Genomic DNA, 115,343 nt, shown 5'->3' on the forward strand with positions numbered 1-115,343 from the left:
AAAAGGGAAACAACCCAGACCGCCGGCTAAGGTCCCTAATATTGACTAAGTGGAAAACGAAGTGGGAAGGCTAAGACAGTCAGGAAGTTGGCTTAGAAGCAGCCATCCTTCAAAGAAAGCGTAATAGCTCACTGATCGAGTCTTCCTGCGCGGAAGATGTAACGGGGCTAAGTCAATAACCGAAGCCGCGGATGCACAGCAATGTGCGTGGTAGGGGAGCGTTCCGTAAGCCTGCGAAGGTGACTTGCAAAGGTTGCTGGAGGTATCGGAAGTGCGAATGCTGACATGAGTAACGTTAAAGCGGGTGAAAAGCCCGCTCGCCGTAAGCCCAAGGTTTCCTGCTCTACGTTCATCGGAGCAGGGTGAGTCGGCCCCTAAGGCGAGGCTGAGAAGCGTAGCTGATGGGAACAAGGTTAATATTCCTTGACCGCCGCCAAGTGCGAAGGGGGGACGGAGTATTGAAGATCATCCGGGTGTTGGAAGTCCCGGTTTCCGAGCGTAGGAAGTCGACAGGCAAATCCGTCGACGAATTTCCGAGGCGAAGGATCGAGGTTCTACGGAACCGAAGTGATTGGATGTGCTTCCAGGAAAAGCCTCTAAGCTCCAGCTTGGCGGGACCGTACCGCAAACCGACACTGGTGGGCGAGCTGAATATGCTCAGGCGCTTGAGAGAACTCAGGAGAAGGAACTCGGCAAATTGACACCGTAACTTCGGGATAAGGTGTGCCTTGGTAGCGTGAAGGGAGAAACACCCGGAGCGTGAAGAGGTCTCAGAGAATCGGTGGCTGCGACTGTTTACTAAAAACACAGCACTCTGCAAAGACGAAAGTCGACGTATAGGGTGTGATGCCTGCCCGGTGCTGGAAGATTAATTGATGGGGTGCAAGCTCCTGATCGAAGTCCCAGTAAACGGCGGCCGTAACTATAACGGTCCTAAGGTAGCGAAATTCCTTGTCGGGCAAGTTCCGACCTGCACGAATGGCATAACGATGGCCACACTGTCTCCTCCTGAGACTCAGTGAAGTTGAAGTGTTTGTGATGATGCAATCTCCCCGCGGCTAGACGGAAAGACCCCATGAACCTTTACTGTAGCTTTGCATTGGACTTTGAACCGATCTGTGTAGGATAGGCGGGAGACTGTGAAGCGAGGACGCCAGTTCTCGCGGAGTCGTCCTTGAAATACCGCCCTGATTTGTTTGAGGTTCTAACCTAGGTCAGTCATCCTGATCGGGGACCGTGCATGGTAGGCAGTTTGACTGGGGCGGTCTCCTCCTAAAGGGTAACGGAGGAGTGCGAAGGTACGCTAGGTACGGTCGGAAATCGTGCTGATAGTGCAATGGCAAAAGCGTGCTTGACTGCGAGACCGACAAGTCGAGCAGATACGAAAGTAGGTCATAGTGATCCGGTGGCTCTGTATGGAAGGGCCATCGCTCAACGGATAAAAGGTACTCTGGGGATAACAGGCTGATACCGCCCAAGAGTTCATATCGACGGCGGTGTTTGGCACCTCGATGTCGGCTCATCTCATCCTGGGGCTGTAGCCGGTCCCAAGGGTATGGCTGTTCGCCATTTAAAGAGGTACGTGAGCTGGGTTTAAAACGTCGTGAGACAGTTTTGTCCCTATCTGCCGTGGGCGTTGGAAGATTGACGGGGGCTGCTCCTAGTACGAGAGGACCGGAGTGGACTGACCTCTGGTGTACCGGTTGTCACGCCAGTGGCATCGCCGGGTAGCTATGTCGGGAAGAGATAACCGCTGAAAGCATCTAAGCGGGAAACTTGCCTGAAGATAAGTCTTCCTGGAGGCTTGACCTCCCTAAAGAGTCGTTCGAGACCAGGACGTTGATAGGTTGGGTGTGTAAGCGCTGTGAGGCGTTGAGCTAACCAATACTAATTGCTCGTGCAGCTTGATCCTATAACCGTGAAGCTTTTCTCCTGTCGGAGAGAACTTCGAAATCGATGGGCATCGCAGCCCGCTTCATTTCGATTCCGTACAAAATTCAAAGTTTTGTCTGGCGACCATAGCGAGGTGGCCCCACTCCTTCCCATTCCGAACAGGACAGTGAAACGCCTTAGCGTCGATGATAGTCGGTTGTATTTCCGGTGAAAGTAGAACATCGCCAGACTCCCCATTCGAGAACCCCCGGTGCTTCGGCATCGGGGGTTTTTGCTATTTATGAGAGGGTTGCTTTCGCAGCCCGCTCCCAAGAAGAAAAATTCGAAAATTTCGAAATTTTCCTCTTGACAAATCGAAATCACTCAAGTATGATTTCACTCCTGCGCTTCACGAAGCGCAGTGCTCTTTAAAAATCAGATTCAACGAACCGATAAGTGTGAACATCGGAAAGCGAGAGGTCGCTCAAACGACAACGTGTCCTCACGGGCACGGCTCGAAAATTTTACGAAGTTCGCACTTGTCTGATAGAAAGACGAAGGTTAATTCCTTCCTCTTTCAATTCCGGCGAGAGAGCGAAAAACAGAGATTGAACTGAAGAGTTTGATCCTGGCTCAGATTGAACGCTGGCGGCATGCTTTACACATGCAAGTCGAACGGCAGCACGGGGAGCTTGCTCCCGGGTGGCGAGTGGCGCACGGGTGAGTAATACATCGGAACGTGTCCTCTTGTGGGGGATAACAACCCGAAAGGGTTGCTAATACCGCATGAGACCTGAGGGTGAAAGCGGGGGATCGCAAGACCTCGCGCAAGGGGAGCGGCCGATGCCCGATTAGCTTGTTGGTGAGGTAAAGGCTCACCAAGGCGACGATCGGTAGCTGGTCTGAGAGGACGACCAGCCACACTGGGACTGAGACACGGCCCAGACTCCTACGGGAGGCAGCAGTGGGGAATTTTGGACAATGGGGGAAACCCTGATCCAGCCATGCCGCGTGCAGGATGAAGGTCTTCGGATTGTAAACTGCTTTTGTCAGGGACGAAAAGGTTTCGGTTAATACCCGGAACTGCTGACGGTACCTGAAGAATAAGCACCGGCTAACTACGTGCCAGCAGCCGCGGTAATACGTAGGGTGCAAGCGTTAATCGGAATTACTGGGCGTAAAGCGTGCGCAGGCGGTTCCGTAAGATAGATGTGAAATCCCCGGGCTTAACCTGGGAATTGCATTTATGACTGCGGGACTGGAGTTTATCAGAGGGGGGTGGAATTCCAAGTGTAGCAGTGAAATGCGTAGATATTTGGAAGAACACCAATGGCGAAGGCAGCCCCCTGGGATACGACTGACGCTCATGCACGAAAGCGTGGGGAGCAAACAGGATTAGATACCCTGGTAGTCCACGCCCTAAACGATGTCTACTGGTTGTTGGGGATTCATTTCCTTGGTAACGAAGCTAACGCGTGAAGTAGACCGCCTGGGGAGTACGGTCGCAAGATTAAAACTCAAAGGAATTGACGGGGACCCGCACAAGCGGTGGATGATGTGGATTAATTCGATGCAACGCGAAAAACCTTACCTAGCCTTGACATGCCAGGAATCCCGAAGAGATTTGGGAGTGCCCGCAAGGGAATCTGGACACAGGTGCTGCATGGCTGTCGTCAGCTCGTGTCGTGAGATGTTGGGTTAAGTCCCGCAACGAGCGCAACCCTTGTCACTAGTTGCTACGAAAGGGCACTCTAGTGAGACTGCCGGTGACAAACCGGAGGAAGGTGGGGATGACGTCAAGTCCTCATGGCCCTTATGGCTAGGGCCTCACACGTCATACAATGGTCGGAACAGAGGGCAGCGAAGCCGCGAGGCGGAGCAAATCCCAGAAAACCGATCGTAGTCCGGATTGCAGTCTGCAACTCGACTGCATGAAGTCGGAATCGCTAGTAATCGCGGATCAGCATGCCGCGGTGAATACGTTCCCGGGTCTTGTACACACCGCCCGTCACACCATGGGAGTGGGGTTCACCAGAAGACGTTTGTTTAACCGCAAGGAGGACGGCGTCCACGGTGGGCTTCATGACTGGGGTGAAGTCGTAACAAGGTAGCCGTACCGGAAGGTGCGGCTGGATCACCTCCTTTAAAGAGAGCAAGTCCGAACGGCCTGCCGCTCTTCACGGTGTTCACACTTATCCGTGTCGTTGAAATGATTTTCGAAGACAGGAATGTTCTTTAAAAATTTGGAAAAGAAATGAAGCGTTCAACTGAATGCGCCGGCTCTTGATGAGAGGGTCGGAGATGCAGCAGTTGAGGGTTGTGATTGCATTCATTTGATTTCATGAAGTTCTCAAGAACCGACATAAATCAGAGAAACAGCGAAACACGTTACAGGTTGCTTGTAGCTTTGAAGGCAAAAGGCTTCAGAGTTATAGGATCAAGTGACTAAGTGTATGTGGTGGATGCCTTGGCGATCACAGGCGATGAAGGACGTGACAGCCTGCGAAAAGCTGTGGGGAGCTGGCAAATAAGCTTTGATCCACAGGTCTCCGAATGAGGAAACTCACCTGTTTTACAGGTATTCATAACTGAATACATAGGTTATGAAGGCGAACGCGGTGAACTGAAACATCTAAGTAACCGCAGGAAAAGAAATCAACCGAGATTCCGAAAGTAGCGGCGAGCGAAATCGGAGAAGCCCTGTGTTTGATAATGACTTCGATACCGGAACGATCTGGAAAGTTCGGCTATAGAGGGTGACAGCCCCGTACGGGAAATCGCAGTCATGGTACTAAGAACACGACAAGTAAGGCGGGACACGTGACATCCTGTCTGAAGACGGGGGGACCATCCTCCAAGGCTAAATACTCGTGATCGACCGATAGTGAACCAGTACTGTGAAGGAAAGGTAAAAAGAACCCCGGGAGGGGAGTGAAATAGATCCTGAAACCGCATACATACAAACAGTAGGAGCCTCGTAAGGGGTGACTGCGTACCTTTTGCATAATGGGTCAGCGACTTACGTTCAATGGCAAGCTTAACCGTATAGGGGAGGCGCAGCGAAAGCGAGTTCGAACAGAGCGATTCAGTCGTTGGGCGTAGACCCGAAACCAGATGATCTATCCATGGCCAGGTTGAAGGTGTGGTAACACACACTGGAGGACCGAACCGACTAGTGTTGCAAAATTAGCGGATGAGCTGTGGATAGGGGTGAAAGGCTAAACAAATCTGGAGATAGCTGGTTCTCCCCGAAAACTATTGAGGTAGTGCCTCGTGTATGACTCCAGGGGGTAGAGCACTGTTATGGCTAGGGGGACATGGCGTCTTACCAAACCATGGCAAACTCCGAATACTTGGAAGTTTGAGCACGGGAGACAGAGCACCGGGTGCTAACGTCCGGACTCAAAAGGGAAACAACCCAGACCGCCGGCTAAGGTCCCTAATATTGACTAAGTGGAAAACGAAGTGGGAAGGCTAAGACAGTCAGGAAGTTGGCTTAGAAGCAGCCATCCTTCAAAGAAAGCGTAATAGCTCACTGATCGAGTCTTCCTGCGCGGAAGATGTAACGGGGCTAAGTCAATAACCGAAGCCGCGGATGCACAGCAATGTGCGTGGTAGGGGAGCGTTCCGTAAGCCTGCGAAGGTGACTTGCAAAGGTTGCTGGAGGTATCGGAAGTGCGAATGCTGACATGAGTAACGTTAAAGCGGGTGAAAAGCCCGCTCGCCGTAAGCCCAAGGTTTCCTGCTCTACGTTCATCGGAGCAGGGTGAGTCGGCCCCTAAGGCGAGGCTGAGAAGCGTAGCTGATGGGAACAAGGTTAATATTCCTTGACCGCCGCCAAGTGCGAAGGGGGGACGGAGTATTGAAGATCATCCGGGTGTTGGAAGTCCCGGTTTCCGAGCGTAGGAAGTCGACAGGCAAATCCGTCGACGAATTTCCGAGGCGAAGGATCGAGGTTCTACGGAACCGAAGTGATTGGATGTGCTTCCAGGAAAAGCCTCTAAGCTCCAGCTTGGCGGGACCGTACCGCAAACCGACACTGGTGGGCGAGCTGAATATGCTCAGGCGCTTGAGAGAACTCAGGAGAAGGAACTCGGCAAATTGACACCGTAACTTCGGGATAAGGTGTGCCTTGGTAGCGTGAAGGGAGAAACACCCGGAGCGTGAAGAGGTCTCAGAGAATCGGTGGCTGCGACTGTTTACTAAAAACACAGCACTCTGCAAAGACGAAAGTCGACGTATAGGGTGTGATGCCTGCCCGGTGCTGGAAGATTAATTGATGGGGTGCAAGCTCCTGATCGAAGTCCCAGTAAACGGCGGCCGTAACTATAACGGTCCTAAGGTAGCGAAATTCCTTGTCGGGCAAGTTCCGACCTGCACGAATGGCATAACGATGGCCACACTGTCTCCTCCTGAGACTCAGTGAAGTTGAAGTGTTTGTGATGATGCAATCTCCCCGCGGCTAGACGGAAAGACCCCATGAACCTTTACTGTAGCTTTGCATTGGACTTTGAACCGATCTGTGTAGGATAGGCGGGAGACTGTGAAGCGAGGACGCCAGTTCTCGCGGAGTCGTCCTTGAAATACCGCCCTGATTTGTTTGAGGTTCTAACCTAGGTCAGTCATCCTGATCGGGGACCGTGCATGGTAGGCAGTTTGACTGGGGCGGTCTCCTCCTAAAGGGTAACGGAGGAGTGCGAAGGTACGCTAGGTACGGTCGGAAATCGTGCTGATAGTGCAATGGCAAAAGCGTGCTTGACTGCGAGACCGACAAGTCGAGCAGATACGAAAGTAGGTCATAGTGATCCGGTGGCTCTGTATGGAAGGGCCATCGCTCAACGGATAAAAGGTACTCTGGGGATAACAGGCTGATACCGCCCAAGAGTTCATATCGACGGCGGTGTTTGGCACCTCGATGTCGGCTCATCTCATCCTGGGGCTGTAGCCGGTCCCAAGGGTATGGCTGTTCGCCATTTAAAGAGGTACGTGAGCTGGGTTTAAAACGTCGTGAGACAGTTTTGTCCCTATCTGCCGTGGGCGTTGGAAGATTGACGGGGGCTGCTCCTAGTACGAGAGGACCGGAGTGGACTGACCTCTGGTGTACCGGTTGTCACGCCAGTGGCATCGCCGGGTAGCTATGTCGGGAAGAGATAACCGCTGAAAGCATCTAAGCGGGAAACTTGCCTGAAGATAAGTCTTCCTGGAGGCTTGACCTCCCTGAAGAGTCGTTCGAGACCAGGACGTTGATAGGTTGGGTGTGTAAGCGCTGTGAGGCGTTGAGCTAACCAATACTAATTGCTCGTGCAGCTTGATCCTATAACCGTGAAGCTTTTCTCCTGTCGGAGAGAACTTCGAAATCGATGGGCATCGCAGCCCGCTTCATTTCGATTCCGTACAAAATTCAAAGTTTTGTCTGGCGACCATAGCGAGGTGGCCCCACTCCTTCCCATTCCGAACAGGACAGTGAAACGCCTTAGCGTCGATGATAGTCGGTTGTATTTCCGGTGAAAGTAGAACATCGCCAGACTCCCCATTCAAGAACCCTCGGTACTTCGGTGCCGGGGGTTTTTGTTTTGGATCGTGTATTCTTGGTGCACTCCGGGCCTCCCGACGACGGGACGGCCGGTCGAAGTTTCAGTAGCGAGAGGAGAGGGCCCCGAAGCACGAGGGCCCGCAGGTGATGAAGGACAGCGACGATCTTTTCGGCGGTACGCTCGGTGCGTTCGAACCGCCCGTTTCCGCCAAAGCGAAAGAGGAGAAAGGAGCCCGGGGCTCGAAGTCTTCCGGACGGCGTTCGGGGGCTGCGGCTTCCGACACGGCCCCCATGCTTGCGCCTCTCGCCGAGCGGTTGCGCCCCAAGACGCTCGACGAAGTGGTGGGTCAGAAGCATCTGATCGGACCGGGAGCCCCCTTGCGCGTTGCCTTTGAAAATCACCGTCCGCACTCGATGATTCTCTGGGGGCCGCCCGGGGTCGGGAAGACGACCTTGGCCCGTCTGATGGCAGGAGCCTTCGACCTTCCCTTCATCGCCATTTCCGCCGTCTTGGGCGGCGTCAAGGAAATCCGCGATGCGGTGGAAACGGCCCGCAACACGATGGCGCTCTCGGGAAAGCCCACGCTTCTCTTCGTCGACGAAGTGCACCGCTTCAGCAAGAGCCAGCAGGATGCGTTCCTTCCCCACGTCGAATCGGGCCTTTTCATCTTCGTGGGGGCGACGACCGAGAACCCCTCCTTCGAAGTGGTGAACGCGCTGCTGAGCCGCGCGACCGTCTATACGCTCGAAAGCCTCAAGGACGAGGAGGCACTCGAACTTCTTGAGCGTGCGCTCTCCCGCGAATTTCCCGATACGGCTTGGACCGACGAAGCCAAACGCATTCTCGTGACGCTTGCGGACGGGGATGCTCGACGGCTTCTCAACGCGGTCGACGTCGCGGGTACGATGGCGCGCGAGCGGCACGTTCCCGAAATCGATGCGGCGTTCCTGAGGAAAACGCTTCCCGCGACCCTGCGACGCTTCGACAAGGGGGGCGACAACTTCTACGACCAGATCAGCGCCATGCATAAGTCCGTGCGCGGGAGCGACCCCGATGCGGCCCTCTATTGGATGGTGCGGATGCTTGACGGCGGGTGCGATCCGCGCTACATCGCGCGTCGTGTCGTGCGGATGGCGATCGAAGACATTTCGCTTGCGGACCCGCGTGCGACGGAACTTGCCGTGGAGGCTGCCGAAATCTACGAGCGGCTCGGGAGTCCCGAAGGGGAGCTTGCGCTCGCTCAGGCCGTCGTGTACCTCGCGTGCGCTCCGAAGAGCAATGCGGTCTACAAGGCCTACAACGAGCTTAGGGCCTTCGTGAAAGAGGACGGTTCGCGCGCCGTCCCCATGCACCTTCGGAACGCCCCTACGAAACTCATGAAGGATCTCGGCTACCACGAGGGGTACCGCTACGCGCACGACGAACCCGGAGCCTTTGCCGCGGGGGAAATCTACCTTCCCGAAGGGCTCGAAGGCCGCAAGTGGTACCACCCGACGGATCGAGGGCTCGAAGTACGGATCGCCGAAAAGCTCGCGCGCCTTGACGCCCTCAACGAAGAGGCTCGGAAGGCCGGTCGCGGTCGGAGGAAAGAGAACTGAGGCAAAGGGCCTGAGGAGCTTCCCGAAGCACGACTGCGCGTACAACGCAAAAATGCGAAAATACGAAATCGCGCTCCGCGTGCGGGGTTGAGTTTCTCCCCCGAGCGCCCCGAGCGTCCGCTTTTCCCCAATCGGACGGCACGCCCCCCGACCGAGGCGTGCCGTTTCGGCATTTACTACATAGGACACTTCACCATGCTCGACATCGCCCTGCTCCGAAAGAACCTTCCGGAGGTCGTGGCTCGTCTCAAGACCCGCAATTTCGATTTCCCCGAGGCGGAATTCAATGCTCTTGAAGCGGAGCGCAAGTCCGTTCAAACGAAGACCGAAGAACTCCAGGCCAAGCGCAACACGCTCTCCAAGCAGATCGGGCTTGCGAAGAAGTCCGGTGAAGACGCCTCCGCTCTGATGGCCGAAGCGGGCCGCATCCCCGCAGAGCTCTCCGCCCTTGAAACGAAGCTCGACGAAATCCGCACGAAGCTCGAAGCGATGATGCTTCGCGTGCCGAATCTTCCGAACGAGTCCGTCCCCGTCGGCAAGGACGAAAGCGAAAACGTCGAAGTGCGTCGCTGGGGCACCCCCCGCACGTTCGACTTCGAGGTGAAGGACCACGTCGACGTGGGCGGTCCTCTCGGTCTCGACTTCGACACGGCCGCGAAGCTCTCGGGCTCGCGCTTTTGCTTCATGCGCGGTCAGGTCGCGCGCCTCCACCGAGCGCTCGCTCAGTTCATGCTGAACACGCACACGCAGGAAAACGGCTACACCGAGTGCTATACCCCCTACATCGTGACCGCCTCGACGATGCGCGGCACGGGGCAGCTGCCGAAGTTCGAAGAAGACCTCTTCGCCGCGAAGAAGGGCGGCGCCGAAGGCGACGGCGAACAGATGTACCTCGTTCCGACCGCCGAAGTGACGCTCACGAACCAGGTTTCGGGCCGCATGCTGAAGGCCTCCGAACTTCCGATCCTCGTCACGGCCCACACGCCCTGTTTCCGCTCCGAAGCCGGCGCCTACGGTCGCGACACGCGCGGCATGATCCGTCAGCACCAGTTCGACAAGGTCGAAATGGTTCGCATCGTGCGTCCGGAACGCTCCTACGCGCACCTCGAACAGATGACCGCCAACGCCGAAGGGATCCTCCAGAAGCTCGGCCTTCCCTACCGCGTCGTTGCGCTTTCGACGGGCGACATGGGCTTTTCGGCCGCGAAGACCTACGACCTCGAAGTGTGGCTTCCCGCGCAGAACACGTACCGCGAAATCAGCTCCTGCTCGAACTGCGAAGACTTCCAGGCCCGCCGCATGGGCACGCGCTTCAAGGACGAAGAAGGTCGCACGCGTTACGTCCACACCCTGAACGGCTCGGGCCTGGCCGTGGGCCGCACGCTCGTCGCGGTGCTCGAAAACTATCAGAACGCCGACGGCTCCGTGACGGTCCCCGAAGTGCTCCGCCCCTACATGGGCGGCCTTGAAGTTCTCCGTCCGGCCGAAGCGAAGTAATCGCGCTATACTCCCCGTCGGGTGACCAACACACCCGTCGGGAGCAAGGGGCGAAGCATTCGTGCTTCGCCCCTTGCGCTTTTCCGCACTCCGAATGCCCTCGAATGCGGTCTCCAGGCGGTCTTTCGCGCTTTTCGCCTCTCCCGCAGTCCCCGAAAAGAAAAAAGAAGAAATTTTTTCGTCGCCTCTTGCTTTTTTCAAATTCATGCTGTAATATTCGAATTCTCCTCTGACGCGGAAGGGTGGCAGAGAGGTCGAATGCGCCGGACTCGAAATCCGGTATACGGTTATACCGTATCGTGGGTTCGAATCCCACCCCTTCCGCCAGAGCCCAAATTCCGAACCCCGAACGGTTTGACTGTTCGGGGTTCTTCGTTTGCGGCGGTCGGACGCGAAAACCTGCGTGTTAAAATTCGCACGGTACGGCGCGCGACGGCATCCGTTTCCGAGCTCCCTTTTTTGCGAAGACCGACTCCTCCCCGCGCCTTGCGCGCGGAGAACCCGTTCTATGGCGAAACTCTCACCTCCCTTCGTCATCGAGGCTGCGCTCCTTTCGGCTTCGAAGCCCGTGAGTTTGCGGGACCTGCGCCGCCTCTTCAACGACAAGCTTTCCGCCAAGGCGGTGCGCGAGCACCTCGAGGAGCTGCGCGCCTTCTGGTCCGGTCGCGGCTTGCGGCTCGTGGAGGTTGCGGACGGCTGGCGCTTTCAGACGACCGAGGAAACGGGGACGTATTTGAAGCGGTTGGAGCCCGAGCGCGAACGCCGCTACTCCCGGGCTGCCATGGAGACGCTCGCCGTCATCGCTTACCGACAGCCCGTCACGCGCGGCGATATCGAAGCGGTGCGCGGCGTCGCGGTGAACCCGGCCATATTGAAGCAGTTCGAGGAACGCGGATGGATCGAAGTGATCGGCCGCAGGGAGACGCCCGGGCGTCCCGAACTCCTCGCCACCACGAAACAGTTTTTGAGTGACCTCGGGTTGAAGTCCGTTGCGGACCTGCCTGCGGTCGAAGCGGTTCCCGAACCCGAGTTCGAACTCGGCTTGCGGGACGAGACGGGTGACGCGCCTCCCGCAGAGGCCGCCCCAAAGGAATCCGATTGTGAAGAAGACCGTTAACGCACGCAAAGGGGCGGGCCCCTCGAAGTCGAAGAAGACGCCGTTCCGTCGCCCCGGGCAGGCTTTCCAGGGCGAACGCGGCGCCTCGCGCCGCACGGGCGGACGCGCTTCCGGGCGCTCGCTCCACGCGATCAACCCGGGTGACGCTTACGACCGCCTCGGTCCCGCGGACAGCTCGATGCCCGAAGGGCTGGCCGAAAGCCCCCTCGCGCTTGAGATCATCAACCGCGCGCGTGCCGCGAAGAAAACCGTCGAACTCCCGACGGAAAAGCTCCAGAAGGTGCTCGCCGACGCGGGTCTGGGCTCGCGCCGCGACATGGAAGCGCTGATTGCTCGGGGCGTTGTGACCGTGAACGGCCAGACCGCCCGCGTGGGCGACCGAGTGAGCGCTGCGGACGCGATCCGCATCGAAGGGCGCCTCGTGCACCGCAAGAGCACCGAGTCGCCGACGCCGCGCGTGCTCATGTACCACAAGCCCGCGGGTGAAATCGTCTCGCGCGACGACCCCGAAGGCCGTCCGAGCGTCTTTCACGGGCTGCCGCGCGTGCCGGGCGCCCGTTGGGTGGCGGTGGGTCGTCTCGACTTCAATACGGAAGGGTTGCTTCTCTTCACGACCTCGGGGTCGCTGGCGAACCGTCTCATGCACCCGCGCTACGAGATCGAGCGCGAATACGCCGTGCGCGTGATCGGCGAACTCGAAGCCGAAGCGATGCAGGAACTGACAAAGGGAGTCATGCTCGAGGACGGCATGGCGAAGTTCGACGAACTCCACGACGAGGGCGGTACGGGCCTCAACCACTGGTACCGCGTGAAGATCCGCGAAGGGCGCAACCGCGAAGTGCGCCGTCTCTTCGAAGCGGTGGGTTCCGTCGTCTCGCGCCTCATCCGCATCCGCTACGGTGCGGTGAGCCTTCCGAAGAATCTGCCCCGCGGCAAGAAGATGGAACTCACGCCCGAAGAAGTGCGTGCGTGGCTCTTGGATCTTGACGAAGCGGAAAAGAAGATGGCGGCCGCCGCTCCCGCGAAGGCGGAGGCGAAGAAATTGGAAAAGTCGCAGGCGCGACTTCGCGCGCGGGCGCTCGCCCGCGAAGCCGAAGAGGGCCGCAAGCCCGAAGCGAAGGCGGACCGCAAGGGCGAACGCTTCAAGAAGTCGGGGGCGAGCGACCGCACGGGCGTGCCCTTTGCCGAGGCGCGTGACCTTTCGGATCGTCCGACCCAGGGGAAGCGCCCCGGGAAGAAGCCCGCGCGTCGCGGTTGAGGCCACAGAGGCCGCAGTACCCGAAGAAGCGCACGCAGCCTTGACAAGAGGCTCTTTGCGCGCGCTTCGCCCGCCCGGGGTTCTTCGCTCGAAAACAAGGGACTTATCCTTGCAGGCGAGCGAAAGATCCCCTAAAATCACGTGCATTCATCGATCGGCCGCCCTCGGACTCCTTTTTTCGTCCGGGGCGTATCGGACGCTTTCGGGGTTGCGACCCCGGCCTCCGGTCGATCGATCTGTCACTTTCAGGTGCCGCGCGACGGCCTTCCCGATCGGGGAAGGGCCGACACCGCACAGGCGCAACCCTTCGCCCGACCCTCTAGAAAATCTCTCTCGCAACGAAGAAGGAGATCCGAGGTGCTCGGTGCGCTCGCCGACGAGGACCCTCAGCGGTCGTTCGACGGCAAAAAGGGTCTTGGGATGGGCGTATGCCCATTTTTTTTTGGTGTTTTCCGGTGCGACGAGCCCGTAGCGGGCCCGCATCGGTCCTCTTTTTCGAAGGAATTGACGTTGATGATGAATTCGGCAGCGCTCAACGAGCTCGTCGAACGCACGGTCGAAGGGATGGGGTACGAATTCGTGGAATTCGAACGCCTCGCCCGCGGTCTCGTGCGCGTGACGATCGACACGACGGCCGAGGGCGGCATCTCGCTCGAAGACTGCGAGGCCGTGAGCGAACAGCTCTCCCACCTCTTTACGGTCGAGTCGGTCGATTACGAACGGCTCGAAGTTTCGTCCCCGGGCGTGGAACGCCCCCTCAAGCGCGCCCGCGACTGGTCGCGCTTTGCGGGCGAACTGGCGCATGTTGAACTCTTCGCCCCCCTCAAGGCCGAAGGCTTCCCCGAAGCGGGGCGCCGCAAGCTCGAAGGGCGCATTGTCTCGATCGAGGGCGAATCGGGTGCCGAAACGATCACGTTCGATTTCTTCGAGGTCGACGTGGCCCGTACGCCGGGCGCCGCTCATCTGCGCTCGCGCTCGAAGAAGGCCGCCGCGCCCGCCGAACCCGTGCGCGTGAGCTTTGCGCTCGCCGACGTGGACCGTGCGAACCTCATTGCCGTTTTGAACTTTAAGGGGTAATTCAAATGAACTGCCGCGAAATGCTTGAACTCGTCGACGTGCTCGCTCGTGAGAAAAACGTCGAGAAGGACACGGTTTTCGACGTGCTCGAAATCGCTCTGGCCGTCGCCGTCAAGCGCGCCCGCTTCCCGGGCGAAGACGCCGACGTCGTCGTGCACGTCAACCGCGCGACGGGCGAATTCACGGCCGCGCGCCGCTGGATCGTCGTGGCCGACGAAGAGGGCCTGATGGAGCCCGATCGTCAGGAAATGTTCTCGGACATTCACGACGAATACCCCGACCTGGTTCCCGGCGACTTCGTCGAACGTCCCATTGAAAACGTCGATACCGACAGCGCCGGCCGCCGCTTTGCTCAGGACGCCAAGCAGGTGATTCTGCAGCGTCTGCGCGACGCCGAACGCGAACAGATCTTGAAGGAATTCCTCGAGAAGAACGAATCGATCGTCACGGGGACCGTCAAGCGCATGGACAAGGGCGACGCCATCGTCGAAGTGGGCCGCCTCGAAGCGCGTCTGCCGCGCAACCAGATGATCCCGCGCGAAAACGTCCGTACGGGCGACCGCGTGCGCGCGATCGTCGACCGCGTGGCCGAGCTTCCGAAGGGTAAGACCGTGCTCCTTTCGCGCACCTCGCCCGAATTCATGAAGAAGCTCTTCGAACTCGAAGTGCCCGAAATCGAAGAAGGCATCATCGAGATCAAGGCCTGCGCGCGCGACGCCGGTCTTCGCGCCAAGATCGCCGTGCGCTCGCACGATCACCGCGTCGACCCGATCGGCACCTGCATCGGCATGCGCGGCTCGCGCGTCAATGCGGTGACGACCGAACTCTCGGGCGAACGCATCGACATCGTCGTCTGGAACGAAGATCCCGCGCAGTTCGTCGTGGGCGCTCTCGAACCCGCGAAGGTCCGTTCGATCGTGATGCTCGAAGAAACGCACACGATGGAAGTCGTCGTCGACGAAGACAACCTCGCGATCGCGATCGGTCGCGGCGGTCAGAACGTGCGCCTCGCGTCCGAACTGACGGGCTGGCAGATCAACATCCTCACGGAAGCCGAAGCGAACGAAAAGCGCGACGAAGAAACCTCGAAGATTCGCAACGAATTCATGAAGGATCTCGACATCGACGAAGCCGCCGCCGACGTGCTCATCTCCGAAGGCTTCTCCTCGATCGAAGAAATCGCCTACGTGCCCGAAAAGGAACTCTTCGCGATCGAAGCGTTCGACCGTGAAACGATCGAAGAACTTCGCCAGCGCGCCCGCAACAAGATTCTCGCCGACGCGATCACGCGCGAAGAAAACCTTCGCAAGGCCGACAAGGGCCTCCTCGAACTCGACGGCATGGACAACGACCTCGCGAACGCGCTCGTCGGCAAGGGCGTCGCCAGCCTCGACGACCTCGGGGAACTCGCCACCGAAGAGCTCGTCGAAATGACGGGCATCGACGAAGAGCGCGCCAAGAAGCTCATCATGTCGGCTCGCGAACACTGGTTCAAGAGCGAAGAGTAAGTCAACAACACTAAATCCGCGTGCCCTTCGCAAAGCGGATGCGGCGCCCGGGGGCGTGCTCCTTCCTTGGTACGAAGGAGCCCGCCGCAGGGCCGAGGGCACGGGCGCGGACGGGATTTCGTTCGGACGTGCGCAACCGAAGCGCTTTCCCGACGAAACCCGACCGACGCCTCAAGTCCGCATCAAGGAGTAAGGAACTTATGGCCAGCAAGACGGTGAACGAATTTGCTCAGGAACTCAAGGTTGCCGCCAAAACGCTTTTGGCGCAGCTGAAGGCCGCGGGCGTTCACAAGAAGAGCGAAACGGACGAGTTGAGCGAAACCGACAAGACGCGTCTTCTCGACAGCCTTCGCGCCGAGCGCACGCAGAGCGCGCAGCGCAAGATCACGGTGACCCGCAAGGAAACGAGCGTCATCAAGCAGAGCGACGCCTCGGGCCGCGCGCATACGATTCAGGTCGAAGTGCGCCGCAAGCGCGTCTTCATGAAGAACCCCCAGGCGCTCGCCGAAGAAGCCGCGCAGCGTGAAATCGCGCAGCGCGAAGCCGAAGAGGCCGCCCGCCGAGAGGCCGAAGAAGCCGCGCGTCTCGAAGCCGAACGCATCGCCCGCGAAGAAGCCGCGAAGAAGGCGGCCGAAGAAGAAGAGCGCCGCCGCCGCGAAGAGGCCGAACGCCTCGAAGCCGAACGTCGCGCCCGCGAAGAAGCCGAACGCAAGGCCGCTCAGGAACGCGCCGAAGCCGCGGCCCGCGCTGCCGCCGAAGCCAAGGAGCGCGAAGAAGCCCTCCGTCAGAACGCTTCGAACGACGCCGAAATGAAGGCCGCCCGCCGCGAAGCCGAAAAGGCGAAGCTCGACGCCGAAGTCGCCGAAGCGACCGCCAAGCGCCTCGAAGCCGAAGCCAAGAAGCGCGCCGAAGACGAAGCCCGCCGCGCCGAAGCGCGTCGTCGTGCCGAAGAAGAAGCCCGTCGCATTCGCGAAATGATGAACCGCAAAGCGGGCGTCCTCACCGCGAAGAAGCCCGCCAAGGCCGAAAAGCCCGCGGAAAAGGCTCCGGAAAAGGCGGCCGAAAAGCCCCAGACCAAGAAGGCCGAGCCGAAGAAGGCTCCGCGTCAGGAGGCGCCTGCCGCCAACACCGGCACGACCGAAAAGAAGGGGCATCCCTCCGACAAGAAGAAGAGCCGCACGGGCGGCTCCCGCTGGGACGACGACAACCAGAAGCGCCGCGTCATCAAGACGCGCGGCGAAGACGATTCGCAGAGCTCGGGTTGGCGCACCGCGCGCGGCCGCCGCAGCCAGGACCGTCATCGTCAGGACGCGCCCGTGCAGGTTTCGCAGGAACCGATCGTGCGCGACGTGCAGGTGCCCGAAACGATTTCCGTTGCCGACCTCGCCCACAAGATGAGCGTCAAGGCGACCGAAGTCATCAAGACCCTCATGCAGATGGGTCAGATGGTCACCATCAACCAGATGCTCGACCAGGATACGGCGATGCTCGTCGTCGAAGAAATGGGCCACAACGCGATCGCCGCCAAGGCCGACGACCCCGAAGCGTTCCTCGGCGAACTCGCGCAGAAGAACGACTACGAAGCGCTGCCGCGTCCGCCGGTCGTCACGATCATGGGTCACGTCGACCACGGCAAGACGTCGCTTCTCGACTACATCCGTCGCGCGAAGGTTGCCGCGGGTGAAGCGGGCGGCATCACGCAGCACATCGGTGCCTACCATGTGAAGACGCCCCGCGGCATCGTCACGTTCCTCGACACCCCGGGTCACGAAGCCTTTACGGCCATGCGCGCCCGCGGTGCTCAGGCGACCGACATCGTCATTCTCGTGGTGGCGGCCGACGACGGCGTCATGCCCCAGACGAAGGAAGCCATCTCGCACGCTCGTGCGGCGGGCGTGCCTCTCGTCGTGGCGATCAACAAGATCGACAAGCCCGAAGCCAATCCCGACCGCGTGAAGCAGGAACTCGTCGCCAACGAAGTCATGCCCGAAGAGTGGGGCGGCGACGTGCCCTTCTGCGAAGTGTCCGCGAAGACCGGCCTGGGCGTCGACGAGCTTCTCGAGAACGTCCTCCTTCAGGCCGAAATGCTTGAACTCAAGGCTCCCGTCGACGGTCCCGCCCGCGGCCTCGTGATCGAATCGCGCCTCGACAAGGGGCGCGGCCCGGTCGCGTCGATCCTCGTTCAGGCGGGCACGCTCCACCGCGGCGACGTCGTTCTCGTCGGCGCCGAATACGGTCGCGTCCGTGCGATGATCAACGAACTCGGCAAGGCCCAGAACACGGCCGGCCCCTCGATCCCGGTCGAAATCCAGGGTCTTTCGGGCGTTCCCGCTGCGGGCGACGAAGTGATCGTGCTTGCGGACGAACGCAAGGCGCGCGAAATCGCGCTCTTCCGTCAGGGCAAGTACCGCGACGTGAAGCTCGCGAAGGCGCACGCCACGAACCTCGCGAACCTCTTCAGCGACGTGGGCGAAGGTGAAGTGAAGACGCTTCCCCTCATCATCAAGGCCGACGTTCAGGGCTCGCAGGAAGCGCTCATCCACGCGCTCACGAAGCTCTCGAACGACGAAGTGCGCGTCTCGATCGTGCACGCGGCCGTGGGCGGGATCTCGGAATCCGACGTCAACCTCGCCGCCGCGTCGAAGGGCGTCATCATCGGCTTCAACGTCCGCGCCGACGCCCAGGCCCGCAAGCTTGCCGAACTCGAAGGTATCGACATCCGCTACTACAACATCATCTACGACGCCGTGGATGACGTGAAGGCGGCTCTCGGCGGCATGCTTTCCCCGGAAATGCGCGAAACGCCGCTCGGTCTCGTCGAAATCCGCCAGATCATTCGCGTTCCGAAGGTCGGCAACATCGCGGGCTGCCGCGTGCTCGAAGGTCTCGTGCGCCGCAACGCGAAGGTTCGCCTCCTGCGCGACAACGTCGTCATCTGGACGGGCGAACTCGCGAGCCTCAAGCACTTCAAGGACGACGTGCGCGAGGTGAAGGCGGGCAACGAATGCGGTTTGTCGCTCAAGGGCTACGAAGACATCCGCGAACTCGATCAGCTCGAAGTCTTCGAAGTGACCGAAGTCGCCCGTACGCTCTAAGCGAGGCGGCGACACCCCCGGCCGATCCGATCGAACGATCGAAGAAGGTCGGGGGGCCGTGAGTCCGACGGCCCGCCGTTCTCGCACAGTACGGCGGGCCTTTTGATTCAAGGCTCCCCGCTTCTTAGCGGGCGGGAGCCCACTGGAAAATACGTCAAGGAACACCACGTGAAAGCCAAGAAACCCGGTCGAGCTCAGCGCGTCGGCGATCAGATCGCGCGCGACCTCGCCAAACTCATTCCTCTTGAAGTGCGCGATCCGCGCGTCGGTCTCGTGACGATTACGGGCTGCGAAGTGACGCCCGACTACGCGCACGCCAAGGTTTATTTCACCGTGCTCGGAAGCGACCCCGCCGAAAGCGTGGCGGGTCTCAACGCCGCCGCGGGGATGCTGCGCAACCGCCTTTTCCGCGAGCTGCGCATCCATACGGTGCCGACGCTCCACTTCGCGCACGACACGAGCGTCGCGAAGGGCTTCGAAATGGACGCCCTCATCAAGAAGGCGATGGCCGTGACGGGCCCGGCCGAATCCGACGAATCGGACGACGATTCGAACGCTCCTTCGGGGAAGGCCGACTGATGGGCCGCACGAAAAAGGGCGACCCCGTCGACGGGGTGATGCTCCTCGACAAGCCCCTGGGCATGAGTTCGAACGGTGCCGTGCAAAAGGTTCGACGCCTTCTCAACGCGCAGAAAGCGGGCCATACCGGTACGCTCGACCCGATGGCGACGGGCCTTTTGCCCCTCTGCTTCGGGAACGCGACGAAGTTTTCCGCCGACCTCCTGGATGCCGACAAGGGTTACACCGCCCGCGTGAAGCTCGGCGTCACGACGACGACGGGCGACGTCGAAGGGGAAGTGCTCGAAACGCGCGACGTTTCGGGCGTCACCCTTGAAGCCGTCGAACGGGCCGCCCGGAGCTTCTTGGGCGAAATCGAACAGATTCCGCCCATGTACTCCGCCCTCAAAAAGGACGGGCGGTGCCTCTACGAGCTCGCCCGCCGGGGCGAGACGGTCGAGCGCGAGCCGCGCCGTGTGGTCATTCGCGAGATCACCGTGTCCGATTTCGACGGCGAGTCGTTTACAATGTCGACGCTCGTTTCGAAGGGCACCTACATCCGGGTGCTTGCCGAAGACATCGGCCGCGCGCTCGGCACGGGCGCGCACCTGACGGCGCTTCGCCGCACGCGCGTCGGTCATTTGACCCTTGACAAGGCCGTCACCGTGGAAACCCTCGAAGCGCTCGGCACGCCCGAAGCGGTCCGCGTTAAACTGACGCCCTCCGACGCGTTGCTCTCGACCCTGGAGCCCGTGCGGCTCGAGGCCGAAGCCGCCAAGCGGTTCCTTTTCGGGCAGTGTCTGCCGCTCGGTCTCGCGCTCCGAGGCCGCGTGCGCGTCTACGACGACGCCGGGATGCTTCTCGGCACCGCGCTCGTCGACGAGCGCGGGGTGCTCGCGCCCGAACGGCTCATCGCCCATTGATATTCCGCACCGAATTCTTTACCTCTTAATCTCGACTCTTCATCATGACCCGAGCCATCCGCAACATTGCGATCATCGCGCACGTCGACCACGGCAAGACCACGATGGTGGACCGCCTCCTTCAGAGCGCGGGCACCTTCCGTGAAAACCAGCAAGTCGCCGAGCGCGTCATGGATTCGAACGACCTCGAACGCGAACGCGGCATTACGATTCTCGCCAAGAACTGCGCCGTCGAATACCAAGGCACGCACATCAACATCATCGACACCCCGGGGCACGCGGACTTCGGCGGCGAAGTCGAACGCGTTCTCTCGATGGTCGACGGCGTGCTGCTCCTCGTCGACGCCGTCGAAGGCCCGATGCCGCAGACGCGCTTCGTGACCCGCAAGGCCCTCGCTCAGGGCTTGAAGCCCATCGTCGTCGTCAACAAGATCGACCGTCCGGGCGCCCGTCCCGACTGGGTCGTCAACCAGACGTTCGACCTCTTCGACAAGCTCGGCGCGACCGAAGACCAGCTCGACTTCCCCGTGATCTACGCTTCGGCCCTGAACGGCTTTGCGGGCTACACGACGGACGTCGAAGAACTGAAGAAGGTGGGCGACATGCGCGCCGTCTTCGACACCGTCATCAAGTACGTTCCCGTGCGCGACGACAATCCCGACGGCCCCCTGATGATGCAGATCTGCTCGCTCGACTACTCGAGCTACGTGGGCAAGATCGGCGTGGGTCGCGTCCACCGCGGCCGCATCCGCCCGAACATGGAAGTCGCGATCATGAACGGTCCCGACGACACCCCGAAGCGCGTGAAGGTCAACCAGATCCTCAAGTTCGAAGGGCTCGACCGCATGCTCGTCGACGAAGCCGAAGCGGGCGACATCATTCTTGTGAACGGCATCGAAGACCTCGCGATCGGCACGACCATCACGGACCTTCAGCAGCCCGAAGCGCTCCCGATGCTGCGCGTGGACGAACCGACCCTCACGATGAACTTCCAGGTCAACTCCTCCCCGCTCGCGGGCCGCGAAGGGAAGTTCGTCACGTCGCGTCAGATCCGCGAACGACTCGAGCGCGAACTGAAGTCGAACGTCGCCATGCGCGTTCGCCCCACCTCGGACGAAACCGTCTGGGAAGTGGCCGGCCGCGGCGAACTGCACCTCACGATTCTTCTCGAAAACATGCGTCGCGAAGGGTATGAGCTCGCCGTCTCGCGTCCGCGCGTTCTTCTGAAAGAAGTGAACGGCGAAAAGCAGGAACCGTACGAACTCCTCACGGTCGACGTCGAAGAAGAACACCAGGGCGCCGTCATGGAAGAGCTCGGCCGCCGCAAGGGCGACCTCCAGGACATGCAGCCCGACGGCAAGGGCCGCGTGCGTCTCGAATACCGCATCCCCGCCCGCGGTCTCATCGGCTTCCAGAGCCTCTTCATGACGATGTGCCGCGGCACGGGCATCATGAGCCACGTCTTCGACGACTACGGTCCCATCAAGCAGGGCGACGTGGGCGAACGCCGTTCGGGCGTGATCATCTCGCAGGACGACGGCGAAGCCGTGGCCTACGCCCTCTGGAAGATCCAGGAACGCGGCCGCCTCTTCGTCAACCCCGGCGACAAGCTCTACGAAGGCATGATCATCGGCGAACACTCGCGTGAAAACGACATCGTCGTCAATCCGATCCGCGGCAAGCAGCTCACCAACATCCGCGCTTCGGGCACCGACGAAGCCATCCGCCTCGTTCCGCCCGTGAAGCTCACGCTCGAATCGGCCGTCGAATTCATCAACGACGACGAACTCGTGGAAATCACGCCGCAGTCGATCCGTCTGCGCAAGCGCTACCTGAAGGACTTCGAACGCAAGCGCGCCGCGCGTGCGGAAGAAAAGACCTTCGGTTGATCGCCCGGCGTCGCCATGACGAAGAAAAAGAAAGCCTTGCCCGAGAACTGCCCCTGCGGGAGCGGTCTCGCGTACGCGGCCTGTTGCGGGGCGCTCCATGCGGGCGCTCGGGCGGCGACGCCCGAAGCGCTCATGCGCAGTCGCTATGCGGCCTACGCCCTCGGGCTTGAAGACTATCTTCTTTCCACCTGGGCGCCCGAAACGCGTCCGGAGCGGATTTTCGAGCCGGGCGAAGCGCCCTTCAAGTGGGTGTCCCTTGAGGTGCGCGCTTCGGGCGAAACGCCGGGGGCGGGGGGCGAACCCGATACGGGGTTCGTCGACTTCGTCGCCCGCGCGCGATCGAGCCGCGGGGCGGTGAAGCTTGCCGAACATTCGCGCTTCCGACGCGAGAAGACGGGAGCCTCGGCCGACCGTTGGCTCTACGTCGACGGCGACATCGAGGAGTGAGGGGCTGTCGGTCCCTCCCTGCCGCAACGGATCGATCCGAACCGAACGGAAGCCGTCCGACCGGAAGTCGTCTTCCGGCCGGACGATTTTTTTTTGAAACGACCTACGCTATGACGCACGACTACTCCGCGATCGACTGGCGCTTTACCGTGGCGCCGATGCTCGACTGGACGGACCGGCACTGCCGGTATTTCCATCGCCTGCTCACGCGCCGCGCGCGCCTTTACACCGAGATGGTGACGACGGGCGCCATCATTCACGGGAACCGCGAATCGCTCCTCGGCTTTTCCGAGGCAGAACATCCCGTCGCCCTGCAGTTGGGTGGATCGGACCCGCACGACCTCGCCGAATCGATCCGCATCGCTTCGGCCTACGGCTACGACGAATACAACCTCAACTGCGGCTGCCCCTCGGAGCGCGTGCAGCGCGGAAGTTTCGGCGCGTGCCTCATGCTCGAAGCGGACACGGTCGCATCGTGCGTTCGTGCGATGCGCGACGTGACGGATCGGCCCGTCACGGTGAAGCACAGGATCGGCGTGGACGATCGGAGCGACTACGCGTTCGTGCGCGACTTCGTCGGTACGGTATACGACGCGGGCTGCCGCGTTTTCATCGTGCACGCGCGCGCCGCCTGGTTGAAGGGGCTTTCGCCCAAAGAAAACCGCGAAATTCCGCCGCTCGACCGTGACGTCGCTCGTCGCCTCAAGGGGGATTTCCCGGACTGCGTCGTGCTCGTGAACGGGCAGATCGCGTCCGTCGAGGAGAGCGAACGCGAAATTGCCTCGGGCCTTGATGGCGTCATGGTGGGGCGTGCGGCCTACCAGAACCCCTGGATGCTGCGCGAAGTCGACGAGCGCCTCTACGGCGAGGAAGAGTCGGAGGTGACGCGAGTTGAGGTCGTGAAGGCCATGACCGCCTACCTCGAAGCGGGTTTCGCCGACGACACGAACGCGATTCGCGCCTGCGCGCGCCACATGATCGGGCTCACGTTGGGACTTCCCGGCGCTCGGCGCTGGCGCCAGTGCCTCTCGGACCCGAAGGCGCTCGAAGCGCACGGGCCGGAGCTCCTCCTTTACGCCTGGCGGGAGGCGTTCGGCGACTGATCGTCGGAACGGTCCGCACCAAACCCGCACCTTGAACGTGCGCCTAGGGACGCTCTCCCGGGGCGCACGTTTTGCTTTTGAGCGCTGAGCGCGCGCTCGGGTTTCAAGTGTCGGACTTCGGGCTTCGGGACTCAGGTGCGGAAGATCGTCGTGCGTTCCGTCGCCCCGTCGTCGGGCGGCAGGCCCACGACGGCCGACGCCTGCGCTTCGTACGAGGCGAAGAGCGCCTGCAGAGCTCGTCCGTACCATTCGAAAAAGACCCGCACGCGCTTCAGGTGCCAGGCGGCGCGGCTCGTCGCGATGTAGCACTCGACGGGCGGGCGGAACCACCCGGGTAGGATCGGAACGAGGGTACCCGCTTGGAGATCTTCGACGATCTGCACGAGCGGCATGTCAACGGCCACCCCCATGTCGTTGAGGAGCGCCGTGCGAATGGCGAGGATGTCGGTCGAGCGGATGCTCTGCCCGAAGACGACGGGCTCCGTCCGGTCGCCTCGGACGAGCACCTTGGTTTCGTGCCGAACGGGTCCCGCATAGACGTAGCCCGTGTGCGCGCGCAGCTGATCGGGCGTCAAGGGCATCCCGTGCTTTTTGAGGTAGCCCGCGCTTGCGACGGGCAGGTAGACGTTGCGGCCGCGACTCATGCACACAAGCCCCGGGAGCACGGGGTGCCCCGTGAGGGTGGCAATGTCGCACAAGCCTTTTTGCAGGTCGTTTTCGCTAAGCCCGCTCTGGATTTCGATCGTGATCGCGGGCTGCTCCGCGCGGAAGCGCTGCAAAAGGCCCGTGAGGCGCCTCGAGGCAAAGCCCGGAGCCGAGGAAAGTCGGATGTTTCCTTCGAGCGCCCGCGCTTCGCTCGTCAGGTCCGAGATGAGCGACGCATGCGCTCGAAGAAGCGGTTCGATCCGCTTGACGGCGAGTTCCCCCGCTTCCGTGAGGCGCAGAGGGCGCGTCGAATGGCGCACGAGTTCGCACCCGAGCGAGCGCTCCAGGGCGGCAATCGCGCGCGAGACGTTCGAAGGTTCGATTTGAAGCGCAGCGGCCGCTTGCGCGACCGTACCTGCCTTGGCAAAGGCGAGAAAGGCGCGCCAGGCGGCGAGATCGTCGGTTTTCGGCATGGGCCTTGTCTTTCGGGAAAAAGGAAATTTTTCTTCTATTTTGAGGGCTTTGCGTCGCGCGGGTTTTGCGTGTCGCGCAAATTGGGATTGCGCATGTCGGCATTGTCCCGAGGTCGGACTTCGCGGCACACTGAGTCACCGCCCGAGCACGGACCGAGAACGGTTCGAGATTCGGGCCGGAAGACCGCAGACCGTTTTTCCCGAGGAGCCGATCGTGCAGCACGACGCATTTTTCTGGATTTCCGCCATCAACAAAGCCACCGTCGTCGTCAACCGGCGCGCGGGCCTCATTTCGGAGCGCATCGCGCGCCTTGCGGCCCGGGGGATCGACGCGCTCGAGCGCGACGCCCGCACGGATGCCTCAAAGCGCGTCGACAAGTACATCGCCTACGAGCCGATGCTCGTCGCCGCCACGTCGCCCGAAGTGACGATCATTCACGCGGGGCGATCGAGCCAGGACATCCTCTCGACGATGCGCCTCGCGCTCGCTGAGGAGGGGACGCTTTCCGTGATCGACGCCTTGGACGGCGTGATCGAGGAGCTCCTCGACTTGGCAAAGCGCCACCGCGACACGATCGTTCCGAACTACACGAACGGCGTTGCGGCGCAGCCCAACAGCCTCGGGCACGAATTGCTCGGCCACGTCGCGGCTTTCCTGCGCGACCGCGAACGCCTGACGGAAGCCCTGGAGCGCGGCGCTTTCTCGCCGATGGGGGCGACCGTTCTGAACGGCACGGGCTGGCCGCTCGACCGCGCCGCCATGGCCCGCGCGCTCGGGTTCGCGGCGCCCGTCCGAAATGCCTTTGACGCCACCTGCATTGCGCCCGTCGACTACCCGGTTGAGGTGGCGGCGGCCGCGGGGTCGATCGCGCTTCATACGGGGTCGATCCTGAACGAAATCATGGTGCAGTACGCGCAGCCCCGCCCCTGGATGCTCCTTGCCGAAGGCGGCGAAAACACGTACGTCTCTTCCGCGATGCCGCAAAAGCGCAACCCCGGCCTCATGAACAATTGCCGGGCGGACGCCTCCGAAGTGCTTGCCGAAATGCAGGCCGTGCACCTGCGCGTGCACAACGTCGTCCCCGGGATGACGGACGGAAAGAGCGTTGCGAAAAACGATCGCCTCTGCCGGACGACCGTGGGGATGCTCGAGCGCTTCAAGAAGGTCCTGCGCGCCCTTGTGATCGACGGCGACCGGGCGCTCGAAGAGCTCAATTCCGACTGGACCGCCTCGCAGGAAATCGCCGACCGCTTGATGCGCGACTACGGGCTCCCGTTCCGAATCGGACACCACGCGGCAAGCCGCATGGTTTCGGAAGCGAAACGTCTCAATTTACGCCCCGCCGACTTCCCCTACGCCGGCATGCAGCGTCTCTATGCCGAGGTGGTGCGCGCGGAATTTCCCGAGGCCTCGCCCGAACTCCCCATGTCGGAAGCCGAGTTTCGCGAAGCGCTCGATCCGCGCCGCATCGTCGAAGCGCGCGCCACGACGGGGAGCGCCGCGCCCCGCGAGGTGGACGCCATGCACGACGAATTCACGGCGCGTCTGAGGGCGCTGCGCGAAAAGAGCACCGCACGTCGCGAAACGCGCCGTCAGGCCTTGGAAACGCTCGAAGCGGACTTCGCCGCCTTCCTCTGACCGAGGTCCTTTTCAAACCTCAACCCATCGACCTTCAACCATCGTTTTCAACCGTAGGAGATCCGAAAGATGTCCTCTCTTCTCCCCTGGATAGCCGTCCTCGTGACGGCCGTGGCGGGTTACGCGCTTCTGAAGCGCTACCAGACCCATCTCGTCCTTCTTTTTGCGGGCCTCGCGATTCTGATCGCGGTCGCGCTCCTGGGCGACGCCTCGTTCCTCCCGAAGGGCGTGAAACCCTCGGGCTTCTGGCTCTTCGACATTTTCGCAACGCTCAAGTCGATCGCGACGAAGCAAAGCGCCGGCACGGGTTTCCTCATCATGACGGCCGGGGGCTTTGCCGCCTACATGGATCGGATCGGCGCCGCGAAGGCGCTCGTCAACGTGGCGGTTAAACCTCTGGGGCGCCTCAAGGCGCCGTACCTCGTCCTTGCGGGCGGGTACGTGGTCGGGCAGCTTCTCGTCATGGTAATTCCGTCGGCGGCGGGCCTTGCGATGCTTCTGCTCGTCGCGCTCTTTCCGATCCTGAAGGCCGTAGGGGTGTCGGCAGCGGCCGCTGCCGCCGTGATCGGCACGTCGGCCGGCATGACCTTCGCGCCCACGGCGGGGACGGCAAGCCTTGCGGCCAAGGTGGCGGGGCTCGATCCGATCAACTACCTCGTCGAATACCAGCTTCCGATCGCGATCCCGACGCTGCTCGTCGCAGCCGCGGCGCACTACGTCGTGCAGCGCCGTTTCGACGCGAAGGGTGACGACGCGCAGGCCGAAACCGTCGAAGTCAAGGCCTCGACCGCGCCCGACGCGCCCGCTTGGTACGCCTTCTTCCCGGTTCTGCCGATCGCGCTGCTCATTGTCTTTTCGAACCTCGTCGTCTCAAGCGTGAAGCTCGATACGATCGCCGCGCTCTTTATGGTGTGGGTCTTTGTGGTGCTCGTTGAGATCGTGCGTCTTCGCGACGTGAAGAAGATCTTCAAGGACGCAATGGCGATGTTCCAGAGCATGGGGAAGATGTTCGCGGGGATCGTGGCGCTCATCATCTGCGCGGAATTTTTCGCTTCGGGCCTCAAGTCGTCGGGCCTCATCGACCTTCTCATCAATTCCGCCCAAGGGGTGGGCGCGGGCATGGGTCTCATGACGGTGCTCCTTACGGGGATCGTTTCGGTCGTCACGTTCCTTACGGGGTCGGGCGTCGGCGCCTACTCCTCCTTTGCGGCTCTGGCTCCGGACGTCGCGCAGGGGCTCGGGGGCTCGGTCGAAGCGCTTGTGACGCCGATGCAGTTCGCCTCGGGCATGGTGCGCGCCATGAGCCCCGTGGCGGGCGTTATCATCGCGGTGGCGGGGGCTGCGGGCGTTTCGCCCGTGGCGATCGTGCGCCGCACCTGGATCCCGATGGTGCTCGGTCTTGCGACGACGGTCGTCGTGAACCAGATCCTCTTCATGTGATTCCCGTTGAGGGGGCGGACGGCCGCCCCCTCCGACCGGACCGAAAGGCCCCGTGCGTCCCCATCGTGCGGGGCTTTTTTTCTTTTTTTCGCTCGCGTGTTGCATCCGTGCGCTCCTGCGAAGTTTCGGAAACGCGGAGCGCGAAAAAGCCGCGCATCCCAAGCGTGGCGGGGATGGCGCGGCGTTGCGGGCGTGGTCTTCGTAGTTAGGAAAGAACGTGAGGCGCCGAGATCGGGATCACTTTTTTGCCTTCTTCGTCGCGTGCTTTTCGTCCCATTCGCGACGCGCGTCCTTCGTCGCTTCGAGCGCTTCGCGCACGGCTTCGGCGGCCGTTTCGTTGAAGCGCCACTGGTAGTCGGTGATGCGCTTGTTGGCCAGCCAGACGCGCGCGGGAACGAGCTTGCGGACGGTCTTGCCCTTTTCCTTCACACGCTCTTCGGCAAAGGCCACCTTGAGGGCGTTGCGGTGCGTGCGCGGTACGCCGAAGTCTTCGGCTCGGATCTCGTCGGGGAAGTCGAACTCCAGCACGCGCGAGCCGTTCACGTAGCGCAGCGACCAGCGGGCGGTCGCGAGCGACCGGTCGTCGTCGCGGCCGCAAAAGATCGTGCCCTTCTTGACGGGGTAGAGTTCGGCGCTCCCCTTCTGGGCGACTTCGACGAGGCGCCCCTTCGAGTCCTTGCCGGTCTTTTTCACGATGGGTTCTTCGAATTTGAGCCCGAGCGGCGTGGCGTTTCTGCCCGGGATGTAGCGCAGGCAGTAGGGGATTTCCTTCGTGAAGCGCTTCGAGAAGTCTTCGATCGAGCCCGAGCCCGTAAAGGCGTTCTTCGTCGGGACGATCACTTCGTCGGAATTCACCCAGAGCGTGGCGCGGTAGCCGATCGAGCCCTTCGGGAAGGTGTAACGCGAGCCGATCAGGTAGCCCGCGGGCGTCGTGCGGTTCGTGCGCGTCACAAGGTAGGGACCGATCGGGAGATCCGACATGTCGTAGGCTTCGAGCGTCAAGTGAAGGTCGAGCTCGCCCGGATCTTCGGAGCGCTTTTTCCCCTTCTTCCGGGAGGCGTCGCCGTTGCGCAGGTGCACGACGATGTGGTGGTCGCTCGCAAGCGACACGCCCTCGATCGCCTGCGGGTCGAGCGCCACCCCCTTGCGAAGGATCGCGGCGGCCCCGGTACCCCACGTAAAGCCGTGCGGCTCGCCGCGCTTGAATTCTTCCTTGACGTCGTAGAGACCGTTTTCGGCGATGGTGTCCGTCACGTAAAAGCGCGACCCCTTGTTGTCGTCGAAGTAGTAGAGGCCCTTTCCTTTGAGCGCGTCGAAGGCGGGCATCGCCACGGGGACGGGTGCCTCTTTTTTCTTCGGGCGGGCGTCTTTCGCGGCCTTTGCGGCCTTCGCGGGCTCGGCGCTCTTGCCCGCGTTGATCGCGGTGAGCGTGCTCGAGCACCCCGTCAAAAGGAGAAGCGAGGAGGAAAGGAGAGTCAATCCGATGGCAAAGCGCATGTGTGGCCTCAGAGCAAAAAGCGGTGAGTGGGGCTCTCGGAGAGCGGGAAACTACGAAATGTAATTTATTTGTAATTTCGACACGACACTATAGCGACCTTCGGCGCGTCCCGTGCGAAAAAGTTCTCGAGGAGAGGGGCTGTCGTTCGGGGGCGGAGCGCGGTGCGTCTCGTGAATTGCAAACATCCCGACCTCCTTGAAAATCAGGGCTCAACCCGAACGACGCGGCCCGGGTTGAGAATTCCGTCGGGGTCGAGCGTCCGCTTGAGGGCGCGCATGAGCTCAAGCTCCGCGGCGTCTTTGGTGCGTTCGAGTTCCGCGACCTTCATCGCGCCAACGCCGTGCTCGGCCGCGATCGAACCGCCCGCGGCGAGCACCGCGTCGTGCACGATCCGACGAATCTGCGCTTCGTGTTCGAACGCGTACGCGGGCGAATCGACGCCGCCGATGTTGAAATGCAGATTTCCGTCGCCGTAGTGCCCGAAGATCGACGGGGCGCACTGCGGGAAATGTTCGGTCAAAAGCGCGCACGTGCGCTCGATCGTCTCCACGAGGCGCGAGCGGGGTACGGAGACGTCGTGCTTCACGTTCCCGCCCGCGCGCTTGACGGCGCCCGGAATCCCTTCGCGCAGCGCCCAGAGACTTTGCGCGTCCGCTTCGCTTCGGGAAAGAATCCCCGCCGTCACGGCGCCTGCGGCCATGAGGTCCGTGAGAAGGTCTTCGAGGGCCGCTTCCCGCGCGTCGTCCTGCCCGTCCGAGGTGTCGCCGTAGGTGCAAATGTCGGTGAGGACCGTCCAGTCCGTAAGTTCGAAGGGCGCCGTGCGGCCTTCGGCGGAGAGCACCGTTTCGAGGGGCGCCCGGCCGATCAATTCAAAAGCTTCGAGCGCGGGCCCGCAGTGCGCTTCGAGGCGCGTGAAGAGCGTCTCGACGTCGGCAAGGCGCCCGAGGGCGAGCAAGAGCGTGCGGCGCGCCCGCGGCGCGGGCTCGAGTTTGAGGATCGCCTTCGTGATGACGCCGAGCGTGCCCTCGGAACCGACGAAAAGATCTCGGAGGTCGTAGCCCGAATTGTCTTTGCGCAGTGCCCGCATGAGGTTGAGAACCCGCCCGTCGGCAAGCACGACCTCAAGCCCGAGAACGAGCGACCGGGCCGAGCCGTAACGAAGCACATGGACGCCCCCGGCGTTCGTCGCGAGAACGCCGCCGATGCGTGCGCTCCCTTCGGCGGCAAGCGACAGGGGAAAGATTCGTCCCGCCTCGCGCGCCGCCCGCTGCAAGTCGGCAAGCACCACGCCCGCTTCGACGACGGCCGTGTTGTTGACGGGGTCGATTTCGAGAATCCGATTGAGGCGATGCGTCTGCAACAGGATCGTGCGCGCGGCTTCCCGGTCGGTGAGGTCGGGATCGGGTGTCGCGCCTTCGACGTTCGAGGTGTTGCCGCCTTGCGGAATCACCCGGGCGCGGTGTCGGGCGCAGATCTTGAGGACTTCGGCCGTTTCTTCGGTTGAGGCGGGCCGTACGATTGCGAGCGCCCGCCCCTGACGGCGTCCGCGCCCGTCGAGCGAAGCTTCGCGAACGCGGTCGGGGTCGGTGACGAGGGAGGCGGCCCGGCGGAGTTCGCCGAGAAGGTCGTCGGACATGACGGAGATTCCTTGTCGATGTGCTCGATGGGCTCGGGGGCGTCAAAGGAAACGCAACGAGGTTCCTTCGAGTATAGGCCGCAACGCGGCACGGCCCCGACGGCCGGGGCCTCTCGAAAAGCAACGAAATCGAACCGACGACGAGTCGACGAAGAGAGACGAAAAGGAGACGAAGACGCAGACAAAAGAAAAACGCACCCGGCCGAAGCGGAGTGCGTTTGTCGTCGTCGTGCGTCGGCTCCTTCGCGCGGAAGGGAAGGAGCCGCGAGGGGCCGATTACTTCAGCGCTTCGAAAACGCGCGCCGTGATCGCGTCGATCGAGCCGAGGCCCGAGATCGAGCGGTACTGCGGGGCGCCTTCGCGACCCGACTTGGCGAGTTCGCCGTAGAAGCCGACGAGGGCTTCCGTCTGGGCGTGGTAGACCTCAAGGCGCTTCATCACGACTTCTTCGCGGTCGTCGTCGCGCTGGATGAGCGGATCGCCCGTGACGTCGTCCTTGCCTTCCACCTTCGGCGGGTTGTACTTGATGTGGTACGTGCGGCCGCTCGCGGGGTCGACGCGGCGACCCGACATGCGTTCGACGATTTCGGCGTCGGGCACGTTGATTTCAAGCACGAAGTCGAGCGGGATGCCGGCTTCGAGGAGCGCTTCGGCCTGCGGAATCGTGCGGGGGAAGCCGTCGAAGAGGAAGCCGTCCTTGCAGTCGGGCTGAGCGAGACGTTCCTTGACGAGACCGATGATGATGTCGTCGGAAACGAGCTGGCCCTTATCCATCACGGCCTTGGCGGCAAGCCCGAGCGGGGTGCCGGCCTTGACGGCGGCGCGCAACATGTCCCCCGTGGAAATCTGCGGAATGCCGAACTTTTCGCAGATGAACTTCGCCTGGGTGCCCTTGCCGGCGCCGGGGGGGCCGATGAGAATAAGACGCATGGAATAACTCCTTCGTGAGGAAATTTGTTGTTGGTAGAGGGCCGTGATGCGGGGGCAACACGACATCTTGCCGCATATTGTATCCCCGCACGGTTCGCTTCCTCTACGGTCGGACGGAGGAAAAGGCGGAGATGCGGCCCGCGGAGCCTTCACGGGAAGCGAGGCTCCAAGCGAAAAGGCTCCGACCAGGTCGGAGCCTTGGGGAAAATCATCGGGCGAAGGAAGCAAAGAGCGCCCTTAGCCCCGGCGAATCACTTCGCTTCGCCGCGCGCGATGCGTTCGCGGTAGATCGCGCGCACGCGTTCGAGGTCTTCCTCGGTGTCGACCCCGGCGGGAAGCGCCGCGTCGAGAACGAGCACGGCGATTTTGTCGCCGTGGTACATGGCGCGCAGCTGCTCCAGGCTTTCCGTCGCTTCGAGAGGCGACGGCGGGAGCGTCGGGAACTTCTTCAGGAAGCTCACGCGGTAGGCGTAAAGCCCCAGGTGATGGAGCGGCCGAAAGCCTTCCGGCATGCGATCGGGATCGGCGCGGAAGGCGTCGCGCGGCCAGGGAATCGGGGCGCGCGAGAAGGTCATGGCGTTGCCGCACGCGTCAAGCTCGACCTTCACCACGTTCGGGTTGAGGAAGCTCTCGAGATCGTCGATCGTATGAGCGGCCGTTGCCATCGCGCACTCGGGGCGCGAGATCAAAAGTTCGGCCACGGCGTCGACCACGTCGACGGGCATGAGGGGTTCGTCTCCCTGCACGTTCACGACGACGGCGTCGTCGGGAAGGTCGAGCTTGGCAACCGCTTCGCTCAGACGGTCGGTCCCCGTCGGATGATCGGGCTTCGTGAGCACGCATTCGACGCCTTCGGAGCGGCACGCTTCGAGAATGGCCTCGTGGTCCGTGGCGACGACGATGCGGTCGGCCCGCGCGGCACGAACGGTTTCCGCCACGCGCACGATCATGGGCTTGCCTTCGATCGGCTTCAGGGGTTTTTCGGGGAGGCGCGTCGACTTCATGCGCGCCGGAATGAGAATCGTGTAGGACATCGCTGCTTCCGACGGTGGATCTGAGAAAAGTGTTCGAGAGGGCGCTCGACCTCAGTCGCGCGGCGTCGTGTTGCGCGACGTCGAACGGGCCTTGGCGTAGGCTTCGCGTTCCGCTTCGGAGAGCGTGCGGGCCATCGCACGGATCATGTTGGGAACGCCCGCGCGCACTTCGAACCCGAGACCGCAGCTCGGGCAGACGAGTTCGCGGCGCTCGCCCGTACCGGCCTCAAGCGGCCCCTTGCAAACGGGGCAAACGAGAAATTCGGGGATCGTGTTGTTCGTCATAACTATACGGTTGAGAAAACGGGAAATGATAGTCCTCAAAACGCGTTCGGAGCCCGTCAACCGGGCTCTTTTCGACGCGGGTGCCGCTCAGGCCGATTCGACGGGCGGCTCGGGCGGCGTGCGACCGAGCGCTTCGGCCGCGTCGGCGGCCTTCTCGTGCACGAGGTCGATCAAGTAGGGATCGAGCCGCACTTCAAGCCCCACCACCCAGATGCGGGGATCGTTCTTGATTTCGGGAATCCGGGCGCACTTCACGGCGTCCTTGCCGGTGATGAGAATCATCTTCTCGGGACGATCGGCAAAGGGGTTCTTCGCAAAGTCGTAGTGGTCGCCGAGTTCAAGCTCCGCGCAATCGATGTCGTGGGCGCGCACCATCGCGAAGAACCGCCCGGGCGCCGCGATACCCGCGGCGGCAAGCGCCTTCGAGCCGTCGCGCGCGAGTTCGGCGGAGAGTTCGTCGATGTCCTTGAAGCGCCCCGTGGCGAGCTGCTGGCAGGGACCGAAGCAGCTCGACGCGGCAAAGCGCGGCGTGCGGCTTGCGACCGTGTCGGCGTTCGGCGTATTGAGCACGATCGCGTCGACCGTGTCGAGCCTCTCGGGCGTCTCGCGCAGCGGCCCCGCCGGGAGCACCCAGCCGTTTCCGAGGCCGCGCGCGCCGATGACGGCAAGCTCCACGTCACGGTGGAGCGCATAGTGCTGCAGGCCGTCGTCGCTCACGATGAGGTCGATCTCGGGATGTGCGGCAAGGAGCGCTTCCGCGGCCGCGTGACGACGTCGACCCACGGCAACGGGCGCACCCGATTCGCGTGCGATCAAAAGGGGCTCGTCGCCCACTTCCGCGGCGCTCGAGGCGTTCGTGACGAGTCGAACCGCATCGTCCTCGCGGCCGAAACCGCGGGAGACAACCCCGGGGTGCCAGCCGCGCGCCCGGAGTTCGCGAACGAGTGCGATCGTCACGGGAGTCTTCCCGGTGCCGCCCACGTAGATGTTGCCGACCACGACGACGGGCACCGACAAACGACGGGGCGTCGCACGGCGTCGGCGCGAGGCGCTGACGGCACGGAAAAGGAGCGAAAGGGGGTAGAGGAGACACGCCGTCGGGCCGCGTCGGGCCCATTCGCGGTGGATCCAGGCTTCGAGTTTGGCCTCAGCGCTCATGGCGGACCTCCGTGAAAAGCATTCGGAAGGCGGTCGCCGCGCGGGCGGAAGTAACGGCGGGGACCGCAGCACGTGCGGTCCCGGTTCGTCGCGGAGGGTGGTCGTCGGGCATATACCGAGAGAAAAAAATCAGGCAAACGCGGCCGTTCAAAAGGGCCGCGCTCTTTTCGAGCCTCCAATGATAGCCGCAAACGCGAAACGCAGGCGGCGGCTTCGCACGCGTCTTCGGGCAGGCGTTCTCTTTCGCCGAAATAGTCGTTGTGAATCAAGGGGTTACCCTTAGATTGCGCGCCTCTCGGGAGTGTCGAAACGCTCCTCCGAGGGGCGCTTGCCTGTGGAGAACTTAGTGAGCAACTTTTTCGTTCGGTCGTTGCGGGGCGGTCGGGGGAGGGGGCGCCGCAGCACGCCGTCGAGGACTCCGGGAAATCGTAAATCTACGATGTTTTCATGGGATTTCGCGTTTCATGAGGTTCGTTCTGACGAGGTTTGACCGGTGTTTGCGGTCGGCGCTCGAACGATCTTTCCGGGGAGGTGTCGTGTGGAAAACCTTCAATGCAATGAAATAAAAGGAAAATTCATGCAAATCGACGGTGTGCGACGTGCTTCCGGAGGGGCTTTCGCGCAGCTTTTCCACAAAGTCATCCCCAATTGAAATTCGGAGGCCGAGCGACTCCCATACCCCTAGGTGTGGTGTGTGCGACGTCGGAGACGGAAGAAATTGTGGCCGAAAAAGGCGGTTTTCCACGGGTTTTGCGACTTTCTGCACCGGATCCGTGGATTAACCTGTGGATAATTCCGGGAGAACTTCGGTAACACACTGTTATTTATTAAAAAATGATGAATTGCCTAAAATTTAAGCAACATGAGGCGCCGTGTGAGCAACCGAGGCGAAAATTTGGGTGGATAACATCGTTTTTCGGGAGCGCTCACCCGAACGCGGGCGTCGGGCTTGTGCTCGAACGGCATCCCGAGGGAGCGTTTCCGGGCGTTCGCGGCCCGAAGCCCCGCGTGTTGCGCGAACTGCCGGCACTTGCGCTACATTGAGGCGTCGTACGCTCCGATTGTCTCTGTTCGACGATCCCGCCGCTTGGTTTTCTTTTTCCCGCCCCTTTTCCATGTCGTCCTTCATCCGCCCCGCCGACGATTGCGTTGCATACGTCGAAAGCTTCGAACGTGTTGAAAGTTTCGACCGGTTCGACCCCGAGGATCCGCTCTGCGACGTCGAGGCGATCGAGCGGGCGATGCTCTCCGACGCTCCCCGCGCGGGCTCGCGCCGGGAGGAGAGCCTTCGGGCGCTTGCGGCGATTCGCGAGCGGCTCGAAAACTTGCGAAAGGCCGCCCCCGAGAGGATCGCGAAGAAGCCCGCGAGAAAGACCTCGCGAAAGACGACGGGACAAGCGCTTTCCGAGAGGCCGCCCGAGCGAGCTTCCGACGCTCCCCGCGCGCATCCGCGCGCCCTCGACTGGAGGGAAGCTTCGCGGCGCTTCCCCGTGCCCGACTGCGTCGGACAATCGGGCGGGGCGAACGGGGCGGGCTCGACGTCGCCTGCGATCCGGCCCGAGCCTTCCGCCGTCGTCTCCACCGACTCCGAACCCCTTACCGTCACGGAAGCGCTCGAGCGCTGCCGTCGGGCGCTCGAAGGCCTTCTCACCGACTTTTGGATTGCCGGGGAGGCGACCGACCTTCATCGGTCGGCGGCCGGTCACACGTACTTTCGTCTGAAGGACGCGACGGGCGTCATCTCCTGCGTCTACTTCGCGGGCTCGGCCCGCAACGCCCCCGCCGATTTCCGGCAGGGGGACAAGATCGAGATTCGCGGTTGGGCGGATATTTTCGTCAAAGGGGGCGACTTGCAGATTCGCGTCGCAGAGTGGCGTCGTGCGGGACTCGGGGCGCTTTACGAAGCGTTCCTGAAACTCAAGGCGCAGCTCGAGGCCGAAGGGCTTTTCGATCCCGCGGGAAAGACGCCGCTTCCCCGTTTCGTTCGGCGTGTGGCGGTCGTGACGAGCGCGCGCGGTGCGGCGCTTCAGGACGTCGTGCGTACGCTTCGGCGTCGCACCCCTTGGATTCGGATCGATCTCGCGGACTGCCTCGTTCAGGGAAACGAGAGCGCCGAGTCGATCGTGCGGGCTCTGCGCCTTGCGGACCGCTCGGGAGCGGACGCCATCCTTCTCGTGCGCGGGGGCGGGTCGCTCGAAGACTTGCAGAGTTTCAACGACGAACGGGTGGCGAGGGCCTTGGCCTCCCTGCGCACGCCCGTCGTCACCGGGGTCGGGCACGAAACGGACGTGACGATCGTGGACTTCGTTGCGGACGTGCGCGCGTCGACCCCGACCGCCGCCGCGGAATCGATTTCCGCCGATCTCGCGCACTGGCGCATGCGGGTGGAAGGCGCGGGCGAAGCGCTCGCAAGAGGGCTCGACCGTCACATCGAACAGGCGGCCGTGCGGATCGACCGGGCGGAGCGACATTTCCCCGAACCCGCGCGCTTTTTCGAGCGCGCGACGGAGCGCCTCGCGGCGGTCGTTCGGGCGCGGCGCTCGGTGACGGACGCGCGTTTTGCGGGGCTGGCCGCACGGCTTGACGGTGCGGCGGGACGCCTCGCGTCGCCCGAAGCGTTTTTGAGCGCGCAGATTCGGGGGTTGGAGCGGGCGGAGCTGCTCCTAGGCGCTCGGATCGATGCGGTTCTGGGGGCTTGCGACGCGCGGCTCGAACGGGAGAAACACGCTCGGGACGAGGCCGCAAGACTACAGGTCGATCGAAACGCACGGCGACTTGCCGCCGCCGAACGTTGGATGCCGAACGCCCGACGCATCACGGAAGATCGCGCCGCACGGCTTGCGATTCTCGAGCGCACGCTTGCGGCGCTCGACCCCGATCGGCCGCTTCGCGCGGGGTACGTGCGGCTCGAGGACGCGACGGGCACGCCCGTTCTCGGCTCGCACCTTGCGGCGGGCGAGCGCGTGCGCCTCATTTTCGAAGGCGGGAGCGCGGGTGCTCGGATCGAGGACGTCGCGAAAACCGAACCGGGCTCCTGAAGCGGCCGTTCGGCGTTCGCGTCGGACGATATACTCGCAAAGGACGTGCGGGAGAGACCGGTTCGGCTTTTCGGAGAAACACTCGGAAACAACCGGGCTGAAAATCTACGTCTTACGGGTAATCCTATGGGAAGAAATCCCGTGATATGCTCTCCCTAACACTTGATTTTTACCAGGAGACCTCCATGGCCCAGTTCACGCTCCCGGCGCTTCCCTACGAACTCGATGCCCTCGCCCCGGCTCTCAGCCGCGAAACGCTCGAATACCACTACGGCAAGCACCACCAGACCTACGTCACGAACCTCAACAATCTGACGGCGGGTACGGCTTGGGAAGGCAAGTCCCTCGAAGAGATCATCCGCGGCGCCACGGGCGGCATCTTCAATAACGCCGCTCAGGTCTACAACCACACCTTCTTCTGGCACTCCATGACCCCGAACGGCGGCGGCGAACCGAAGGGTGCGCTCCTTGACGCCATCACGGCCGTCTGGGGTTCCTTCGCCGAATTCCGCAAGGCCTTCTCCGCCTCGGCCGCCGCGAACTTCGGTTCGGGCTGGACGTGGCTCGTGAAGAAGGCCGACGGCATGCTCGCCATCCTCAACACGAGCAACGCCGGCACGCCGCTTACGGAAGGCATGACCCCGATCCTCGCTCTCGACGTTTGGGAACACGCCTACTACATCGACTACCGCAACGCTCGTCCGAAGTTCATCGACGCGTACTTCGATTCGCTCGTCAACTGGACGTTCGCCGAAGAAAACTTCGCGAAGTAAGTCGACGTCGCAAAGCGACCGATTTCTTCAACGGGACGGCCCTTTCGGGGGCCGTCCCGTTGTACTTTCCGGCGGGACTTTGCTAAATTCAACGCGGCTCCGGGCGCTTCCGCCGCTCGGGCTTTTCACCCAAAGGAACACCCATGACCGACATCAACGTCGAAGATCTGTGCCGCGACATTCAGATGAAGCTTCCGGACGTGCTCTGGATGCTCGACTACACGGGCCGCTATCGCGCAGGGCGCTTCAACGAGGATTTCGCGCGCCTTGAGGACGGTCGCACGTACCTCTTCGGCGTCGTCGAAGTGCCGCTCAACTACACGGACGAAGCGTCCTTCACCTGGGGCGTGTGGGCACAGGTGTCGCCCGAAGACCACGACCGCTATCTGAACGCCTTCCAGACGGCGGAGGCCGAAGGCCTTGAAATCGAAGGGCTGCTCGCAAACGACATCCCAGGCTACGAAGGCTCCGAAGGTATCCCCGTGCTTTTGACGACGCACGCCGACCGCCGTCCCTCCGTGACGGTTCTGAAGGGCGACCTCGCCGAAGATCAGCGCGAAGGGTTGTCGCTTGACGACCACGTCGAACTCGACCGGATCCTTTTCGGCGACGACGAGGATGAAGACGACGAAGACGGGTCGGACGCGACCGACCGCTGAGGTTCGATCGCACAACGCCGATACCGAAACGACGAAGGGGCGCTCCGCGGAGCGCCCCTTCGTCTTGTGGGGCTCGTCGGCGGGTTGCGTTCAACCCGTCCGCCGAGACCGATGCGCGCTTCTCAGCGCGTGCCCGTCGAGCCGAAGCCCCCTTCGCCGCGTTCCGAGGCGTCGAACTCGTCCACGACGCGGAATTCGGGCTGCACGACCGGAACGACCATAAGCTGCGCGAGTCGCTCGAAGGGTTCGAGCGTGAAGGGTTCCGCCCCGCGGTTCCAGGTCGAAATCATGAGTTCGCCCTGGTAGTCGCTGTCGATGAGCCCGACGAGGTTTCCGAGGACGATCCCTTTCTTGTGACCGAGCCCGGAGCGCGGAAGGATGAGGGCCGCAAAGCCCGGGTTCGCGATGTGAATCGCAAGGCCCGTACGCACGAGACGCGTTTCGCCCGGGGCGATCGTCACGGGTTCGTCGAGAAGGGCGCGAAGGTCGAGGCCCGCCGAACCCGGCGTGGCGTAACGGGGAAGGTATTCGGCCATGCGGGCGTCGAGCACCTTGAGGTCGATCTGCATGTTGGTCTCCGTTGGAGAAAGGTACGAAAAAGAGAAAAAGCAACGACGCAACGCGAACGCTCACCCGAGCACGGCGGCCGCGGCCTTGACGACGGCTTCGGCGACGACGCGCTTCGGGGCGGGCCCGAAGGCTTGCGTTGCGTCCTTCGAGACGATGAGAATGCGGTTTTCCGTCCCGCCCGCGGCTTCGCGCACGTCGTTCGCGACGATGAGGCGGGCGCCTTTGCGTTCGAGCTTTTCGCGCGCATAGGCCTCAAGCGACGCGCACTCGGCGGCAAAACCCACGACCGCTTGCGGGGCAAAGGGGCTGCGGGCGACGTCCGCGAGGATGTCGGGATTCTGCACCCAACGCACGTTCCGGTAGGGGTCTTCGGGCGACGCGCCCTTTTTCCATTTGCCTTCGAATGCGTCCGCGGGACGCCAGTCCGCGACCGCCGCCACGCCGAAAAAGAGCTCGTAGGGGCGCCCTTCTGCGCGGGCCTGCCCGAGTTCGCCCATCACGGCCGCGTGCATTTCCAGGGCGGAGACGACGTCGATGCGACGAACGCCTTCGGGCGTTCGCAGTGCCGTCGGGCCCGCGACGAGCGTCACCTCGGCGCCCGCATCGCGGGCCGCACGGGCGATGTCCCACCCCTGGCGGCCCGAGGAGCGGTTTGTGATGCCGCGCACGGCGTCGAGCGCTTCGAACGTCGGGCCCGCGGTGACGAGCACGCGCCGCCCCGCGAGGACGGGCTCGGCAAAGATCCCTTCGAGCCGATCGAGAATGTCGGCGGGCTCCGTCATGCGGCCTTCCCCCTCGTCGCCGCAGGCCTGAGCGCCCGCAACGGGCCCGATGAAGCGCGCGCCCGCTTCGCGGAGAAGTTCGACGTTGCGGCGGTTGGGGGCGTTGCGCCACATGTTGACGTTCATGGCGGGAACGAACACGACCGGGCAGCGGCGCGCCGCGATCAGGGTCGAGACGAGGTCGTCGGCGATCCCGTGAGCGGCCTTGGCGAGGATGTTCGCGGTGGCGGGCGCAACGAGGAGGAGGTCCGCTCCTCGCGTGAGATCGATGTGGGGCATCGTGCCGTCGGGCGTGGGCTGCCACTCGGTCGTCGCCACGGGGTGGCCCGAAAGGGCTTCGAAGGTAAGGGGCGTTACGAATTGGGCGGCGTGCTCGGTCATCGCCACCTTGACGTCGGCGCCGAGTCGTCGCAAGCCTCGTACGACGTCGCAAATCTTGTAGAGCGCAATGCCGCCCGTGAGGGCGAGGGTGATGCGTTTGCCGTTGAGAAGACCGGAGGACATGCGTTGAAGGGCCTTGTCGGAAAGAAGAAAAAAAGGATGATCGGGCGCGCCGTCGGGGGCCCGAAGGCAGAGCCCTCATTGTGCACCACCGAGGACGCTCGGGCGCGCGCGGCGAAGGGCGAAAATGAAACGGGCCGCACCCGGCCGAAAAGGCGGTTGCGGCCCGAAAGAGCGGTATGACGAATCGGTCGGGAGCCCGCGCTCAGCGGCCTTTCGAGACGCCCTGCAGCTCGTCGAGCACGACCCCCGCGGCGCCCGCACAGATCGCGATGTCGGCCACGTTGAAAGCGGGCCAGTGCCACGCGTTCCAATAGAGGTCGATGAAGTCGATCACGTAACCGTGCACCGAGCGGTCGATGAGGTTGCCGAGCGCTCCCGCCGCGATGAGCGTGAGGGCGAGCGAAAAGAGCGTTTTGTCGGCGTGACGTCGCACGAGCACGACGACGGCAACAATCACCGCGGCGGCGAGCGCCGAGAAGAGCCACCGCTGCCAGCCGCCCGCGTCCGCAAGGAACGAAAAGGCCGCCCCCGTGTTGTGCGCGATGAGGAGGTTGAACCCCTTGAAGACCGGCAGGTAGGTCCCTGGCTCGAACGTGCGCTCGGCCCAGAGCTTCGTCAGCTGGTCGACCACAAGGACGACGAAGCCCACGACGCACCAGAGCGCGAAACGCCCGTTCTTACCGCGGGACGAGGGGCGGGAGCCCCCCGTCGATCCGACGTTTCTCGATGCCGCCATCAGGCGAAGGACCGGACTTCACCGGCGCCGAAGAGGTTCGAGACGCAACGCGGGCAAAGCGTCGGGTGTTCGGCCGAGGAGCCCACGCCCGCGACGTAGTGCCAGCAGCGCTCGCACTTCGCGGCGTCCGAAGCGCGCACGGAGACGTGCGTCGCCTCGTCGGCGCTCTTCACGAGCGTCACGGCGCTCATGATCATCACGAAGCGCAGTTCCTCGCCGAGGCTTGCGAGCGCTTCGTAATCGTCGGCGTTCGCCGCGATTTCGCCCGTCGCCTGGAGGGAAGAGCCCACCGAGCCCTTGGCGCGTTCGTCTTCGATCGCCTTTTGCATGTCGGCGCGAACGGCGCGGATGCGGGCCCACTTCGCGAGGAGCGCTTCGGCGCCTTCGACATCCGGAAGCGCTTCGAAGGTTTCCGTGAAGATCGTGCCCGATTCGTTCGGCGAGAAGATCGCAAAGGCTTCTTCGGCCGTGAAGGAAAGAATCGGAGCCATGAGGCGAAGGAGCGTCTTCGTGATGTACCAGAGGGCGGTCTGCGCGGAGCGGCGCGCTGCGCTCTTCGGAGCCGTCGTGTAGAGACGGTCCTTGAGAACGTCGAGGTAGAAGCCGCCGAGGTCGGTCGAAGCAAAGGTCTGCAGGAGGTTTACCACGTTGTGGAAGCGGTATTCCTTGTATTCCGCCGCTACTTCGTCCTGGAGCTTTGCCGTGAAGGCGATCGCCCAGCGGTCGAGTTCAAGGAGCTCTTCGACCGACACGAGATCGGTCGCGGCCGAGAAGTCCGACGTGTTCGCAAGGAGGAAGCGGAGCGTGTTGCGGATGCGGCGATAGCTTTCGACGACGCGGTTGAGAATCGTCGGCCCGAGACGCAGTTCGCCCGAATAGTCGGTCGAAGCAACCCAGAGGCGCAGGATTTCGGCGCCGAACTTTTCGGAGATTTCCTGCGGACGAACGATGTTGCCCTTCGACTTCGACATCTTTTCGCCGTTCTGGTCGACACAGAAGCCGTGCGTGAGGAGCTGCTTGTAAGGCGGACGCCCGTCGAGCATCGTTCCGATCAAAAGCGACGAGTGGAACCAACCGCGGTGCTGGTCGCTCCCTTCGAGGTAGAGGTCGACCGGGAAGGCGAGTTCCTTTTCGTGCGAGCCGCGAACGACCGTGTAGTGGGTCGAACCCGAGTCGAACCAGACGTCGAGAATGTCGGTCGTCTTCACGTAGTCGCGGGCTTCCTCGCCCAGGAAATCTTCGGCCTTCGCCTTCGCCCAGGATTCGATGCCGCCCGCTTCGACGCGCTTGGCAACCTCTTCCATGATTTCAAGGGTGCGCGGGTGGAGTTCGCCCGTGGCCTTGTGCATGAAGAAGGGCAGAGGCACGCCCCAGTTGCGCTGACGCGAGATGCACCAGTCGGGACGGTTTTCGATCATCGAGTAGAGGCGGTTGATGCCCCACTGCGGGAAGAACTTCGTCGCCTTCACGCCTTCGAGCGCGGCTTCGCGCAGGGTCTTTTCCGACGCGGGAGCGTTGAGGACGCCCGCCGTGTCTTCGTTCGGCGCGTCCATGCGCACGAACCACTGCGCGGTCGCGCGGTAGATGAGGGGCGACTTGTGGCGCCAGCAGTGCATGTAGCTGTGCACCATCTTGCCGTGCGCCATGAGATTCCCCGCCACGGTGAGCGCTTCGAGGATCTTCGGCGCGGCGGCGAAAATCTGCAGGCCGCCGAAAAGCGGCAGCGTTTCGACGAACGTGCCGTCCGCCTGCACGGGCGTGAGCACTTCGTCGTTCGTCATCCCGTAGGCTTTGCACGTATTGAAGTCGTCCACGCCGTAAGCCGGGGCGCTGTGCACGATGCCCGTACCCGACGTGGCGTCGACGTACTCGGCGAGGTTCACGGGCGAGAAGCGGCGGTAGCCTTCGTGGAGGTCCCAGAGCGGATGGCGGAAGCGCACGCCTTCGAACGTGTCGCCCTTGGCGGTCGCAAGGACCGTGCCCGTGAGGCCGTAGCGCTTCAGGCACGCTTCGACGAGGTCGGCGGCGAGGATCAGAAGACGGTCGCCCGTGTCGACGAGCGCGTACGTCAGATCCGGGTGCATGTTGAGCGCCTGGTTCGAGGGGATCGTCCAGGGGGTCGTCGTCCAGATCACGACGGCGCAGGGTTTTTCGAACGTCGTCTCGAAGGCGATTTCAACGCGGCCGCGGTCTTCGGCGGCGAGTTCGAACGCGACGTCGATCATCGGGGACTCGCGGTCCTTGTATTCGACTTCGGCTTCGGCAAGGGCGCTCTGGCAGTCGAAGCACCAGTTGACGGGCTTCAGGCCGCGGTAGACGTAACCCTTTTCCATGATCTTCGCGAGCGCGCGGATTTCCTGCGCTTCCGTCTTGAAGTTCATGGTGCGGTAGGGGTTGCCCCAGTCGCCGAGAATGCCGAGACGCTTGAAGTCTTTGAGCTGGAGCTCGGACTGCTCCATGGCGTAGGCGCGCGCGAGGCTCTGCATTTCGTCGACGGGGAGGTTCTTCCCGTGGAGCTTTTCGATCTGCACTTCGATCGGCATGCCGTGGCAATCCCAGCCGGGCACGTAGGGCGCCTGGAAGCCTTCGAGGGTCTTTTCCTTGAGGATCATGTCCTTCAGGATCTTGTTGACGGCGTGACCGAGATGGATCGCACCGTTCGCATAGGGAGGACCGTCGTGAAGGATGAACTTCTTCGCGTCGCGACGCGCGTCGATGATGCGCTCGTAGATCTTCTTTTCTTCCCAGGCGCGGATCCATTCGGGTTCGCGCTTCGGGAGGTTGCCGCGCATCGGGAAGGGCGTATCGGGAAGATTGAGCGGATACTTCTTTTCGGCCTCATCGGCCTTGGGCTTTGCCATGTTGATTACTCCTGGCCCCCTCGGGCTCTTCAGGCGGGGTCCGTGACCCCGGGTTCAAAGTGGCGGGAATGCTCTGCGTCAGAGCATTCCCGAGTCGACGCCCGCCTCGGGGGAGGGGGCGCAGCCGAGAACGAGACGCGCGCGGCGCGCGTCCTCGGCGATGGCGGCCTTGAGTTCTTCAAGGCCCGAAAACTTTTTCTCGTCGCGCAACTTCTCGACGAAGTTGACGCGAACGATTCGTCCGTAGGCGTCGCCCTGCCAGTCGAAGACGTGGGTCTCCAAAAGCCAGCGGCGCTCGTTCGTGACGGTGGGCTTCACGCCGATCGAGGCGACGCCCTTTTGCGTGGCGTGTCCGAGCCCGTCGATCGTCACGGCATAGACCCCCTTCAAGGCGGGTTCGGCGCGGCTTCCCGGAGGAATCGGCGCCATGTTGAGGGTCGGCACGCCGATCGTGCGACCGAGCTCGGCCCCGTGAATGACGCGGCCCGTCATCGAGTAGCGGCGCCCGAGCATGAGGGACGCTTCGTAGAGATCCCCCTCTTCAAGCGCTTCGCGGATGCGCGACGAGGAAACGCGCGCGTTCGTGTGAAAGAGCGTGGGCGCAACCACCGTCTCAAAGCGGAGCTCGCGCCCCATGGCTTCGAGGAGCGCGACGTTCCCCGCGCGGTCGCTTCCGAAGCGGAAGTCTTCCCCGACCGTCACCCAGCAGGTGTCGATCCCCTCGACAAGCACGTCGCGAACGAAGTCTTGGGCGCTCAAGGACGCCATGCGCTTGTTGAAGGGGAGAAGGTAGATGCGTTGGATCCCCGCATCGAGGATCGCTTCCACCTTGTCGCGCAGGGTGGAGAGGCGTTCGACGCGGGCGCTGCCGACCAATTCCTTCGGGTGCGGCTCGAACGTGACGACGGAGGGCACCAGACCGCGGTCGTTCGCGGCCTGAACGACGCTCTCAAGCAGCGCGCGGTGCCCCGTGTGAACTCCGTCGAAATTGCCGATGGCAATCGCCGAAGGGCGTTTCAGAAGGGGGTGGGGCGTTCCTCGAAAGACGTGCATGCTGATAGGAAGAAAAAATAAAAAAGTCGATCGGACGATTATGGCACGAGAGCGGGCTTTCTACGCTCGTTCGGCGCCTCCGCGGTGCGCCTCGGGGACTGTTTTCGCGGGGTTTAGCCCCGCACGCACGCGAACTACGGTGTTCGCGGTAGGTGAAAAAGGCGCAAAGAAGCGGGAACCAACGGGATGCGTCGGGGAAGAAGGGGCCGCGGCACGCGCTTTCACGCCCTTCCCGCGCCGTATTTTCAAGGCGTGCGCACGGGGCTTTGCGGGCGGGATCGGCTACAATCCCGAGCAACCCGGCCGGCTCGCGTCCGCTTTCGTTTTCAAAAAGCGGACAGTCGGCTCTTTGCGTTGGTTTCGGAGCTTCACACCCGAGACGGCGCCCGGGACCGGGACGGCATCCCGCGCTCCCGCATCTCCCTCACTCCCTACCTACCTACCTACCAGTCGGATCACACCATGAAGAAGATCGTCGTCCTCATCTCCGGACGCGGAAGCAATTTCGAGGCGATTCTGCGCGTTTCGCGCGAAGAGGCCTGGGCCGAAACGTGCGACGCCCGCATCGCAGCCGTCATTTCGAATCGACCCGAAGCGGCGGGCCTTGAAATCGCCCGCAACGCGGGGATCGACGCCGTGGCGCTCGACCACAAGGCCTATCCCTCGCGCGAAGCGTTCGAAGAGGCGCTCGCCGAAGTCGTCGACCGGTACGAACCCGCCGCGATCGTTCTCGCGGGCTTCATGCGCGTTCTTACCGAAGGGTTCGTGTCGCGCTACGAAGGGCGGATTCTCAACATCCACCCGGCGCTGCTGCCCCTTTTTCCGGGGCTTCACACCCACGAACGCGCGCTCGAAGCGGGTTGCCGCGTCCACGGCTCGACCGTGCACTTCGTGAGCGCCGTTTTGGACGGCGGCGCCATCATCGGCCAGGCGGTCGTGCCGGTTCTGCCCTCGGACGACGCCGACCGACTCGCCGCGCGCGGTCTCGTTCTCGAACACCGGCTTTATCCGAAGTGCGTTCGCGCGCTCGTCGAAGGGCGCGTGCGCTTGGAGAACGGCCGCACGGTGATGGACGACGAAACGGCCCGCAGCCTCGTGCTCTTCGGCTGATTCCATTTCCACAGCAACAGAGATTTTTTCCATGGCTCAGAACACTCCCCCGAAGCGTCGCGCGTTTCAGATGCAGAAGACCCGCAGCGCCCGAACCGAAGACAAACGCACCGACCGCCAGCGCGCGGCCGATCGTCGTCGCCACGAAGAACGCGCCCGCGAAGGCTTCGTTCGTCGTTCGGGCCCGAAGACGCCCGAAAAGCGCATGGCGCCCCTTGAGCCCGGGCGCGTTCGCATCACGAACCTGATCGTCGACGAACTCACCCGCGCGCTCGGCGTCATCCTCAAGTTGGACGGCCCCGCGGACGTCCTCATGAAGCTCTTTTTCCGCAGCAACCCGAAGCTCGGCATGCGCGACCGCGGCCTCATCGCCGAAGGGATCTACTACGCGCTTCGCCACTACGCGTCGTTGCGCTTTGCGATGCGTCCCGTGCATCCCGACCGCGCTCCGCGCCTTGCGGCGCTCGCGACGCTCGCGCGTCAGCACGGGCTCGATGCGATTTCGCCCTCGGCGATCGGCCCTGAAGCGGGTCCCTTGGAAAACGTGCTCAAGGTGAACCTTGAGAAGGCTCCCGCGCACGTGCGCGCCGAACTCCCGCAGTGGCTCTACGACCTCATCGAAGCGCAGTACGAGGACTCGGCCGCGCTCTACCCCTCCATGCAGGAAGGGGCGCCTTTGGACCTGCGCGTGAACCTTCTCAAGGCGTCGCGCGACGAAATCCTCGAAGAACTTCGCGCGAATGGCGTCGAAGCCTACGCGACCCCCTTCAGCCCCGACGGTCTGCGTCTCCCGACGAAGCCCGGTCTTACGCAGTGGGCGGTCTATAAGGAAGGCAAGGTCGACGTGCAGGACGAAGGGAGCCAGTTGATTGCGCGCCTTCTCACGCCGCGTCGCCGCGAAATGGTGTGCGACTTCTGCGCGGGTGCGGGCGGGAAGACCCTTGCGCTCGGCGCGCTCATGCGCTCGACCGGAAGTCTGTACGCGTTCGACGTCAACGAAAAGCGCCTCGCGGGTCTGACGCCCCGCATGCGCCGCGCGGGCCTCTCGAACGTGCACCCGATTGCCATTCGCGGCGAAGACGACCAGCGCGTGCGGCGCCTGAACGGCAAGTTCGACCGCGTGCTGATCGACGCCCCCTGCACGGGGACGGGCACGTTCCGTCGCAACCCCGACCTCAAGTGGCGCCTCTCGCCCTCGGAACTCGAGCGCATCAATGCGATCCAGAAGAGCGTGCTCGAACACGCGAGCCGCCTCGTGAAGGCGGGCGGTCGTCTCGTCTATGCGACTTGCTCCGTCTTGAAGCGCGAAAACCAGGACGTCGTCGAAGCGTTCCTCGCCGCGCATCCCGAGTGGCGTCTCGTTCCCGCGAAGGAAGTCTTCGCGCAGCAGGGGATCGTCTTCCCCGAAGCGCAGTGGGAACGTTTCGGCTCCTACTTCCAGATGCTTCCTCACGTCAACAACACGGACGGGTTCTTCGCCGCGGTGCTCGAACGCTCGGCGCCCGCGAAGCGCGAAAAGCCGGCGAAGTTCGAACGTGCGACCGAAAGCGAAGCGGCCGAACCGGCTGAAAAGGCTGAGGCGGTAGAAGTCGCGCAGGCTCCGGAAACGGTTGAGCCCGCTGAAGCGGTTGAAAAGACCGAGGCCGCCGAAGCGCCCGTCGAGGCCGAGAAGGTCGAAGTCGCCGAAAAGCCCGCCAAGACCCGCAAGACCGCCGCCAAGACGACGAAGTCGACGAAGACGGCCAAGATCGCCAAGACCTCGAAGAAGAAGTCCGAAGCGAAGGTCGAAGAAGAAGCGGCAGCCGAATCGAGCGCCGCCGAAGCCGAAAAGGCCTGAGTCGCTTCGTGATAGTCTTGTGATCGTTTCTCCGCCCGCCCGGGCGGGGATGCCTTTAAAGCAAAGTCGCCCGTCGGAGTGTTCGATCCGACGGGCGGTTTCTTTTGCGGGGTGTGCTCGGCTCTTGGTGAGTTCGTCGACCGGCCGAACCCGGTCTTCGGACCGAATGGGCAGGTCGCGTCGGCCCCAGGTCTTCTGCACGAAGTTGGCGATGGATCGAGCAATTTGGCCGAGTCGACCGGCTTTTGCAAAAAGTCTTTGGTCCCTTCCTTCAGGACGGGGATGGCCGTGTCGATGTCGCCGTGCCCGGTCAGAAAGATGATCGGCAGCGGATAGCGCCGCGCCTTGAGGCGGGCTTGCAGTTCGATGCCCGAAATCCCGGGCATGCGCACGTCAAGAATGAGGCAACCCGGACGCGACGGGTCGTCGTGCTCGAGAAAGTCCAGGGCGCTGCATTTTGCTCTCGAAGCTCGTCGCATCCCGACCTTCGTCGAGTAAAACCATTTCCTGCGAGGTGAGCTGGGCTTCGTCGAACGCCGGGAAGCGCGCTGCCCGGGTATCGCACGAGGGCTTGCCTTAACAAGGGACGTGTTGATGAAAACAAAGGAAAATTCGGATACCGTTGCGCCTCTCGATTCCCTGCGCCGGACGGAGAAGGCGTGCGAAAAAAAACGCCGACCGCGTCTCGCGATGCGGCGGCGTTCGGGGAGTCGTGCGGTCGGAGCTTGGTGAACCGACGCCCGTTCTCAGCCTTCGTGAATGGCGCATTCGACGGGCTTCGCGCCGAGGATGTCGGTGAGCACCTTCGGGTCGATCCCGACTTGATAGCCGCGGCGACCGCCGTTGATGAAAATGAGCGGCAGATCGAGGATCGTCTTTTCCACATAGACGGGCATCTGCTTGCGGGTCCCGAAGGGGCTCGTGCCGCCCACCATGTAGCCCGAATTGCGCTGCGCTTGTTCGGGCTTGCAGGGGGCGATCGACTTCACGCCGATCTGACGGGCGAGATTTTTCGTCGACACTTCGCAGTCCCCGTGCATGAGGATGATGAGCGGGTGCGCTTTTTCGTCTTCCATCACGAGCGTTTTGACGACCTGGTGATGCTCGAGTCTGCAGGCGCTTGCGGCAAGCGCCGTACCCCCGTGCTCGACGTATTCGTAGCTGCGCTCCTCGAAGGAAACGCCGTGTTGCTTGAGCCACTGCGTGGCGGGCGTGAGGCTCTGATGACGGACTTTCGACATGACGGGGGTCCTTTGCGAACGAAAAGAAGAATCTTAGCGCGCCGCGTCCGCATCGGCGAGGTCGCACTCGCGCAGGCCCTTCGGGAGCGGGAAGGCGACGTTTTCTTCGACGCCGGGGAGCGTGCGGACGTCGTCGGCGCCGACGTGCGTTTTGAGCCACTCGAGAACGCCCTGAACGAGCGACTCGGGAGCGGAGGCGCCCGCCGTGACGCCCACGCGCTCGACCCCTTCGAACCAGGTCGGGTCGACGTGCTCGGCCGTGTCGACGAGGTAGGCGCGCGTCCCCTGACGTTCGGCGACTTCGCGAAGACGGTTCGAGTTCGAGCTCGTGGCGGAGCCGATCACGAGCACGAGGTCCACGCCCGCCTGCGCGAGGTGCTTCACCGCTTCCTGGCGGTTCTGCGTCGCGTAGCAGATGTCCTGACGTTTCGGTTCGTGAATGTCGGGGAAGCGCGTCTTGAGGGCGCGAATCACTTCTTCGCTGTCGTCGGCGCTGATCGTCGTTTGCGTGACGTACGCAAGCGGATCTTCGGGGCCGTAGGGAAGGCGCGCGACGTCTTCGGAGCGCTCGATGAGAACGATCCCGTCCTTCACCTGACCCATCGTCCCTTCGACCTCGGGGTGACCGGCGTGACCGATCATGAGAATGGTCTTGCCTTCGGCGCGCATGCGACCGACTTCCTTGTGCACCTTGGTGACGAGCGGGCAGGTCGCGTCGAAAACACGCAGACCGCGCTCTTCGGCTTCGCGCACGACGGAAAGCGGAACGCCGTGGGCGGAAAACACGACCGTGGCGCCGACGGGCACGTCCGCGAGGTCGTCGACGAAAACGGCGCCGCGGGCGCGGAGATTTTCGACGACCGTGCGATTGTGGACGATTTCGTGACGCACGTAGATCGGAGCGCCGTAGATGTGCAACGCGCGTTCGACGATGGCGATCGCACGGGTGACGCCCGCGCAAAAGCCGCGGGGTTGGGCGAGAAGAACCTGCATGGTGGGGCCTGGTAGAAGTCGTTGGAGGGAAGCGGCGGGGCCGCTCGTCCTGAAAATTCTTCTCAAGAATAAAGAAATTCGGGGTTTTGCGCACACGACCCCGACAAAACGGGTACAATGCGCCCCACGTCAAATTTTCCGTGTCTCCGGGCGCCCTGTTCTGACACTATGGGGGGCCAGGCTTTGGTGTCGGTTGAAAAACCGAGACCTTGGTGGCGACACTTTGTAACCTTGACGTATAATCTCATTCTTTCTGCGCTCGCGTGGCCCGTCGGGGCTCTGCGAGATGAATTTTTTTAAGAACTGGAGTTAGAGATGGCACGAGTGTGTCAAGTCACCGGTAAGGCGCCGATGGTCGGCCATCACGTCTCGCACGCGAACAACAAGACCAAGCGCCGCTTCATGCCCAATCTGCAGTACCGCCGTTTCTGGGTTGAAAGCGAAAACCGTTGGGTCCGTCTGCGTTTGACGACGGCCGGCCTTCGTACGGTCGATAAGATTGGTATCGACGCTGTTCTCGCGGATCTTCGCGCCCGCGGCGAAATCTAAGTAAAGGAGTTTCACCATGGCGAAAGGCGCTCGCGAAAAGATCAAGCTCGAATCGACGGCTGGTACCGGCCACTTCTACACCACCACGAAGAACAAGAAGACTTCCACCGGCAAGATGGAAATCTCGAAGTTCGACCCGGTGGCTCGTAAGCACGTGGTCTACAAGGAAACGAAGCTCAAGTAATCTGAGTTTCCGAAATGTTTCCGGCGAAAACGCTCGGCAGAATATGTCAGCCGGGCGTTTTGCTTTTTCCGAGGGTTGATGTCACATCGACCCGACGGAGCGGCAAAGTCCCGCATCTCGTTGCCCGAGAGCGGGACTTTGTTTTTGCACGAATCCGAAAAAACGCCCGAGGGTTGCGAACCTTCGGGCGTTTGACGAGGCGTTTGACGGGAGTGTCGGCGGCGACCTCAGAGGGTTTCAAGCGGCCAGCGGGGGCGCACCTTGAAGCCCGTTTGACGACGGAGCGCCTCGCGCTCTTCGGGCGTCATCGCTTCGTAGCGCGCGAGACCCGCGGCGGCGATCATCGCGCCGTTGTCGGTGCAAAGGCGCATGGGCGGATAGAAGATTTCGCCCTTGCGGCGGCGCACTTCGTCGGTAAGACGCGCGCGGAGTTGCTTGTTGGCGGAAACGCCCCCCGCGACGACGACGCGCTTGAGTTTCGTCTGGCGCATGGCGCGAACGAGTTTCGCCGCAAGCACGTCGACCACCGCGTCGACGAAGCCGCGTGCGAGGTTCGCTCGCCAGGTTTCGTCCGAGGTGTCTTCGGCCGCATGGACGGCGGTGAGAACCGACGTTTTGAGGCCCGAGAAACTCATGTTGAGGTTCGGGGCGTGAATCATGGGGCGCGCGAGTTCAATGGCGCCCGAGGTGCCTTTTTCCGCAAGCGCCGATACGGCGGGGCCGCCCGGGTACGGAAGGCCGAGCAGCTGCGCCGTCTTGTCGAAGGCTTCGCCCGCGGCGTCGTCGAGCGTTTCGCCGAGGAGTTCGTAGTGCCCGAAGCGCTCCACCTTTAGAATCTGCGTGTGCCCGCCCGAGACGAGCACGGCAAGGAAGGGGAATTCGGGTGCGGGGTCCGAAAGGCGCGCCGCAAGGAGGTGCCCTTCGAGGTGGTGCACGCCGAGAACGGGAATCTCAAGCGCCCAGCCGATCGCGTGCGCGACGGCGTTCCCGACAAGCAAGGCCCCTGCGAGCCCCGGACCTTCGGTGACGGCCACGGCGTCGATGTCGGCGCGGGTCTTCCCGGCCTTTTGAAGTACGTCGTCGACGAGCGCCACGGCGCGACGGATGTGGTCGCGGCTCGCGAGCTCGGGTACCACGCCGCCGTAGGCGCGGTGCATGTCGATCTGGGTGTGCAGAGCGTCGGCGAGAAGACCGTCTCTGTCGGAAATGAGTGCAGCTCCCGTCTCGTCGCAGGAGGATTCGATACCAAGTACGAGCATAGTGCGGAAATTTTACTGGTTCGGACTTCGGGACGTTGCTTCCTCGAAGGTTTTTTCCTCGGCGGTGTTTTCGGCACTCGGAAGGGGAAAAGGCGAAAACCGCGTGCAGCTTTCGCGCCGAAGGACGAAAAAAATCGGCTCCGCGCGTTGTAGCCACAGGAAAAATATGCCAAAATGCGCCCTTCGTTCTCCGTCCCATCTTGCCCCGGAACCAGATGAGACGGTTCACCAGTCATTTCCGGGTCATCACAACTAGGTGTCTGATGCCTACTATCCGCGTTAAAGAAAACGAACCGTTTGAAGTTGCTCTTCGTCGCTTCAAGCGCACCATCGAAAAGTCCGGCCTCCTCACGGAACTCCGTGCCCGCGAATTCTACGAAAAGCCCACCGCCGAACGTAAGCGCAAGAAGGCTGCCGCGATCAAGCGCCACTACAAGCGCCTTCGCAGCATGATGCTCCCCAAGAAGCTCTACTAATCTTGTAGAACGCTTCGGGCGCTGCGCTCTCGGAGTGCGACGCCGGGTGCACGGTCCCCCTTCTGCGGGGACAACCCGACCGCGTGCGCAACTCTTCGGAGTCGGTCGTACGCAGAACGAATCCTCCCGCGTCGACGGGAATTTCCTCACGAAGGATGGTGATGATTAAGGACAGAATCCGCGAAGATATGAAGGCCGCCATGCGCTCGCATGATGCTGCGCGTCTGAGCACGATTCGTTTGCTCCTTGCCGCAATCAAGCAGCGTGAGATCGACGAACAGATCGAATCGACGGACGACGACATCCTGGCCGTAATCGCCAAGATGGTCAAACAGCGCCGCGACTCGGTCGAACAGTACCGCGCCGGCGGTCGCGACGACCTGGCTCAGAACGAGCAGGCCGAAATCGATGTGCTTCAGGCTTATCTGCCTCAGGCGCTCACGGACGATGAAATCGCCGCGATCATCGATGAAGCGACGGCCGCGGTCGGCCTTACCGGCATGGCTGCCATGGGCAAAGTCATGGCCCTGGTGAAGCCCCGTGTGAACGGCCGCGCGGACCTCGGCAAAGTTTCCGCTCTCATCAAGGCGCGCCTTACGGCCTGAGCCCCGAGAGCCGAAGACCGGACTGTTCGGTACTCGACCGAGTGCCTCGACCTCATGTCTTCCTGGTTTCGCCCGAAGAGAAATCTTCGGGCGAAAACTTTTTCGGGGTCCCGAAAATCCGTCGGACCCCGTCGCCTCGCCTCCGAAATCCTTCCGACCTATCCGAATGCTTCCGGAAATCCTGCCCGGAAGTTCTTCCGCACGACGTGCGCGCCGTGCGAAAAGCGCCGTTTTGCAAAAGCGGGGCTCCTGCAAAAGGCACGAAATCGCAAACGAGCCGCTCGGGTTTCCGGGCGGCTTTTTTGCGCCCGAAGGGTGCTCATTCCCGCGGTCTACGGGCGCGGGACGGGGCGAAAAATAAGGACTTTATCGAAGGCTTTTTCTTGCAAAATCTGCGATACTGCAAGAATGCAAAAACGCATTAACTTGGAATCGGATGATGCAACGCTATGTTTTCTTAGGAAAACTGCTTACATCTCCAACGCTAATGCAAAGCACAATGGGTACATTGCTCTCCGCATTGCAAAGGACCGACGCATCCCGAAGGATGTGTTTCGGCCCTCGGCTTCGGAAGGCCTCCTCAAGGAATTCCCCCGTTCCTCACGACAACAACCTCAGGAACCTCTCTCATGTCGGATACTGCCAACCGCACACGATTCATCGCCATCGGTTCGATGCTCTTCGCTCTCTTTTTCGGGGCCGGCAACCTGATTTTCCCCGCGGCCATGGGTCAGGCCGCCGGTGAAAACGTCTGGTGGGCCGTTCTCGGCTTCTGCGTGACCGGTGTCGGTCTGCCGTTGCTCGGCATTATTGCGGTGGCGTACTCGGGCTGCCACGACCTGCGTCAGGTCGCGAGCCGCGTTCATCCCTGGTACGGGCTCTTTTATACGGTGTTGAGCTACATGGCGATCGGTCCCTGCTTCGCCATCCCCCGTACGGGCACGGTGTCCTTTGAAATCGCGCTGCGTCCCTTCCTTGGTGCGGAACCCTCCGCGATGGCGTTGCCGATCTTTCTTGCGGTCTTCCTCGGCTTCTCGGGGTGGCTCGCCGCTTCGCCCTCGAAGCTCGTCGACCGCATCGGCAAATTCCTGACGCCCGCGCTTCTCGTGACGATCCTCGCGATGATCGTGATGTCGTTCGTCGCGCCGATGGGCGACTTCCAGGCCGCCACGGGCGCCTACACGGCTCCCTTTGCCGCCGCCGTTCAGGGCGTGCTCGACGGCTACAACACGCTCGACGCCATTGCCGCTCTCGTCTTCTCGACCCTCGTTGTCAACTGCGTGCGTGAAAACGGCGTGCACGATGCGAAGGCCGTGACGGAACAGGTGACGAAGGCGGGCGTGCTCGCGGGCGGTCTCCTCGCTGTGGTCTACGTCTTCATCGCCAAGATCGGTGCGGAAAGCGTGGCCGCGATCGGCATGCAGGAAACGGGCGCCCCGGTGCTCGCCGAAAGCGCGAAGATTTTCTTCGGCACGTTCGGCGCCTACCTCCTCGCCGCGATGGTGCTCCTTGCCTGCGTGACGACGGCCGTGGGCCTCCTCACCTGCTGCGCCGCCTTCTTCCTGCGCCTCACGGGCAAGCTCGCCTATTCGACCTGGGTGGTGCTCTTCACGGTCGTCTCGTACCTGATCGGTCTCTTCGGCTTGAAGACGATCATCGTCTCGACGATCCCGGTGCTGATGTTCATCTATCCGCTTTGCGTCGCGCTCATGGGCCTCATCTTCCTCGACAAGCTTTTCGGCGGCCGTCAGTGCGTCTATGCCTGGACGATGGGCTTTACCTTCCTGATGGCGCTCGTCAACGGTCTTGAAACCGCGGGCGTGCCGATGGCGGCTCTCGAAGAAGTGCTGAAGACCTACCTGCCGCTTCACTCCTACGGCCTCGGCTGGATCAGCTTCTCGGTGACGGGCTTCGTTGTGGGCCTTATCTGGAAGGCGGTCGTCCCCGAAAAGGAACTCGTCGAACAGGCGGCCTGATTCGAAGACACGCGACGGGGGCGCCCGGCAGGCGCCCTCAGTTCGGCTCCGAACGAGCCCGCCCCCGCCGCTCTTTGAACCGCCGCTTCCCGCAACCGTCGGTACGAATCGCTCCCGCAAAAGTTTTGCGGCGAAGCGGTTCGACCGACGGTTTTTTGTATTCGGACTGCGCGAAAATTTAAGGGCGCTCCGGGCCTCTCCGCTACAATACCCGGTTTTCCATACCTTCCACCTCCGTCCGTTTCGCACCCGCCATGATCCCCGAGGGCTTTATTACGAATCTGCTCGACCGCGCCGACATCGTCGACGTGGTGAGTCGGTACGTGCCGCTCAAGAAGGCGGGGCGCAACTACATGTGTTGCTGTCCTTTCCACAAGGAAAAGACGCCTTCCTTCTCGGTAAGCCCCACGAAGCAGTTCTACAAGTGCTTCGGCTGCGGCAAGGGCGGCAACGCGATCGGCTTCGTGATGGAGATCGAACACCTCTCCTTCCCGGAGGCGGTGGAAAAGCTCGCGGGCTACTACGGGCTTGAAGTTCCGAAGGACACGTCGCCGCGGGCGCAGGCCGCCCGCGAAAAGTCGAAGACTCTGGCGGACTTCATGAAGGAGGCGGCCGACTACTATACGGCGCAGCTGCGCGCGACGCCCAAGGCGGTCGAATACCTGCGCGCCCGCGCGATTTCGGGCGAAACGGCCGCGCGTTTCGGGCTCGGCTATTCGCCCGAAGGCTGGCACGCGCTCGAAGAGGTCTTCAAAGAGAAGTACTCGGCGCCGGCGCTTCTGGAGGCGGGTCTCGTCAACGAGAAAAACGGTCGCCGCTACGACGCCTTCCGCGACCGCCTCATGTTCCCGATCCTAAACCCCAAGGGGCAGGTGATCGGGTTCGGCGCACGCACCCTGAAGGGCGACGAGCAGCCCAAGTACCTCAACAGCCCCGAAACCCCGATCTACCACAAGGGGTCGGAGCTTTACGGCCTCTTCGAAGGGCGCGACGCCGTGCACGAAAAGGGGCGCGCCATCGTCTGCGAAGGTTACATGGACGTGATCCAGCTCTCGCAGGCGGGCTTCCCCGAGTCCGTTGCGGCGCTCGGCACGTCGATCACGCCCGAGCACGTGAAGCGTCTCTTCAAGCTTACCGACCGCGTTTACTTCTCCTTCGACGGGGACGGGGCGGGGCGCAAGGCCGCGCGCCGCGCGCTCGAGGCGGCGTTGCCGGTTCTCACCGACACGCAGCAGGCGTGCTTCGTGCTTCTGCCGCCCGAACACGACCCCGACAGCCTCATCAAGGCGAAGGGTCCCGAAGCGTACGAGCGCGAGCTTGAGAACGCGCTTACGCTCAGCGCCTTCATGAAAAAGCTCCTTCTCGAGGGGAAGGAACTCATGTACGCCGAAGAGCGCGCGAAGCTCGTCGCCGAAGCGAAGCCCTGGATCCTTTCGATGCAGGCCGCTCCCGTTTTGCGCCTTGCGCTCGTCAAAGAAATCGCCGCGATGGCGCGCTTGCAGCCCGAGGATGTCGAACGTCAGTACGGGCTCGCATCGAGCCCCACGCCGCGCCGTGAGACGGGGGACGCCTACCGTCCGGTGCGCTCGCGCCCGGGTTACGGCTACGGGTACGACGTGCGCGCGGGCGCAAGGAGCCCGGGTCGCTACGGCTACGCGCGCAACCCTTACGAGCGGTTCGTCCCGGAAGCGTACGTGCCCGTCAAAGACGTGCGCGATCGGATGCTGCAGTGCTTCCTTGCGTACCCTAACCTTCTCACGGAATTTTCGAGCGCGATCGAAGACGAATTCGTCTCGAGCACCCACCCCGCGGCAGCCCGCATTCTCGAAGTGTGGCGTGCGGCGGCGCAGGCCGAAAACGAGAGCGACGGGCACGCGGTGCGTGCGGCGACGCTTTTGCAGGCCCTCGCCGAGTCGCCCGAGCGCGAAGCGTACGAGACGCTCCTTTCGGAAGAACTCGTTCTCGAGACTCCCGAAGAAGGGGCGCGCCTCGAATTGAAGCGGTCGTTCCTCGACCTGGAGCTTGAGCGTACCAAAATGCGCCTCATGGACCTCGGTCGCTCGGAGCGTCCCGACTTCGATCAGATGCGCCGCCTGATGGCGCGCCGCACCGAGGTCGAAGAGACGATCCGACTCGTGCGCGAAGAGGAAGCGCGCTACCGCCGTCGGCAGGAAACGAGTTTTGCCGCGAGCACTTCGGGCGGCTCGCGCGCGTCGAAGGAACGGGTCCTCTCCGACAACCCGAAGGTGCGCGAACTGCAACTCCACCTCTTCGGGGGCGGAGAGAGCACGTCGAGCACGCCGAGCGTGCGGGCGCACGCGGTTCCCGATTCCGCTCGTTCGAACGATGCGACGGGGAGCCCCTCGAACGCCCCGGCTTCGTCGTCCGCCCCGGCTCCCGACCGTGCCGCGGACCGCTCCGAGGTCGCGCGTCTCCTTGAGCGCTCGAAGCGGGAGCGCGCGGCGTTGAACCGTCCCGCGACGGATGCGCCCGCTTTCGACGCAAATTATGCGAACACCGCCGACGGCTTCGAGGCTCTCGCCGCGCTTCCTGCAAGCGGTCCGGAGATCCCGGACGATTTCTCGGAGGATCCCGTGCCCGAGGCGCCCGCGCACATGGCCGCTCCCCCGCCTCCCGAGGACGAGGGCGAGTGGGTGTTCGACGAGGAAACGCCGAACGACGACGACCTCGATTTCGGGATCGATTTGCCGCCGCAAGCTCCCAAGCCTTAAAATTTACAAAAACTTACATAATTGCCGCGCCATTCTCTTGAAACTCATAGGGGTTTTACCGAAGCGCTCGGGGCAGAAAAGCAGTATGCGTGGCAAAATTTCAAAATATCCCCATTTGCGTGCCGAATGCGGAGACGACCGAATTCGGCCGGTTTCAGGGTCTCCCCTGGTCGCCGACCGACATGCCCTTCGCCTTCGCCGGTGTTGCAACTACCGGTGGGCTCCCGTGCTTTGCGTTTTGACGTACGGTGCGGGCCCCGCAAGGGGATGACGGGCGGCGCGAGCGATGACCGAGTTCGTCGTGCCGCCGGCTCCGGGGAAGACCGTTTCTCCTCGGGGAACGCTTTAGTGGGAGAGCTGTATGGCGGGTTCGAAGAAGGCGACGGAAAAGAAGGTTGAAGAAAAGTCCGTCGCGCAGGCCGAGGTTTCGACGCCCAAGCGGACGAGAAAGTCCGCAAAGGCGACGATCGGAACGGGCGGCCTCACCATTTCCATCGAGGCGGTGAACGTGCCGGCCTCGAAGCCGCGCCGCCGTAAGGCTGCCAAGAGCGAGACCGCCGAAGCGGTCGCGCCCGAAGGGGCGGTCGAAGCCGCGGCCGACACGACGACCGCCGTCGAGGAGCCCGCTCCCGAAAGCGTGAAAAAGCCCGCGCGCCGTACGCATGCGAAGAAAGCGGCTGCCGAAGTCGCCGCGGAAGCGGTGACCGGTGCGGACGCCTCGGAAAAGACCGAATCGAGCGCATCGACCGAAGTTTCGGCCGAAGCGGCCGCGCCGGTCGAAAAGCCCGCGAAGCGTAAGAGTGCGAGTACGACGAAGCGTACGAAGAAGACCGCCAAGAGCGCCGAGAAGGCCGAGGCGGTCGAACCCGTTGAAGCCGTTGAGGCGACGGAAGCGCCCGCGGCTGCGGAAGCGACCGAGAAGACCGAAGCCGCTCCCGCGAAGAAGCCCCGTCGCACCCGTGCGAAGAAGACGGAAGCGTCCGCGGAAAAGGCGGAAAGCGCCGAAACGACGGAAAAGGCCGAAGCGAAAGATGCTGCGGACGCCTCGGAAGAGCCCGTTCCCGCGAAGGCTCCCGCAAAGCGCAAGCCCCGCGCGCGCAAGACCGCCGAAAAGGCCGAAAAGACCGCGGCGAAAGCGAATAAGCCCAAGCGCACCTCCTCCCGCAAGAAAGCGAAGGAGGGGGACGACGAGGACGACCTGGACATGTTCGAGGGCGACGTCGACTTTGCGGACGTGATCGACGACGAAGCCGACGAAATGGACGATCTTCCCGACGAGACGATTCCCGACGAAGCCGGCGACGTCGAAGACGTTGAAGAGGTGGATGAGGGCGACGCCTCGCCCGCCGCACCCGCTGCGAAGCCCCGCCGCCGCTCGAAGGCCGCGCGCGAAAAGGCGATTCGCGACGCGATCGAGCACGGCTACGCCGTCGACGAAGGCGATTCGCGCGAAGACCGCCGCTCGCGCCTCTTCAAGCTCATCTGCATGGGCAAAGAGCGCGGCTACGTCACGTACAGCGAAATCAACGACAACATTCCCAACAGCCTCATCGACGACGATGCGATCGAGACGATCGTCAGCATCCTCTCGAACCTCAACATCGCCGTGCACGAAGTGGCGCCCGACGAGGACCAGCTCCTGCTGCAGGGCGGCTCGGCCGGTCCCGTGAGCGACGAAGACGCGGAAGCGGAAGCGGAAGCCGCGCTCTCGACGGTCGACAGCGAGTTCGGTCGCACGACCGACCCCGTGCGCATCTACATGCGCGAAATGGGCTCCGTCGAACTCCTCTCGCGCGAAGGCGAAATCGAAATCAGCAAGCGTATCGAAGACGGCTTGAAGCACATGGTGCTCGCCATCGCCCGCTGCCCGGTGACGATCGAAGAGGTCCTCAAGAACGCCGACTCGATCCGCGAAGGCTCGATGGCGATCGACGACGTGGTCGACGGCATCGTGACGCCCGAAGATACGACGAGCCCCGTCGGGCACGCCGAAGACGAAACGGACATGGGCGCCTCCGCCATGACGGTGGGGCAGCTCGAAGAGCTGAAGCTCAAGTCCCTCGAAGTCTTCGATCGCGTGCGCGCGAAGTTCGACGAACTGAAGACGATCTTCACGACGAAGGGTGCGGGCGCTCCGGAACTCGAACCGCTGAAGGACGAAATCCAGCATGAACTCATGGGTCTTCGCTTCACGGCGAAGACCGCCGACCGACTCTGCGAGCGCCTGCGCTCGACCGTGAACGACCTGCGTGCGAGCGAACGCGCGGTCTACGACGAACTCGTGCGCCGCACGGGCATCAACCGCGACTGGTTCCTCGCCGAATTCATGCCGAACGCGACGCGCCTCGGCTGGGTCGACGACGTGGCCGCGCACTTCCCCGCGAAGCGCGACACGATTCTGCGCCGCCGCGCCCTGATCGAAGAAGAACAGGTGAAGCTGCGCGACCTGAGCGCCTCGGCCTACATGTCGATTGCGGAATTGCTCGACGTCTACAAGCAGATGGCCACCGGCGAAGCCAAGGCCCGCAACGCCAAGCGCGAAATGACGGAAGCGAATCTGCGTCTTGTCATCTCGATTGCGAAGAAGTACACGAACCGCGGCCTTCAGTTCCTCGACCTCATCCAGGAAGGGAACGTCGGTCTCATGAAGGCGGTCGACAAGTTCGAATACCGCCGCGGCTACAAGTTCTCGACCTATGCGACCTGGTGGATCCGTCAGGCGATCACGCGCTCGATTGCCGATCAGGCGCGCACGATCCGCATCCCCGTGCACATGATCGAAACGATCAACCGCATGAACCGCATCACCCGTCAGGTGCTGCAGGAAACCGGGGTCGAACCCGATTCCCGCAAGCTCGCGGAACTCATGGAGATGCCCGAAGACAAGATCCTCAAGATCATGAAGATCGCCAAGGAGCCGATTTCGATGGAAACGCCGATCGGCGACGACGACGATTCGCATCTCGGCGACTTCCTGGAAGACACGCAGACGCTCGCGCCCTCGGAAGCGATCCAGAATTCGAGCCTCTCGGAAACGGTGCGTCAGGTGCTCGACAGCCTGTCGCCGCGCGAAGCGAAGGTGCTCCGCATGCGCTTCGGGATCGAAATGCAGTCCGACCACACGCTCGAAGAGGTCGGGAAGCAATTCGACGTGACGCGCGAACGCATCCGCCAGATCGAAACGAAGGCGCTTCGCAAGCTCCGCCATCCGTCGCGCGCCGACAAACTCCGAAGCTTCATCGAAGGGGACGGCAAGGACTGATCGTCCTTGCGACCCCGATCGCTGAGTCCCTCAGAGCCCCGAGCGCCGCCCCGTGCGGCCCCGGGGCTTTTTGCGTGCGGTTTTTCTTTGATTTTCCCCGGGGCAAAGTCCCTTTTCGGCTTGAAAAAGGCGCTCGATCGGTGTATCCTGAGACCCTTTTTTCGCCGCGGTCCGAGGGTTTTATCCCATGGCCGACCGCACGAAGCCGCCTCATTAAGCGCCGCAGTCCCGCATGAATTCCGGACGCGGCTACGGGGGATGCCTCCGACACGCGCGGCTCGCCGAAGCGAAAGAGAAAGCACACACCACCCGGAGAATTTCCGAACTCCCCGAAGGAGCGCGTTGCAGAAAGGGAAGTTCTTCGGTTTAACCCATACGAGCCGTCTTCACTCCCCGGATACCGGACGTCCGCAGCGACGCCAGCGGCAGGGAGGAGGGCGCTCTTCAATTTTGATTTAATTTATGCGCATGAAGAAGAAACGCCAGGACGACTTTGCCGATGAAGAGCTGATTGACGACGAAATGACGTCCGATGCGGCGGAGTCTGCCGAAGTCGATGCGTGGCAGTCGGGCCGTGCGGTCAACGCGGTCGACGAAGGCACGGCTTCGCGCAACGGTTACGGCGCCCTCGTGCGTCTCGGCCGCTCCCGCGGCTGGGTGACGCTCGCCGACGTCAACGACTACCTTCCCGAAAGTGCGCTCCGTACGTCCGAAAACCTCCAGGAAGTGACCGAACAGTTGGGTCGCCTCGGCGTTCAGGTTTTCGAACAGGCGCCCGACGAGGACGACATCCTCATCAACGGGATGATGGGTGAGAACGAAGACATCGACGAAGACGACGCGGCCGTGATGCTCACGCCCGAAGAGTCCGCCGGTCTCTCGAAGGACCCGCTGCGCGCCTACCTGCGCGGCGTGGGCTCGCACAAGCTCCTTACGCGTCAGGGCGAAATCGAAGTCGCCAAGTCGATCGAACAGTTCACCGCGAAGCTCGTGACGACGATCGTTCAGTTCCCGATGGCCGTTGAAGAAATTCTGCGCCTCGGCGAAGTTCTGAAGGACGAAGACACGGCGGTCGACACGGTGGTCGACGGCTTCACGGACGCGGCCGCGCTTGAAGGCGTGGAAGAAACGGTCGAGGAAACCGACGACATCACGACCGACATCGGTGCGGCGGCCATGACGGCCGATCAGCTGACGGCGATGCGCGAGCGCGTGCTCGAAATGTTCGAGCGCTGCCGCCTCTTCCTCGACATCGTGAACGAAACCTGGGGCGATGCGAGCCGCGAGGCCGAGTACCGCGCCGCGCTTGACGCGATGGTGAAGGAACTCGCCCCGGTGCGCTTCTCCGTGAAGCTCGTCACGCAGGTGTCCGACCACATCAACGCGCACGTCGGTGCGATCAACGACGCCTTGAAGCGCATGCGCCAGGTGCTCGTCGAACGCTGCCGCATGCCGCAAAAGGATGCGATCGAACTCCTGAAGGGCAACGTCACCAATCCGAAGCTCTTCACGATGCTCGCCGAAGCCGACACGGTCTGGGCGCAGGCTCTGCAGCGCAACCTCCCCGTGATCCTCGAAGAGCAGGCGAAGTTGGCCGAACTCGAACGCACGGGCCGCATGTCGCTTTCCGAACAGCGCGACCTCGCGCGTGCGATCCGTCTCGCGCAGACGAACCTCATGCAGGCGAAGGCCAAGATGATCGAAGCGAACCTGCGTCTCGTCATCTCGATCGCGAAGGGTTACGTCAACCGCGGCATGGCGATCACCGACCTCATTCAGGAAGGGAACATCGGCCTTATGAAGGCGGTCGACAAGTTCGAATACCGCCGCGGCTACAAGTTCTCGACCTACGCGACCTGGTGGGTCCGTCAGTCCGTGACGCGTGCCGTGGCCGATTTCGGCAACACGATCCGCATCCCGGTGCACATGACGGAGTCCTACAACAAGCTGCGACGCCATCGTCAGAAGTTCCTGCAGCAAAACGGTCGTCAGCCGACCGAACAGGAACTCGCCGATCTCGCCGATCTGCCGCTCTCCAAGGTCGAGCTCCTCATGCAGGCCATGCGCGGCATCGAGTCGATCGACGCGCCGATCGGCGACGACGAAGACGCGACGAAGCTCGACTTCGTGCGCGGCGACGAGCACGACGATCCGGGCATCGCCTTCCAGGACCGCTCCATGATCGAAAGCGTGAAGCGTTCGCTCGACGAACTCACGCCCCGCGAAGCTCAGGTGCTGCGTCTCCGTTACGGCATCGGCACGAACCAGGACCACACGCTCGAAGAAGTGGGCCGCGCGCTCGGCCTCACGCGCGAGCGCGTGCGTCAGATCGAAGCGGCCGCGGTGCGCAAACTCCGTCAGCCGGAAAACGCCGATCGTCTGCGCGACTACATCCACTAAACCCGACGGGGCCCCGAAAACGGGGCTCCTTCGGCGCCTCCCGCCGGATTCGGTCGAATCTTTGGGGAGCCTCCGAGGCCCGAACGCGTTTCGTTTCGCACGCAACGCCTCGGGCCTTTTCTTTCTTTTTCGCAAGGGCAACGCACGAAAATCCGTCCCGAAACGGCGATTCCTCCTCGGTCGCACTTAAAATCGAGGAATACGAGCGCAATGCCGCACGCGCGCGCGCCGATCTCGGGTACAATGCACCTCTTTCCAAAGGCGGGCCTGTAGCCAAGTCGGTTAAGGCAACGGACTCATAATCCGTCGATCCTGGGTTCAAGTCCCAGCGGGCCCACCACGCTCCTCTTCACGCACGGTGCGTGTCCCGCCGGCGGGGCGCCCTTACGACACCTGCGCGACCGGCAGTGCGGTCGTCTCCTGTTACGGCATCGGCCGCCCCACCTCGGATTTCAAAGTCAGAATGTCTTCCTTCGATCAATTCGGTCTCGATCCCCGCATTCTTTCCGCCATCGCCCGCATGGGTTACGAAACGCCCACGCCCATTCAGGAAAAGGCGATTCCCGTGGTTTTGAAGGGCGGCGACGTGATGGGGGCCGCTCAGACCGGCACGGGGAAGACGGCCGGTTACGGTCTGCCGCTTCTCGGACGCATTCTGCCCAAGGCCAACACCTCGGCTTCGCCCGCCCGTCACCCGGTGCGCGCGCTGATTCTCGCGCCGACGCGCGAACTCGCGGACCAGGTCTCGACCAATCTCGAAGCCTACGCCAAAGACACGCCGCTTCGCGTGGGCGTGGTCTACGGTGGGGTCGACATCCGCCCGCAGGCCGACATGCTGCGCCGCGGCGTTGAAGTTCTTACCGCCACCCCCGGCCGCCTGCTCGACCACGTCGCGCAGCGCTCCGTCAACCTCTCGCAGGTCGAAGTGGTGGTGCTTGACGAAGCGGACCGCATGCTCGACATGGGGTTCCTCCCCGACATCTCCCGCATCCTGCAGCTGTTGCCCGCTTCGCGCCAGAGCCTCATGTTCTCGGCGACCTTCTCGCCCGAAATCAAGAAGCTCGCGAAGCAGTTCCTGAAGCCCGATCCCGCGCTGATCGAAGTCGCCCGTCAGAACCAGACGGCCGAAACCGTGACGCAGGAAGTCTTCTCGGTGACGGAACGCGACAAGACGGACGTCCTGATCGACATCCTCAAGACGCGCGGTCCCGAAGGGACGCCGCTCACGCAGGCGATCGTCTTCGTGAACGCGAAGATCACCTGCCGCCGCCTTGCGCGCACGCTCGAGCGCGTCGGCATCAATGCCGACTCCATCCACGGCGACAAGACGCAGGAAGAGCGTCTGGTGGCGCTCGAAGGCTTCAAGTCGGGCGCGATCCACGTGCTCGTCGCGACCGACGTTGCGGCCCGAGGGCTCGATATCAAAGAGCTCCCCTACGTCATCAATTACGACGTTCCCTATTGCGCCGAAGACTACGTGCACCGCATCGGCCGCACGGGTCGTGCGGGTGCGAAGGGCGTGGCGACGATGCTCGCCACTCCCGCGGATGCGCGTCTCGTCGAAGCGATCGAAAAGCTCACGAAGCAGACCTTTGCTCCCGTGCCGCTCACGCCCCAGCCCCGTCGCCGCAACGCCCAGCGTCGCGCCCCGACCGGCGCCGACCGCGTCGATACGCCCGAAGACGAACGTCTCGCCCGCGAACGCGCCCGCGCGTACGTGCCGCCCTCGCAGCGTCAGCGCGATCCGATTTTCGACATGCCCTACCTCGAACACGCCGCTTCGAAGCCCCGCGAGGAAACGCCCGCGTACTTCGAACGCCGCGAAACGAAGAAGCGCCCCGTGGCGGCGCTTCTCGGGGGCTTCCGCTTCGCGCGATCGAACGCGAAGACGGATGCGAACCGCTGAGAACCGCTGAGATTTTGGCTCCGACCGAAACCAAAACAACGCCCCGCGCAGCACGACGGCTCCGCGGGGCGTTTTGCGTTCGGCCTTCCGGCTTTCGGCGGTCAGGCGCGCGAGGCGTTCGTGTCGCCTTCAACCTCAACTTCAAGCGCGTAGCCCGCTTCGAGCGCGAGCTTTCGGTCTTCGGCCGGGGCGGCTCCCGCCGTCGTGAGCATGTCCCCGGAAATCGCCGCGTTGATCCCGATGCGAAGCGCCTCGCGCACGGTTTCGGGCGAAAGCGACAGTCGACCGCCCGCAAAGCGAAGCGCCGCCTGCGGATGAATCAAGCGAAAGAGGGCCATCGTACGAAGGATTTCTTCGGATGCGAGCGGCCGGCTCCCTTCAAGCGGCGTTCCTCCGATCGGAACGAGCACGTTGATGGGAATCGACGGGACATCGAGGTCTCGGAGTTCGATCGCGAGGTCGATCCGGTCTTCGAGCGTTTCGCCCATGCCGATGATCCCGCCCGAACAGACCTCCAGACCCGCCTCGCGCGCGGCGCGCAGCACGGCTTTTTTGTCTTCCGGCGTGTGGCTCGTGCAGACGGAGGGAAAGTACCCCGCCGAGCTTTCGAGGTTGCAGTGGATGCGCTCGACGCCGGCCTCTTTGAGGATGCGAAGTTCGTCGGGGCGCAAAAGCCCGAGCGAAACGCACACTTCGAGGTTCGTGTGCGTCTTCAGGGCGCGCACTGCCTCGACGATCGAGCGCAGTTCCCGGGCGGAGGGTTTGCGGCCGCTCGTCACAAGCGAAAAGCGCGTCAAGCCCTCGCGCTCGGCGCGGCGCGCGGCTTCGAGAATCGTTTCCGCGGGAAGAAAATCGTGCACGACGCAGTTCGTCGACCAGTGCCGGGACTGGGCGCACCAGCGGCAGTTTTCGCCGCAGCGACCCGACTTCGCGTTCACGATGCCGCAGAGGTTGAAGGTGCGGCTTGCGCACCGTTTCGTCACCTCGGCCGCCGTGTCGAAAAGGTCCGCCGCGGGAAGGCGAGCGGCGGCAAGCGCCTCCTCGCGCGTCAAACCGCCCGCGAGGGCGCGTTGCAAAAGTTCCTCGAGAACCGCCATATCGATCGTCCGTTGTGTGTTTATCGGGAAAAAGGAAGCATAGCGGAAGCGTGCGCCTTCCGACATGCCTTAAGCGATCCCGCGTAGCGCGTTTGGGGGATCCGTCGGTCGGTCGCCTTGAAAAAATCCGTTTCCCGTAAGAAAATTTCCCTTACGACATTGCGAGTTGAGGGTCCTCTCCCTCACGCCAACCTGCCTTACCCGGGCAAGGTGGTCGCTCCTACGGGCAAATGTGGTCGGTTTCGCGGAAGCCGACAATTGTTCGGGTACACCCAGTGTGAACCTCTCGCAGTCGTTGTATGCGGGAGGTTTTTTCGTACCTCCCGGTTGGAAATCGGTTTGTGAGGGGCCTCGGGCCCCGGGGCGGATTTGTTTCCGGATTGCCGCGCCCGACACGGTGTCGAAGTCGGCTAAAGAGGAGTGACACACTATGGTGCATCGTCTGACGATCAAGGGGCAGGTTACGATCCCCAAGGACATTCGCGAATTGCTCGGCCTGCGCGAAGGCAATTCCTGCGTGGAATTCGCGGTGGCGCCCGACGGCAGCGTCGTCGTGCGCAAGGCGCAGCCCGTGGCGCCGAAGCGTGAAACGGGCCCCGGCCCCCGCTCGCGCCTTCGCCGCCAGTTGAACACCCCGCGCGTGAATTTCGCGGCGACGCTCGCCGCCTGATTCCGCGCCATACCGCTCGAAAGTGCGGTGCGGCCCGATCGGTTTTCGGTCTCTTTTGCCGTCGGGTTCAGGGAAAAACATTCGGCTCTCGATGCCTGCGTGCGTCGGGAGCCTTTTTTCGTCGCGCGAAAAGAGTGCGCCCGGCATTTTCCGTTTTTCGGGCAACAAAAAACCCGCCGGGCCGCAAGCGGCCGCCGAGCGGGGCGTTCGGAGTCGTTCGATGCTGTTCGATGTCGATTGGCGTCCCCAATGGGAGTCGAACCCATGTTCGCAGCGTGAGGGGCTGCTGTCCTAGGCCTCTAGACGATAGGGACGTTCATGAAGCAGAGAAGAAAATTCTACGCCCGCACTCTCGCAGGCGGCGCACGGCGACCGTGCGAACCTTTGAGCCAAAGCAAAAGGTCGGGCATTCCGAACCGAAGTTTGAAAAACGCCGAACCGAAGGCGCAAAAACGCGGAAATAAAAAGCCCGCCCGAGCGGACTCGGGCGGGCTTGGAGAGGGATCAACCTCTTGGGATCGAACGCTTCCGGGATCAGGCGAGCGCGGCCTTGATGCGGTTGAGGACGTTCTCTTTGCCGATCAGGCAGAGCGTCACGTCGATTTGGGGCGTGCGGTCCGCGGCGCAAACGACGACGCGAAGCGGCGTGGCGAGCACCTTCATCGAGATACCCTGTTCTTCCATCACGGCCTGGATGCAGTGATAGACGTTTTCGGGGGTCATGTCGGCCAAGGCTTCGAGCTTTTCGCCGAAGAGCTTCAGGGCTTCGCGACCGCCGTTCTCAAGCGCGGCTTGAGCGGTTTCCGGATCGACCTTCGGTTCGACGTAGAAGAAGAGCGCGGCGTCGGCGAGCTTTTCGAGCGTGGCCGAGCGGGACTTCAGAAGACCGCACACCGCCTTGAGGCAGGGGCCGCCTTCCACCTTGCCGCCGCGGGCTTCGATGCGGGGAGCGGCGAGTTCGGCGAGGCGCGCGTCGTCGGCTTCCTTCATGTACTGCTGGTTGAGCCACTCGAGCTTCTTCCAGTCGATGCGGGCGGCGGCACGCGAGCAGTCGGCGAGTTCGAACACTTGGGCGAGTTCGTCGCGGGAGAACTTCTCCATGTTGCCGTGGCCCCAGCCGAGACGGGCGAGGTAGTTGAAGATGGCTTCGGGGAGGTAGCCCTGACGTTCGTATTCGAGCACCGACACCGTGCCGTGACGCTTCGAGAGCTTCTGGCCGTCCTGACCGCAGATGAGCGGCAGGTGCGCGAAGACCGGCACTTCGGCGCCGAGCGCGTTGTAGATGTTGATCTGACGGGGCGTGTTGTTGATGTGGTCGGCACCGCGAATGACGTGGCTCACCTTCATGTCCCAGTCGTCGACGACGACGGCGAAGTTGTAGGTGGGGATGCCGTTGCGCATGATGATGAGGTCGTCGAGCTCGCTGTTGGCGACCGTGATCGGGCCGTAGACCGCGTCGTTCCACGTGACGGCGCCCTCGTCCGGATTGCGGAAGCGAATCACGGGCTGGACGCCCTCGGGGATGGGCTTGCCGACGCAGTTTTCGGGACGCCAGCGGCCGTCGTAGCGCGGCTTCAGCCCGCGGGCCTTCTGGTCTTCGCGCATCGCGTCGAGCTCTTCGGGCGTCGCATAGCAGTAGTAGGCGCGACCGTCGGCGAGCATCTGATCGACCACTTCCTTGTAGCGTTCGAGACGGTCCATCTGATAGATGGGGCCTTCGTCGTAGTCGAGGTTGAGCCACTTCATGCCGTCGAGAATGACCTGAACGGCTTCCTTCGTCGAGCGGACCTGGTCCGTGTCTTCGATGCGAAGGAGGAACTTGCCGCCGAAGTGGCGGGCCACGGCCCAGCAGTAGATGGCCGTACGGGCCGTACCGAGATGCATCATGCCCGTGGGGCTCGGAGCGATGCGGGTGCGAATTTCTTTCATGGAATTTTTCGGCGTAAAGAGCCGCGCAGTCGTACGCGGGAGGAGCGCCGCTCCTCGGTTGGTGAACGCATGCCGATCGCCGGTTCTCGGCATGCGCCTCGATGGGCGCGGCGGACCGGGCGTCGCAAAAGGCAAATTTTAGCACTCGCCGTCGGACCTTCGCCGCGGATGCCGCTCGAGGCGACGGGAAGCAAAACGGGGAGCGCACTGCAGTGCACTCCCCGTTTTGAAGGCTTTCACCGAGGGCTTGAAGGCATCAAGCGGCCGTCAACGCGTACCAGGCCGAGAAGACCGCCAGCACGAGGACTTCCATCACCACGACGGGTGCGAGCGTTTTGAAGAAGTCCGACTTGAAGTAGTCGACCGTGATCGTGAGGCACACGTGGGTGGGGGTCACCATCTGGCCCGCCACGCCGAAAACGAGTGCGAGGCCCGCAAGGTCGAGACTCCCCGGGGCGATCCCCGCCACGATCGGCATCATGATCGCCACGTGCCCCTGGCTCATGCCGGTCAAAACCCCGATCACGAAGCTCGTCACGCCGACGATCACCGGAACGGGGAGGGCGGAACCGACGAAGGCGTCGATGATTTCGGAGAGGACGCCCGTCGAGGTGAGAAGGCCGATGAAGTAGAGAATGCAAAGGACGTTCAGGATGAGCTTCACGTCGAGCGCCCCGAGGAAGACGTCTTTGACGCCCACGGGACGGCGCGCAAGCGCGAGAACGGGCACCATGGCCGCCACCACGAGCCCCATCGCCACGGCGGCCGAGACGTCGAACGCCATCATGAGAACGACGTTGACGAGTACGGGCGCGAAAGCAAGCGTGATGTTGAGGGCGTTGAGGCGTCGCAACTCGGGCGTCGCTTTCTCGTGCGTCTTCTTTTCTTCGAAGCGTAGCGGTCGGATGAGCACAAGCCACCCGATCGCAAAGGCCGCGACCGCGAGCCACGCGAGGTGCACGACGAGGGCGGAAACGGAAATCCCGATGATCGAGCACGCGAGAATCATGCCCGGGATGATGGGGCTGCAGAACTCGCAGACGTGACGGAACCAGAAGTTGATGGCCGCTTTGCTTTCCTGGGAGATCGTCGCGCCGCGGCTTGCCTGATCGACGATCGGCGCCGAAAAGCGGGCGCCCCCGACGCTCGGCAAGAGTCCGAGGAAGGCGGGCATCGCCGAGAGCGTCACGCGCGTGGAGCGGAAGATCCGGTTGAGCGCCGCGACCATGCCTTTGAGGGTCCCCGAGCGGCGGAGCTGAATCTCAAGGCACATCACGAAGTACAGAGCGAAGAGCAGGTCGTACGTTCTCTCGAGCGTCGCGGTCGTGACGGCCGCATCGACGAGACTCGCGACGGTGCGGTCTTCGGCCAGCCAGAACACAAGACCCCCGGCGAGAATCGAGGGGCCGATGGGTACTCGAAAGCGCAAAAGAACGACGATCACGAGGATCGCGAGCGCGAGAATGAGAAAGATGTTCATGGTTCTTGTCGGCCGGCGCCCGGTCGAAGGGCGGCAGGCCTTTTCCTTTTAATGGTCGTGCCGCTCGGGCGGTTCGCAAGCGGCGTGTGACCACAATGATGCGCCTTTTGGCGCCAGTTTGCCTTCCGAGCGCGCCAAGGGCGCGGGCAGGTTCGCCCGCAGAGCGCTCGACGTGCGTCGAGCGCCGATCAGAGTACGGCCGCGAGCACCGACATCATGACGATCGCGACACCGACGCTCATACTCGAAAGGTTGGCGGCAAGCGCCAGGTCCCCTTCCATTTTTGCCGTATAGATTAGGTTCATCGCGGGCACGGGACTGAAGGCGACGAGCGCGAGCGCGCGACGCACTTCAAGGTCGAAGGGAAGCAGGAAGTAGAAGGCCGCCGCCAGCGCCGCTTGCATGACGAAGCGCTCCCCGAGGAGCTTCAGAAGGCGCTTCATCGTCCCGGGCGGCATCGAAATGTTGATCGACTCCCCGACCATGATCATACATAAGAAGGTGTTGGCGCTTGCCGCAACGGACGTGCACGTCGTGACGGCGTCAGGGAGACGAATCGACGCGAACGAAAGAACGAGCATCAGCATGTAGCTTAAGGTCGGGCCCGAGCGCAGGAGCTTTCCGCCGACGTTTTTCACCGCACCCCAGGCGGTCGTCTTCTCTTTGGCGCCCGCGACGACCGCGTAGGTGCCGCCCGCCGACATGACGGAGTTGCCGATGTCGAAGACGATCGTCGTGAGAAAGCCCGCCCCGGGGTAGAAGGCCTGAATGTACGGAATGGCAAAGGGCCCGATCGAAAAGCCCGAGAGGTTCAGACGGTCGAAGGCGCGCGTGTCTTCGTCGGGCGCTTTGCGCGCGAAGAGCGTGGCGATCCCGAGAAAGAGGAGGTTCGAAAGAAACCCGAGAAGCGCGACCCAAACCATGTCGCCCGTCACGGCGACGCCGTTCAGCCCCGTTATGACCACACACGGGAGCGTCACGCACAAGACGAGGCCGCTCACGGCATGAAAGGCTTCGGCGCGAAGGATCTCAAGCCGTCGGAGGAGGTAGCCGAGAAAAATGAAAAGCGCGAGCGAAAGAACTTTGGCGGTTCCGGTATCCATGGCGAATCTGCGAAGAAGTCGCCCGGATCGAGCTCTCGAATCGGTTGGGGGAGTAGGAAGAGGGCGGCGTTGAGTGGGAAGAAACTTCCTATGCTACAGCGCTTTTTCGGCCTTCGCCCCCAACCAAAGTAGGGGGGCAAAGGCGCGTGCGCTCAGCGCTCTCCTTCGGGCTTTCGGCTCGTACTCTTCGTTCCCAAGCGCGCGACGAAGTCGCGCACGTATTCGGGGAGTTCCTTGGCGCTGCGCTGAGTCAGGTGTCCCATCGAGAATTCGCACCCGCACCAGAGCTGGTTGTAGAAGTGCTCGGCCGCAAGTATTTCGGAACGACGGGTCTGAAGCCCGCCTTTACGCCAGTTGACGTCCCAATAGGCGGTCTTGCCGCCCGTCAGTTCCGCGGCTTCGAGCGCCGCCTCGCGGATCTGGTCGAGCCGCTTCCAGCGGCTTCCCGCAAGCGTCGTCGTAAAGCGCGGGATCCCGAGCTCGGCCGCACACTGCGCGGTTGCGCGCATGCGTACGCCGAAGCACGCCCGACAGCGTCGTCCGCGCTCGGGTTCGTTTTCGAGCCCCCGTACGGCCTCCAACCACCGCTCGTGATCGTAGTCGCCGTCGACGAACGGCACGCCGATTTTTTCGCAGTACCGTACGCATTCCTTCTTGCGCACGAGGTACTCCTCGGCGGGGAAGATGTTCGGGTTGAAGTAAAAGACGGTCGGCGCGTAGTCGTTTTGAAGGAGCCACTCGAGAATGGCGCTCGAGCAAGGGGCGCAGCAGCTGTGAAGAAGAACGGGTTCGGACATCGTACGTTCCGCGTGCGGCCGTGGGCGGCCTCCTGAAAGAAAAAGCGGGAAAAGCGTTCGGGCGCGGGGGAGGGCAACGCGCTTGCGACGCGATAAACTTCCCGAACAACCTCGGGCAACCTGCCGCACGGGTTGAAGTTGACAACGGAAAGCATTGTATGAGCATTTTGGAACCCGGTCTCGACGGGCGCATCGAAGCCCTGCAAGGGCGCATTGCCGCGGCCTGCGAAAAGGCCGCCCGACGCACGGACGAGGTGAAACTGCTGGCGGTCGGGAAAACGTTCGACGAACGCGCGCTTGAGGCCGCCGCCGATCTGGGGCTTCGCGCGTTCGGGGAAAACTACGCTCAGGAGGGGTGCGCGAAGGTCGATTGGTTCCGCGCGAACCGTCCCGATTTGGCGGAAGCGCTTGAGTGGCACTTCATCGGTCCCCTTCAGGCCAACAAAACGCGCCCGGTCGCGGAGCGCTTCGACTGGGTCGAGTCCGTCGACCGGCTTCGCATCGCCGAGCGCCTCTCGGCGCAACGCCCCGAGGGGCTCGCCCCTCTCAACGTGCTCGTCGAAGTCAACATCGACGGCGAAGCGACGAAGTCGGGCGTCGCGCCCGAAGCGCTCCCCGAGTTTCTCGACGCCGTGGCGGCGCTGCCGGGCCTCAAACTCCGCGGCCTCATGGTGATTCCCGCGCCGGCCGACGACGCGGAAGCGCAGCGGGCGCCCTTGCGCGCGGCGCGCGCGCTTTTCGAAGCCGTCCGCTCGGCGCACCCCGAATGGACGGACTTTGACACCCTCTCCATGGGGATGAGCGCGGACCTTGAAGCGGCCGTGGCGGAAGGAAGCACCGAGGTGAGGATCGGAAGCGCCCTTTTCGGGCGACGCGACTACGGAGCCCGTCACTGACGAGCCTCAACGGCTCCTCGTTTGACGGGGCGGCATCGATTTTTGAAAAAGAGAGGCGCCCTCGGGCGCGCAACGAACGGAGGCGGCGCCCGCAAGGGGCCGAACGTTATGGAACACATCATCGGATTTCTCGGGGGCGGCAACATGGCGGGCGCCATGATCGGGGGACTGCTCAAGACGACCGATCCCGCGCGCATTCGCGTCGCGGACCGTCACCCCGAAAAGCTCGAACACTTTGCCGAAGCGGGCGTTCGCACGTACGAGGGCCCGGGCGACTGGGTGACGGAATGTACGCTCCTGGTCCTTGCCGTGAAGCCCCAGAACATGAAGGAAGCGGTCGAGCCCTACGTGCCCTTCTTGAACCCCGAAGGGTGCGCCCTTTCGATCGCCGCGGGGATCGAAGCCTCGGCCCTTTCCGCGTGGTTGGGCGGCTACCGCGTGCTTCGCGCGATGCCCAATACGCCCGCCCTCGTCGGTTGCGGGATGACGGGCTTTTGGGCCCCCGAAGGGACGCCCGACGAGATGCTCGCCGCGGCCTTGGCGGTGCTGAAGGCGTCGGGCGACGTCGTGCGCGTTCCCGACGAAAACGGAATCGACCTCGTGGGGGCGATTCCGGGTTCGGGCCCGGCTTACGTTTTCCGCTTCATGGAAGCCTTGGAAGCCGCGGGCCTCAAGCGGGGGCTCGACCCGAAAGCGGCGCGGTCGCTCGCGCTCGGGACCGTGTACGGCGCCGCGATGCTCGCGCGCAGCTCCGACGAACCCTTCTCGCGCCTTCGCGAAAAGGTGACGAGCAAGGGCGGCACGACCGCCAAGGCGCTTGAGGTCATGAACGCACGCGACGTCGACGGCATGATGGACGAGGCGATCGAAGCGGCTCTGAAGCGTACGGCCGAGATGAAGGCCTTGTTCCGCTGAGCCGGACGAAAAACCGAAATCGAAAGCCGAGGGCGGGGGGTGACTTCCGCCTTTTTTGCATGTTTTCGGAGCGTCTGCCCTTCCAACGGCGCGTCTTACACGGCTTTTCCCGAAAGCGAAAGGCATGGAAATACCTACGGAAAAACAGCGGTTATTGTTCTCTTGACGTATAGACGTACGACCGATCGATCCATATGATGAAGTTCGGGTCGTCGCGCGTGCCGGTCGACGCGTTCTCGGTGTCCCGGGGTGCTCGGGCGACTTCAGGAGTCCGTCTTTCCTCCTACAGGAAAGCGTCGGCGGACGACCCGTCTTCGCAATGCGGGCGGTCGTGCGTCGGGGCGCGAAAGACCGAAGCTCTCGGAGAGACACACTATGAGCAAGACCTTCGTTGCGGCCGGCCTGATGTCGGCGGCGCTTTTGGCCGGCGGCGTTCAGGCCGCTACCGACATCAGCATGTGGCACGCCATGACAGGCAGTTTGGGCGACTGGGTTCAGGACCTCGCGAACGACTTCAATAAGAGTCAGCAGAACTGTCGCCTCACCCCGACCTACAAGGGCAGCTACGACCAGACCATGACGTCGGGCATCGCCGCGCACCGCGCGGGTCGCTCTCCCAACATTCTTCAGGTCTTCGAAGTCGGCACCGCCACGATGATGTTCAGCAAGGGCGCCGTCGTTCCGGTGGGCGACCTCATGGCAAAGGCGGGCTACGAATTCCACGCCGACGAATACATTCCCGCGGTCTACGGCTACTACTCCACGCCCGACGGCCGCATGATGAGCTACCCCTTCAATTCGTCGACGACCGTCATGTACGTCAACCTGACGAAATTCAAGAAGGCGGGTCTGCCCACCGAAACCGACAAGCTTCCGAAGACCTGGGACGACGTCAAGGCGGCCGCCAAGGCGCTGAAGGACGCGGGCGAAGCCTGCCCGATGACGACCTCCTGGATGGGTTGGACGCAGCTTGAAACCTTCTCGACCTGGCACAACGTCGAGTTTGCGTCCCTCAACAACGGCTTCGGCGGTCCGGCCGCTCGCCTCAAGATCGATTCGCCGCTCCACCGCCGCCACATCGAAAATCTCGCCGAGATGGCGAAAAACGGCCTCTTTGTCTACAAGGGGCGCGGCAATCAGGCCGACGCCGCTTTCTACACGGGAGAGTGCGGCATCAGCATGGGGAGTTCCGCCACGCTCGCGAACATTCGCCGCAATGCCGATTTCGAATTCATGACGCTGCCGATGCCCTACTATCCGGATGTCGAAGGCGCTCCGCAGAACACCGCGCTCGGCGGTGCGTCGCTCTGGGCGATGGCCGGAAAGTCCGAAGCCGAAAACAAGTGCGTTGCCGACTTCTTCCACTACCTTTCCGACCCGCAGGTTCAGGCGAACAACCACATGCGCACGGGCTACCTTCCCGTGACGCTCAAGGCCTTTGAAATCGCGAAGGCTTCGGGTTACTACGAGAAGAACCCGGGCGCCGACGTTCCCGTGAAGCAGATGTTGAAGACCACGGAAAAGAGCCGCGGCATCCGTCTCGGCTATCTCCCCAACATCCGCACGATCGTCGACGAAGAGTTTGAAAAGATCTGGACGGGCGGTCAGAGTGCGGCCGACGCGCTTGCGGCCGTCGTTCGCCGCGGCAACGAGCAGCTCGCGCGCTTCGAACGCGTGACGAACCGCTGAGACCTCTGAAACCGGAATTCCCGCGCGCCTTCGGGCGCGCGGGCTCCGAGTTCGTTCGCGTGCTTTCGGGATGAAGTCCTCCCGAAAGCACGTACTCCGTTCAACCCTTCGGAATCTCCAACGTGGAAAAACGAGCCGTCTTTCAGAGCCGATGGTTGCCGTACGCACTCGTTGCGCCGCAGCTCCTCATCACGCTCATATTCTTCTTTCTCCCGGCCGGTCAGGCCATTCAGCAGTCCGTCCTCATGGAGGACCCGTTCGGACTGAGCACCGAATTCGTCGGTTTGGCGAACTTCCGCGATCTCTTCGCCGACCCCAATTACGTCGCGAGCTTCAAGGTCACGATGGTCTTCTCGGCCCTCGTGGCGGTTCTCGGCCTCTCGATCAGTTTGCTTTTGGCCGTGTGCGCCGACCGCGTAATGCGGGGCGCGAACGTCTACAAGTCCTTCCTCATCGTGCCCTACGCCGTGGCGCCCGCCATTGCGGGGGTGCTTTGGATGTTCATCTTCAACCCGACCTTGGGCATCATTTCGTACGTGCTTCACGGGCTCGGGCTCGATTGGAACTACCTCGTCAATTCCGGCCACGCGTTGACGCTCATCGTGATCGCCGCCGTGTGGAAGCAGGTGAGCTACAACTTCATTTTCTTCCTCGCAGGGCTCCAGGCCATTCCGAAGTCGCTTCTCGAGGCCGCAGCTTTGGACGGCGCGGGTCCCTTCCGGCGCTTTACGACGGTTGTCTTCCCGCTTTTGTCGCCCACGACCTTCTTCCTTCTCGTGATGAACGTCGTCTACGCCTTCTTCGAAACGTTCGCGATCGTCGACGCAACAACGCAGGGCGGCCCGGGACAGGATACGAACATCCTCGTCTACAAGGTGTTCGTTGACGGCTTCCGCAACATGAATTACGGCGGTTCGGCCGCGCAGTCCGTGATTCTCATGTTGATGGTGATCGCGCTCACCGTCTTCCAGTTCCGCTTCATCGAGCGGCGCGTGAACTACTGACAAGGAGAGCCGTCATGGTTGAAAATCGTCCCTGGCTCAATTTCTTCACTCATCTCGTGCTCGTGCTCGGGGTCATCGTGGTGGTCTTCCCCGTCTACGTGGCCTTCGTCGCTTCCACCCAAACGGCGGTCGAAGTCGAGCAGGCGCCGATGAGCCTCATCCCGGGCGCGCACTTCGTCGACAACTACCTGCAGATCCTCACCTCGGGCGGCAGCACCGCTTCGCGCGCGCCCGTCGGTCGCATGATGTGGGTCTCGTTTGTGATGGCGATGGGGATTTCGATCGGGAAAATTCTCATCTCGCTCCTCTCGGCCTTCGCGATCGTCTACTTCAAGTTCCCGGGCCGCAAGCTCTGCTTCTGGCTCATCTTCGTGACGCTCATGTTGCCCGTTGAAGTGCGCATCACGCCGACCTACCAGGTGATGGCGGACTTGAACCTTCTCGACAGTTGGGGCGGGCTCATTCTCCCCGTGATCGCGTCGGCGACGGCCACGTTCCTCTTCCGTCAGTTCTTCCTCACGGTCCCCGACGAACTCGCCGAAGCCGCCCGCATGGACGGCGCGGGCCCGATGCGGTTTTTCTTCACGATCCTGCTGCCCCTCTCGATGACGAACATGGCCGCCATGTTCGTGATCCAGTTCATCTACGGTTGGAACCAGTACCTCTGGCCGCTCCTCGTCACGACGCAGGAGGACATGTACCCGATCGTGATCGGCATCAAACGCATGATCGGCGGGGGCGACTCCGCAAACGACTGGAACCTCATCATGGCCACGGCCATGCTAGCGATGATTCCTCCCGCCCTCGTCGTCACGCTCATGCAGCGCTGGTTCGTGAAGGGCCTTGTCGACACCGAAAAATAAACGACCGGAACACACACACAAATGGCAAGCATTCAATTCAAAGAAATCCGCAAAAGCTACGGCGACGTGAAGGTCGTGCACGGCATCTCGCTCGACATTGAGGACGGCGAATTCATCGTGATCGTCGGCCCCTCGGGTTGCGGCAAGTCGACCCTTCTGCGCATGGTGGCCGGGCTCGAGCCCATCACCTCGGGCGAGCTTCGGATCGGCGACCGGGTGGTGAACCGCCTCGAACCCAAGGACCGCGACTGCGCGATGGTGTTTCAGAACTACGCCCTCTACCCGCACATGACGGTCTACGACAACATGGCCTACGGCCTTAAGATCCGCGGCATCGACAAGGCCGAGATCGACCGGCGCGTGAACGAAGCGGCCGAGATGCTGCAGTTGACGGGGCTTCTGGAGCGCCGTCCGCGTCAGCTCTCGGGCGGGCAGCGTCAGCGCGTCGCCATGGGGCGTGCGATCGTGCGCGAGCCCTCCGTCTTCCTTTTCGACGAACCGCTCTCGAACCTCGACGCGAAGCTTCGCGTGCAGACGCGCCTTCAGATCAAGCGCCTGCAGGAGCGCCTCGGCACGACGAGCCTTTACGTCACGCACGACCAGGTCGAAGCGATGACGCTCGCGCACCGCATGATCGTTATGAACGGCGGTGTGGCCGAGCAGGTGGGCACCCCGAAAGAGGTCTACGACGATCCGGCGACGATGTTTGTCGCGGGCTTCATCGGTTCGCCTCCGATGAACCTCGTTCGCGGTCGCGTTTCGGGGGACGGCACGCGCTTCGAAGCGAACGGGGAGAGCGTACGTCTTCCCGAAGCGGTCCCGTCTCTCGCGGGGCGCGACCTCGTCTTCGGGATCCGTCCCGAACACGTGACGATGTCGCCCGCAACGAATGGCGACGCGCTCGGCACCTTCCGCACCGAAACCGTCGAAGGGCTCGGCTCCGAGTACCTCGTCCACGGCGCGATGCTCGGCTCGAGCGTGGTTTTCCGCGAAAACGTCGACGCGTTCGTGCCCGAGTCGGGTTCGGACTGCGCGATCGACTTCCCGGCGAAGGCCGTGCACTGGTTCGATCCGGAGACGACGAAGCGCGTTCGCCCGTAACGGACGGCGCACCCCGCGGGGCGGCGGCCCCGCGCGGCTTCGGCGTTCCCGAGGATACGAAGCGAAACGAAAACGCAAAGGGCGCCCGAAAGCGGGCGCCCTTTTCTCTGGGTATCCTTGGCGGATGATCGAAAATCTCCTCACGCTCTTTCAGCACGAGTCGATCGAACTCGTGCTTTTCGTTGCCGCTTTCATTTCCGCCACGGTCATTCCCGGGGGCTCCGAAGCGGTCTTGCTCGGCGCGGCGGCCGCTCAGCCCGACCGCACGCTCGAATTCGTCCTCATCGCCATGGCGGGCAACACCCTGGGGGGCATGACGGGCTATCTGATCGGGCGCTTCATCCCCGAGAAGAAGAAAGAGGGTCGGGCGCTTGCCTGGCTCCACAAGTACGGGATCTGGGCGGTCTTTTTCTCCTGGGTGCCGCTTTTCGGCGACGCGTTGCCGGTTGCGGCCGGCTGGTTGCGTCTCAATCCCTGGTTGACCGCGCTTTTCGTCGCGCTCGGCAAGGGGGCGCGCTACGCGGTGCTCGTCGCGGGTCTCCATCTCGCGGTCCTCTGAGCACGCGCGGTTCCGTCCTCGTCCCCGTCCGCATTCCGTGCAAAATCGTCTTTTTCGTTAAGAAAACGGGCGGGTCGCCTACCTTATAATGCCCGCGTCGGGTTCCTGACAAATTTTGTCGGGTTCTCGTTTTCGATTTCGGATACAGCCTTCCGACGGGGGCCGCACGGGCGGCGCCCGCCGGTCGGGGTCGCCGAAGGGCGCCGCGTGAAGCGCGACACCGATCGATTGCCGTCGATCGGGGCGCCGTGGTTGCCAACAAACGACGTAATCCAAAACGTAGGAGGCGCTCGTCGAAGCCGCGCTTGCGGCTCGCGGGGGAAAATTTTTTATGAAGATCATGGTTGCTGTGAAGCGGGTCGTCGACGCCAAGATGAAGGTGCGCCCGCTCCCCGACAATTCCGGGGTGGATCTGAAGGTCGCCAAGATGGCGCTCAATCCCTTTGACGAAATCGCGGTCGAAGCGGCCGTGCGCCTGCGTGAGGCCGGCAAGGCCGACGAAGTGGTGGCCGTGACGATCGGCCCGATGAAGGCGGTCGATCAGTTGCGCGTGGCGATGGCGATCGGCGCGGACCGCTCCGTGCACGTGCGTACCGACGACGTGCTCGAACCCCTCGCCGTGGCGAAGGTGCTACGCGAAATCGCCGACCGCGAAAAGCCCGACCTGATTCTGCTCGGCAAACAGGCGATCGACGACGACTCGAACCAGGTCGGTCAGATGCTCTCGGCGCTCTGCGACATGCCGCTCGGCGCCTTTGCGGGCGAACTCGACGTCGTGGACGGCCGCTACATCGTCACGCGCGAAACGGACGGCGGCACGCAGACCGTGTCGCTCGCGTCGCCTGCCGTCGTGACGGCCGACCTGCGTCTCGCGGAACCCCGCTACGTGACGCTGCCCTCGATGGCCAAGGCCCGCAAGAAGCCCGTCGAAGAGATCGAACTCGCGACGCTCGGCGTCGACACGGCGCCGCGCCTGAAGGTGCTGCGCGTCGAGCAGCCGCCCGAACGCGCCGCCGGGGAAATGCTCCCGAACGTCGACGCGCTCGTTGAAAAGTTGAAGCACGCCCTCAACGCCTGAGGAGAGAAGTAAAAAATGACGGCTCTTTTGATTGCTGAACACGACAACTGCTCCCTGAAGCCCGCCACCCGCCGCGCGCTCACGGCCGTGAAGTCGATGAGCGACACGGTCGACGTGCTCGTTGCGGGCAACAACTGCCAGGCGATCGCCGAAGAAGCGGCGAAGCTTGAGGGCGTGCGTACGGTGCTCCTCGCGCAAAGCCCCAAACTCGCGCAGGAATGCCCCGAAGTGCTCGCCGACCTCGCGGCCGACGAAGCCGAGGGCTACACCCACGTCGTTTTCGCGGCGAGCTCGACGGGCAAGGCTGCGATGCCCCGCGCCGCGGCGAAGCTCGACGTTTCTCCCGTTTCCGACATCCTCGAAGTGAAGGGTGCGAAGACCTTCGTGCGCGGCATTTACGCGGGGTCGCTCCTTGCGACCGTTGAGGTCGACGAACCCACGGTGGTCGCCACCGTGCGCGCCACGGCCTTTGCGCCCGCTCCGGATCGCGAAGGGACGCCCGCCGACATCGAAGAAATCCTCGTTCGCGACGAATACGACCGTTCGCAGTTCGTGCGCTTTACCGAAACGAAGTCGGATCGACCCGACCTCGTCGCGGCGCGTGTCGTTGTTGCGGGCGGGCGCGGCCTCATCGACGAAACGGGCTTCAAGGCGCTCGAAGACTTCGCCGACAGCATTGGCGCCGCGATCGGCGCCACGCGTACGGCGGTCGACATGGGCCTTTGCCCGAACGACTGGCAGATCGGTCAGACGGGCAAGATGGTCGCTCCCGACGTCTATGTGGGCTTCGGCATTTCGGGCGCCATCCAACACACGGCCGGTCTCAAGGACGCCCGCCTCATCGTGGCTGTGAACAAGGACCCCGAAGCGCCCATTTTCGAAACGGCGGACTACGGTCTCGTGGCCGACGCGGCGGAAACGCTCGCCGTACTCAAAGAGAAGCTCGGTCGCTGATCGACGCCCGTCCGAATGTCGTGCGGGGGTGGAGCGAAAAAACCGCCTTCGGCCCTTGCACGACGCATGCGTCTTCACGTAAAATCGCTCCCCTGTCGGTCTTTCCGACAACTGAATTTCAACGACCTAAAGTTCAAGAGGTAAACTCATGGTTATCATTCGTCTCGCCCGCGGCGGCTCCAAGAAGCGTCCCTTCTACTCCATCAACGTTTGCGATTCGCGCTGCCGTCGCGACGGCCGTTTCATCGAACGTCTCGGCTACTACAACCCGATGGCCGCCGGTCAGGCCGTTCCCTTCTCGATCAAGGCCGACCGCCTCGCCTACTGGCAGAGCCAGGGTGCCCAGCTCTCCGACACGGTCGCCCGTCTCGTGAAGGAACACAAGCCCGCCGCCTAATCCGCGTCCGGCCGGAGTTTCGAGAAACTCCGCCCCGCAGTTGACTTGTCAACTGCATCTGAAGCCCCGCAGCCCCTCAAGTGCGGGCTCCCGTCCGAACGGTCGTGCCTCTCGTGTCCAAGCACATCGGATCCGTTCCCGACATAGTGAGCCCGGTATCTACGCCTGAGATCTGCGGGGTTTTTGTTTGTTCGGAAAAAGAAAGAGTTTACGATGGAAGATCTGGTTGAACTCGGCCGTCTGTCGGGTGCTTACGGTTTTCGCGGCTGGGTCCGCGTGGTGCCCTTCGAGTCGGGCGAAGTCCTTGAGAAGGTGCGCCGCTGGGTGTTGATTTCGCCCTCGGGCGAAACGACGCCCGTCGAAGCGAAGGGCGTGCGCCGTCACGGAGGCGGTCTCATCGCGAAGTGGGACGGTTGCGAATCGAAGGAAGCCGCGGACGCCCTGCGCGGTCGCGTGGCCGTGGCCCGCGCCGACTTCCCCGCGGCGGGCGACGACGCCGTCTGGGCCGTCGACCTCATCGACTGCCGCGTCGTCAACCGCGAAGGGGTCGACCTCGGTCGCATCATCGACGTCGGCACGAACGGCGTGCAGGATCTTCTCGTCGTCGCCTACGAGGCCGAAGACGGCCGCGAGTGCCGCTTCATGATTCCGAACGTCAAAGAGGTCTACGTCCTCGCGATCGATGTCGAAGCGCGCACCGTCTCGGTCGACTGGTCGCCCGAGTGGCGCTGAGCAGACGCTTCGCCGAACGAGGTCCGTCATGCGATTCGACGCCGTTACGCTTTTCCCCGAAATCTTCCGCTCTGTCACGGACTGCGGGATTACAGCCCGCGCCTTGAAGCGCGGCTTGTGGTCCTTCAACGCGTGGAATCCGCGCGACTGCACGACGGACCCGCACCGCACGGTCGACGACCGCCCCTTCGGCGGGGGCCCGGGCATGGTGATGATGGCCGAGCCCCTGCAGGCGACGCTCGACGCCGTGCGCGCTTCCGGGAACGGCGGTCGCGTCATCTACTTCGCCCCCAACGGTCGCAAGCTCGACGACGCGCGCGTGCGCGAATTCGCCGCGGCCCGCGAAGACCTCGTTCTCATTTGCGGGCGCTACGAGGGGGTGGACGAGCGGTTTTTGCGCCGGTCGGTCGACGAGGTGGTGAGCCTCGGCGACTTCGTCCTTTCGGGCGGGGAATTGCCTGCGTGCGCGCTGATCGACGCCGTCGTGCGACAGCTCCCCGGCGCGATCAAGGACCTTTCCGCCTCGGACGAATCGTTCGGCACGGGGCTACTCGACGCCCCGCACTACACGCGCCCTGAAGTCTGGCGCGGAGAGGGGGTGCCGGAAGTGCTTCTTACGGGGCACCACGCCAACATCCAAACCTGGACGCGCCGCGAAAGTTTGCGTTTCACCTTGCAGACGCGCCCCGATCTGATTAAAATCGCGGATTCCGCTCAACGCCTCACGGTGGAAGATCGACTCTACCTCCGCGAGCTCGGTGCGGATATTGAAATACCCGAACCGGTTCGACGCAAAAAGCGTCGGAAGGTTCTTTCTTAAAACTTCCATCCTCTCGGCGGCGGACTTCGGGTCCCCAACATTCAGGCCGCATGACGATGGTAACGGAGATGAAAATGGATCTGATCCAGACCCTTGAACAGGAAGAAATGGCCCGCCTCACGGCCGGCAAGACGATTCCCGAATTCCGCGCCGGCGACACGGTCGTCGTGAGCGTGAACGTTGTCGAAGGTTCGCGCAAGCGCGTTCAGGCCTTCGAAGGCGTCGTCATCGCCCGTCGCAACCGCGGCCTCAACTCCTCCTTCATCGTTCGCAAGATCTCGTCGGGCGAAGGCGTGGAACGTACGTTCCAGCTCTACTCCCCGATGATCGCCGGCATCGAAGTGAAGCGCTTCGGCGACGTCCGCCGCGCCAAGCTCTACTACCTGCGCGAACGCTCCGGCAAGGCCGCCCGTATTAAGGAACGCCTCGTCCGCAAGGACTGATTCCGGTTCGATCGGAATGCCCGCCCCGAAAGCGAAAGCCTTCGGGGCTTTTTCTTGAATGCTCTTGCGTGCGATTTCGTCGATGCGCCTGGGTGGCTTCCGTGCCGCTCGGGCTTTTCTATTAGGAGGAACCGCCTGCGGCGCACCGAATGCGGGCAAAGGGAACGCAAATAGGCTTCCGTGCCCCGATTGCACGGAGAGGTCGCCCCCTACAATCGAAGAACTTTCGACGCTTTTTCCGTGTCGGAACGACCTTCGAGCGGTCGCCCCGCTGCCGGAATCCATAAGGAGACTTTTGATGAATACGTACGCCGTTACTCTCCCCCACTACAGCGTGGGGCCCGATGTGTTCGACCACCTCGAGTTCGTTGCGCGCTTCTACGGCCGCAAGGCCGCCGTCGTCGGTGGCGCGACCGCTCTGGAAAAGGCCGGTCCGAGCCTGCGCGCGGGCCTTGAAAAGGCGGGGATGACGGTGACGGACTGGTTCGTCTACGGCGAAAACGCAACGAATGCGGCCGTCGACCGCATTCTCGAGTCTCCGGGCTGCCGCGAAGCGGACGTGATTTTCGGCGTCGGCGGGGGGCGTGCGATCGACACGGTCAAAACGGCGAGCGACATTCTCAAGAAGCCCTTCTTCTCGGTGCCGACGGTGGCGTCGAACTGCGCGCCCGTTTCGGCGATTGCGGTGATCTACAACGAAGACGGGTCGCTCTCGCACTACCACTTCACGGAGCGTTGCGCCGAACACTGCTTCATCAACACGGCGGTCATTCTCGACAGCCCCCGGAAGCTCTTCTGGGCGGGGATCGGCGACGCGCTCTCGAAGCAGTGCGAGGCGCTCCTTTCCTCCCGCGGTCAGGACCTCGGTCACACGCCGCTTCTCGGCGTGCAGGTCGCGCAGGTGTGCGAGGGGCCGTTGCTGCGCTACGGGCGCGAAGCGCTCGACGACTTTGAAGCCGGTCGCTTGTCGGACGCCTTCGCGCAGACGGTGCTCGACATCATCATCTCGACGGGGATCGCGTCGAACCTTCTCACGACCGAGAAGGACTATTACTACAACTCCTCGATCGCCCACTGCTTCTACAACGCCTCGATGGTCCTTCCGACCATCCACGCGCATCTGCACGGCGAAGTGGTGAGTTTCGGCGTCCTTGTTTTGCAGGCGGTCGACGGCAACGACGAAGCGCTCGAACGCTTGGCGCGCTTCAACCGCTCGGTGGCGCTTCCGACGACGCTCTACGAACTCGACATCACCGAAGAGGCCCAGGTCGACGCGCTTGTCGAACGGGCGACCACGCTTCGCGAATGGCACTGCGTCCCCTATGAAATGACGAAGGAACGCTTCAAGGAGGCGATCCTCAAGGTGGATGCGCTCGGGCGCAGTCTCAAGACGAACGCCTGATTGAAGCGTGACACCGGGGTGCGGCCGCCCGACGGCGCGACCGCACCCCGAACACCCCGCAAAGCAAAGCGCCCCGGGAGCGATCTCGGGGTGCTTTCTTCGGTGCGGATCTTCAATCGCGCTCGGGCGCTTGTCGGAAGGCCCGAGCAGAATTCCGTTTGCGTCAGTTCGCTTCCTGCGTGTCCTTCGCACGGGTGCGGCGGTTGCTCCCCGCCACCATGTCGAAGCGGAAGAAGCGGCATTCGAGCGGCCCGTTGAAGAGCACGATCTTGCGCGACTCCTTGAGGCGCATCTGCCCGGGGAGCGTGCGGTCGGAGGTGAGAAGCCAGGCGCTCCAGCCCGCGAAGTTCGCCTTGAGGTTCGAGGCGACGTCCTTCATCATCGCGTTGATCGAGGCGGACTTGGGGTTCGACTGTTCGCCGTACGGCGGATTGGCGATCAGGACGCCCGGAGTGCCTTCGGGAGCCGTGACGGCACGCGCGTCGCAGGGTTCGAACGACAAACGGCCGTCTTCAAGCAGGGGCGTGAGCCCCGCACGGGCGGCGTTTTCGCGCGCTTTGCCGACGACGAGCGACGAGATGTCGCTCGCGCGGATCGTCATCGCGGCGTGGCGGTTGACGCGGGCGCGGGCGTCTTCGAGGAGTTCCTGCCAGGCTTCGCCGCCGAAACCCTCGAGCTTTTCGAAGGCGAAACGACGGTTGAGCCCCGGAGCGGCGTTCATCGCCATGTGGGCGGCTTCGATTGCAATCGTGCCCGAGCCGCAGAAGGGGTCGACGAGCGTCTTTTCAGGGGTCCAGCCCGAGAGCATCAGAAGGCCCGCCGCCAGGTTTTCCTTCAGGGGCGCTTCGCCGTGCGTGAGGCGCCAGCCGCGCTTGAAGAGCGACTCGCCCGCGAGGTCGAGGTAGAAGCTCACGCGATCGTACGTGAGATAGGCTTCGATGCGCACGTCGGGCTGGTGGCGCGCCACGTCGGGGCGACGGCCCGCGAGGTCGCGGAAGCGGTCGCAGACCGCGTCCTTGATGCGCAGCACCGCAAAGTCGATGCTTTCCAGCGGGCAGCGGTTCGCGCTCGCGCCCACGCGGATCGTATGGTCGGGACCGAACCACTTTTCCCAGGGCGTGCGACGCGCGAGGTCGTAAATGTCGCGGCTGTCCCAGTACTCGGCTTCGGCGACGCGCATGAGGATGCGGCTCGCCAGGCGCGAATGAAGGCACGCGGCCATGGCGGTTTCGTGCCCGCCCGTAAAGCCCACGCCGCCCTTGCCGGGTTCGAGGCGTTCGGCGCCGACGCGCTGAAGTTCGTCGGCCAAAAGAGTTTCAAGCCCGAAGGGGCAGACGGCGTAATAGAAGTTGGCCATGTTTTCTGCGGGAGTCTGTGCCGGGCGGACGAATCCTGCGGGGGACTCGGGCCGGCCGGTGTCTAGTGAGTGAAAACGGAAAACGGTTCATTGTAGAGGAGCCGATGCGCGCCCGCCACCGAGGCGGGCGTCGGGGCTCGTGCCCGAAGGGGACGCGCGCCGAAAGCACGTTCGGGCAAGGAAACGGGTTTCTTCCTACCTCCGAATGGATAGGTAAAAGTGTAAGGACCCTCGGTAAGACACGTGTCCCGTCAAAACGACGTGCCGACCGAGGGTGCCGAGAGCGGCTTTTCGCAATTGGGCATCGATAGAATTAGTTCAAAGGACGGGTACGGGGAAGGACCACCCATTACGAAAGAAGTACCCGTAATGAGGTAAAGAGAGGAGGAGCATCATGTTCGGACTGCATTTCGGCCGCGGCGAAGCGCACGTGGAATCGGCTTCGGATGTTGCGAAGAAGGCCGTCGTTTGGACGGGTTGGAAGAATTTCAAGGTTTTGAACCGCACGAAGGAGTGCGAAGACGTCGAGTGCTTTCACCTCGTTCCCGAAGACGGGGCGCCCTTGCCCGACTTCAAGGCGGGGCAGAGCGTCGGCGTTCGCACGGGGACCTTTGCGCCGCGCGCCTTCACGCTTTGCGGCACGCCCGACGAAGGGTTTTACCGTCTCTTCGTGAAGCAGTTCTCGGGTGACACGGGGCTTCTCGCGCAGCACCTGTGCGAAAGCGTTCGCGTGGGCGACGTGATCGAAGTGTCGGAACCCGCGGGGGCCTTCACGCTGGACGATTCCGAGGCGCCCCTTGTGATGATCGCCGAAGGGATCGGCATCACGTCGATCGTTTCGCTGCTGAACGAAGTCGCCACGAAGTCGCCGCTTCGTCGCGTGCATGTCGTCTATGCGACGAAAAACGGGGACCACTTCCCGCTGCGCGCCGATCTGCTGCGCCTCATGAAGGGGCTCCCCAACTCGGGGCTGGCGGTCTTTTACAGCGACCCGAAGCCCGACGAACACGCCGGGCGCGACTTCGACGTGCACGGAGGGCTCGACATTTCGCTCCTGCGGGGCGTCTGCCGCGAACATGAGGCCGAATTCTATCTGTGCGGGTCCGCAAAGAGCATGGCGGAAGTCCGCACGGCACTCCATGCGATGCGCTCGGTTCCCGAAACGAAGATCCACGAGCAGATTTTCGTCGCGAAGCGCTGAGCCTTTGAGGCGCCTGCCGAAATCGAAGTCCCGCGCCCTTTGATGCGCAAAGCGCGCGGGCCTCGCCTCCGACGGAAAGCGAAGCGAGAGTGAAGCAAGAAACAAAACGCCCCGACGGACGCGTCCGTCGGGGTGTTTTGTCAGAGGAAGTGCGGTCGAACGGGTTCGACCGAGTTCCGGGTTTAGCGGATCACGCCGCAGGCCATGCGGGCGCCGCCGCCGCCCAGAGCGGCAGGATGATCGTGGTGGTTGTCGCCGCCCGCGTGAATCATGATCGAATGATTGCGCAGTTCGTCGAGCGTCTTGAGCTTCGGAGCGAGCACGGGCTGCGTGGCCGTGCCGTCCTGAGCGACGTAGAGCGCCGGGAGGTCGCCCTTATGACCCTTGTCGTCCCACGGGAAGGAGTGAACGCCCGTCTTCGCGGGGTCCCAATGGCCGCCCGCCTTCATGCCGAGACCCTTTTCGGTCGAGCCGCAGTCGGGCACTTCATGAATGTGGAAGCCGTGAACGCCCGCGGCGAGCCCGGTGAGGGCCGGGTAGAAGACGACGCCGTAGGCGGTCTGAACGGCCACGATCTGACCGGCGGGCTTGTCGCCCGCAGCGTCGAGCACGTTGACCGGGATGACGATCTTCTGGGCTTCGGCCATCGGATCGTAGAGCTTCGAAGCGTCGGTGTCGGCGGCGACGGCCGCACCCGCGGCGAGGGTGCAGGCGGCCAGCGAAGCGGCAACGGCTTTGGCGAGGGACATGGTCATGGCGAGTCTCCTTGAGATTTGCAACTGGTCGGAAAGTGTCGGTTTGCGCTATGAATCGCAAACGATCGATAGAATCATTCTCATTTATCGTCCTGTCGTTTGCAACCCCCGAAAGTGGTTTTTTCAGTCGCTCCAAGGACTTACCTCGAAATGAGGAGGTAAAGGCGTGAAAAAGCCCTCTACCCTGTAAGAGGTAGAGGGCTTTCCGCGAAAGCGTCGAAAAGCGCCGAACCTCAATCGGTCAGCTGCGGCCTTCGCCGTGCCCGAGGACGATCCACTTTTCGTTCGTGAGGCCTTCGAGCCCCACGGGGCCGCGCACGTGAATCTTGTCCGTGGAGATGCCGATTTCGGCCCCGAGCCCGTACTCGAACCCGTCGGCAAAGCGGGTCGACGCGTTCACCATGACGGAGGCCGAGTCGACTTCGCGCAGGAACCGCTCGGTGCTCGTGCGGTTTTCGGTGATGATCGCGTCCGTGTGGTGCGAGCCGTGGGTTTCGATGAAGTCGATCGCTTCGTCGAGGGACGCGACCGTCTTGATCGCGATCACGGGGGCGTTGTATTCGGTGTCCCAGTCGGCTTCGGTCGCGTCGATCGCCGACATCCCGACCCCTTCGACGATGCGGCGCGAGAGCGCGTCGCAGCGCATTTCGACGTTCTTGTCGTGGAAAATGCGGGCGATTTCGGGGAGGAAATCAAAAGCGATCGCCTCGTGCACGAGCAGCGTCTCGGTCGCGTTGCAGGGGGAGTAGCGCTGGGTTTTGGCGTTGTCGACGACGCGCACGGCCATCTTCAGGTCGGCGTCGCGGTCGACGTACGTGTGGCAGATCCCGTCGAGGTGCTTGATCATCGGCACGGTCGCTTCGGCCGTGAGGCGGGCGACAAGGCCCTTGCCGCCGCGCGGAACGAGCACGTCGACCCAGTCGCGCGCGCGGATGAGTTCGCCCACGAGCGCGCGGTCGGGATTGTCGATGAACTGCACGACGTCGGCGGGCAGACCCGCTTCGACGAGCGCTTCGCGCACGATGTCGGCGAGCACCCGGTTCGAGCGAATGGCTTCGTGGCCGCCGCGCAAAATGAGGGCGTTGCCGGACTTCACGGCAAGCGCCGCCGCGTCGATCGTGACGTTGGGGCGCGACTCGTAGATCATCGCCACGACGCCGAGCGGCACGCGCATCTTGCCGACGAGAATCCCCGAGGGACGGGGCTTCACGTCACGGACGGCGCCGACCGGGTCTTCGAGCTTCGCGATCTGGCGCACGCCCTCCGCCATGCGGGCGAGAACGGGTTCGGTGAGGGCCAGACGGTCGAGAAAGGCGCCGGAGAGCCCCTCGGCGCGACCCGCCTCCAGGTCTTCGCGGTTGGCCGCGGCGATGCGCTCGACGTTTTCGAGGAGCTTCGCGGCCATGCGTTCGAGCGCGTCGTCCTTGAGTGCGGACGGGGCTTTCGCCGCGGCGCGCGCGGCCTTGCGGGCGCGTTGCCCCATCGCTTCGATGCGGGCCTTGGGGTCGAGGGTGTCGGTCATGTCGGACCTCCGAAAAAGAAGGCGCCTCCGAACGGCGGGAGACGTCGGCGAAAAGAAAAAGGGTTTGCGTCAGCGGGCGAGGAAAAGCGCGACGCTCTTCAATTCCACCCACGGATCGCTGTCGCGGTCGGGCACCGGAAGGCCCTTGGCGAGTCGGTCGATTTCGGCGAGGATGAGAAGCGCGGCTTCGAGCTTTTTCATCGTAAGCCGTCGGGCGGCGCGCTGCAGTTCGGGCGTTGCGAAGACCCCCTGCGCGCGGCTTTGCCCCGCGTCGTAGGCGGCGCGAAGTTTCGCGATGTTGCGCACGTGCCCGGTAAAGAAAACGAGCACCATCGGGAGCGCCTCGGCCTGCGCTTCGAGGCCGTCGACGATACGGGCGGCGCGCTCGGGTTCGCCGAGCGAGACGCTTTTGTTGAGCGACGCCGCGTCGAAGCGCGAGCAGTTGCTTACGCCCGCTTCGATTTGATCGAGCGTCAATTCCCCTTCGGGGTAAAGGAGCGCGAGCTTTTCGACTTCCTGACTTGCGGCGAGGAGATTCCCTTCGACAAGGTCCGCAAAGGCTTCGAGCGCCTCCCGAGAGGCGCTTTGCTTGTGGCGCGCCATGCGTTTCGCGAGCCACCCGGGCAGGGCCGGCCGCTCGACGGGCGAACAGTCGACGACGGTCGACGCGCGGCTCACCGCCGTCCACCAGGCGCTCTTTTGCGTCTGCCAGTCGACCTCGGGGACGGAGAAAATCGTGACGACCCCGTCGTAGGGGTGCGCGACGTACTTCGTGAGCACGTCCGTGCCCGTCGTCCCCGGGCGGGCGCTCGCAAGCCGCACCTCGATGATTTTCTGCGAGGCGAACATCCCCATGGCGGCCGCGGCGTCGGGGAGCTGCGACCAGTCGGAGCGGGCGGAAAGGTCGAGCACCTCGCGGTCCTCGTAACCGAGCTCGCGCGCGCGGCGACGGATCGCGTCGACGCTTTCGAGCTTCAGCAGTTCGTCCGCCCCCGTCACGAGCCAGAAGGGTTCGAGCGATTTGCGTCCGGCCAGGTAGTCGGCGAGTTGATGGGCGTTGGGCATGCGACTCCTCAGGATTCGGGCGACTTCGCCGCTTCGAGGCAACGGACGACCTGAGCGAGGATGTCGGATTCCATGTCGCCGTAGAGGATCTCTTCTTCCTTTTCGCGCGAGAGGAATTCGCTTTCCGAGTAGGAGAGGTCGCGCGTCGTCGTGAGGGTCGTCGCTTCGATGAATTCGAACCCGTCGGGCGAAGTGACGCGGAACTGCATCGAGAGCGTGAGCTCGTACTCGCGCGCGCGACCGAGCGCGTTGATGGAGAGCACGTCGCGCTCGCGCCGCATGTCAAGGAGTTCGAAGACGGCCTCGGCCTCTTCGGGACGCGAGACGATGCGCACGTTCGAGCCCGCTTCGATCGTGCGGGTGAGCTGAGCGGCAAAGCGCGTGTTCTCGCGCATCTGGAGGTAAAGGGTCGAGAAGGGCGCGGTGAAGTTGCCGCGCAGGCGGAAGCCGCATCCCGACGAAAGGAGGAGGGCGCCCGCAAGGGCAAGCATCGTACGGCGCTGAAGCGGTTGAGTCATCCATGTCCGGCGCAGGGCCGCCCCGCTCATGGATGGGGACGGGCGCGCCGCCTTTTCTTTGGTAAAAACAAATCGGGCGCGGCATCGAACGAAGGTCGACGGGCGCCGAAGGAGGTTGCAATCGATTCTAACGAAAGGCGGCGCGGGCCGTCGGCTGCGGGCGAAAGGAGAGGGTGTGAGCGACTGCAAAACGAAAGAACCCGGCCGAGAGGGGCCGGGTTCTTTCGGGCTCGGTGAGCCTCCTACCCCTCGTTCAGAGGGGCAAGAGGCCTTTCAAGCAGCCGTCAGTTCGCGACGATGTTGACGAGCTTCTTCTTCACGACGATCACCTTGCGAACGGTGAGGCCTTCGAAGAACTTGAGCGCTTCGGGGCAGGCGAGCGCCGCGCGTTCGATCTCGTCCTGAACGGCTTCCGCGGGGACCGTGATCTGACCGCGAAGCTTCCCGTTCACCTGCACGACGAGCGTCAATTCATCGGCCTTCAAGGCCGCTTCGGAGACGACGGGCCACGGGGCGTCGATCAGGTCGCCCGAGCGTTCGGCAAAGCCGAGCTCTTCCCAGAGCGCCGTCGTGATGTGCGGGGCGATCGGGTAGAGCGTGCGCAGGAGAATCGAGACGGATTCGCGAAGCGCGCGGGCGCCGTCGTCCGTTTCGTACGCCTTGAAGCCTTCGACCGTGTTGAACATCTTCATGCAGGCCGACACCACGGTGTTGTACTGCATGCGGCCGTAGTCGTACTCGGCCTGCTTCAGGGTCGCGTGGATTTCGCGGCGCAGATGCTTCGCGTCGTGCCCGTAAGCGGCGTCGGCGAGCGTTTCGTCGGAGGCCGCGCGAACGCGTTCGGCGTTCTGGTAGGCCCAGTTCCAGATGCGGCGAAGGAAGCGGTACGTCCCTTCGGCACCCGAATTGGACCAGGCGGCGGACTGATCGGGGGGACCGGCGAACATCACGAAGCTGCGGGCCGTGTCGGCGCCGTACTTCTTGATGATTTCGCGCGGTTCGACGACGTTGTTCTTCGACTTCGACATCTTTTCAATGCCGCCGAGAACGACGGGTTCGCCGTCTTCCTTGCAGATCGCGCCCACGGGGCGGCCCTTTTCGTCGAAGCGCACTTCGACTTCGTCGGGGTAGAACCAACGCTTGCGACCGTCGGCCTCTTCGCGGTAGTAGCACTCGGCCATGAGCATGCCCTGCGTGAAGAGGTTCTTGAAGGGTTCGTCGTACTTGACGAGCCCGAGGTCGCGCATCACCTTCGTCCAGAAGCGGGCGTAGAGGAGGTGCAGCACGGCGTGTTCGATCCCGCCGATGTACTGGTCCATCGGCATCCAGTAGTCGGCGCGCTTGTCGACCATGGCGCTCGTGCAGTCGGGCGAACAGTAGCGCTGGAAGTACCAGGAGGAGTCGACGAACGTGTCCATCGTGTCGGTTTCGCGTTCGGCGTCCCCGCCGCACTTCGGGCACTTCACCTTGGTGAAGGCTTCGCACTTGACAAGCGGGTTCCCCGAGCCGTCCGGAACAAGGTCTTCGGGCAACACGACGGGAAGGTCTTCGTAGGGCACGGGCACCGGACCGCAGCACGGGCAGTTGATCATCGGGATCGGCGTACCCCAGTAGCGCTGACGGGAGATGCCCCAGTCGCGCAGTCGGAATTTCACTTCACGCTGACCGAGCCCCTTGGCTTCGAGGTCGGTCGCGATCGCGTCGATCGCGTCGTGAATCGAAAGACCGTCGTACTTGCCGGAGTTGACCGCGTAGGTTTCGAGCGTCTTGTCGCCGTACCAGTCCTGCCAGGCTTCGGTCGAGTAGTCGGCGCCCTTCATGGCGACGACCTGCTTGATCGGGAGACCGTACTTCTTCGCAAAGGCGAAGTCGCGTTCGTCGTGGGACGGTACGCCCATGACGGCGCCTTCGCCGTAACCCATGAGGACGTAGTTCGCAATCCACACCGGGACGGCTTCGCCCGTGATCGGGTGCGAAACGGTGAAGCCCGTCGCCACGCCCTTCTTTTCCATCGTCGCCATGTCGGCTTCGGAGACGCCGCCCTTGGCGCACTCTTCGATGAAGGCCTGAAGGTCGGGACGGTCCTTGGCGAGGTAGGAGGCGAGCGGATGTTCGGCCGCAATCGCCACGAAGCTCACGCCCATGAGCGTGTCGGCACGGGTCGTGTAGACGGAGAGGAGCTTCGCATTGCCGTTCAATTCATACGGGAAGCGGACCGTGACGCCTTCGGAGCGGCCGATCCAGTGTTCCTGCATGCGACGGACCTGTTCGGGCCAGCCTTCGAGCTTTTCGATGTCCTTGAGGAGTTCGTCGGCGTACTGCGTGATGCCGAGGTAGTAGCCCGGGATCTCGCGCTTTTCGACGACGGCGCCCGAGCGCCAGCCGCGCCCGTCGATCACCTGTTCGTTGGCGAGCACGGTCTTATCCACCGGGTCCCAGTTGACGATCTGGGTCTTGCGGTAGGCGATGCCCTTTTCAAGCATCTTGAGGAACATCCACTGGTTCCAGCGGTAGTATTCCGGGCGGCACGTGGCGACTTCGCGCGACCAGTCGAAAGCAAGACCGAGCGGCTCCATCTGCTTTTTCATGTCGTCGATGTTGTTGTACGTCCACTGCGCGGGGGCGACCTTCTTCGCGATGGCGGCGTTTTCGGCCGGAAGACCGAAGGCGTCCCAGCCCATCGGGGTCATGACGTTGTAGCCCTTCATGCGGTAGAAGCGGTACATGACGTCGTTCAGGGTGTAGTTGCGCACATGACCCATGTGGAGCTTGCCGCTCGGATAGGGGAGCATGGAGCAGACGTAGAATTTGGGCTTCGGTTTGCCGTTCGAGTCGAGTGCGTCCTCGACGGCCCGATAGACGTCCTTGGCCTTCCAACGGGCCTGGACTTCGGCTTCCACCGCTTGGGCGGAGTAGGTGTCGCGCATAACGCAGAAATCCCGTAAAAAGTGGGTTGGATGAAAAAAATGCACCTGAAAGTATAGCGGTTCGGTCGGTCGGAGCCCGAACGGGACGAAGCCTTCCGCGCCGCCCGCACGCATGCGGGCAAGGTCTGTAGGCGGAATCGGCTAGGGAAACGAAAAAAGGCAGGAAAAAGCGCGCAAGCGCCCCCGAAAGCGCGAATTTCACGCTGCGTACGGCACTCCGCGCTCTTTTTCGAGCCCCCACCCCGCGCCCGACCATCTGCTACAGTTCCCGATTGCCGTTCGGGCGCCCGGGTTTCGGGCGCTTTCTCTTTTTCAAGCAGGAATTCCCTTCATGTCCGTGTCCGATACTCTTTTGGCTGGCCTCAACCCGCGGCAGCTCGAAGCCGTTACGGCTCCCGAGAAAAGCATCCTCATTCTCGCCGGGGCGGGCTCCGGGAAGACGCGCGTTCTAACGACCCGCATCGCCTACCTTCTTCGCGAGAAGATGACGTCGACGAGCGAGATTCTCGCCGTGACCTTCACGAACAAGGCCGCAAAGGAAATGCTCACGCGCCTGGAGGCGATGCTCCCCTACGACTTGCGCTACATGTGGGTGGGGACCTTCCACGGGCTCTGCAACCGCATTCTTCGACGCCATGCGGAAGAAGCGAACCTGCCGAAAACCTTTCAGATTCTCGATTCGAGCGATCAGTTGTCGCTCGTCAAGCGCGTCTTGAGGGAACTCAACCTCGACCCCGAAAAGGTCGATCCGAAGTACGTCGTGAACGTCATCAACTGGTCGAAGGAACACGGCCTTCGCTCCGGGCACCTCACGGACGACGACGCCGACCGCGAAACCCGCAACGTCTACGCGGTCTACGAGCAGACCTGCCAGCGCGAGGGCGTGGTGGACTTTGCGGAGCTGCTTCTTCGCTGCTACGAACTCCTGGAGCGCAACGAAGTGATCCGCGCCCACTACCAGGAGCGCTTCCGCCACATCCTCGTCGACGAATTCCAGGATACGAACATCCTTCAGTACCGGTGGCTCCAGCTCCTCTCGGGGTGCGGCCGCGGGCCGCACGGGCTCTCGAAAAACGCCGTCTTCGCCGTGGGCGACGACGACCAGTCGATTTACGCCTTCCGCGGCGCGAACGTCGGGAACATGGCGGACTTTTTGCGGGACTACGCCGTCGCGGAACCGATCCGCCTGGAGCAGAACTACCGCTCGACGGGCGTGATTCTCGATGCGGCCAACGCGCTCATTGCCCACAATTCCGGGCGCCTCGGGAAGGAGCTTTGGACTTCGGGCGTGCGCGGCCGCCGCATCGTCGTCAAAGAACTCGAAGACGACCGGGCCGAAGCCGAATGGGTGGGCTACCAGGTGAAGGCCGAGCGCGAGCGCTCCCGCACGTGGCGCGACTTCGCGATCCTTTACCGCACGAACGCGCAGTCGCGCGCCATTGAAACGGCCTTTGCGGGGTTCGGGATTCCGTTCCGCGTTTATGGCGGCCAACGCTTCTTCGAGCGCGCCGAAGTGAAGCACGTGCTCGCGTACCTGCGTCTTCTCGACAACCCGAGCGACGACACGAGCTTTTTGCGCGTCGTCAATTTCCCCGCCCGAGGGATCGGTCCGAAGACGATCGAAACCCTCACGATCGCCGCGCGCGCCAAGGGTTTCTCGCTCTGGGGCGCGATCTGCGACGAAACGATTCCGAAGCCCCCGAAGCTGATGGCGTTCGCGTCGCTCGTGCAGGCGATGCGCGACAAGACCGCGCAAGCGGGGCTTTCGCTCGTCGACACGATCAAGCTCGTTTTGAACGGCTCGGGCCTGCGCGCGCACTACGAGACCGAAAAGGACGGCGAAGACCGCATCGCCAACATGGAAGAAACGATGGCGGCCGCACTCGGGTACCTCAAAAACGAAGAAATCCCCGAGGATCAGCCGGCGATGTCCGTCTATAACGACGAGTCGCCCACGCCTCTGCAGGGGTTCCTCACGCAGGCGACGCTCGAAGCGGGCGACAAGAACGAAGGCAACGACGTCGACGCCGTGCAGATCATGACCGTGCACGCGGCCAAAGGTCTTGAATTCCCGTACGTCTACATCATCGGTGCCGAAGAGGGGATCTTCCCGCACTTTTCCGCCATCAACGGCGACAAGAACGGTCGCGGCGGGCTCGACGAAGAGCGCCGCCTCATGTACGTGGCGATCACCCGCGCGAAGGAGTCGCTCGTCATCACGCACGCGCAGAGCCGCTTCATGCACGGGGACCATTACTCGAACAAGCTTTCGAGCTTCGTCGACGAAATCCCCGAAGAACTTCTCGATGTGCGCGAGCTCGAAGAGGGTTCGGGCCGGAGCCGCTTCCGCGACCGCGACGAGGACCGCTGGGAGCGGCCCACCTTCGGCGGCTCGCGCCGCTCGAACGCGTACGGATCGGGTCGGTCGGGGGGATCGAGCTCCTACGGCTCGGGCGGCTACGGGCGCAGCTCTTCCTACGGACGGTCCGACGCGGGCGAAGCGCGCGCCGCTTACGGCGCCTCCAGGAAGACCCTCTCCGGGGCGCGCGTCGGCTTCAAGGACGAACCCGTTTTGAAGCGCGCCGCCGAGCGCAGCGCCGCCGAAGCGGGCTGGCACCCGGGGGAACTCCTCCGTCACGACGTCTTCGGCGAAGGGACGGTCCTCTCCGTCACGGGCACGGGCTCGCAGGCCCGCATCCGCATTCGTTTCTCGACTCGCGGCGAAAAGGAACTGCTCCTTGCGATCGCCGGCCCCAAGCTCCACCGACTCGACTGACGGGAAAACGCAAAATCGCCGCCCGAGCAATCGGGCGGTCCGTGCTAGAATCCACGCTCATTGCGCGGAGCCGTAGTTCAACAGGATAGAACTGTCCCCTCCTAAGGGACGGATCTGGGTTCGAGTCCCGGCGGCCCCGCCAAGAATCCGTACGAAAGAAGCCTCCTCACAACGGGAGGCTTTTTTTTGTATCGTCGGAGCTTGTTTTCCCTCGGTTTGCCGAACCCGTATTCGGGTTAACACTAGTGTTTTAGGCGACCGCGGGTTTTCACCATCAGGGGTGCGTCGGACGGCGGATAGAATGCCGCCAACGTCGCACGAGCCGCCCTTGAAGGGGGCCGTGCGGTTCGACCCCCCGTTTCACCAAGGAGAGCTTCATGACCTGGACTTTCTGGGCCGCGCTCGTGATCGTCGTTCTGACGATCGCCGCGCTTATCAAACGCTACGAGACCCGACTCGTGCTTCTTACGGCGGGCTTCGTGATGACGCTTCTCGCGCTCGATCCGATGGCCGCCTTCAAGCAGTTCGACAAGTCGATGACGAACGCCTCGCTCATCATCGCGATCTGCTCGTCGATGGGCTTTGCGGGCGTGATGTCGCTCACGAAGTGCGACCTGCACCTCGTGTCTCTGCTGACGAAGCCGCTTCGCACGCTCGGCGTGTTGCTGCTGCCCTGCTGCATGCTCGTTACGGGCTTCATCTCGGTGGCGATTTCGTCCTTCGCGGGCTTGTGCGCCGCGGTCGGTCCGACGATGATCATCCTCATGGTGCGCGCGGGCTTCCATCCGGCGATCGCTGCCGCGGCCGTGGCGGGTTCGACCGTTCCGGGGTTCCTGTCGCCCGGCACCTCGCACAACGTCTTCATCTCGAAGCTCGCCGAGATGCCGATCATGGAGTACATCTACGCGACGGCTCCCCGCACGATCGGCCTTCTCTTCGTGATCACGATCTTCATGACGCTCCTCTGCTTTGCCTACAAGGACTACAAGAAGGGCGGCTTCGAAGGCTCGTCGATTGCGGGCATTGACGTTTCGAAGGGTCCCGAACTTCCCGAAAAGGCAAACCTTCTCTTTGCGTTCGCTCCGCTTCTTCCGGTGGTGATTCTTCTCGGCTTCTCGATCTGGGCGCCCGAACTCAAGCTTTCGGTGGCCACGGCCATGCTGATCGGCGCCGTCTACGCGATCGCCGTCACTCGTAGCAACCCCGCCGACATCACGAAGAAGTTCTTCGACGGCATGGGCCGCGGCTACGGCAACATCATCGGCATCATCATCGCGGCGGGCGTCTTCGCCGCGGGTCTGCGCTCCTGCGGCGTGATCGACGTCTTCGTCGACTACCTGCGCCACTCGAGCGAAGTCGCCAAGCTCGGCGCCGCCATCGGCCCCTACGTGCTCGGCGTGATGACCGGTTCGGGCGACGCGGCGACCTTCGCCTTCAATGAAGCCGTGACGCCGCACGCCGCTCAGTTCGGCATGACGATTCCCGACCTCGGCTACCTCGCCTCGATCGCGGGCGCCTTCGGTCGCGCTTCCTCGCCGCTCGCCGGCGGGATGATCGTCGCGGCGGGTATCGCGGGCGTCTCCCCGATCGAAGTCGTGAAGCGTACGGCTCCGGTCATGTTGCTCGCACTCGTCGTGCTCTACGTGATCAGCTGATCGCCGTGAGGAACACGTGCCCGGGCCCCGAGGGGCCGGGCGCTGTCTTCCCGAAAAGCCCCCGCATCCGTCGGGGGCTTTCTATTTTTGGTCGAACGGACTCGGGTTCGGACGGTTCCTTCCGTTAAAATTCCAATCTTCCGAATTCCGAAGGACCGTCGAGGATCCGCTCATGCCCCGTCAAACCGCTCTTGCGCTTACGATCAGTCTTCTCTTTGCCGGCCTCCTCTCGGGGTGCGGCACCATTGCCGACGCCTGGGACGACAACGAGCCCCGCTTCGAAAGCCTTGAGCGGCCCGCCGAGCGCCTGCCGGCTCCGAACGTGCCCGCGCCCGCGGACGTGATGACGCCCGCGGTGACGACGCAGGCTCCTGCGGCCGCGGCGTCCGTCGAAACGAACGAACCGGTCGAAGCCGCCGCGCCGGTCGCCGAGCCCGCCGAAGAGCCGCGTGCAACCGAGCCCGCTTCCGAGCCCGCACCGACGGAAACGCCCGCCGCGACTGAACCCGCCGCCGAAACCGAGGCCGTCGCCTCGCCCGAAGTCGTTCGTCCCGAAGACGAACGTCGTCGCGAAGCCGCGGCGCTTGCCGACGAACGCGCGGGTCTTCCCGCCCGCGTCGACATGTCCGCAACGGGCGCGCGCAAGTCGATTTCCTGGCGCGAATGGAAGGATGGCAAAAAGCCGCAGCCGATGGCGGGCGAAGCGGCGGAACCCGAGGAAAAGAGCGAACGCTCCTCGGGCTTTTTCGGGAGCTTCTTCGGCGGCAACGCTTCCGAAGAGCCCGCGTCGGGTCCCTCCGTCACGTACGAAGCGACGGGCCCCTCGACCGAAACCGTCACCTACGGTGCGACCGCTCCCGTGAGCGAAGCGGACCTCGCGGCGCCCGCCGTCGAGACCGCGCCCGAGCGGGTCGCGGGCGTCTGGCGCGAAGCGGTGCCGGGGTCGAGCCGCGCGGTGCGCGGGTTCGACTTCCGGGCGGACGGCTCGGCCGTCTCCTTCAACATGGGCTCCCTGGACGCGAAGCGCTGGAAGCTTCAGGGCTCGACCCTCACGGTCTTCGGCGACGACACGGCGGGCGGCGTGAGCGTTCCCTTCGCACTTGACTTCGACGTGATCGAGTCGACCGACACGACGCTCGCGATCCGCCAGGGCGTGCTCGTGCACCGCTTCTCGAAGCGCTGAGCGAGGCAACGTTGACGGAAGTGCAGTTGCCGGACGGCGAGAAGTTCTGTACGAAATCCAACACCGCGGGCGATTTCGAGACCCCAGCAAGAGCGGCCGGACTGAAACCGTTGCCGGGTCTTGCGCGAGAGGCGGACGTAAAGCGCGCACTCAGCGTGAGGGTTTGGGCCTTATAACAGCTTGCGAACGGTGGAAAAACAAGCGAGACCCCTTGCCGGGCAAGGTTTCTCGCCATTTTGAACTGTCAAACTCGGGAAAACGAAAGGCCGCGAACGAACCCGTGGCCTTTTCACTTTCCGGACGCCAAACCCGGAATCAGACGCGCCCGCTCCCGGCTCCCGAACGGCGGAGAAAGCGCTCCCGTGCGACGGCAAGCCACGCTGCCACCGTCCCTTCGTAATTCCCGTCGACGAGCAGCACCTCGTCGCCCGCCCGTTGGGCGCGATTCCGTGCCGCGGCGTGCGCCGCCCGAAGTTCCTCGCGCGTTACGTGCTCTTCTCCTTTTGCAAGCCTCCGACGGGCCGCTTCGGCATGAGCGAGGATCGCGTCGAATTCCTCTTCGACGTACCGCTCCGAAAAGACGAGTGTGAGAGCGCCGACGGCGGCGTCCGCCTCGAAATCCCCGCGCCACTCGGCCGGCACGTAGTCGCCTTCGACGACGAGATCTTCGTCGTTTTCGAGCGCCGTTCGCACGAGCTCGCGCACCGCGGGCCACATGAGCGCCTCGATTTTCTCGTCCTCAAGCGGCGTGCAGGGGAGCATTCCCGAGCGAATGAGTCCCATCTTCAGAAGGTCGAGCGAGAGGACGAGCGCCCCCGTCTCGCGGGCGAGTCGTCGGGCAAGGAGCGTTTTTCCCGCGTGCGTGGGGCCGTAGATGAAAAGAACCATGGTCGAAATCGAGGAAGCGTCGAAGAGGCGTCGAAGAGGTGACGAAGCGTTGAGGGACGACACCCGAAGGATACCGAGCGCCGTGGCGGTTCGTCTCCGTACCCAACAAAAAGGCCCCGAAGCTGCGGGGCTTCGGGACCTTCCGAACGTTCAACCGTTTCAGGTGTTTCGGCGGACCGTCGGGGACGGTCCGCACGCCGTACGTCGATTAGTAGAGATCGAAGTACTTCTGGACTTCCTTCCAGTCGGTCGTCTTCGTCAGAGCGAGCTGCAGGAGCACGCGGGCCTTCTGAGGATTGAGCGAACCGGAGGCCACCCAGCCCATCTTCTGGTCGTCGACTTCGGCTTCCTTCGTGGTGGCGCCCGTCGGAACGCGCGAGGAGCGAACCACGACGATGCCGTCCTTGGCGGCCTTTTCGAGGATCGGCCAGACGGACTTGTGGATGTTGCCGTTGCCGACGCCCGCATTCACGATGCCCTTGTAGCCCGCCTTCACGAGCGCTTCGGCCTGAACGCCTTCGACGCCGGCGTGGTTGTAGACGATGCCGACCTTGGGCAGCGCGTCGAGCTTCGAAACGTCAAACGGGGTTTCCGTCGTGTGCTTGCGAACCGGGGTCACTTCGTACTCGACCTTGTTGTTGAAGATCGTGCCGAGCTTGCCGAAGTTCGCACCCTGGAACGTTTCGGGCTGAACCGTGTTGGTCTTGATGACGTCGCGGGCACCCACGACGATGTTGTCCATGGCGACGACGACGCCCATCTTGGCCGTTTCAGGTTCGGCGGCCGTCAGAACGGCGTTGTAGAGGTTGCGCGGACCGTCGGCGGAAAGACCCGTCGAGGGCAGCATGGCGCCGACCATCACCACGGGCTTGCTGCACTTCGAGGTGAGCTGCAGGAAGTAGGCCGTTTCTTCCATCGTGTCCGTGCCGTGCGTGATCACGAAGCCGTCGTACTTGCCGCAGTCGCTGTTGATCGTCTTGGCGAGCTTGAGCCAGACTTCGTCGGACATGTCCTGAGAGCCGATGTTTGTCACCTGAACCGGCGTGACGTTGGCGATCTTGGCGAGTTCGGGAACGGCGTCGACGAGGTGGTTGACGGACACCTTGCCGGCGGAATAGGCCGAACCCGTCGAGCTCGCGCCCGCACCGGCGATCGTACCGCCCGTGGCGAGCACGGCGATGTTCGGCAGAGCCATGGCGGCACCCGAAGCGGCAACGAGGGCGAGGCTGAGAAGGGTGGTCTTCAGTTTCATAATCGAAAGCTCCTTTGGATTCGTCGGGGGCGTCCGGTGCGGCGTGAGCCGCAGGGTGTGGTCGAAATCCGGCCGCCCGCTCGAACGGGTGAGCGGCGTCCCGGTGGTCGAGAAAGGGCGGACGCCGCGTGTCAGCTCGCAGTGTAGAGAGTCGACGTGTAGGACCCTGCAAAAAGCGGGAGCACATTTGATCCACGGAGGAATAATGCGAAAAATAGGTTCTTCCCAATAGGCAAAAGTGCCTAGTGTGTGTAAAATTCGGTCCCCGCCGATGGGACCCCCCGCGCGCGGGGGGGCGGCACCCCGTCCGCGAGCCCCTCCGGCGCCGAAAAAGTCACACAGCGATTTCGCCCGAAAACGCCCTCGCGAGGCTGAGGGCAAATTAGGCTAAATGCCTTAGTTTCCAGGGTTTTCCCGCGATTTGAAGTCGCCCGAGAGTCGGGGTATTGTCGACCAAATTTCTCCTTATTCGACGCCTTGCGAAGGTGTATCAAGAGTTCCCGTTTTTGATTCCGCGTTCTCGTAAGACGCATCCGCTTCCTCAGTAGAATCCAAAAACACGAGAGCCGTCCCGGGCTCTTGACCCTATGCCAGGGGCCGTAGGCGCCCCGCGATTCCTTGGAGTGGATACATGTCTCAAACGATTCTGCAAAGCGTTCCGGTCGGTCAGAAGGTCGGCATCGCGTTTTCCGGCGGCCTTGATACGAGCGCTGCTCTTCGTTGGATGAAAAATAAGGGTGCTCTCCCCTACGCCTACACCGCCAACCTCGGCCAGCCCGACGAAAAGGACTACGAAGCCATTCCGCGTCGCGCCATGGAGTACGGCGCCGAAAACGCCCGCCTGATCGACTGCCGTCCGCAGCTCGTCAACGAAGGCATCGCCGCCATCCAGTCGGGCGCCTTCCACATCTCGACGGGCGGTCAGCTCTACTTCAACACGACGCCGATCGGCCGCGCCGTGACGGGCACGATGCTCGTTGCCGCCATGCGCGAAGACGGCGTGCACATCTGGGGCGACGGCTCGACCTACAAGGGCAACGACATCGAACGCTTCTACCGTTACGGTCTCCTTGCGAATCCGAACCTCAAGATCTACAAGCCCTGGCTCGACACGCAGTTCATCTCGGAACTCGGCGGCCGCGCCGAAATGTCCGCCTTCCTTCAGGCCGAAGGCTTCAACTACCGCATGAGCGCCGAAAAGGCCTATTCGACCGACTCGAACATGCTCGGCGCCACGCACGAAGCGAAGGACCTCGAAGAGCTCTCCTCGAGCATCAAGATCGTCGAACCGATCATGGGCGTTCCCTTCTGGAAGGAAGACTGCGACGTCAAGCCCGAAGTCGTGACCGTGGCCTTTGAAGAAGGCATGCCGGTGGCGATCAACGGCCAGCGCTTCTCCGACCGCGTCGCGCTCATGGAAGAAGCCAACCGCGTGGGCGGCCGTCACGGTCTCGGCATGTCCGACCAGATCGAAAACCGCATCATCGAAGCGAAGAGCCGCGGCATCTACGAAGCCCCGGGGATGGCGCTTCTCTTCATCGCCTACGAACGTCTCGTCACCGGTATCCACAACGAAGACACGATCGAACAGTACCGCATCAACGGCATCAAGCTCGGTCGCCTCCTCTACCAGGGCCGCTGGTTCGACAGCCAGGCGATCATGCTGCGCGAAAGCGCCATGCACTGGGTGGCGCGTGCCGTCACGGGCGAAGTTACGCTCGAACTGCGCCGCGGCAACGACTACTCGATCCTCAACACCGTGAGCCCGAACCTTACGTACGAACCCTCGCGCCTCACGATGGAAAAGGGCGACTCGATGTTCACGGCCGTCGACCGTATCGGTCAGCTCACGATGCGCAACCTCGACATCGTCGACACGCGTCAGAAGCTCGGCATCTACTCGAAGGCCGGTCTCCTCGCCGCGGGTCCCGACGACGTCACCCCGATGCTCGGTCGCTAAGCCGCAAGGACGCAAACGCTCTTCGGAGCGTTGTTGAAGACTACGATTGAGAGCGCCGCCGGACGGAAAGCGATTTCCGTCCGGCGGCGTCTTTGCTTTGCGAACTCCCGGGGCCTGCGCGGCGGCAACCGCCGGGCAAGGGAGTAACATGCGCAAATGTCCCGTCGGACACGCGATGCCGACGAAAGAACCGACCCAACCATCCGAACAGAAGTACACACCATGAGCGAACGACACACGGACGGCGACATGCCGCAGACGGCTTCGCACGACTACACCGGTCACGGCCGGGGCGACAGTGCCTGGGGGCACGCCGCCGAAAAGACGAAAAAATCCGTCCTCGGCGTTGCGGTGGGCCTCACCCTCACTTTTTCCTTCATCGAACTCCTGGGCGGCCTCTGGAGCAATTCGCTCGCGCTGATCGGCGACGCGGGTCACATGGTGACCGACTCGGCGAGTCTTCTTTTCGCGCTGATCGCCAACCTGATCGCACAGCGCGGCGCCGACCGCGACCACTCGTTCGGGCACGGGCGCGTCGAAGTGCTCGCCGCCTTCGTGAACGGGATCGTCATGCTCGGCGTCGTCGTCTGGCTCTTTTGGGAGGCGTTCGGGCGCATCTCGAACCCCGAACCCGTTTCGGGCTTTTCGGTGATGGCCATTGCGGCGATCGGTCTCGTGATCAACCTCGGCGTTGCCTGGTCGCTTTCGCGCGACAAGAAAAACGTCAATACCCGCGCGGCGCTCCTGCACGTGATGGGGGACCTCTTGGGGTCGGTGGCCGCCATCGCGGCGGGCGCCGTGATCTGGATGGGCGGCCCCGCGATCATCGACCCGATTCTCTCGATGTTGGTGGGCGTGATGCTCTTGCACGCCACGTACGAAATTCTGCGCGACGCCTCGCGCGTGTTGCTCGACGGCGTTCCGGAAGGGGTGGAACTCGACGACGTGGGGCGCTTCCTCGAAGAGATTCCCTCGGTGCGGCACGTGCACGACTTGCACGTCTGGACGATGAGCCCGGGGCACGGAGCGATCCAGTGCCACGTGCAGATCGAGTCGCCCGCCTGCTGGCCGAAGATTCTCGATGCGATCCGCACGGGACTGCACGACCGCTTCGGGATCGACCACGTGACGGTGCAGCCCGAATGGGTGCTCGGCGAAACAGGGTGCGGCGACGCCTGCGACTGCACGTGCGAGGAGAAGGCGGGGTGCGACGGCGGTTGCGGCAAAGGAGCGCGCGGCTGCACGACGTGTTCGAGCGAACTCGTGGCGGCGCTTGACGAACGGATCGAGCGCGCCGAGCGCGATCTGCGCCTCAAAGAAGAAGCCGAGGAAGCCGGCCGAAGCGGCGACTGATTTGTTTCTTCCGGGGCTCTCGGCCCCGCTGCCTCCGTTTTTCCCGAAGCGCCCGGCCCTCGTGTCCGGGCGCTTTCTTTCGGGGCGGCGCGCCCCATTCGTCGGGCGCTTTCGAAGGGGGCTTGAACCTATCGGCTCCTCAGTGTTTTCTACTACAATGAGCACGCAGATTCGGACCCCTTTCGCGGGGTCCTTTTACGGATGTGGCCCTCGCGCCGCGGACCCCGGCCGGTCGGATGCGTTCCGCCCGGCCTCTCGGGCTTTTGCGTGCGGTTTGCGGCGAACATCGGGTTATAATCACCGTTTTTGATTTTTTCTTCACTTCTCGGCTGGACGGACAGTTTCATGACCAAGTATGTATTTGTGACGGGCGGCGTGGTTTCCTCCCTCGGTAAGGGCATTGCCGCGGCGTCCCTCGCTGCGATCCTCGAATCCCGCGGGCTCAAGGTGACGATGATCAAGCTCGATCCCTACATCAACGTGGACCCGGGTACGATGTCGCCTTTCCAGCACGGTGAAGTGTTCGTGACGGAAGACGGCGCCGAAACCGACCTCGACCTCGGGCACTACGAGCGCTTCATCTCCTCGAAGATGCACAAGCCCAACAACTTCACGTCGGGCCAGATCTACGAAAGCGTTCTTCGCAAGGAACGTCGCGGCGAATACCTCGGCAAGACCGTGCAGGTGATCCCGCACATCACGAACGAAATTCAGGAATTCATCGGCCGCGGCGCTTCCTCCGCCTGGGACGGCAAGCCCGACGTGTGCGTCGTTGAAATCGGCGGTACGGTGGGCGACATCGAATCGCTCCCCTTCGTCGAAGCCGTGCGTCAGATGTCCTTCCGCGTGGGCCGCAACAACACCTGCTTCATCCACCTCACGCTCTGCCCGTGGGTGGCCTCGGCGGGCGAATTGAAGACGAAGCCCACGCAGCACTCCGTGCAGAAGCTGCGCGAAGAAGGCGTCTATCCGGACGTGCTCCTTTGCCGTGCCGAACGCATGATCCCCGAAAACGAACGCGCGAAGATCTCGCTCTTCTCGAACGTTCCGATGAACTGCGTGATCAGCGTGGCCGACGCTTCGACGATCTACGAAGTGCCCCTGATGCTCCACGCCCAGAAGCTCGACGACATCGTCTGCGAAAAGCTCGGTCTCGAAACGCCGCCCGCCGACCTCTCGGCCTGGGAAAACATCGTCAACAACATCAAGCACCCGAAGCGCGAAGTGACGATCGGTATGGTCGGCAAGTACGTCGACTACGCCGACAGCTACAAGTCGCTCAACGAAGCGCTCGTGCACGCCGGCATCCACACGGAAACGAAGGTTCGCACCAAGTTCATCGACTCGACGAAGATCGAAGAAGAAGGTACGGCCGTGCTCGAAGGGCTTGACGCCATTCTCGTTCCGGGCGGCTTCGGCAAGCGCGGCACCGAAGGCATGATCAAGGCCATCGAGTTCGCCCGCGAAAAGAAGATCCCGTTCCTCGGCATCTGCCTCGGCATGCAGATGGCGGTGATCGAATTCGCCCGCCACGTCTGCGGTCTCGGCGGCGCCAACTCGACCGAACTCGACCCCGACACGCCGCATCCCGTCGTCGCGCTCATCACCGAGTGGAAGGACCGTACGGGCGAAATCCAGAAGCGCAGCGAAGGGTCGGACCTCGGCGGCACGATGCGTCTCGGTCGCCAGGAAGTGCCGGTTCGTCCGGGCACCCTCGCGCACCGCATCTACGGCGACGTCGTGGCCGAACGCCATCGTCACCGCTACGAAGTGAACAACGCCTACGTCGCGCAGTTCGAAGAAAAGGGCATGGTGATTTCGGCCAAGACGCCGAGCGAACACCTCCCCGAAATGATGGAGTTGCCCGATCATCCCTTCTTCTTCGCCGTGCAGTTCCATCCGGAATTCACGTCGAATCCGCGCTTCGGTCATCCGCTCTTCAAGGCGTATGTCGAAGCGGCCATCGCCCGCTCCGAAGCGAAGCAGGCGAACTGACCGTAAGGTCGAATCGGGACGGAGCCGCGGCTTCGTCCCGAACACACGAATGTTGCGCCGACCCGATCACCCAACCGCCCGCCTAGCGCGAACGGGGGCGAGGGGTCGGTTTTTTTTCGAGGAGAATTTGCCGATGCAGCTGTGTGGTTTCGAAGCCGGGCTTGACCGCCCCTTCTTTCTTTTGGCGGGCCCCTGCGTGCTCGAAGGCGAACAGATGGCGATCGACATCGCCGGGCATCTCAAGGAGGTGACGGGCGAACTCGGCATCCCCTACGTTTTCAAGGCGAGCTACGACAAGGCGAACCGCACCTCCGGGAAGAGCTTCCGCGGTCCCGGCATGGAAGAGGGGCTGCGCATCCTCGAGGAAGTGCGTCGTCAGGTGGGAGTGCCCGTCATCACGGACGTGCATACCGAGGCCGAAGTTCCTGCGGTTGCGGCCGTGGCGGATATTCTGCAGACACCCGCGTTCCTCTGCCGTCAGACGGACTTCATCCGCGCCTGCGCAATGTCGGGCAAACCCGTCAACATCAAGAAGGGTCAGTTCCTCGCCCCGGGCGACATGAAGAACGTCGTTGAAAAGGCGCGTGCCGCCGCCGAAGAAGCGGGTCTTTCGACCGATCGCTTCCTCGTGTGCGAACGCGGCGCCTCCTTCGGCTACGGGAACCTCGTCTCCGACATGCGCTCGCTTGCGATCATGCGCGAAACGGGCGCCCCCGTCGTCTTCGACGCCACGCACTCCGTGCAGCTCCCCGGCGGCAACGGCACTTGCTCGGGCGGCCAGCGCCAGTTCGTGCCCGTCCTCGCGCGTGCGGCCGTTGCCGTCGGCGTTGCGGGTCTCTTCATGGAAACGCACCCGAACCCCGCCTGCGCGCTGAGCGACGGCCCGAACGCCGTTCCGCTCGACCGAATGAAGGATCTCCTCACGAGCCTCGTTGAAATCGACCGCATCGTGAAGGGCCGTCCCTTCCTCGAAGACACCTTCGCTCTCTAACATCGTTTCGAGCGACGCCTCTTTCGGGACTTCCGGTCGCGACGTCGCTCCACCTCACGCTCCAACCCAGAAAAGGATTCATCATGAGTTCCATTATTGATGTCATCGGCCGTGAAGTTCTCGACAGCCGCGGCAATCCCACCGTCGAAGCCGAAGTCTGGCTCGAAAGCGGCGCCGTCGGCCGCGCGGCCGTTCCCTCGGGCGCCTCGACGGGCGTGCGCGAAGCGATCGAACTGCGCGACAACGATCCGAAGCGCTACTGCGGCAAGGGCGTGCTCACCGCCGTGAGTCACGTTTCGGGTGAAATCGCCGACGCGCTGATCGGTCTCGAAGCCACCGACCAGGCCTACATCGATCGCCTCATGGTCAAGCTCGACGGCACGGACAACAAGAGCCGTCTCGGCGCCAACGCGATCCTCGCCGTCTCGATGGCCGTCGCCCGCGCCGCGGCCGAAGAGTCCGGCCAACCCCTCTACCGCTACTTCGGCGGCATGGGCGCTCTTCAGATGCCCGTCCCGATGATGAACGTCATCAACGGCGGCGCGCACGCGAACAACAACCTCGACCTTCAGGAATTCATGATCATTCCGGTGGGTGCTCCGTCGCTGCGCGAAGCGCTTCGCTACGGCGCCGAAACCTTCCACGCCCTGAAGAAGATCATCAACGGTCGCGGCATGTCGACCGCCGTGGGCGACGAAGGCGGTTTCGCTCCCAAGTGCGAATCGCACGAAGAAGCGATCGAACTCATCCTCGAAGCCATCCGCGCCGCGGGCTACGAACCGGGCAAGGACATCGCGCTCGCGCTCGACTGCGCTTCGTCCGAATTCTTCGTCGACGGCAAGTACGTCATGAAGAAGTCCTCGGGCGCCGCGCTCACCGCCGAAGAATGGATCGAAGTGCTCGCCGGCTGGTGCGACAAGTACCCGATCATCTCGATCGAAGACGGCATGGCCGAAGGCGACTGGGAAGGCTGGGCCAAGCTCACGGCCGCTCTCGGCGAACGCGTGCAGCTCGTCGGCGACGACCTCTTCGTCACGAACCCCGCGATCCTCAAGGAAGGCATCGAAAAGGGCGTGGCCAACTCGATCCTCATCAAGGTCAACCAGATCGGCACCCTCACGGAAACGTTCGAAGCGATCGAAATGGCCAAGCGCGCCGGCTACACGGCCGTCATCTCGCACCGCTCGGGCGAAACGGAAGACAGCACGATCGCCGACATCGCCGTCGGTCTCAACGCCGGCCAGATCAAGACGGGCTCGATGAGCCGCTCCGACCGTATGGCCAAGTACAACCAGCTCCTTCGCATCGAAGAGCACCTCGCCGAAGTGGCCGTCTATCCCGGCCGCGACGCGTTCTACTCGATCCGTCGCTGAGTCGATGCGCGTTGAGCGGAGAAGACACCTCCCATGATCCGTATCTTCATCGTCCTGCTTCTTCTCGGCATCGGCGTCACGCAGTACCAGCTTTGGGCCGGTCGCGCAAGCTGGTTCCGATTGAAGGAACTCGAGCAGACGCTCGTGGCCCAACGGGCCGCGAACGATCGGCTGCGCCTGCAAAACGAAGCGTTTGCGGCCGAACTCTACTCGCTTGAAAACCAGCGCGACGCTATCGAAGAGCGCGCACGCTGGGATTTGACCATGGTGAAGGATCGCGAAGTGCTTTTCCGCCTCGAAGGCGAAGAGGCGGCCCGGGATCGGGTCGCCGCGAGCATGCCCGACTATCAGCAGCCCGATATCAAGCCGGGGTCCGATCCCACGTTCGAAGCGAAGAAGTCGGACCTCTACCACGCGCCGAAGCACCTCTCGGCGCCGAAGGCGCGGGACCGCCGCGAGTGATTTCGGGCCCCCGGGCGACGCGCTCGACAACGAAAAACGGCATGCCTTTTGCGAAGGGCATGCCGTTTTTCTTTGAGGTCGATGCGCGCTTTACGGGGTTTCGGTCGATTCGCGAGGAAGTTCGACGAGGACGCTCGCCTTGAGCCCCGGAGGAACCTCGCCCGGACGGGCGTCGGCGAGATCGATCCGCGCTCCCACCATCTCGGCGTAGGTGCGTACGATCGCAAGCCCCAGGCCCGTTCCCGGAAGTCCCGAACCCGCAATGCGGTAGAAGGGGTCGAAAACGCGTTCGCGTTCGCTCTCGGGAATGCCCGGACCCGTATCCGAAACAACGATCGAAAGCTTCCCGGCCGAACGATCGATTCTCACCGTCACGGCCCCTCGGGCGGGCGTGTAGTGAACGGCGTTTTCGACGAGGTTGCGCATCATCGCCTGAATCGCTGCGCGCGAGACGCCCTTGACGGGCGCTTCGGGCGTGTCGGCATCGAGCCCCTCGACTTCGAAGCCGATCGACTTCTCGGCGATGGCGGGGAGGATCGGCTCCACCACTTCGCCTACGAGCTCCGAGAGGTACCAGGGTTTGGCGTCGCGCGCAAGCACGGCGGCGCTCTCGCCCGCCTGGGCGCGCGCAAAGAGAAGGAGCTGCGACACCTGATGGACCGACCGCGCAAGGCCCGACTCCAGGTTTTCGACGATCGGGCGCGCTTCGTCGGAGAGCTTGAGACGCTTGAGGTGCTCGGCCTCGATCGTGAGCGACGTAAGCGGCGATCGCAGTTCGTGCGCGGCATCCGCCGTAAAGCGGATTTCGCGCGTGCGCGCGGCCTGCACGCGCGCGAGTAGGTCGTTCACGGCTTCGACGAAGGGGGCGATTTCCAAGGGAACGCCCTCGTAGGAGAGGGGCGCGAGGTCCGTGGCCGAGCGCCCCTTCACGTCGGCAGCGGCGCGGTTCAAAGGCCGCAGCGCCCGCCAAAGGACGGCACTGATCGCAAAAAGAAGGAGAGGCAGCAAAACAAGAAGCGGCATCACCGCGGTCTTCGCCTGCTCCAGCACCGTTGCTTCGCGCATCGCCATCGGTTCGGCGAGCGCCGTGTAGCGGCCGTTGGGCAAAAAGACGAGGCATACGCGGTGCGGCTCGCCGTTGATCGTGAGCGTGGAAAGTCCTGCGGGGAGGGCGTGCTCCAACGTGGTCGACACCGCCTGCCCCTGACGGGTAATAAGCCGAACGAGCACGGATTCGCCCGCGGGAATGGCCGTGCGGCGCTCGTTCGGGGTCGTTTCCCGATGCATGCCCATGCGGTTCATCATCCCGCGCATCATCATGCGGTGGTGGCGGCTCGGGAGCGGTTCGTCCGATTCGATCCGCTCGGCAAACTGTTGCGGGTCCATCGTGAGCGCCCGGGGGACGAGCGCCGCTACGTCCGCACGGGCGAGCGCGGCCGTCATGTCCGCAAGATGCGCGTCCTGCATGGCGAGCGCGTCTTCGCGGGCCCACCAAAAGAGAGCGGCCGCGGTGAGCATCATCAAGAGGGTCGATACCGTGACGACGGCGGCCAGGGTCCGTCCGAGAAGGGAGCGCCTCAGAGTCGAGAGAAACATGCGGGTTCCGTGGTGTGAGTCCGGGGCTTATCGGTCGGCCTTGATACGCCAACCGAGTCCGCGGATGTTTTCGATCGATTCGGCGCCGATTTTTTTGCGCAGCGCGTGAATGAGGTATTCGATCGCGTTACTTTCGGGTTCGTCGCCCGGGGCGTAGAGCTTTTCTTCGAGTGCCCGGCGGGACAAAATGGCGCCCGGTCGTACGAGAAGCGCCGCAAGGAGCGCGTACTCGCGCTTCGAGAGCGTGACGGCGTCGCTGCCGACCGTGCAGGTGTGGGTAACGGTGTTGAGCGCGATGTGGCCCGCACGCAGCACGTCGCCCGCAAGCGGTCCTTTGCGGCGAACGACCGCCCGAAGTCGGGCGAGGAGCTCCGACATGTGGAAAGGTTTGAGCAGGTAGTCGTCCGCCCCGGCATCGAGCCCTTCGAGGCGGCTCTCAAGCGCTTCGCGCGCCGTCACGATGATGACGGGAAGGTTCGAAGCGGGTGCCGGCATGGCGCGGATGCTTTTCAGAACGTCGATGCCGTCGATCCCGGGGAGTCCGAGGTCGAGAAGCACGGCGTCGGGAAGTCGCACCGCCAGCGCGGCAAACGCGTCTTTGCCCGACGGGGCGTAGGTCACGGTGTGCGCTTCGCTTTCCAGGGCGGCGGTGACGGCGCGGGCGATGAAGGGATCGTCCTCGATGAGAAGAATGTGCATGACGTCTCGAATTGTGGCGTCGTCGACGAACCGACGACCGATGAGAAGAGATGGTGTGTACGGGAAAAAGTATAGCCGTCCCGCTTCAAGAACCGATACGGGAACTGAGCAGCTATCGGGGCTTGACGTTTATGGCCAGCTCCTTGTGGCGGTTGCGGATTTCACAACTTCTTCGTTGATGAAATTTCTTAAATATCATTCTGTTAGTCTGTATATGCAACAACGTCTTCGTCAGATGATTTCGGGCTCTTTCGTCGAGCCGGTCTTCCAGTCGGCGCCCTGAGGAGCGGTGGATCTAACAACTTCTTCGTTGATAAAAATTCATGAATATCAAGCTGTTAGTCTATATATGCAACAACATCTTCGTCAGACGATTTCGGCTTCTTCCGTCGAGCCTTGATGAGCGGTGGATTTAATAACTTCCTCGTTGAGGAAATTTCTTAAATATCACGCTGTTGGCTCGTATATAAAACAACATCTTCGTGTCGTGGCCATGGTCTGTGCCGAACCGGGCTCTGAGCCGAGAGGAAGCAATGCGACCGTCAAAAAAAATTGATTGTTGAGGAAAGCCGATAGCCGGAATCGGTGAAAGCCGCCTCGGTTTCCCCCGAATGCTCGGAGGCGCGAAGCGGCTTTCGTGCGTTCTTGTTCTCTCGGAAAGACTTCCCGAGGGGCGATTGAAGAGGAGACGGCTTCATGCGCCCTCGGAAACGACCGATCAGTGATGGTTGCCCATGTTCATGCCCGAGCCCATCATGGAGCAACCCGACTTCATGCCCATGCCGCCGTGACCGCCGTTGTGCATGCGGCCCTCACCCATGTGGTGACCGAAACCTCCGTTGCGGATCGTGGATTCTTCGAAAGCGACCGTCTTCCCGGAGTTGGCGTCGACGAAGGCGCGCACGTAGGCGCCGTCATCGCGCTGCATGCGAACGTCCCAGACGAGACCGTATTCGTTGTTCGTGCGAAGGGTCGAGCGGAAGGACTTGGCGTTGTACGCCTTTTCGGCCTCGGCAACCGCAGCGCTCATCGAAACGGCGGGAGCAGCGGGAGCGGCAACAGGAGCCGGGGCGGCGTTCGTGGCGGCGTAGGAGAGGCCGGCAGCGCCGAGCGTGCAGGTGGCAAGGAGAGCAGCGAAAACGGACTTCTTCGACATGATTTCTGTTCCTTATGAGGTTCGGTGATCGGGACTCTGTTTCCGATCGGGTTCGGTGTTTGGATGATAGGCAGTGTAGGGATCGGAAATTAGGTTTCTTCGAGCCCAAGCTTAGGAAGTGCTAGGTGAGGGTTACAGTTTGTATTTCTCCTTGAAAATCATTGGCATCAATCCATTTTTGGGGCTTACGACAGCGTTGCGGAAGGGTCGTTCGCAAAAGAAACCGCCCCCGACCGTGCGGGCGGTCGGGGGCGGTTTCGGGCGTGCGTGCGACGGAGAGACGGATCGGCCGCACGAAGAAAAGCGTTTCTCTGCGGATGCCTTCCTGCATCATCCATTCGGGCCCGAGTTTAGGAATTCTGGACGTGGAAAAGCCGCGCAATCCCAAGCAGGACAAGGGATGCGCGGCTTTTGACGAATTTTTGCTCGTAGTTATGGATCAGAGTTACTCAAGTACGATCGGGGACAGTGCCTCCTGGTCGGAGCCGAATCCGGTCCCCAGACACCTCGCCAGTTCGTGACGGTTGGTAGCCCAGGGTAGCGGCTTCAGGCCGCACGCCTGCATGATCGTTCAGATGCCGTTGGCCTTCTGCTTCTCCTCCTTGATCACTCGGGAACGACCGATCAGTGATGGTTGCCCATGTTCATGCCCGAGCCCATACCCGAGCCCATCATGGAGCAACCCGACTTCATGCCCATGCCGCCGTGACCGCCGTTGTGCATGCGGCCCTCACCCATGTGGTGACCGAAACCGCCGTTGCGGATCGTGGATTCTTCGAAAGCGACCGTCTTCCCGGAGTTGGCGTCGACAAAGGCGCGCACGTAGGCACCGTCATCGCGCTGCATGCGAACGTCCCAGACGAGACCGTATTCGTTGCTCGTGCGAAGGGTCGAGCGGAAGGACTTGGCGTTGTACGCCTTTTCGGCCTCGGCGACCGCAGCGCTCATCGAAACGGCGGGAGCAGCGGGAGCGGCAACGGGAGCCGGGGCGGCGTTCGTGGCGGCGTAGG

The 115,343-nt window shown here is 63.0% G+C and carries 85 protein-coding genes, 4 tRNA genes, 5 rRNA genes, 2 pseudogenes and 1 riboswitch (2 of these 97 only partly in view); of the genes and pseudogenes, 62 read left to right on the forward strand and 34 right to left on the reverse strand.

Annotated elements, in window-relative coordinates:
- The 18 genes from S6FBBBH3_RS02940 to dusA form a co-directional block, all read left to right on the forward strand.
- Positions 1–1,912, forward strand: a 23S ribosomal RNA gene (locus S6FBBBH3_RS02940); it begins 969 nt to the left of the window's first position.
- A 96-nt stretch (positions 1,913–2,008) separates the two neighbouring features.
- Positions 2,009–2,123: ribosomal RNA gene (gene rrf / locus S6FBBBH3_RS02945) — 5S ribosomal RNA — on the forward strand.
- A gap of 359 nt (positions 2,124–2,482) precedes the next feature.
- A 16S ribosomal RNA gene (locus S6FBBBH3_RS02950) occupies positions 2,483–4,017 on the forward strand.
- A gap of 290 nt (positions 4,018–4,307) precedes the next feature.
- Positions 4,308–7,188 (forward strand): 23S ribosomal RNA (locus tag S6FBBBH3_RS02955).
- Between the two features lie 96 nt (positions 7,189–7,284).
- A 5S ribosomal RNA gene (gene rrf / locus S6FBBBH3_RS02960) occupies positions 7,285–7,399 on the forward strand.
- The 16S, 23S and 5S rRNA genes sit together here, the layout of an rRNA operon.
- Before the next feature lie 297 nt (positions 7,400–7,696).
- A complete protein-coding gene (locus S6FBBBH3_RS02965) occupies positions 7,697–9,004 on the forward strand; it encodes a replication-associated recombination protein A (RefSeq protein WP_232008847.1) in 1,308 nt (435 codons plus the stop codon).
- 195 nt (positions 9,005–9,199) lie between these two features.
- Positions 9,200–10,501 (forward strand): serine--tRNA ligase, encoded by a 1,302-nt coding sequence (serS, locus tag S6FBBBH3_RS02970; RefSeq protein WP_120176343.1) that lies wholly within the window; start codon positions 9,200–9,202, stop codon positions 10,499–10,501.
- A 236-nt stretch (positions 10,502–10,737) separates the two neighbouring features.
- Positions 10,738–10,828 (forward strand) — tRNA-Ser (locus S6FBBBH3_RS02975).
- A gap of 181 nt (positions 10,829–11,009) precedes the next feature.
- Complete coding sequence (gene scpB / locus S6FBBBH3_RS02980; protein WP_120176344.1) at positions 11,010–11,618, forward strand: SMC-Scp complex subunit ScpB; 609 nt, start codon at positions 11,010–11,012, stop codon at positions 11,616–11,618.
- Positions 11,602–12,876 carry a 23S rRNA pseudouridine(2605) synthase RluB gene (gene rluB / locus S6FBBBH3_RS11365; protein ID WP_331813072.1) on the forward strand — a complete coding sequence of 425 codons (1,275 nt, stop codon included), beginning with the start codon at positions 11,602–11,604 and terminating at the stop codon, positions 12,874–12,876. The genes scpB and rluB overlap by 17 nt, the downstream gene beginning before the upstream one ends.
- 513 nt (positions 12,877–13,389) lie before the next feature.
- Positions 13,390–13,953: a ribosome maturation factor RimP gene (locus S6FBBBH3_RS02990; protein WP_120176345.1), complete on the forward strand. Its 564-nt coding sequence runs from the start codon at positions 13,390–13,392 to the stop codon at positions 13,951–13,953.
- Between the two features lie 5 nt (positions 13,954–13,958).
- Positions 13,959–15,461: a transcription termination factor NusA gene (gene nusA, locus S6FBBBH3_RS02995; protein ID WP_120176346.1), complete on the forward strand. Its 1,503-nt coding sequence runs from the start codon at positions 13,959–13,961 to the stop codon at positions 15,459–15,461.
- Between the two features lie 200 nt (positions 15,462–15,661).
- Positions 15,662–18,556: a translation initiation factor IF-2 gene (infB, locus tag S6FBBBH3_RS03000; protein WP_120176347.1), complete on the forward strand. Its 2,895-nt coding sequence runs from the start codon at positions 15,662–15,664 to the stop codon at positions 18,554–18,556.
- 168 nt (positions 18,557–18,724) lie between these two features.
- Positions 18,725–19,135, forward strand: coding sequence for a 30S ribosome-binding factor RbfA (rbfA, locus tag S6FBBBH3_RS03005; protein WP_120176348.1), 411 nt, complete (start codon positions 18,725–18,727; stop codon positions 19,133–19,135).
- Entirely contained in the window at positions 19,135–20,037 is a 903-nt protein-coding gene (truB, locus tag S6FBBBH3_RS03010; RefSeq protein WP_120176349.1) for a tRNA pseudouridine(55) synthase TruB, read from the forward strand. The genes rbfA and truB overlap by 1 nt, the downstream gene beginning before the upstream one ends.
- 44 nt (positions 20,038–20,081) lie before the next feature.
- Positions 20,082–21,926, forward strand: a complete 1,845-nt coding sequence (typA, locus tag S6FBBBH3_RS03015; RefSeq protein WP_120176350.1) for a translational GTPase TypA — start codon at positions 20,082–20,084, stop codon at positions 21,924–21,926.
- A gap of 15 nt (positions 21,927–21,941) precedes the next feature.
- Positions 21,942–22,373: a YchJ family protein gene (locus tag S6FBBBH3_RS03020; RefSeq protein WP_120176351.1), complete on the forward strand. Its 432-nt coding sequence runs from the start codon at positions 21,942–21,944 to the stop codon at positions 22,371–22,373.
- A 110-nt stretch (positions 22,374–22,483) separates the two neighbouring features.
- Positions 22,484–23,476, forward strand: a complete 993-nt coding sequence (gene dusA, locus S6FBBBH3_RS03025) for a tRNA dihydrouridine(20/20a) synthase DusA (RefSeq protein WP_120176352.1) — start codon at positions 22,484–22,486, stop codon at positions 23,474–23,476.
- 131 nt (positions 23,477–23,607) lie between these two features.
- Here the strand turns inward: dusA and S6FBBBH3_RS03030 are convergent, their stop codons facing one another.
- The gene (locus tag S6FBBBH3_RS03030; RefSeq protein WP_120176353.1) at positions 23,608–24,594 is read right to left on the reverse strand and encodes a LysR family transcriptional regulator; all 987 of its coding nucleotides are present in this window, start codon (positions 24,592–24,594) and stop codon (positions 23,608–23,610) included.
- Between the two features lie 214 nt (positions 24,595–24,808).
- Between S6FBBBH3_RS03030 and S6FBBBH3_RS03035 the strand changes: the two genes are divergently transcribed.
- A complete protein-coding gene (locus S6FBBBH3_RS03035; RefSeq protein ID WP_170143799.1) occupies positions 24,809–26,233 on the forward strand; it encodes an argininosuccinate lyase in 1,425 nt (474 codons plus the stop codon).
- Between the two features lie 69 nt (positions 26,234–26,302).
- Positions 26,303–27,673: a C4-dicarboxylate transporter DcuC gene (gene dcuC, locus S6FBBBH3_RS03040; RefSeq protein ID WP_120176355.1), complete on the forward strand. Its 1,371-nt coding sequence runs from the start codon at positions 26,303–26,305 to the stop codon at positions 27,671–27,673.
- A gap of 237 nt (positions 27,674–27,910) precedes the next feature.
- Here the strand turns inward: dcuC (S6FBBBH3_RS03040) and S6FBBBH3_RS03045 are convergent, their stop codons facing one another.
- The 6 genes from S6FBBBH3_RS03045 to lpxK all read right to left on the reverse strand — a co-directional run bounded on the left by S6FBBBH3_RS03045 (position 27,911) and on the right by lpxK (position 34,214).
- The gene (locus S6FBBBH3_RS03045) at positions 27,911–29,170 is read right to left on the reverse strand and encodes a hypothetical protein (RefSeq protein WP_120176356.1); all 1,260 of its coding nucleotides are present in this window, start codon (positions 29,168–29,170) and stop codon (positions 27,911–27,913) included.
- A 203-nt stretch (positions 29,171–29,373) separates the two neighbouring features.
- Positions 29,374–30,807, reverse strand: a complete 1,434-nt coding sequence (locus S6FBBBH3_RS03050; RefSeq protein WP_120176357.1) for an FAD-binding oxidoreductase — start codon at positions 30,805–30,807, stop codon at positions 29,374–29,376.
- Between the two features lie 276 nt (positions 30,808–31,083).
- Complete coding sequence (gene adk / locus S6FBBBH3_RS03055; protein ID WP_120176358.1) at positions 31,084–31,737, reverse strand: adenylate kinase; 654 nt, start codon at positions 31,735–31,737, stop codon at positions 31,084–31,086.
- A 251-nt stretch (positions 31,738–31,988) separates the two neighbouring features.
- A complete protein-coding gene (kdsB, locus tag S6FBBBH3_RS03060; RefSeq protein ID WP_120176359.1) occupies positions 31,989–32,771 on the reverse strand; it encodes a 3-deoxy-manno-octulosonate cytidylyltransferase in 783 nt (260 codons plus the stop codon).
- Positions 32,772–32,822: 51 nt separating this feature from the next.
- Positions 32,823–33,056, reverse strand: a complete 234-nt coding sequence (locus S6FBBBH3_RS03065; protein WP_120176360.1) for a Trm112 family protein — start codon at positions 33,054–33,056, stop codon at positions 32,823–32,825.
- Positions 33,057–33,143: 87 nt separating this feature from the next.
- Entirely contained in the window at positions 33,144–34,214 is a 1,071-nt protein-coding gene (gene lpxK, locus S6FBBBH3_RS03070; RefSeq protein WP_120176361.1) for a tetraacyldisaccharide 4'-kinase, read from the reverse strand.
- Between the two features lie 1,115 nt (positions 34,215–35,329).
- Between lpxK and xseA the strand changes: the two genes are divergently transcribed.
- The 3 genes from xseA to S6FBBBH3_RS03085 all read left to right on the forward strand — a co-directional run bounded on the left by xseA (position 35,330) and on the right by S6FBBBH3_RS03085 (position 38,684).
- Entirely contained in the window at positions 35,330–37,252 is a 1,923-nt protein-coding gene (xseA, locus tag S6FBBBH3_RS03075) for an exodeoxyribonuclease VII large subunit (protein ID WP_123957630.1), read from the forward strand.
- A gap of 185 nt (positions 37,253–37,437) precedes the next feature.
- Positions 37,438–38,025, forward strand: coding sequence for a superoxide dismutase (locus tag S6FBBBH3_RS03080; protein WP_120176363.1), 588 nt, complete (start codon positions 37,438–37,440; stop codon positions 38,023–38,025).
- Positions 38,026–38,168: 143 nt separating this feature from the next.
- Positions 38,169–38,684 carry a DUF2199 domain-containing protein gene (locus tag S6FBBBH3_RS03085; RefSeq protein WP_120176364.1) on the forward strand — a complete coding sequence of 172 codons (516 nt, stop codon included), beginning with the start codon at positions 38,169–38,171 and terminating at the stop codon, positions 38,682–38,684.
- Between the two features lie 122 nt (positions 38,685–38,806).
- Here the strand turns inward: S6FBBBH3_RS03085 and dut are convergent, their stop codons facing one another.
- The 5 genes from dut to S6FBBBH3_RS03110 form a co-directional block, all read right to left on the reverse strand.
- Positions 38,807–39,253 (reverse strand): dUTP diphosphatase, encoded by a 447-nt coding sequence (dut, locus tag S6FBBBH3_RS03090; RefSeq protein WP_120176365.1) that lies wholly within the window; start codon positions 39,251–39,253, stop codon positions 38,807–38,809.
- A gap of 60 nt (positions 39,254–39,313) precedes the next feature.
- Positions 39,314–40,540, reverse strand: coding sequence for a bifunctional phosphopantothenoylcysteine decarboxylase/phosphopantothenate--cysteine ligase CoaBC (gene coaBC, locus S6FBBBH3_RS03095; RefSeq protein ID WP_120176366.1), 1,227 nt, complete (start codon positions 40,538–40,540; stop codon positions 39,314–39,316).
- 202 nt (positions 40,541–40,742) lie between these two features.
- A complete protein-coding gene (gene lspA, locus S6FBBBH3_RS03100; RefSeq protein WP_120176367.1) occupies positions 40,743–41,276 on the reverse strand; it encodes a signal peptidase II in 534 nt (177 codons plus the stop codon).
- Positions 41,276–44,137 (reverse strand): isoleucine--tRNA ligase, encoded by a 2,862-nt coding sequence (ileS, locus tag S6FBBBH3_RS03105; RefSeq protein WP_120176368.1) that lies wholly within the window; start codon positions 44,135–44,137, stop codon positions 41,276–41,278. The genes lspA and ileS overlap by 1 nt, the downstream gene beginning before the upstream one ends.
- Before the next feature lie 78 nt (positions 44,138–44,215).
- Positions 44,216–45,190 (reverse strand): bifunctional riboflavin kinase/FAD synthetase, encoded by a 975-nt coding sequence (locus S6FBBBH3_RS03110; RefSeq protein ID WP_120176369.1) that lies wholly within the window; start codon positions 45,188–45,190, stop codon positions 44,216–44,218.
- 462 nt (positions 45,191–45,652) lie between these two features.
- On the opposite strand from S6FBBBH3_RS03110, the gene purN reads away from it, so the two are divergent.
- Together purN and S6FBBBH3_RS03120 are read left to right on the forward strand one after the other, a co-directional pair.
- Positions 45,653–46,300: a phosphoribosylglycinamide formyltransferase gene (gene purN / locus S6FBBBH3_RS03115; RefSeq protein WP_120176370.1), complete on the forward strand. Its 648-nt coding sequence runs from the start codon at positions 45,653–45,655 to the stop codon at positions 46,298–46,300.
- A 31-nt stretch (positions 46,301–46,331) separates the two neighbouring features.
- Positions 46,332–48,137 (forward strand): RsmB/NOP family class I SAM-dependent RNA methyltransferase, encoded by a 1,806-nt coding sequence (locus S6FBBBH3_RS03120; RefSeq protein WP_232008820.1) that lies wholly within the window; start codon positions 46,332–46,334, stop codon positions 48,135–48,137.
- A 230-nt stretch (positions 48,138–48,367) separates the two neighbouring features.
- Here the strand turns inward: S6FBBBH3_RS03120 and S6FBBBH3_RS11390 are convergent.
- From S6FBBBH3_RS11390 to ispH, 3 genes and pseudogenes are all read right to left on the reverse strand, one after another.
- Positions 48,368–48,616, reverse strand: a pseudogene (locus tag S6FBBBH3_RS11390) (response regulator transcription factor); the annotation flags it as partial.
- Positions 48,617–48,883: 267 nt separating this feature from the next.
- Positions 48,884–49,378 (reverse strand): aminoacyl-tRNA deacylase, encoded by a 495-nt coding sequence (locus tag S6FBBBH3_RS03130; RefSeq protein WP_120176371.1) that lies wholly within the window; start codon positions 49,376–49,378, stop codon positions 48,884–48,886.
- A 33-nt stretch (positions 49,379–49,411) separates the two neighbouring features.
- Entirely contained in the window at positions 49,412–50,371 is a 960-nt protein-coding gene (gene ispH, locus S6FBBBH3_RS03135) for a 4-hydroxy-3-methylbut-2-enyl diphosphate reductase (RefSeq protein WP_120176372.1), read from the reverse strand.
- 315 nt (positions 50,372–50,686) lie between these two features.
- Between ispH and rpmB the strand changes: the two genes are divergently transcribed.
- Both rpmB and rpmG read left to right on the forward strand, forming a co-directional pair.
- Positions 50,687–50,920 carry a 50S ribosomal protein L28 gene (gene rpmB / locus S6FBBBH3_RS03140; protein WP_005435646.1) on the forward strand — a complete coding sequence of 78 codons (234 nt, stop codon included), beginning with the start codon at positions 50,687–50,689 and terminating at the stop codon, positions 50,918–50,920.
- Positions 50,921–50,936: 16 nt separating this feature from the next.
- Positions 50,937–51,104: a 50S ribosomal protein L33 gene (gene rpmG, locus S6FBBBH3_RS03145; RefSeq protein WP_120176373.1), complete on the forward strand. Its 168-nt coding sequence runs from the start codon at positions 50,937–50,939 to the stop codon at positions 51,102–51,104.
- Positions 51,105–51,331: 227 nt separating this feature from the next.
- Here the strand turns inward: rpmG and tsaD are convergent, their stop codons facing one another.
- A complete protein-coding gene (tsaD, locus tag S6FBBBH3_RS03150) occupies positions 51,332–52,363 on the reverse strand; it encodes a tRNA (adenosine(37)-N6)-threonylcarbamoyltransferase complex transferase subunit TsaD (protein ID WP_120176374.1) in 1,032 nt (343 codons plus the stop codon).
- A gap of 263 nt (positions 52,364–52,626) precedes the next feature.
- Between tsaD and rpsU the strand changes: the two genes are divergently transcribed.
- From rpsU to S6FBBBH3_RS03195, 8 genes are all read left to right on the forward strand, one after another.
- On the forward strand, positions 52,627–52,839 hold the full coding sequence (gene rpsU / locus S6FBBBH3_RS03155) for a 30S ribosomal protein S21 (protein ID WP_008811706.1): 213 nt from the start codon (positions 52,627–52,629) through the stop codon (positions 52,837–52,839).
- Between the two features lie 155 nt (positions 52,840–52,994).
- Positions 52,995–53,444, forward strand: a complete 450-nt coding sequence (locus S6FBBBH3_RS03160) for a GatB/YqeY domain-containing protein (protein ID WP_120176375.1) — start codon at positions 52,995–52,997, stop codon at positions 53,442–53,444.
- 629 nt (positions 53,445–54,073) lie between these two features.
- Positions 54,074–55,420 (forward strand): branched-chain amino acid transport system II carrier protein, encoded by a 1,347-nt coding sequence (brnQ, locus tag S6FBBBH3_RS03170; RefSeq protein WP_120176377.1) that lies wholly within the window; start codon positions 54,074–54,076, stop codon positions 55,418–55,420.
- A gap of 254 nt (positions 55,421–55,674) precedes the next feature.
- The gene (gene dnaG, locus S6FBBBH3_RS03175; protein ID WP_120176378.1) at positions 55,675–58,152 is read left to right on the forward strand and encodes a DNA primase; all 2,478 of its coding nucleotides are present in this window, start codon (positions 55,675–55,677) and stop codon (positions 58,150–58,152) included.
- Positions 58,153–58,789: 637 nt separating this feature from the next.
- A complete protein-coding gene (gene rpoD, locus S6FBBBH3_RS03180; protein WP_120177802.1) occupies positions 58,790–61,414 on the forward strand; it encodes an RNA polymerase sigma factor RpoD in 2,625 nt (874 codons plus the stop codon).
- A 468-nt stretch (positions 61,415–61,882) separates the two neighbouring features.
- A complete protein-coding gene (locus tag S6FBBBH3_RS03185; protein WP_120177803.1) occupies positions 61,883–63,814 on the forward strand; it encodes a sigma-70 family RNA polymerase sigma factor in 1,932 nt (643 codons plus the stop codon).
- Between the two features lie 263 nt (positions 63,815–64,077).
- Positions 64,078–64,154 (forward strand) — tRNA-Ile (locus tag S6FBBBH3_RS03190).
- A gap of 123 nt (positions 64,155–64,277) precedes the next feature.
- Positions 64,278–65,720: a DEAD/DEAH box helicase gene (locus S6FBBBH3_RS03195; protein WP_120176379.1), complete on the forward strand. Its 1,443-nt coding sequence runs from the start codon at positions 64,278–64,280 to the stop codon at positions 65,718–65,720.
- Between the two features lie 101 nt (positions 65,721–65,821).
- Here the strand turns inward: S6FBBBH3_RS03195 and bioB are convergent, their stop codons facing one another.
- Positions 65,822–66,817, reverse strand: coding sequence for a biotin synthase BioB (gene bioB / locus S6FBBBH3_RS03200; RefSeq protein WP_170143801.1), 996 nt, complete (start codon positions 66,815–66,817; stop codon positions 65,822–65,824).
- Between the two features lie 151 nt (positions 66,818–66,968).
- Positions 66,969–67,089: riboswitch (SAM-I-IV-variant riboswitch) on the forward strand.
- A gap of 158 nt (positions 67,090–67,247) precedes the next feature.
- Here bioB and S6FBBBH3_RS03205 point away from each other — a divergent pair.
- Complete coding sequence (locus S6FBBBH3_RS03205; protein WP_120176381.1) at positions 67,248–67,487, forward strand: AbrB/MazE/SpoVT family DNA-binding domain-containing protein; 240 nt, start codon at positions 67,248–67,250, stop codon at positions 67,485–67,487.
- Positions 67,488–67,725: 238 nt separating this feature from the next.
- Here the strand turns inward: S6FBBBH3_RS03205 and S6FBBBH3_RS03210 are convergent.
- From S6FBBBH3_RS03210 to S6FBBBH3_RS03230, 5 genes are all read right to left on the reverse strand, one after another.
- Positions 67,726–67,801 (reverse strand) — tRNA-Glu (locus S6FBBBH3_RS03210).
- A gap of 220 nt (positions 67,802–68,021) precedes the next feature.
- The gene (gene gltX / locus S6FBBBH3_RS03215) at positions 68,022–69,416 is read right to left on the reverse strand and encodes a glutamate--tRNA ligase (RefSeq protein ID WP_120176382.1); all 1,395 of its coding nucleotides are present in this window, start codon (positions 69,414–69,416) and stop codon (positions 68,022–68,024) included.
- Between the two features lie 256 nt (positions 69,417–69,672).
- Positions 69,673–70,896 carry a DUF401 family protein gene (locus S6FBBBH3_RS03220; protein ID WP_120176383.1) on the reverse strand — a complete coding sequence of 408 codons (1,224 nt, stop codon included), beginning with the start codon at positions 70,894–70,896 and terminating at the stop codon, positions 69,673–69,675.
- A 188-nt stretch (positions 70,897–71,084) separates the two neighbouring features.
- A complete protein-coding gene (locus S6FBBBH3_RS03225; RefSeq protein WP_120176384.1) occupies positions 71,085–71,999 on the reverse strand; it encodes an AEC family transporter in 915 nt (304 codons plus the stop codon).
- Positions 72,000–72,151: 152 nt separating this feature from the next.
- On the reverse strand, positions 72,152–72,796 hold the full coding sequence (locus S6FBBBH3_RS03230; RefSeq protein ID WP_120176385.1) for an epoxyqueuosine reductase QueH: 645 nt from the start codon (positions 72,794–72,796) through the stop codon (positions 72,152–72,154).
- Between the two features lie 158 nt (positions 72,797–72,954).
- Between S6FBBBH3_RS03230 and S6FBBBH3_RS03235 the strand changes: the two genes are divergently transcribed.
- The 14 genes from S6FBBBH3_RS03235 (at position 72,955) to S6FBBBH3_RS03300 (ending at position 85,649) form a co-directional block, all read left to right on the forward strand.
- On the forward strand, positions 72,955–73,692 hold the full coding sequence (locus tag S6FBBBH3_RS03235) for a YggS family pyridoxal phosphate-dependent enzyme (RefSeq protein WP_120176386.1): 738 nt from the start codon (positions 72,955–72,957) through the stop codon (positions 73,690–73,692).
- 108 nt (positions 73,693–73,800) lie between these two features.
- On the forward strand, positions 73,801–74,607 hold the full coding sequence (proC, locus tag S6FBBBH3_RS03240; RefSeq protein ID WP_120176387.1) for a pyrroline-5-carboxylate reductase: 807 nt from the start codon (positions 73,801–73,803) through the stop codon (positions 74,605–74,607).
- Between the two features lie 375 nt (positions 74,608–74,982).
- The gene (ugpB, locus tag S6FBBBH3_RS03245; RefSeq protein ID WP_120176388.1) at positions 74,983–76,296 is read left to right on the forward strand and encodes a sn-glycerol-3-phosphate ABC transporter substrate-binding protein UgpB; all 1,314 of its coding nucleotides are present in this window, start codon (positions 74,983–74,985) and stop codon (positions 76,294–76,296) included.
- Between the two features lie 122 nt (positions 76,297–76,418).
- Positions 76,419–77,300, forward strand: coding sequence for a sn-glycerol-3-phosphate ABC transporter permease UgpA (gene ugpA / locus S6FBBBH3_RS03250; RefSeq protein WP_120176389.1), 882 nt, complete (start codon positions 76,419–76,421; stop codon positions 77,298–77,300).
- Positions 77,301–77,314: 14 nt separating this feature from the next.
- The gene (gene ugpE / locus S6FBBBH3_RS03255; RefSeq protein WP_120176390.1) at positions 77,315–78,163 is read left to right on the forward strand and encodes a sn-glycerol-3-phosphate ABC transporter permease UgpE; all 849 of its coding nucleotides are present in this window, start codon (positions 77,315–77,317) and stop codon (positions 78,161–78,163) included.
- A 21-nt stretch (positions 78,164–78,184) separates the two neighbouring features.
- Positions 78,185–79,264, forward strand: a complete 1,080-nt coding sequence (locus tag S6FBBBH3_RS03260) for a sn-glycerol-3-phosphate import ATP-binding protein UgpC (RefSeq protein WP_120176391.1) — start codon at positions 78,185–78,187, stop codon at positions 79,262–79,264.
- A gap of 124 nt (positions 79,265–79,388) precedes the next feature.
- Positions 79,389–79,823 (forward strand): YqaA family protein, encoded by a 435-nt coding sequence (locus S6FBBBH3_RS03265; RefSeq protein ID WP_120176392.1) that lies wholly within the window; start codon positions 79,389–79,391, stop codon positions 79,821–79,823.
- Positions 79,824–80,154: 331 nt separating this feature from the next.
- The gene (locus S6FBBBH3_RS03270) at positions 80,155–80,901 is read left to right on the forward strand and encodes an electron transfer flavoprotein subunit beta/FixA family protein (protein ID WP_120176393.1); all 747 of its coding nucleotides are present in this window, start codon (positions 80,155–80,157) and stop codon (positions 80,899–80,901) included.
- Between the two features lie 15 nt (positions 80,902–80,916).
- Positions 80,917–81,855: an electron transfer flavoprotein subunit alpha/FixB family protein gene (locus tag S6FBBBH3_RS03275; protein WP_120176394.1), complete on the forward strand. Its 939-nt coding sequence runs from the start codon at positions 80,917–80,919 to the stop codon at positions 81,853–81,855.
- Between the two features lie 148 nt (positions 81,856–82,003).
- On the forward strand, positions 82,004–82,252 hold the full coding sequence (rpsP, locus tag S6FBBBH3_RS03280) for a 30S ribosomal protein S16 (protein WP_120176395.1): 249 nt from the start codon (positions 82,004–82,006) through the stop codon (positions 82,250–82,252).
- A gap of 213 nt (positions 82,253–82,465) precedes the next feature.
- Positions 82,466–82,984, forward strand: coding sequence for a ribosome maturation factor RimM (gene rimM, locus S6FBBBH3_RS03285; RefSeq protein WP_120176396.1), 519 nt, complete (start codon positions 82,466–82,468; stop codon positions 82,982–82,984).
- 28 nt (positions 82,985–83,012) lie between these two features.
- Entirely contained in the window at positions 83,013–83,804 is a 792-nt protein-coding gene (gene trmD / locus S6FBBBH3_RS03290; protein ID WP_120176397.1) for a tRNA (guanosine(37)-N1)-methyltransferase TrmD, read from the forward strand.
- Between the two features lie 74 nt (positions 83,805–83,878).
- The gene (gene rplS, locus S6FBBBH3_RS03295) at positions 83,879–84,247 is read left to right on the forward strand and encodes a 50S ribosomal protein L19 (RefSeq protein ID WP_120176398.1); all 369 of its coding nucleotides are present in this window, start codon (positions 83,879–83,881) and stop codon (positions 84,245–84,247) included.
- 298 nt (positions 84,248–84,545) lie between these two features.
- Entirely contained in the window at positions 84,546–85,649 is a 1,104-nt protein-coding gene (locus S6FBBBH3_RS03300; protein WP_232008821.1) for an iron-containing alcohol dehydrogenase family protein, read from the forward strand.
- A 163-nt stretch (positions 85,650–85,812) separates the two neighbouring features.
- Here S6FBBBH3_RS03300 and S6FBBBH3_RS03305 read toward each other — a convergent pair whose 3' ends face one another.
- Complete coding sequence (locus S6FBBBH3_RS03305; protein ID WP_120176400.1) at positions 85,813–87,006, reverse strand: THUMP domain-containing class I SAM-dependent RNA methyltransferase; 1,194 nt, start codon at positions 87,004–87,006, stop codon at positions 85,813–85,815.
- 394 nt (positions 87,007–87,400) lie between these two features.
- Between S6FBBBH3_RS03305 and S6FBBBH3_RS03310 the strand changes: the two genes are divergently transcribed.
- Positions 87,401–88,207, forward strand: coding sequence for an FAD-binding oxidoreductase (locus S6FBBBH3_RS03310; RefSeq protein WP_120176401.1), 807 nt, complete (start codon positions 87,401–87,403; stop codon positions 88,205–88,207).
- 182 nt (positions 88,208–88,389) lie between these two features.
- Here the strand turns inward: S6FBBBH3_RS03310 and S6FBBBH3_RS03315 are convergent, their stop codons facing one another.
- The 5 genes from S6FBBBH3_RS03315 to leuS all read right to left on the reverse strand — a co-directional run bounded on the left by S6FBBBH3_RS03315 (position 88,390) and on the right by leuS (position 94,994).
- Entirely contained in the window at positions 88,390–88,962 is a 573-nt protein-coding gene (locus S6FBBBH3_RS03315; protein ID WP_408646491.1) for a superoxide dismutase family protein, read from the reverse strand.
- Between the two features lie 241 nt (positions 88,963–89,203).
- Positions 89,204–90,484 carry a glutamate-5-semialdehyde dehydrogenase gene (locus S6FBBBH3_RS03320; RefSeq protein ID WP_120176402.1) on the reverse strand — a complete coding sequence of 427 codons (1,281 nt, stop codon included), beginning with the start codon at positions 90,482–90,484 and terminating at the stop codon, positions 89,204–89,206.
- Between the two features lie 69 nt (positions 90,485–90,553).
- Positions 90,554–91,549, reverse strand: coding sequence for a DNA polymerase III subunit delta (gene holA / locus S6FBBBH3_RS03325; protein ID WP_120176403.1), 996 nt, complete (start codon positions 91,547–91,549; stop codon positions 90,554–90,556).
- A gap of 8 nt (positions 91,550–91,557) precedes the next feature.
- Entirely contained in the window at positions 91,558–92,067 is a 510-nt protein-coding gene (locus S6FBBBH3_RS03330; protein ID WP_120176404.1) for an LPS-assembly lipoprotein LptE, read from the reverse strand.
- Between the two features lie 284 nt (positions 92,068–92,351).
- On the reverse strand, positions 92,352–94,994 hold the full coding sequence (leuS, locus tag S6FBBBH3_RS03335; RefSeq protein ID WP_120176405.1) for a leucine--tRNA ligase: 2,643 nt from the start codon (positions 94,992–94,994) through the stop codon (positions 92,352–92,354).
- Positions 94,995–95,325: 331 nt separating this feature from the next.
- Between leuS and S6FBBBH3_RS03340 the strand changes: the two genes are divergently transcribed.
- The 5 genes and pseudogenes from S6FBBBH3_RS03340 to S6FBBBH3_RS11480 all read left to right on the forward strand — a co-directional run.
- The gene (locus S6FBBBH3_RS03340) at positions 95,326–97,770 is read left to right on the forward strand and encodes an ATP-dependent helicase (RefSeq protein WP_232008822.1); all 2,445 of its coding nucleotides are present in this window, start codon (positions 95,326–95,328) and stop codon (positions 97,768–97,770) included.
- 66 nt (positions 97,771–97,836) lie between these two features.
- Positions 97,837–97,912 (forward strand) — tRNA-Arg (locus S6FBBBH3_RS03345).
- 235 nt (positions 97,913–98,147) lie between these two features.
- Positions 98,148–99,425 carry a C4-dicarboxylate transporter DcuC gene (dcuC, locus tag S6FBBBH3_RS03350; RefSeq protein ID WP_120176406.1) on the forward strand — a complete coding sequence of 426 codons (1,278 nt, stop codon included), beginning with the start codon at positions 98,148–98,150 and terminating at the stop codon, positions 99,423–99,425.
- Between the two features lie 691 nt (positions 99,426–100,116).
- Positions 100,117–100,608, forward strand: coding sequence for a lipocalin family protein (locus S6FBBBH3_RS11475; protein WP_456300514.1), 492 nt, complete (start codon positions 100,117–100,119; stop codon positions 100,606–100,608).
- Positions 100,593–100,784 (forward strand): annotated as a pseudogene (locus S6FBBBH3_RS11480) (IS1634 family transposase); the annotation flags it as partial. The gene S6FBBBH3_RS11475 and the pseudogene S6FBBBH3_RS11480, both read left to right, overlap by 16 nt.
- Before the next feature lie 139 nt (positions 100,785–100,923).
- Here the strand turns inward: S6FBBBH3_RS11480 and S6FBBBH3_RS03360 are convergent.
- Positions 100,924–101,496, reverse strand: coding sequence for an AAA family ATPase (locus S6FBBBH3_RS03360; protein ID WP_123957631.1), 573 nt, complete (start codon positions 101,494–101,496; stop codon positions 100,924–100,926).
- Positions 101,497–101,704: 208 nt separating this feature from the next.
- Positions 101,705–102,748, reverse strand: a complete 1,044-nt coding sequence (gene ansB, locus S6FBBBH3_RS03365; RefSeq protein WP_120176409.1) for an L-asparaginase 2 — start codon at positions 102,746–102,748, stop codon at positions 101,705–101,707.
- A 631-nt stretch (positions 102,749–103,379) separates the two neighbouring features.
- Here ansB and argG point away from each other — a divergent pair.
- The 6 genes from argG to S6FBBBH3_RS03395 all read left to right on the forward strand — a co-directional run bounded on the left by argG (position 103,380) and on the right by S6FBBBH3_RS03395 (position 110,882).
- The gene (argG, locus tag S6FBBBH3_RS03370) at positions 103,380–104,708 is read left to right on the forward strand and encodes an argininosuccinate synthase (RefSeq protein WP_120176410.1); all 1,329 of its coding nucleotides are present in this window, start codon (positions 103,380–103,382) and stop codon (positions 104,706–104,708) included.
- Between the two features lie 222 nt (positions 104,709–104,930).
- Positions 104,931–106,061, forward strand: a complete 1,131-nt coding sequence (locus tag S6FBBBH3_RS03375) for a cation diffusion facilitator family transporter (protein ID WP_120176411.1) — start codon at positions 104,931–104,933, stop codon at positions 106,059–106,061.
- A 345-nt stretch (positions 106,062–106,406) separates the two neighbouring features.
- Positions 106,407–108,056, forward strand: coding sequence for a CTP synthase (locus S6FBBBH3_RS03380; protein WP_120176412.1), 1,650 nt, complete (start codon positions 106,407–106,409; stop codon positions 108,054–108,056).
- 133 nt (positions 108,057–108,189) lie between these two features.
- Complete coding sequence (gene kdsA, locus S6FBBBH3_RS03385) at positions 108,190–109,047, forward strand: 3-deoxy-8-phosphooctulonate synthase (RefSeq protein ID WP_120176413.1); 858 nt, start codon at positions 108,190–108,192, stop codon at positions 109,045–109,047.
- 83 nt (positions 109,048–109,130) lie between these two features.
- Complete coding sequence (gene eno, locus S6FBBBH3_RS03390) at positions 109,131–110,420, forward strand: phosphopyruvate hydratase (RefSeq protein WP_120176414.1); 1,290 nt, start codon at positions 109,131–109,133, stop codon at positions 110,418–110,420.
- 33 nt (positions 110,421–110,453) lie between these two features.
- Positions 110,454–110,882 carry a septum formation initiator family protein gene (locus S6FBBBH3_RS03395; RefSeq protein WP_120176415.1) on the forward strand — a complete coding sequence of 143 codons (429 nt, stop codon included), beginning with the start codon at positions 110,454–110,456 and terminating at the stop codon, positions 110,880–110,882.
- Between the two features lie 90 nt (positions 110,883–110,972).
- Here S6FBBBH3_RS03395 and S6FBBBH3_RS03400 read toward each other — a convergent pair whose 3' ends face one another.
- From S6FBBBH3_RS03400 to S6FBBBH3_RS03415, 4 genes are all read right to left on the reverse strand, one after another.
- Positions 110,973–112,478 carry a sensor histidine kinase gene (locus tag S6FBBBH3_RS03400; protein WP_120176416.1) on the reverse strand — a complete coding sequence of 502 codons (1,506 nt, stop codon included), beginning with the start codon at positions 112,476–112,478 and terminating at the stop codon, positions 110,973–110,975.
- A 27-nt stretch (positions 112,479–112,505) separates the two neighbouring features.
- The gene (locus tag S6FBBBH3_RS03405) at positions 112,506–113,177 is read right to left on the reverse strand and encodes a response regulator transcription factor (protein WP_120176417.1); all 672 of its coding nucleotides are present in this window, start codon (positions 113,175–113,177) and stop codon (positions 112,506–112,508) included.
- A 718-nt stretch (positions 113,178–113,895) separates the two neighbouring features.
- Positions 113,896–114,333 (reverse strand): PepSY domain-containing protein, encoded by a 438-nt coding sequence (locus S6FBBBH3_RS03410; protein WP_120176418.1) that lies wholly within the window; start codon positions 114,331–114,333, stop codon positions 113,896–113,898.
- A 624-nt stretch (positions 114,334–114,957) separates the two neighbouring features.
- Positions 114,958–115,343, reverse strand: partial view of a PepSY domain-containing protein gene (locus S6FBBBH3_RS03415; protein WP_120176419.1) — the 3' portion only. Its footprint extends 64 nt past the window's final position; 386 of the gene's 450 nt are visible here — the last part of the coding sequence; its start codon lies off the right edge, out of view — the gene reads right to left on this strand; it ends in the stop codon at positions 114,958–114,960.

Origin of the sequence: Sutterella megalosphaeroides (assembly GCF_003609995.1) — a bacterium.
Classification (GTDB): domain Bacteria; phylum Pseudomonadota; class Gammaproteobacteria; order Burkholderiales; family Burkholderiaceae_F; genus Sutterella; species Sutterella megalosphaeroides.

Excerpts from the sequence above, each read along its gene's own strand:
- S6FBBBH3_RS02965 (WP_232008847.1), top strand. The coding sequence starts at position 7,697 with ATGCTTGCGCCTCTCGCCGAGCGGTTGCGCCCCAAGACGCTCGACGAA.
- serS (WP_120176343.1), top strand. The coding sequence starts at position 9,200 with ATGCTCGACATCGCCCTGCTCCGAAAGAACCTTCCGGAGGTCGTGGCT.
- scpB (WP_120176344.1), top strand. The coding sequence starts at position 11,010 with ATGGCGAAACTCTCACCTCCCTTCGTCATCGAGGCTGCGCTCCTTTCG.
- S6FBBBH3_RS02990 (WP_120176345.1), top strand. The coding sequence starts at position 13,390 with ATGATGAATTCGGCAGCGCTCAACGAGCTCGTCGAACGCACGGTCGAA.
- nusA (WP_120176346.1), top strand. The coding sequence starts at position 13,959 with ATGAACTGCCGCGAAATGCTTGAACTCGTCGACGTGCTCGCTCGTGAG.
- infB (WP_120176347.1), top strand. The coding sequence starts at position 15,662 with ATGGCCAGCAAGACGGTGAACGAATTTGCTCAGGAACTCAAGGTTGCC.
- truB (WP_120176349.1), top strand. The coding sequence starts at position 19,135 with ATGGGCCGCACGAAAAAGGGCGACCCCGTCGACGGGGTGATGCTCCTC.
- typA (WP_120176350.1), top strand. The coding sequence starts at position 20,082 with ATGACCCGAGCCATCCGCAACATTGCGATCATCGCGCACGTCGACCAC.
- S6FBBBH3_RS03020 (WP_120176351.1), top strand. The coding sequence starts at position 21,942 with ATGACGAAGAAAAAGAAAGCCTTGCCCGAGAACTGCCCCTGCGGGAGC.
- dusA (WP_120176352.1), top strand. The coding sequence starts at position 22,484 with ATGACGCACGACTACTCCGCGATCGACTGGCGCTTTACCGTGGCGCCG.
- S6FBBBH3_RS03030 (WP_120176353.1), bottom strand. The coding sequence starts at position 24,594 with ATGCCGAAAACCGACGATCTCGCCGCCTGGCGCGCCTTTCTCGCCTTT.
- dcuC (WP_120176355.1), top strand. The coding sequence starts at position 26,303 with ATGTCCTCTCTTCTCCCCTGGATAGCCGTCCTCGTGACGGCCGTGGCG.
- S6FBBBH3_RS03045 (WP_120176356.1), bottom strand. The coding sequence starts at position 29,170 with ATGCGCTTTGCCATCGGATTGACTCTCCTTTCCTCCTCGCTTCTCCTT.
- S6FBBBH3_RS03050 (WP_120176357.1), bottom strand. The coding sequence starts at position 30,807 with ATGTCCGACGACCTTCTCGGCGAACTCCGCCGGGCCGCCTCCCTCGTC.
- adk (WP_120176358.1), bottom strand. The coding sequence starts at position 31,737 with ATGCGTCTTATTCTCATCGGCCCCCCCGGCGCCGGCAAGGGCACCCAG.
- kdsB (WP_120176359.1), bottom strand. The coding sequence starts at position 32,771 with ATGTCCTACACGATTCTCATTCCGGCGCGCATGAAGTCGACGCGCCTC.
- S6FBBBH3_RS03065 (WP_120176360.1), bottom strand. The coding sequence starts at position 33,056 with ATGACGAACAACACGATCCCCGAATTTCTCGTTTGCCCCGTTTGCAAG.
- lpxK (WP_120176361.1), bottom strand. The coding sequence starts at position 34,214 with ATGAGCGCTGAGGCCAAACTCGAAGCCTGGATCCACCGCGAATGGGCC.
- xseA (WP_123957630.1), top strand. The coding sequence starts at position 35,330 with ATGTCGTCCTTCATCCGCCCCGCCGACGATTGCGTTGCATACGTCGAA.
- S6FBBBH3_RS03080 (WP_120176363.1), top strand. The coding sequence starts at position 37,438 with ATGGCCCAGTTCACGCTCCCGGCGCTTCCCTACGAACTCGATGCCCTC.
- S6FBBBH3_RS03085 (WP_120176364.1), top strand. The coding sequence starts at position 38,169 with ATGACCGACATCAACGTCGAAGATCTGTGCCGCGACATTCAGATGAAG.
- dut (WP_120176365.1), bottom strand. The coding sequence starts at position 39,253 with ATGCAGATCGACCTCAAGGTGCTCGACGCCCGCATGGCCGAATACCTT.
- coaBC (WP_120176366.1), bottom strand. The coding sequence starts at position 40,540 with ATGTCCTCCGGTCTTCTCAACGGCAAACGCATCACCCTCGCCCTCACG.
- lspA (WP_120176367.1), bottom strand. The coding sequence starts at position 41,276 with ATGGCGGCATCGAGAAACGTCGGATCGACGGGGGGCTCCCGCCCCTCG.
- ileS (WP_120176368.1), bottom strand. The coding sequence starts at position 44,137 with ATGGCAAAGCCCAAGGCCGATGAGGCCGAAAAGAAGTATCCGCTCAAT.
- S6FBBBH3_RS03110 (WP_120176369.1), bottom strand. The coding sequence starts at position 45,190 with ATGCACGTCTTTCGAGGAACGCCCCACCCCCTTCTGAAACGCCCTTCG.
- purN (WP_120176370.1), top strand. The coding sequence starts at position 45,653 with ATGAAGAAGATCGTCGTCCTCATCTCCGGACGCGGAAGCAATTTCGAG.
- S6FBBBH3_RS03120 (WP_232008820.1), top strand. The coding sequence starts at position 46,332 with ATGGCTCAGAACACTCCCCCGAAGCGTCGCGCGTTTCAGATGCAGAAG.
- S6FBBBH3_RS03130 (WP_120176371.1), bottom strand. The coding sequence starts at position 49,378 with ATGTCGAAAGTCCGTCATCAGAGCCTCACGCCCGCCACGCAGTGGCTC.
- ispH (WP_120176372.1), bottom strand. The coding sequence starts at position 50,371 with ATGCAGGTTCTTCTCGCCCAACCCCGCGGCTTTTGCGCGGGCGTCACC.
- rpmB (WP_005435646.1), top strand. The coding sequence starts at position 50,687 with ATGGCACGAGTGTGTCAAGTCACCGGTAAGGCGCCGATGGTCGGCCAT.
- rpmG (WP_120176373.1), top strand. The coding sequence starts at position 50,937 with ATGGCGAAAGGCGCTCGCGAAAAGATCAAGCTCGAATCGACGGCTGGT.
- tsaD (WP_120176374.1), bottom strand. The coding sequence starts at position 52,363 with ATGCTCGTACTTGGTATCGAATCCTCCTGCGACGAGACGGGAGCTGCA.
- rpsU (WP_008811706.1), top strand. The coding sequence starts at position 52,627 with ATGCCTACTATCCGCGTTAAAGAAAACGAACCGTTTGAAGTTGCTCTT.
- S6FBBBH3_RS03160 (WP_120176375.1), top strand. The coding sequence starts at position 52,995 with ATGGTGATGATTAAGGACAGAATCCGCGAAGATATGAAGGCCGCCATG.
- brnQ (WP_120176377.1), top strand. The coding sequence starts at position 54,074 with ATGTCGGATACTGCCAACCGCACACGATTCATCGCCATCGGTTCGATG.
- dnaG (WP_120176378.1), top strand. The coding sequence starts at position 55,675 with ATGATCCCCGAGGGCTTTATTACGAATCTGCTCGACCGCGCCGACATC.
- S6FBBBH3_RS03185 (WP_120177803.1), top strand. The coding sequence starts at position 61,883 with ATGAAGAAGAAACGCCAGGACGACTTTGCCGATGAAGAGCTGATTGAC.
- S6FBBBH3_RS03195 (WP_120176379.1), top strand. The coding sequence starts at position 64,278 with ATGTCTTCCTTCGATCAATTCGGTCTCGATCCCCGCATTCTTTCCGCC.
- bioB (WP_170143801.1), bottom strand. The coding sequence starts at position 66,817 with ATGGCGGTTCTCGAGGAACTTTTGCAACGCGCCCTCGCGGGCGGTTTG.
- S6FBBBH3_RS03205 (WP_120176381.1), top strand. The coding sequence starts at position 67,248 with ATGGTGCATCGTCTGACGATCAAGGGGCAGGTTACGATCCCCAAGGAC.
- gltX (WP_120176382.1), bottom strand. The coding sequence starts at position 69,416 with ATGAAAGAAATTCGCACCCGCATCGCTCCGAGCCCCACGGGCATGATG.
- S6FBBBH3_RS03220 (WP_120176383.1), bottom strand. The coding sequence starts at position 70,896 with ATGAACATCTTTCTCATTCTCGCGCTCGCGATCCTCGTGATCGTCGTT.
- S6FBBBH3_RS03225 (WP_120176384.1), bottom strand. The coding sequence starts at position 71,999 with ATGGATACCGGAACCGCCAAAGTTCTTTCGCTCGCGCTTTTCATTTTT.
- S6FBBBH3_RS03230 (WP_120176385.1), bottom strand. The coding sequence starts at position 72,796 with ATGTCCGAACCCGTTCTTCTTCACAGCTGCTGCGCCCCTTGCTCGAGC.
- S6FBBBH3_RS03235 (WP_120176386.1), top strand. The coding sequence starts at position 72,955 with ATGAGCATTTTGGAACCCGGTCTCGACGGGCGCATCGAAGCCCTGCAA.
- proC (WP_120176387.1), top strand. The coding sequence starts at position 73,801 with ATGGAACACATCATCGGATTTCTCGGGGGCGGCAACATGGCGGGCGCC.
- ugpB (WP_120176388.1), top strand. The coding sequence starts at position 74,983 with ATGAGCAAGACCTTCGTTGCGGCCGGCCTGATGTCGGCGGCGCTTTTG.
- ugpE (WP_120176390.1), top strand. The coding sequence starts at position 77,315 with ATGGTTGAAAATCGTCCCTGGCTCAATTTCTTCACTCATCTCGTGCTC.
- S6FBBBH3_RS03260 (WP_120176391.1), top strand. The coding sequence starts at position 78,185 with ATGGCAAGCATTCAATTCAAAGAAATCCGCAAAAGCTACGGCGACGTG.
- S6FBBBH3_RS03265 (WP_120176392.1), top strand. The coding sequence starts at position 79,389 with ATGATCGAAAATCTCCTCACGCTCTTTCAGCACGAGTCGATCGAACTC.
- S6FBBBH3_RS03270 (WP_120176393.1), top strand. The coding sequence starts at position 80,155 with ATGAAGATCATGGTTGCTGTGAAGCGGGTCGTCGACGCCAAGATGAAG.
- S6FBBBH3_RS03275 (WP_120176394.1), top strand. The coding sequence starts at position 80,917 with ATGACGGCTCTTTTGATTGCTGAACACGACAACTGCTCCCTGAAGCCC.
- rpsP (WP_120176395.1), top strand. The coding sequence starts at position 82,004 with ATGGTTATCATTCGTCTCGCCCGCGGCGGCTCCAAGAAGCGTCCCTTC.
- rimM (WP_120176396.1), top strand. The coding sequence starts at position 82,466 with ATGGAAGATCTGGTTGAACTCGGCCGTCTGTCGGGTGCTTACGGTTTT.
- trmD (WP_120176397.1), top strand. The coding sequence starts at position 83,013 with ATGCGATTCGACGCCGTTACGCTTTTCCCCGAAATCTTCCGCTCTGTC.
- rplS (WP_120176398.1), top strand. The coding sequence starts at position 83,879 with ATGGATCTGATCCAGACCCTTGAACAGGAAGAAATGGCCCGCCTCACG.
- S6FBBBH3_RS03300 (WP_232008821.1), top strand. The coding sequence starts at position 84,546 with ATGAATACGTACGCCGTTACTCTCCCCCACTACAGCGTGGGGCCCGAT.
- S6FBBBH3_RS03305 (WP_120176400.1), bottom strand. The coding sequence starts at position 87,006 with ATGGCCAACTTCTATTACGCCGTCTGCCCCTTCGGGCTTGAAACTCTT.
- S6FBBBH3_RS03310 (WP_120176401.1), top strand. The coding sequence starts at position 87,401 with ATGTTCGGACTGCATTTCGGCCGCGGCGAAGCGCACGTGGAATCGGCT.
- S6FBBBH3_RS03315 (WP_408646491.1), bottom strand. The coding sequence starts at position 88,962 with ATGACCATGTCCCTCGCCAAAGCCGTTGCCGCTTCGCTGGCCGCCTGC.
- S6FBBBH3_RS03320 (WP_120176402.1), bottom strand. The coding sequence starts at position 90,484 with ATGACCGACACCCTCGACCCCAAGGCCCGCATCGAAGCGATGGGGCAA.
- holA (WP_120176403.1), bottom strand. The coding sequence starts at position 91,549 with ATGCCCAACGCCCATCAACTCGCCGACTACCTGGCCGGACGCAAATCG.
- S6FBBBH3_RS03330 (WP_120176404.1), bottom strand. The coding sequence starts at position 92,067 with ATGACTCAACCGCTTCAGCGCCGTACGATGCTTGCCCTTGCGGGCGCC.
- leuS (WP_120176405.1), bottom strand. The coding sequence starts at position 94,994 with ATGCGCGACACCTACTCCGCCCAAGCGGTGGAAGCCGAAGTCCAGGCC.
- S6FBBBH3_RS03340 (WP_232008822.1), top strand. The coding sequence starts at position 95,326 with ATGTCCGTGTCCGATACTCTTTTGGCTGGCCTCAACCCGCGGCAGCTC.
- dcuC (WP_120176406.1), top strand. The coding sequence starts at position 98,148 with ATGACCTGGACTTTCTGGGCCGCGCTCGTGATCGTCGTTCTGACGATC.
- S6FBBBH3_RS11475 (WP_456300514.1), top strand. The coding sequence starts at position 100,117 with ATGGCGGGCGAAGCGGCGGAACCCGAGGAAAAGAGCGAACGCTCCTCG.
- S6FBBBH3_RS03360 (WP_123957631.1), bottom strand. The coding sequence starts at position 101,496 with ATGGTTCTTTTCATCTACGGCCCCACGCACGCGGGAAAAACGCTCCTT.
- ansB (WP_120176409.1), bottom strand. The coding sequence starts at position 102,748 with ATGAAACTGAAGACCACCCTTCTCAGCCTCGCCCTCGTTGCCGCTTCG.
- argG (WP_120176410.1), top strand. The coding sequence starts at position 103,380 with ATGTCTCAAACGATTCTGCAAAGCGTTCCGGTCGGTCAGAAGGTCGGC.
- S6FBBBH3_RS03375 (WP_120176411.1), top strand. The coding sequence starts at position 104,931 with ATGAGCGAACGACACACGGACGGCGACATGCCGCAGACGGCTTCGCAC.
- S6FBBBH3_RS03380 (WP_120176412.1), top strand. The coding sequence starts at position 106,407 with ATGACCAAGTATGTATTTGTGACGGGCGGCGTGGTTTCCTCCCTCGGT.
- kdsA (WP_120176413.1), top strand. The coding sequence starts at position 108,190 with ATGCAGCTGTGTGGTTTCGAAGCCGGGCTTGACCGCCCCTTCTTTCTT.
- eno (WP_120176414.1), top strand. The coding sequence starts at position 109,131 with ATGAGTTCCATTATTGATGTCATCGGCCGTGAAGTTCTCGACAGCCGC.
- S6FBBBH3_RS03395 (WP_120176415.1), top strand. The coding sequence starts at position 110,454 with ATGATCCGTATCTTCATCGTCCTGCTTCTTCTCGGCATCGGCGTCACG.
- S6FBBBH3_RS03400 (WP_120176416.1), bottom strand. The coding sequence starts at position 112,478 with ATGTTTCTCTCGACTCTGAGGCGCTCCCTTCTCGGACGGACCCTGGCC.
- S6FBBBH3_RS03405 (WP_120176417.1), bottom strand. The coding sequence starts at position 113,177 with ATGCACATTCTTCTCATCGAGGACGATCCCTTCATCGCCCGCGCCGTC.
- S6FBBBH3_RS03410 (WP_120176418.1), bottom strand. The coding sequence starts at position 114,333 with ATGTCGAAGAAGTCCGTTTTCGCTGCTCTCCTTGCCACCTGCACGCTC.